The following is a 115,343-nucleotide window of genomic DNA, read 5'->3' as shown; positions in this document are numbered from 1 at the left end:
TAGGTAGCAGAATTGGTGATCAGTTTGGGAAGCCGTGTGGGTGTAGCAAACCCGATATTGTAATTATAGCTTAATGCAAGACCACCAGAGCCTTTGCCTTTTTTGGTTTTAATCACCAATACACCATTTGCTCCACGCGAACCATAAATAGTTGCTGCCGCAGCATCTTTAAGGACAGTTGCCGATTCGATGTCATTAGGGTTAATAACACTAAGATCGCCGGGAATGCCGTCAATAATAACCAAAGGGTTGTTACTGGCAGCGCTAAAGGTACCTAATCCGCGAATACGCAGTTGTACGTTTTCGTTACCGGGTTCGGCAGAGTTTTGTATTACCGAAAGGCCAGGTAACTGACCCTGCAAAAGCGACGTAGGGTCGGTCGCGACACGTTTAGTCATATCTTCGCCTTTAACTGATACGATGGCACTGGTTAACGTGTGTTTGCTTTGCGTACTGTAACCGGTAACAACAACTTCGGTAAGGGCCTTTTTATCTTCAACAAGGGTAACATTGATATCGGTTTTATTGCCAACTGATATTTCCTGTTTTACGAAATCTACGAAGCTGAAAATTAATACAGCATTGCCATCGGGAACACTGATGCTATAAGAACCATCGCTTTTACTGGTGGTACCCGTAGCGGTACCCTTTATCTGTATGTTGACTCCCGGTATCGGCAAGCCCTTTTCATCAACAATTTTACCTTTTACGGGTATAGTCACTGGAGCTTCGGGCTCGGGCCTTATTTTTATAGTTATTGTCTTTTTGTTGATGAGGTACATTAGCGGCAAATCGGCAAAAAGCTTATCCAGCGCTTTATCAATACTGGTGTTTTTGATTGAGAGTGATACTGGAGCCGTATTTTTCAGAAGGTCGGCGCTGTAAATAAAATCGTAACCGCTTTGTTGCTGTAAATTAAAAAGCACATCTTCAAGCGGCACTCGTTTTACGTCAACGCTTACCTTCTGCGCGTAAGTAGTGGCACTCACCTGCATTATGACCAGCATAATCAGGGCACACGATAATTTCATAATCCGGATAATTTTGAGCAGGGCATAGTGATGCCGCCTGAACTTTGATTCAGTAAATATTTTATACATTTGAATGTTAGGTTTTAATTAATAATTGGTTGTCGCTCAATTGATCATTGATTACCTGGCACTACACCGGGGGCGGGCCAACGCCTCCGGTCTTTTACCAGATAATCGTAAGTACTTGTTAATTCATTACGATTATCCTCCTTTCTTCAATTTTAAAGTGTATTAATCCAGTTAATTCAAGTCCCTTCAATAATTCATTGATATCTTTATTCATGGAGTATATGCCGCCAAAGGTTTTGCGCGTAACATTGCCCTGGTATTCAACCTCAACATCGTACCAACGTGAGATCTTTCTCATGATGCTCTGGATATCATCGTCCCTGAAAATAAAGTAGCCGGTTTTCCAGGCAATAACCTGGTTTACATTTACTGTTTTAGTGGTAATCTGTTGATCGGGCCCGGCAATACCCTGCTGGCCCGGTATCAACAATGTGGATGTTTTATTATTAGATAGGCTTACCGAACCTTCAAGCAAAGTTGCTTTGATGTCTTTTTCATCTTCGTACGCTGTAACATTAAAATGAGTACCCAGCACTTTCACGTCAGCACCATTGGCATGCACAATAAAAGGAAGATGTTTATTTTTAGTTACCTCAAAATAGGCTTCCCCGGTTAGGGTTACGCTTCTGTCGGCCCCAGTAAATGCCACGGGATATGATAAAGACGATGATGAATTAAGCCAAACCATCGTACCATCGGGTAGCTGTATAGAATATTTTCCGCCTCTTGGTACCGTTACCACATTTTTCGCCGGTTCGCCTGCGGGTTGTGCCGAACCTTCATTGCTGTAAGCTATGAGTCCGTTGGCCAGCTTTTTAACCGATGTTTTACCCGATTTGGCTAATACACCATTTTTTGCATCGTCCAGCGTTATGTTTGATCCGTTGGCCAGCGTGAGGATAGCAGTATTTCTGCCGGGCTTTATTGGCTTAACAAGTGGCCTGCTGGCCGCAATATTATTTTGCGGCTGTTTGGTCTGGAAAATGAAGATGGCTGAAACCAGCAGGACAACCGCAGCTGCAGCCGCCCAACCCCACATCCTGCGATAGTTTCTGTTTTGAGCTTTAGGATTTAATGTTGCACGGATGCGCGCATATATTGCCGAACGTTTCTGCCTGTTTTTAGTATTAAGAGGTAAGCTGCTTTCAGTTTCATGAAACCTGAAGTCATCCTCAAATTCCATAAGGCGTTTTTCCTCCTCAGGGGTACATTGGCCGGCATTAAACTTTTCGTACAGTTTGATGTATTCTTCGGTTGTCATTATTGGTTAGGCCGTATGAGATTGAGGCCGTTGTATATATAGTGTGCTTCTGAAAACGCTAACACACATACTTTAGAAAAAAAAGTATCAATTTAAATTTATGTAACAGCTGCGGTTACAAATGATAAATAATTTTTATTTTTAACGCACCAATCATGACCAATAAACTTACTGACAACGAATTATGGGAGGCTGTTGTCTCAGATAGTTCCAGGGCTTTTGTAGTCCTGTACAATAGGTATTGGCATAAACTTTATCAAACGGCCAAAAAGTATTTGAAGGATGATACCGCTGCCGAGGAGATTGTTCACGATGTTTTTGTGGCACTGTGGCAAAAAAGACATAGCTCAAAGATTATCGATTTTCAGAAGTATATACTGGTGACCGCAAGGTATCACGTATACAAACAGCTTCGGGCAATAGCTGCTGAAAAGGTTGAATTTTATGAGCAAATACCGGAACAACCTGCACTTGCTTTAGTTAGTGAGGCCGACGTTAAGCTTGGATATGAAGACCTGCAAACTGAGTTAACTAACGTACTTAAACAATTGCCGCGCCGCTGCCAGGAAATTTTTTGGCTTAGCCGGGTAGAGAACCTGAGCAACGACGAAATAGCGGAAAGGCTGAATATTTCCAAGCGTACGGTAGAAAACCAGATTACCATCGCGCTGAAGTTCCTGAGATCGTTGTACCCTCACTTCAGTGGCGCAGCGGTATCCCTTCTTTTTATTTTTATCCTGTAGGCAACTAAACCACATTTTTATTTTGTGAAAGCTGTGTGTAAATGTTATGACATCTACACTATATATTAGTAACCTGATATATACCATGAGAAACTTTACAGCAAAATACTTGTTGCTTTCGGGCTTGTTAATGATATGCCATTTGTTAAAAGCTCAGGATAAGCCTGTTGAATATTTGGCATTATCGGCCAGGCATATTTCTCCTGGTCATAAAACCTATTACATCGACCCTGTTAAGGGCAATGACAACAATGCAGGCCTTACCGCTACAAAACCATGGAAAACGTTTAATGGCGTTAATAAGCTTATTTTATCGGCAGGGGACAATGTAAAAGTATTGGCACCCGGTCAATTTCACGAAACACTGTCAATTGTAGCGCATGGAACAAAAGAGAATCCGGTTACCATCACTTTCGCTACCGGTAAATATGATTTTTTTCCTGACGGCGCTTTCAAAACACAGCTTCAGATCTCCAATACCAATGATGTTCCGTATGGATTAAAAGCAATTGCACTCATGGTTGATAGCAGCCGGTTTGTAAATATAACAGGCAATACCTCGCTGATTAATTTAAGGGGTAAAATGATCGAAACTTTTATTAATCATAGCAGAAATATCAGGTTGAGTGGGTTGAATTTCGATTATCACCGGCCAACGGTCTCAGAATTCAAGATCAAGGCGTTAACGGAAAACCATGCGGATGCAATAGTTAATGCCGAATCAGAATATAGCATTAAGGATAGCACATTAACCTGGATAGGCGAGGGCTGGCGTTATCAGCCCGATTCATACTGGCAGCAATATGATCCCGCAACACGCGTGCTGGAAAGGCTGGATATTCCGCAGCAAAACCTGAAGTATGCCGCTCTCAATGCACATCAGATCCGGATATTTTTTAAACAGAATCCCGGGTTTAAAGAAGGCATGATATATCAAAACCGGGACGTTACGCGTGATTGTGCCGGTTTATTTATACAAAAAAGCACCAATGTTAGTTTAGATCACATCCGTATTTACTTTATGCATGGCATGGGCGTGGTAAGCCAGTTTAGTAAAGATTTGAATTTTAATCATGTTGTAGTAAAGGCCAGAGATGGCCGTACTTGTGCTGCTTGGGCCGATATCTTACATTTTTCGGGCTGCAGCGGCAAAATAGAAATTGCCAATTCATACCTGTCGGGAGCCAATGATGATGCCATTAACGTACACGGCACCTTTTTAAAGATAACGGAAAAGCTTTCGCCAACCCAGGTTAAAGTTAAGTTCATGCACGACCAAACTTATGGCTTTGACGCGTTTTCGACCGGTGACAGCATTGGCCTTGTACATCCGGCAAGTTTGCTTACTTATCAAAGTAATAAATTGACCAATGTCAAAAAATTGAACAATAAAGAGTTTCTGCTAACCCTGAGTAAGCCAGTACAAGCTGCTATGGAAACCGGTGACGTGGTTGAAAATATTACGGCCACCCCCGAAGTTTGGATCCATAATAACACCATTGAAAAGATCCCGACAAGAGGGATCCTGGTTACTACAAGAAGAAAAGTACTTATTGAAAATAATATAGTTAACCGCACTCATAACAGCGCCATCATGATTAACGACGATGCTTCAAGTTGGTACGAATCTGGCGCGGTGAAGGACGTTACCATCAGGAACAATGCCTTTTTTGAGTGTGGTGGGCCTGTGATTGGTTTATTGCCGGAAAATAAAGTAACATCTCCAAAACCTGTTCATACCGGCATTAAAATAACAAGTAATAAAGCCACTATAAAAGGCACCCGTTTTTTTGATGCGTCAAGTGCTGGCGGGATAACAATTATTGGTAATCAGATAACATCATCAGGCAATATTAAAGACATCCATAAACTGATCAGCTTAAAAGATTGTAAGGGCGTTAAAATCAATAATAACCGGGTCACAAATCGATAGAGCCTTATCGCAAAGAAATTCCTATTTGAAAGCAAGTGCAGAATAAATCACGCCTCCAAATCTTGAGGGCATTTCTGCCAACTTATCTATTTGATATCCTAACTGACTAAATTCGTGATTTAGTTTTTGATAGGATATAGGATACGGAACCCATGGATTGGCCTTAGTGGCATCATATTCTACAATCAGGAACCGGGGATTACCTTTAAAGGTATGTTCTAACTGGTTGATCAGTTTGGTCTTGTTTGCTACAAAATGAAAAGAGTTTGCCATCAGAATACCATCTAATAGATTGACAGCTATTGGTTCGTTTACAAAATCAGCTTTAATAAAATCTATTTTGATACCATCACTAAAGGCCGGCAAGTGTTGGTTGCTTTTGTCGATAGCTGTAATGTGACTTTCCTGGGGGAGAAGGCTTGCGAGGGCAATGGTAAAGGTACCGCTACCACAGCCCAGATCGGCCCAATGTTGAGGATGATCGCTTGTTAAGCCTTTTTGAATCAGCGATATGGCTTCAGATTGTTGCATGCAACTAAAATTCGTCGGCAGTTGAGCGGCTATCGATGTATGGCGAACTGAAGAAGCTTGCAATCAATAGCTTATGATCAACAATGAAAGTCCACTCCGAGGTTTGATCTTTTTTGTAGGTTACAACATCTTCGCAGCCAAAGGAGTAATTGACATCCAATACGATGCGGAAACTTCCATGGCCTGCCTGCTGATCAAATTTGATCCGGTCAAAATTTAAACGGAGTACTTCGGGCGACCCCTCGGGTCTGAACTCACGCTCAAGCGCGTATTTAAGCTGTTCGTAGTTTGCTGAAAAAGGCTCAAATAAAACATTCAGGAACTTTAATAAGCTTGCAGGTTCATCCCTTAGCTCTTCAAGCTGCCCGTTATGAAGTTTAAATTGTAAGCTGTTCATCATCGATACAAAATTAAAAACAAAAAATTGATTAAATCAAGTAAGAAATGCGGTAGCTTTTCTTCAGTTTTTGTCAAATCAAAAACTACAAATCAAATATCAAATAAGTGCTGTTAAATAAAACGTAATTAAGATAGATTTGAATTACCCATAGTTTATTTACCTTTTAAAATGTACAGACTTTCCACCATCTGGCTTATCGGCCTTTTATGTTTTCAGTTTGTGTCCCAGGCACAGGTGAGCAAATTAAAAATGGGCTTTCTTAATCCGCCCGATAGCGCAAAACCAGGTGTATATTGGTATTTTATGGATGGAAATATGTCGGCGAAATCAATTACGGCCGATCTCGAATCCATGAGAAAAGCAGGCATTAGCAATCTTATCTTTTTAGAGGTAAACGTTGGCATCCCGCGCGGTTCCGTTGATTTTTTAAGCGAAGAGTGGCAAAATATGTTTGCTCACGCAGTGAAGGAAGCCAAACGCCTGGGTATTGAAATAACCCTTGGCATAGGACCTGGGTGGACTGGTAGCGGTGGCCCCTGGGTGCCCATATCTCAATCAATGCAGCATTTAGTAAGCAGTACCATTGTTGTAAAAGGAGGAACAGCGCAACAGATTAAACTATCCCTTCCGCAACCCAAAGCCCCTTATTTTGGAGAAGGCGCGTTTACTCCTGAATTAAAAAAGCAATGGAATGATTTTTATGAAGATGTTGCCGTAATTGCATATCCTACACCCGAAGCAATCCCATCCAAATTAGCTGATATAGATGAAAAAGCTTTGTATTACCGCGCTCCCTATTCATCAGTAAAAGGCGTAAAACAATATCTTCCATACTTGGCCACATATCCGGAAGCTGCCAAAAATACTATAATCGAAAAAAGCAAGATCATTGATTTAACGGGTAAGCTACATGCAGATGGCACGCTTGATTGGAGTGCTCCAAAAGGGAGCTGGACAATCATGCGCCTCGGTAAACGCAACAACGGCGCTATTACCCGTCCGGCACCTGTGCCCGGCCTCGGCTTTGAAGCAGATAAGTTTGATACAGTAGCATTACATGCGCATTTGGAAAATTACATTGGCAAGCTCCTGCAAAAAACCGGAACGCCGGATGTTGTTTCACCGGGAGGCTTAAAAAGATTGCATATTGACAGTTGGGAGATGGGGGCACAAAACTGGACGGGAAACTTCAGGGCCGAATTTATAAAACGAAGAGGTTATGATCCCTTACCTTATTACCCGGTTTATGGGGGGAATGTAGTTGAAAGCAATGAAGTAAGCGAACGTTTTTTGTGGGATTTGCGGCAAACCGCACAGGAATTGGTTTTAGAAAACCACGCGGGCTATGTGAAACGCTATGCACATAAACTCGGGCTTAAATTATCAATCGAACCTTATGATATGAACCCGACGGCAGATCTTGAATTGGGCAATATCGCGGATGTCCCTATGTGCGAGTTCTGGAGCAAGGGATATGGCTTTAACTCATCGTTCAGCTGTATGGAAGCTACTTCTATAGGGCATGTAAATGGAAAATCATTAATTCCAGCCGAGGCCTTTACTGCTCAGGATGATATGTGGAAACAATACCCTGGCTCGATGAAAAACCAGGGTGACTGGGCATTTGCTGCCGGCATTAACCGTTTTGTTTACCACACTTTCCAAAATCAATTTCTGGCCGATTCTTTAAAACCTGGCGCAACAATGGGGCCTTACGGTGTGCATTGGGACAGAAACCAGACTTGGTGGCCAATGGTAAGCGGATATCATGACTATGTATCGCGCTGCCAATATCTGTTGCAGCAGGGACGGGCGGTGGCCGATGTACTCTATCTTACCCCCGAAGGATCTCCGCACGTATTCAGACCGCCATCATCGGCGATGGATGGAGATGCAGTAATTCCTGACAGAAAAGGTTATAATTTTGATGGCTGTTCACCAGGGCAACTTTATAAGGCCACCGTACGAAACGGACGGATCGTGTTTCCGGGAGGTGCAAGTTATAGCTTACTTGTTTTACCGGCTGTGAAAACTATGACGTCGGCGCTGTTGCAAAAAATTACCGAATTGGTAAATGAAGGTGCGGTGGTTGTTGGTTCGCCTCCTTTAAAATCTCCCGGCCTTTCCAACTATCCTACATGTGATGAGGAGCTTACCGCTATGGCAAAAAGACTGTGGGGTAGTTTACAGGAACCGGATCAACAGACAGAACATCGGTTTGGAAAAGGAATAGTTATATGGGGAGGTGATTTGAATAAAAACGTTGACAACCTCTATCCGGCATATGACCTTACTGTCAGCATCCTCAACAAAATGAATATTCAACAGGATTTCACTGCCAACGGGCACTTACGATATACCCATCGTGTAGTTGGTGATGATGACGTATATTTTATATCCAACAGAACTGATCAGCAGGTTGCTACCACAGCGACATTCCGAAGCGCTAACAGCACTATACAACTTTGGGACCCTATGACAGCTAAGCTTAGGGTACTTTCTGAGTACTCAAGAAATGGTGCGCTTATTTCCGTACCGTTGAAATTTGAACCATATCAAAGTTATTTTTTGGTGTTCACCAGGGCTGTATCTGCTGCAGCAAACCATAAAAATTTTGCAGAATACAAAACGATAAAGAAGTTAAGCGGATCGTGGCAGGTAAGTTTTGACCCTAAGTGGGGAGGGCCTGAGTCTGTTAAGTTTGATGAGCTAAGGGATTGGACCCTACGTCCTGAAGATGGCATCAGATACTATTCGGGCATCGCGCTATATCATAAAACATTTGAGTTGCCCGCGAGCATATTGCAGCAAAAAAACAAAAAGATCAGCCTTGATCTGGGCGAAGTAAATAATATGGCAAGGGTAAAGGTAAATGGAAAAATTGTAGGCATATTATGGACTGCACCCTGGCGCATCGACATTAGCGCCGCTGATTTAAAAAGATATAACCAATTGGAAATAGAAGTGGCAAACCTCTGGCCTAACAGGTTAATTGGCGACGAAAAGTTGCCTGACGACGGGATTCAGAATGATGGTGCATGGCCCGAATGGTTAATAAAGGGTATGCCCAGGAAAAGCAAAAGGTTCACGTTTACTACTCATAAATTCTACACGAAAGATTCTCCATTATTAAAATCGGGACTAATTGGCCCGGTTGCCCTTCAGCAAAGTGATTTCTGATAATTAAATAAAATAGGCTCATAAACATTAATACTCTTCTTTCAAATCTGAGTGTGCTTGAGATCCGTTTTTTCATATTTAATTGTTTTTATTACATTAATTACAGCTGTTATCGATTGCTTTTTATGTATCTCCATCTAAACGCTGTATTATTTTACAAGCGCGAGTTTTTACTCCTTTTTGTGCTATAGTCTTTCCCTGCGCACGGGCAAAACACGACTGAATTGATTCGTTAGTTAACCTTTATTTGATAAATACAGAGATTCCTAATATTTTTTTAATAATTGTTGTTTTGACAATAAAAGTTTTTACATTTAGCTTTCTTTAGATAGTCCAACCTATTTAGTTATAAACCGATTAAGACCAATTCATGGAAATTTTGAACGATTCTCAAATTATTGAGCAATTAAAGGCAGGGGACAAGGAGGCCTTTGAAGCAGTATTTAAAAAATACTACAAGTTGCTTAATGTATCAGCTTTCTACATCTTACAGGACGAAATGGAAGCTGAAGACACTGTTCAGGGTTTTTTTGTTGATCTTTGGGAAAAGCAATTATTTACCAATATTAATTCGTCATTAAAAGCATATTTAACTACGGCAATACGTAACCGCTGCCTGAAAAAAGTTGAAAGCGAAACACGCACGCAAAAGAAATTGGTTGACTATAAATATACGCTTACAGAGGTAGAGGAGGAAGAAACGCCTGTACCCCAGATTTACCCGGAGAAAATGCTGGCAGACCTGTCAATGCAGCGGATGCAGGCTTTTACCCTGGTGCATTATGAAAATAAAAAATATAAGGATGCAGCCCTTGAAATGGGTATCAGCATAAACTCTTTGAAAACTCATTTGAAACTGGCCATAAAAACTTTAAAAGAGGGGTTAAAAAGTGCCAAATAAGTTCACCCATTTATCCATAATGAGGTCTTACAAATAATGACATACAATAAAGCGTATTTTCAGGAACTAATAATTGAGCAAATAGCGGGCACGATAAGCGAGGAAGAAAGCCGTTTGCTTAACGAGGCTATACAAAATGATCCCCAGGTTAAGCAGCTGTGGGATGAAATGCAGCAGAAACTATCTTCAGATAAAGCTCAAGGCTTTTTTGACAATATTGATGAAAATAAAGCCTGGGATAAAATTGAGACGGAAATAAAACAAGTTAGGCCGATCAACACCCGTCGGATACAGATCACAAAATGGCTATCTATGGCTGCTTTGTTATGTATTGCTTTTACTGCCGGGTATTACTGGCGAAAAATGCCCGTTAATGAGACTGTTGCTGCAAAAAGGGATATCAAAGCTCCGGCCATCGAACTCCGGATGGCTAACGGACAACATATCGATCTTTCGGATACAAGCAAAAAGATGATTAATGTACCTTTCGCGCATTTAAAGAAAGGAGCTAACGGGTTAAGTTATCAGCTTGATAATAATAAAACGGCTGAATGGAGTACGCTTGTTATTCCTTCAAAATTAAATTACCGGATAGTACTATCAGATGGTACCGAGGTTTGGTTAAATTCAGTATCAAGCCTGCGCTTTCCTTTTGCATTTTCAGGTAAAACGAGGGAGGTATATTTGACCGGGGAAGCCTTTTTTAAAGTAGCTAAAAACGCCGCCCGACCATTCATTGTACATACAGACCAAACTGATGTAAGGGTTTTAGGTACCGAGTTTAATGTAAACACTTATCAGACCGATAAAACAGTGACTTCATTGGTGGAGGGTTCGGTATCAACAAGCGGCCAGGATAAACGAAAAATGCTTTTACAGCCAGGCTATCAGGCTGTTTACACGCCGGTTACAGGATTTACCTCGCAACCTTTTGATTCTGCGGTTGAACTGGCCTGGATGAACGATATTTATTATTTCCACGATACCAAACTCCATGATATAAGTGATGTACTGCTTCGGTGGTTTGATGTCAAAGTTGTTTTTGATGATCCGGCCAAGGCCGATGAAGCTTTTAGCGGCGCTATTCAAAAGAATAAACCGGTTGATGTTTTTATTCAGAATATCAAGGCATCTGCCGGTGTTACCGCCGTTTTGAGGGAAGGAGTTTTGCACATCAGGTAGTTTAGCAGCCTCAGTTAATTCACCACTTGTTTTCTGTAGCATTTAATGCCTGGTTTTTTAATCAGATTGGGAAGCCCTTGCCTTAATAATTGAATTTCATTCAACTATAACTCATTGAATTATTGATAATTGACGCCTATGTAATAAAAAAAATACATTTTTTCCTGTTCCCGTTCACCCGTTTCGTCAGGATGCGGTCTTAAAGAAAACCAAATCATAAACCCAATAATATGGAGAGAATTTTATTCAGCCGGCGGCTTATACTGCCCTTTATTTTTCTTTTATTGGTAACCCGGTACAGTGCTGTACAGGCACAGGCAACGGGGCCAATAACACTCAAAAAGGCTAACATCGGTTTAGCTGAAGTATTTAAATCAATCAAAAAGCAAACTGGCCTGACTGTTTTTTACAGTAACAATTTGTTGAATGACAAAGAGCTTGTTTCCGTAGATTTTAAGAAAGCCGAGTTAAAAGAAGTATTCGGCGTGCTTTTAAAAGGGAAGGACCTCAACTATGTAGTGCGTGACCAGCTCATAGTAATTGAAAAAAACGAACCTGTACCTGTTGTAGCCCCACAGAAAAAAGAACCGGCAAAAGCTGTCGTACCCAAAAAAGTTCAGGGCGTTGTCACCGATGATAAGGGCCTCACTTTACCGGGCGTAAGTGTTAAAGTTAAAGGAACCATGAATGGCACACAATCTGACGTGGATGGTCGGTACACCCTTAATTTAAAAGAAGGAGGGAGCTCAATCATCGTTTTTTCGTTTGTAGGCTCAAAATCACAGGAGTTTGACCTTTCAAATTATCCCTTATCAGCGGCGGGCGTTTATAAAATTGACGTACAAATGGGGGCCGACAAAAACGCACTTGAAGAAGTTGCCGTTGTTGCTTACGGCACTCAAAAAAAAACAAGTCTGGTAAGCTCAATCACAACAGTAAACCCAAAACAACTAAAAGGTCCGTCAAGTAACCTTACCACCATGCTTGCGGGTGTTGTGCCCGGCATGATCTCCTATCAGCGAAGCGGTGAACCGGGTGCTGATAATGCCCAGTTCTTTATCAGGGGTGTAGGCACTTTTGGTGCAGGTAAAGTTGACCCGTTGATATTGATCGACGGTATAGAATCAGGTACTACCGATCTGGCGAGACTTCAGCCGGATGATATCTCGGGTTTTTCGGTACTAAAGGATGCTACCGCTTCATCGTTATATGGTGCGAGGGGTGCCAATGGCGTAATCCTGGTAACTACCAAGCGTGGGGATGTTGGCGCTGTTAAGTTTAATATTCGCGGTGAAAATTCAACTTCGTCAAATATTAAAAACATTGATCTTGCTGACAACATCACCTACATGACATTGGCCAACGAAGCCGTGTTAACCCGTAACCCGCTTGGCGCTTTACCTTATTCTCAAAACAAAATAGATCATACGGCTAAAGGCGATGATCCGCTGCTTTACCCTAATAACAACTGGATCAAACAGTTGATAAAAAACAAAACCAGCAATCAGCGCTTCAACATGAACGCCAGCGGTGGATCGGAAAAAGCCAAGTACTACCTGGCCATGACCTATAATATAGATAATGGCAACCTCGCTGAAAACAGCCTGAATAATTTTAGCAATAATATTAAACTGCAATCATATTCTATTTTATCAAATACCACTTTAAATCTTACAAAAACCACCGAGGCTGTTGTAAGTTTAAAAGGTCAGTTTGATAGCTATCATGGGCCTGTTGGCGGCGGCGGTTTTACTTTTTTGAATGCCCTTTGGAGCAACCCAGTTGCGTTTCCGGCCATTTACCCAGGCAATTTGCTTCCTTACGTAAATCACCCGCTTTTTGGTAATGCCATTATCCCAAGCGGCGGATTGTACGTAAACCCTTATGCGCAGTCTTTGTCTGGTTTTCAAAGTTCAAATACCAGTACTTTAACCGCGCAATTAAATTTAAGCCAAAAGCTTGATTTTATTACTCAGGGCCTGTCGGCACGTGCCATGGCGTATACCACGCGATATTCATACTTCACAGTTTCGCGTCAATATAGTCCTTATTACTACCAGTCAAATATACTTAACGGGCAATTCAATGGGTTAACGCTGCTTAACGACGGTTCGTCGGGAAGCATAGGCCCAACGCCAACCGAATATCTTACCTACAATCAAAATCCGGCAGCAAATATTTCCAACTCCATTACCTACATCGAAACAGCAGTAAATTACAATCGCACATTCGGCCAAAAACACGCTGTTAGTGGGTTGTTGATAGGTACTATGCGTAATTTTCTTACCGGCAATGCGCCAACTCTTCAACTGTCGCTGCCATCGCGTAACCAGGGTGTATCCGGCAGGTTTACCTATGGTTATGATAACCGCTACCTGGTTGAGTTCAACTTCGGTTATAACGGTTCTGAGCGTTTTGCAAGCAACCACCGTTTTGGTTTCTTCCCTTCTGTGGGCGCGGGTTGGGTTGTTTCAAATGAGAAATTTTTTGAGCCTTTACTATCAACCATCGACAACTTGAAATTCAGGTTTACCTATGGTTTAGTAGGTAATGACCAGATAGGTTCAGCAACAGACCGTTTCTTTTATCTGTCGGATGTTAACTTAAACAACGGTTCAAATGGCCAGTTTGGTACTAATTATAACTATAGCAGGCCTGGGGTAGTAACCTATCGTTATGAAAACCAGAATATCACCTGGGAACAATCAAGGCAAACCAATATTGGTATGGATTTAACGGTGGCTAAAAACTTCACCTTAACCGTAGATGCCTATCAGCAAAAGCGCGATAATATCCTGATGGTGCGTAGCACTATACCTACTTCGATGGGTTTACAGGCCAATATATCCTCAAACGCCGGTAAGTCATCAAGCAGGGGTATTGATATCGCTATGGATTATAAAAAGAGCTTCAACAACTCCTTTTGGGTCCAATCACGCGGTACGCTTACCTATTCTAAAAGTAAATTGTTAAAAAATGAGGAGCCTATTTATGGCGATAATCTTAAATATCTGAGCAAAGTTGGCAACTCTTTAAGCCAGATTTACGGTCTTATTGCCGAGCGCTTATTTATTGATGATAAAGATGTTGCCAACTCGCCAGTACAAAGCTTTGGCGACTACAAAGCCGGTGATATCAAATACCGCGACATGAATGGTGATGGCAAAATATCCAGCTCGGATGTTGTACCTATCGGTTACCCGATTGTGCCGGAGATTATCTATGGTTTCGGCTTTTCTTTTGGCTATAAAAACTTCGATATCAGTGCATTTTTTCAGGGTTCTGCACGCTCATCTTTTGTGATTAATTCTGCAGATATTTCGCCTTTTTACCTGATAAATGGCTTGCAAACCAACGGACTTAATTCTGGTAACCAAAGTGGCCTGTTAAGCACCATAGCTAATGACCACTGGTCGGAAGATAATCGCAACCCGTACGCTTTCTGGCCGCGCTTAAGCACCCAGATACAGGGAAACAATACTCAAACTTCAACATGGTGGCTACGAAATGGATCCTTTGTTCGCCTTAAATCGGCAGAGTTGGGTTACAATTTCAACAAAAGCCAGCTTAAAGGCCTGCACTTAAACAGCGCGCGTATTTACCTGAACGGTTTGAACCTGCTAACCTTAAGCAGCTTTAAACTTTGGGACCCGGAAATGGGAACGTCAGGATTGGGCTATCCAATTCAAAAAGTATTTAACGTGGGCCTAAGGGTAGAATTTTAAAAGCTTTCAAAATCAGTTATATGAAAACTAATTTTATACAAAAAATTAAGCATTCAGTATTAAGCAGCACGCCTAAAGGAAATATCGCCCTTATCATGGTGACCTTAATAATGATTGTGCCGGTATCATCCTGTAAAAAATCATTTTTGGATGTTGTTCCTGATAACGTATCAACAATAGCCAATGCCTTTGTTTCAAAAACCGAAGCAGAAAAGTACCTGTTTACCTGCTACTCATACCTGCCAACAGAAACTGACCCAACCTACAACGTAGGCTTGACCGCCAGCGACGAAGTTTGGGTAGAAGACCCTGCAAATCACATCCGGTCTACAAACGTACTGCAACTACCAAGGGGCTTTCAAAACTCATCAGACCCGATTGCCAACTATATGAATGGCACCAGGGATGCAGCGGCAAATTATAAAGCTATCCGCGATTGTAATGTTTTTATTGAAAACGTAAGCGATCAAACCAAAGTAAGGGATCTTGACATTGATACCCGTGAACGCTGGATTGCCGAAGCACAGTTTTTAAAGGCGTTTTACCATTTCCAGTTGTTCCGTGCTTACGGGCCGATACCCATTATTGATAAAAACCTGCCTATCGATGCGCCCATTGATCAGGTTAGAGTAAAACGTCGCCCCGTTGATGAAGTGGTGACCTATATTGCCGGTTTGTATGATCTTGCAGCAGCAAAATTACCTTTAACCATCCGCAATGAAGGAAGTGAACTGGGCCGTGTTACTAAAGCTGCGGCTTTGAGTATGAAAGCAAAATTGCTGGTAACTGCTGCGAGCCCGTTGTTTAACGGCAACCCCGACTATAATTCCTTTAAAAATAAAGACGGGGAACAGCTGTTTAATTCAACCTACAGTGCCGAAAAATGGCAACGTGCCGCCGACGCCTGCAAAGCGGCCATTGATTTTTGCGAATCTCAAAATATTCACCTGTATACATTTCCTACGCCAACCATTCCGCTAAGTGAAACTACCATGACGCAGATGAGTATCAGGAATGCCATGAGCGAGAAATGGAACGATGAGCTGATCTGGGGTTTGACGGCTGATAACAATATCAACTATAATTCCTTTTTCCAGTCAATGTGTGCAGGTCAGTATGACTTTAACAATGCTGATGCTGCCAAATCGGCAAACCGCCCACTGCTTGGCCCTACCATAAAGATGGCCAAAATGTTCTATACAAAAAACGGCGTGCCTATCAACGAAGATAAAACGCTTGATTTTAGCAACATAGCGGAATTGCGCGTTGGGACACACGCTGAACGCTTTAATATTAAAGAAGGCGAAACAACCGCAAGGCTCAACTTTGACAGGGAGCCACGCTACTATGCCGACCTTGGGTTTGACCGTGGTGTATGGTACATGGCCAACAGCCCAACCAAAACCGACGAAGATACCTGGTGGATGAAAGCCCGTGGAGCCGAAGTTGGACAATCTTCGCCTATACCTATTGCCGGTTTCTACATGAAAAAAGCGCTTAACTGGCACTATGAATGGGCAACGGTTACCTATATTAACTATCCATGGCCCGAAATGCGCCTTTCTGACCTTTACCTGCTTTATGCAGAGGCATTAAACGAAGCACAAGGCCCGGTAGCCGATGTTTATACCTACGTAAACAGGATCAGGGCCAGGGCAGGGCTGCCTACTGTTCAGGATTCGTGGTCAAACTTTAGTATCAACCCAACAAAGTATACGACAAAAGACGGCATGCGCTCAATTATTCAGCGTGAGCGTGGCGTAGAACTTTGCTTTGAAGGGCATCGTTTCTGGGATTTGTTACGCTGGAAAACCGCAGGGGTTGAGCTTAATGGCAACGTAACCGGCTGGTCGATAAATGAAAATTCGCCTGAGTTGTATTATCGTGAACGCACCATATTTTCAAGGCACTTTGTGATCCCGCGCGATTATTTATGGCCGATACAGGAAAATGACCTGCTGGTTAATCAAAACCTGGTACAAAACCCTAACTGGTAAAAGCGAGCAACAATATGTTGAACATTAAAAACATTAACATGGAAACAAGGAAATTACAAGCTGCTTTCTGCACGTTACTATTGATGATAGTAATGGCTGGCTGCAAGCAGGAATCACTCAATAAACCAACTATAACCAATAACAATGCACCGGGAGTTGTTAGCAACGTACAGGTGCAAAACCTTAACGGCGAGGCTACTTTAACGTATACTTTGCCCGGCGATAATGACCTTTTTTATGTGAAAGCCGTTTATGAAACTTCGCCGGGTAAAACACGCGAGGTAATAGCCTCACATTACACCAATACATTAACTGTTGATGGTTTTGGCGATACGCTTGCGCACGTCGTGAAACTATATGCGATTAACTCAAGCGAGAAGGCATCGGCACCGGTAAATGTTACTGTAACTCCATTAACACCACCTTATTTACTTGCCTACAGATCTCTTAAGGTAACCGCAACCTTTGGCGGTTTTAACGTGACTTGCGATAATGAAGCCAAAGACAATCTTGCCATTGTGCCAATGGTTGATACTGCCAACAATGGCCAATATGTACAACCAAAGGGTATGGATAACATCTACAGCAACAGTGTTTTGATAAAGGCAGCGGTAAGGGGGCAACCTGCCGTTGAACGTAAGTACGCGTTTTTTGTGCGCGATAGATTTTTAAATAAGTCAGATACGCTGTTTATGAAACTTACACCGTTTTATGAAGAGCAGTTTTCTAAACTTGACTGGTCGGCTTATGTGTTGCCTGGTGATGCTACCAACCTGTATTCATATACTGATGTAACCAAGATTTTTGACGGCAACTTTACCGGCGGCTGGCCTAACTGTCTCTTTACGGTTGAGAGTGCCGGCAGTCCACAAATGGTGACCATAGATTTAGGCAAGCAACGTGTGTTCAGCCGTTTTATCATGAATCCTTTCATTGAAATTGGTAATGTGTACTATGTTCGTGGAAATTTAAGGGATTTTGAAATCTGGGGCTCAAACTCGCCAAATGTGAACGGCGCGCTTGATGCTTCATGGACAAAATTATTAACCTGTAACGTGGTAAAACCATCAGGATCGCCATCGGGCACAGAAACAGCTGCCGACTATAACTACGCGCATGACGGCTGGGGTTTTGACTTTCCGGCTGGATTGAGTGCTTACAGGTACATCAGGATCAGGAGTTTACGAAACTGGACAGGCTCGTACTTTATGAGCATCAGTGAGTTTACCCTGTTTGGGAAGTAGTAAAACCGATGCATTTATCAATTTATTATCATCATGAAATTATATAAAATAACATCATACTATCTGTTGATGCTGGCAGCCTTCATCATAAGCTCCTGCACTAAAATGGATGATTTCAAAAAGAAATATGAGCCCAACGGGCCAATTATATATCCGGGCAAACTGGATTCGGTACAGGTGTTTTCAGGCAGGAACCGTGTATTACTCACCGGCCTTTTTACATCCGACCCTAAAATTGTAAAATACAGGGTATACTGGAACAGTAAGCAGGATTCGGTAGATACGCCGGTGAAACGTACCAGCGGGGTTGACACCGCGAAATTGTTTATACCTAATTTGCCGGAAGGTATCATGACCTTTGAGATCCGTACCTATGACAATGAAGGGCATGTATCCATTCCAGTTACCCTGGCGGGAAATGTGTATGGCAGTTTGTATCAAAGTTCGCTCATTAACCGCGGCATAGCCAAAGCCGAGCTCCAGGCAGACGGATCGGCTTTAATTAATTGGGCCGATGTTAACGCCGATGACGGCTTGCTTTCTATGGAGATCAAATACACTGATGTCTCAAACAAACAACATGATACATTGATCACTTCGGTGCCGACGGGCTTAAGCACATCGTTGCCTAAATTTAAGGCAGGTGACGTAATTAATTATCGTACGGCGTTTAAACCCAATAAAACAGCTATTGATACTTTTTACGTAGACTTCCAGGATCATAGTGTTAAAGCAGATGTAACCAGTATTTACCTTACCAACACCGGGCCTTTCCAAAGAAATACTTTTGACGGACGCTGGGGAACGCTTGCCGCGCCATGGATAACCAACGCAGCAGCTAAGAATAAGGATAACGGCACTAACGGCGGTTACAGCTCCGATGGCGGGGGCACTATTAACTGGGAAACATGGAATAATACACCTGTGGTTAACGGTATTGTTTATCAGGCCACATCGTCACCATTACCGGCCGGAAATTATATTGTTTCCTTTGACGCGTATTCAGAAGTGCAATCAAATTCATCGGTTTATTGCGTTGCTGCTGCAGGAGGGAACGGAATACCTGTTCTCGCAAACCTTTCAACAGCTTTAGGATATGTGAATTTGTTTAACGGTGCCAACGTAGGCAGTACAAGCCCAAATTCAAGAGAGGTAAAAACTTTTACTTTTACGCTTGCATCGCCACAAGTAGTATCGATAGGATTTTTAGGAAACATTGTAGGTAACGGCAATCCGGGCAGTTATTTCACGGTATTTAATATTAAACTTTTCAAAAATTAAAGACGATAAAAAAGTCCCTGGGTTAATCCAGGGACTTTTTGTTTTTATATTCCAACAGTTTAGTAATAGAGTTTATCTCTTATTCGCAAATAGCTACCTGTACAGGTTCTGGTTCCTGTAGTTCTTCAATAGTTGTGGAGGTAGCTTTCTGGCCAACATTTGATTTAATAAAGCTCATGCTAAATGCAAGCAGAAGCAACGGCACTGTCATCCAGATTACCTGGTGAATACCATAATGCGCAATAACAAAACCACCCAATAAAGTACCCAGCGTTATACCGGCATTAAAAAAGGAGGGAAGCAGGCTGTTTACAAAATCAAGCGCAGGCTCCTCGATACCGTGTGTAAGTTGTATGTTGGCCGCAAGGAATCCCCCGGTATGTATAAAACCCCATACTGAAAGGATAACGACCATGGGAATAAAATATCCGCCAAACTGATAGGCCAATATATGCGTTGCAACTAAAGAAAGTAAAAACAGGCGAACAGTAAGCGTTACGTTTTTACTTAGCGCAATGCCCATTAACCAGTTCCCGGCTATACCTGTGCCACCAAACACCAGCAGCATAATACTGATTTGTGCTCCGCTCATGCGCGATACCTTATCCAGATATTCTGCAAGGTAGCCATAGGTGGCAAACATACCCGCCAGGATGATGGTTGAAGCCAGTAACTTAACCCATAAATGAACATTCCGTAGCAATTGCAATTGACTTTTAGGGCTTGCCTGTTCGTCATTAACAGGCATTGAAGGGGCAAAAAGCGTTAACGCGCCAAATGCAAGCAAGTTAACAACGGCTGATCCAATAAATGATGCTCTCCAGCTAAACAAATCGGCCATATAGGTAGTAAGGGGCACCCCAAGCACGGTAGCTACACTCAACCCGGCCATAACTATCGAAATAGCCTTAGGCGCATCTTTCGGGCCTGCCTGCTTTGCTGCCGCTGTCATAGACACCGCCCAGAATACCGGGTGCAAAAAAGCGGGCAATATGCGGGCTATCATGAGTACGGTAAAGTTTGGCGCTACGGCCGATAACAGATTGGAGATTACGAAGATTCCCAATACAAGGCACATTACAAATTTACGGTTAAGGCGTGCAGTAAGCATATTGGTAAACGGGCCTGCAAGTGCCACTGTTAAGGCAAAGGCACTCAACAACCATCCGGCCGTGTCAATTGATATATGAAATTCTTTTACCAGATCGGGGAGGATGCCGATAACCCCAAACTCGGTAGTTATGATGCCAAACGCACCCAGGGCCATAATGTAAATTGATTTATTCATAGGTATAAATATTTAAATATTTAAAAGTTTCGATATTTTTGATCAAAAGGTCACATGTACTTCAAGAAACTGATGCCTAATTTTTTAATTCGTTCAAGCAGGCAATGTACTCGTCAAGTACTTCCTGGTTCAGTACGTACTTAAGGTTGCGGCCTTCTTTTTGTGGCAAAAGTAAATCGGCATCGACTAATTGTTTTAAGTGATGCGATACAGAAGGCTGTGTAAGATCAAGCAAATCATTTACCTCTGCGCAGTAAAGGCAATCCTTCTTCTTTTTAAACTGCTGTAAAATAGCTATCCTGTTCGCATCGCTTAACGCCCTGGATATTTTCTCTATTTTTTTATTGTCCATTATTTTGTTTTACTGATTACTTAATCAGCTTAATAATACAAAGGTATAATAATATTAACACATAGAAATGTTTCTATATATTTTAAACATAGCAATGACAATGAAAAACAGCACCGCTCGAAAATTAATACTGTGGGAGAGCTATTGCTGGTTATAATATGGCGCAAATCCCCCCGTTTGTTGGCACATTTGCCTGTTTGGCATTCATGGTGTATGCTTTAGCTTTATAATATGAAAGTAGTAAGAGTACAATACACCACACGCCCGGAGTTCGCGGCCACCAATCAACGTAACATCGCTGCCATTGTTGAAGAATTAAAAACCTTAAACCACCCCGGTATTAAATATACAGCATGGTTGCTGCCCGATGGCAAAACGTTCATGCATTTTGATCAGTTGGAGAATGAGGAAGCGCACCAGGTTTTACAGAGCCTGTCATCGTTTCATAAATTTGCGACCGAGCTCGAAGCCAGCGATTTAGAAGTTGAACCTAAGCTTGAACTGCTTACGCTTGTCGCATCAACGGAGAGTTATTTTTAATAATTGTATTTCAATGCTTTCTGATTGGCAGTGCGGTCTCCGTTTTTGCCGCTTTCATCACCAATTTAGTTTCCACCTTACCAATAGCTATGATGGCAAAAAGCCTGTTCATCAAAAAATCGTGATATTCCTTACGGTCTTTTACTGTAACCTTTAAAATAAAGTCAAAATCGCCTGTAAGGTGATAGCACTCTAACACTTCCGGAAGCTTAATGATCTCATTTTCAAAATGGCTTAAACTGTGCTGGCTATGGTCTTTCAATTGTACGTGGGTAAAGGTCATGAAATCAAGCTCCAGTTTTTCATGATCAAGTACTGCCACGTATTTTTTTATATAGCCCCGTTCCTGCAACGAGCGGATGCGGTTATTAATAGGAGTAGTGGTTTTATTGAGTTTTAAACCTATTTCCTGACCGGTAAGGCGGGCATTTTCCTGTAGCAATTGAAGTATGCGGATATCGGTATCGTCGAGTTGATCAAGCATAAGAGTTACAAAAACTAAAAGATAATCGTCAAATATTTATCAAAAGTTTCAAAACCTGTTTTGAATTGTATTTTCGGTTTCAAAAACCAATTTTTATGTTCCGTATGGATTATGAGATTGTGAATATACAATTTTACATCATAATACTATGGAACACGATAAAAATCAACCATCGCCGGTAATCCTTGTTACCGGTGCCCGCGGGCAGATCGGTACTGAACTGGTTGCCGCCTTAAGAAACGTTTACGGCAGAAAACAGGTTATCGCTACCGACCTGCATGATGCCGCTGCAATATCCGAATCAAACCGTCCATACCATCAACTTAATGTATTGGACAAAGATGAGCTGGAGAACCTCATTGTTACCTATGGCGTAACTCAGATCTATCATCTCGCAGCCACTTTATCTGCAAAAGGAGAAGAAGCCCCACTAAAGGCCTGGCACCTGAATATGCAAAGCCTGCTGAATATATTGGAGGTGGCTAAAGATCATAAATTGGATAAAGTGTTTTGGCCAAGCAGCATTGCCGTGTTTGGGCCATCAACAGCGCGCAAAATCAGTCCGCAGGATGCTTTGCTTGATCCGCAAACAGTTTATGGCATTAGTAAAGAGGCTGGCGAACAATGGTGTGCTTATTACCGGGAGCACTACGGACTTGACGTACGCAGTATCCGTTATCCCGGATTAATTAGCTACAGTGCCCCGGCCGGTGGCGGTACTACCGACTATGCGGTGGCGATATTCCACGAAGCTTTGCAGAACGGAAGCTACAATTGCTACCTTAATCCCGACACTGCATTGCCTATGATGTACATGGACGATGCCGTGAGGGCAACCCTTGAACTGATGGGTGCTCCGGCCGAAGCGCTGAAAGAACGTGGTGCCTATAATATCGGCGCTTTAAGTTTCACACCTGCTGAGCTTGCAACCGAATTGCAAAAACATTTACCTGATTTTACCATCAGTTATGATGCCGATAAGCGTCAGTCTATCGCGAACTCATGGCCGGCTGGTGTTGATGACAATGCAGCGACGCGCGATTGGAACTGGTTACCGAAATATGATCTTGCGGCCATGACTACAGACATGCTGCTGCATCTGGATCCGGTTTACAAGAATAATAGCAATACTGCAACTGTGAGCTAAACGAGGGTTGTAATGAGAGACCTGAATATTACCCAATCCATCACCGCCCGTGATGCTGCTTCGCTGGAGATGTATTTCAGCGACATTGCCCGTGAGCCTACAATTAATGCAGAGGAAGAAGTTGTATTAGCCGGAAAGATCAGGCAGGGCGACTTATCGGCTTTGCATAAGCTTGTAAAGGCTAACCTGCGTTTTGTGGTTTCGGTGGCAAAAAAATATCAGCACCAGGGCATGCCCATGGGCGACCTGATTAGTGAGGGTAATTTAGGCTTGCTTGAAGCCGCTAAACGGTTTGACGAAACACGTGGCTTCAAGTTCATTTCGTATGCCGTATGGTGGATCAGGCAGCGCATCATGGAGGCATTACTCGATAAAACCCGGATGATCCGCCTGCCTGCTAACCAGGTGGATATGATTGTTCATGTTAACAGGGCAACCGGCGTTTTAGAACAACGGTTGGAACGGCTACCTGCCCAGGATGAAATAGCCGATTTTTTGGAAACTGCCGAATGGAAAGTAAAAGAAGCGCTGTATGTAGCCCCCTTTACACATTCATATGATAAGGCGGATACAACTGGCGACGACGGGTATAGCTTACTCGATCGCCTAAACAGCGATGAACCCGGAGTTGAAAGTTTTCTGGAAGCTTCTCAATTGAAACAACAACTTGATGAGTTACTTGGCAAGCTAAACACGGCCGAGCGATCAGTTATATTCTATCATTATGGGCTTGATGGGCACAGCGAACTCTCCGCTCCTGAAATCGGAAGTAGGCTTGGCGTTAGTGCCGAGCGGGTGAGGCAGCTAAGAAACCGGGCTATTGATAAGCTAAGGGAAAAAGCCAGCCTGCAAAAACTTGAAGTTTAAATTTTTGCGCTTGGCAAACGTTTGCGTTGAATTTATAGAGCCCGAAATTAGGTGTTGCTATTTTAGGTTGATAACTTAGAAGTTCATAAATATTATGATAGGCATATCTGCCGGCTTTATCATAATAAACGCTTAAAAACGCAAATGAAAAAAACACTACTCTCTTTATTACTGCTAACCTTTATTACTTCACAGGTTTTTAGTCAGGCGAAACACACTTTTAAAATTGCTGATGGCAATTTTATTTACGACGGAAAACCTATCCAGATCCATTCGGGCGAAATGCATTTTGCCCGAATCCCTAAAGCATACTGGAAACAACGTTTACAAATGCTTAGGGCAATGGGCATGAACGCGGTTGCTACCTACGTTTTCTGGAATCATCATGAGGTTAGTCCGGGTGTTTGGGATTTTAAAACAGATAACCGCGATATACGTGAGTTCATAAAAACGGCGCAACAGGAGGGCTTAATGGTAATATTAAGACCAGGCCCTTACGCCTGCGCCGAGTGGGAGTTTGGTGGTTATCCGTGGTGGCTTCAAAACGATAAACAATTGGTTATTCGCAGTAAGAACGACCGCTTTTTGGATTCATGCAAAACCTACATTAACCATTTAATGGGCCAGGTTAAGGATTTGCAAATTACCCATGGCGGGCCAATTATTATGGTACAGGCCGAAAATGAATTTGGATCATATGTAGCCCAGCGTAAAGATGTGCCGCTTGCCGATCACAAAATTTACAGCGCGGCCATAAAGGATCTGCTGCTAAAAGCAGGCGTTGATGTGCCATTGTTTACTTCGGATGGCGATTGGTTATTTCAGGGCGGTGTAATCAGCGGGGCTTTGCCAACTGCCAACGGCGAGGGTGATACCAAAAATCTAAAAAAACTCATCAATCAATTCAACGACGGAAAAGGCCCTTATATGGTGGCCGAATATTATCCAGGCTGGCTTGATCACTGGGGCGAGAAATTTGAAAAAGTATCTGAAACTTCGGTAATTAAAGATCTGGAAAAGTATTTGAAGGATACCGTATCATTTAATATCTACATGGCACATGGCGGTACCAATTTTGGCTTTACAAGCGGGGCTAACTATGATAAAGAGCATCAGATTCAGCCGGATATTACCAGTTACGATTATGACGCTCCAATAAGTGAAGCTGGTTGGGTAACACCTAAATTTACTGCTATCCGTAACCTGATGAAAAAATATGCGGCATACGCTATTCCGGAAGTGCCCGCCCAAATTCCCGTAATCCAGATCCCGGCGATAAAACTAACTAAAACGGCAGATCTGCTTGAGCTTACCAAAAATCAGCAGGCAGTAGAAAGCGATACCCCTCAAACATTTGAGGCGCTTAACCAGGGGCATGGCTACGTATTGTACAGCCGCAAATTTACACAGCCAATTAACGGTACCTTAAACCTGGAAGGCTTGCGTGACTATGCTACAATATATGTAAATGGTGAAAAAGTTGGCGAGCTTAACAGGCAAGGCAACAAATTCAGCTGCCCTATAAACATTCCGTTTAATGCCCGTTTAGATATTTTGGTTGAGAACCTTGGCCGTATTAATTATGGTGGCGAGATCATTCATAACCTTAAAGGTATCATTAGTCCCGTTAAGATTGATGACCATGAAATTACCGGTAACTGGCAAATGTACAGGCTGCCTATGGATAAAGCCCCGACGCTTGCATCAGGTTCTGTAAATACAGTTGGCCGCCCGACAATTTACCAGGGAACCTTTGAGCTAAATAAAGTTGGAGATACTTTTTTAGATATGAAGAACTGGGGTAAAGGGATTGTATTTGTAAATGGCATTAACATCGGCCGCTACTGGAAGATAGGTCCTCAGCAAACGCTTTATTTGCCTGGATGCTGGCTAAAAAAAGGCACGAACAGTATTGTGGTATTTGACCAACTGAATGAAACCCAACAAACAGAGATCACTACTGTAACGGTGCCGGTTTTAGACGGGGTGGTTAGTAAATAATATTCAGTAATTTAACTTGACCAAGGCGGCAGGAATCTATCTGCCGCCTTTTTTATTGTCTCATTTGATGTTAAATATTAACTAATATTACTTGTTAGGAGATTGGATTTAACCCTGTGTTTAAGTGAGCTATTAAGCATCAATAAATACTTCAAAATATTTATGGGGGTTACTATATTCACACTTTATTATAAAAATTCCGGGCTTAATTATGGTAGGCGAATTTTTGCCATAACATATAACAAACAAATTTATAAGCTTTTGATTTTATGATAAGTGCCCCCAGCCGATGAGAGTTTTTAAGGTTATTTATTTAGTATTAATTCTGTTAACAGTTACCTGTATAAAAGTAACTGCACAAACTAATTATGTAGCCGCGGTACATGGCGTATTAGATCTTCGCAATAAACCCATCAATGATAAAATTGAACTAACGGGAAACTGGTTATTTTACTGGAACCAGTTGGTCAACCCCAATGACGACACAGTTGGTATTAAAGACAGGTTGTTGGTGGAATTTCCGTTTAAATGGAACGGATATACCTGGCGGGGAAAAAAACTACCGGCCTTTGGTTACGGAACTTACCTGCTTAAAATTTTGCTTCCCGCTAAACACCCTGAATTGAAGCTTGGCATGCCCGACGTTTACAGTGCTTACAGGCTTTATGTAAACGGTAAATTAGCATCGTCAAACGGCAACGTTACCACTACCGCAAAAGGTTTTGAAGCTCATTGGGAATATCACGCCATTAACCTGCCTAATGCCGATACCATCAATATCACTTTACAGATATCCAACTTTATACACAGTAAAGGAGGGATCGGTAAACCAATATTTATAGGCCCTGCCGATAAGATCGACCTCGCCCGGCACCAAGCTGAAGGTATTGATCTGATGCTGACAGGTTGTTTACTGATGGGCGGTTTATTTTTCCTCGGCTTATACCTGTTAGGCAGCCGAGATAAAGCTATTTTACTTTTTGCCCTGTTTTCGATGGTTTACAGTTATCGCATTATTGGAACGGATAACTACGTATTACATACGCTGTTGCCAGATATTAACTGGTATATAACAGCACGAATGGAGTACATAAGCCTCTTTTTAGGGATAGGTTTGTTTGGACTTTACACATTATATCTATATCCAATTGATGTAAATAACAGGATTGTTAATATCATTAATGGCGTTAGTTTTTCGTTTGCTTTAATAACACTGTTTAGCCCAGCGTTAATTTTTACACAACTGGTTAATCCATTTTTAATGGTCATGCTTTTTTGCCTGATCTATATCCCATATGTGTATTCGAGGGCCTGGCGTAACAACAGGCCGGGATCTGTTTACGCGTTAATGAGCGCGTTCGCCTTAATGTCGGTATTTGGCATCTCGCTGTTTCATTACTGGGCGCTTATACCGCCATTGCAATTAGTTAGCTTTTTAGGATATCTTGCATTTTTCTTCCTGCAATCTTTAGTGCTGGCCCACCGGGTATCGTTTGTATTGAAAAAGGCAAGGGTTGAAGCGGAGCAGGGCTTAAAGGCCAAAAGTGAGTTTTTGAGTACTATGAGCCACGAGATCCGTACACCGCTCAATTCGGTAATAGGGATGAGCCATTTGTTGCTTAAGAACGAACCTCGTAAAGATCAGATTGAGCATCTTGATGTTATGCTTTTTTCCGCAAATAACCTGTTGGCAATAGTGAACGATGTGCTTGATTACAATAAGATTGAGGCCGGGAAAATAACATTTGAGCATATTGAAATGGACCTGGCTGCCATAACCCGGAATGTTGTAGGGGGCTTGCAAACCGCAGCCCATGATAAGGATATTACGCTACGGCTCGATTTTGATAAAAAGTTGCAGCATAAATTGCTCGGTGACCCGACCCGCTTATCGCAGGTAATCACTAACCTGGTTCATAACGCAATCAAATTTACGCCGAGCGGTGAGGTGGTTTTAGGAGTAGAAGTGAAGGAACAAACGGAAACAACCGCCACGTTAATGATCTTTGTGAAGGATACGGGGATCGGCATACCCAGGGGCAAGCAGAAACTCATATTTGAACGCTTTACCCAGGCCGATTCGTCAATATCACGCAGTTTTGGTGGTACAGGTTTAGGTCTTGCTATCAGTAAAAAAATATTAGAGTTACAAAACTCATCCCTGCAACTGATCAGCGAAGAAGGTGTTGGATCGATATTCTATTTTATTCAAACCTTTGACAAGGCAGCAAAGCAACAGGAGCAAATCGATGTAAAAGCTAAACCCGACGAAACAGATAAACTTCTTAACGGAATTTCTATTTTGTTGGTTGATGATAACCCGATGAATGTAATGGTAGCCCAAACTTATTTAAAACGCTGGGGAGCCGTTACGGATGTGGCCACAAACGGATTAGAAGCTTTAGATAAACTTGATGTATCAAAACACAGGCTCATATTGATGGATTTACAGATGCCGGTAATGGATGGATATGAATCGACAAAAAAGATAAGGGCTAATGGCGTAAATATTCCAATCATAGCGCTTACCGCCAACTTACCTAAAGACGTTGAAGAAGAGGCTTTTAAAATCGGGTTTAATGATATCGTAATGAAGCCGTTTTTGCCCGATGAACTGCATAGTAAAGTGCTGCACTATGTTTTTAAACAAGAGCATGTATAAAAACTCCTGCATACATAAATTCTTTTCTACATCTCCATAAAAAATTTCATTTGCTCATAGGGGTAAAATGATCCTGGCGTGTTTCAGGAGAAATTTTACTAAAATGAACAGGTTATCTTTCTTATTACTATTACTTATTTTGCTGATAACGGGTTTAAAAGGTACAGCCCAGGTTAAGCCCAGGGAAACAACCTTTACCCAAACTATAAAAGGTACCATTATTGAGAAAAGCTCGAAATTCACGATGCCGGGTGTTACTGTAAAAGTTGTTTCTGTTCACCCCGAAAGAGCAGGTATTACCGATGCTAATGGAGTTTTTCATATAACACAGGTACCCATTGGCAGGCAGATAGTTGAGATTAGCTACGCTGGCTTCAGTAAAGTGGTTTTATCAGATGTGTTGGTGACAACCGGTAAAGAAATAGAACTGAATATTGAACTGGAAGCAGCAAATACACAACTTAGCGAGGTTGTTGTAAGCGCGACATCAAACAAACGACCTATCAATTCAATGGCAATGGCCAGCGGCAGGTCATTTTCGCCCGAAGAAACCAACCGTTATGCAGGTGCGCTTTTTGATCCTGCACGTATGGCGCAGGGATTTGCCGGTGTGGTAGCCGGTGGCGACAATAATGAAATTATTGTTCGGGGCAATTCACCCAAAAGCCTGCAATGGAGGCTGGAAGGAATTGAAATTATCAGCCCCAATCATTTTAATAACGAGGGTTCGGCAGGCGGTGGGGTAAGTATGCTTAACTCAACCGTAATAGGCACTTCGGATTTTTACACGGGTGCCCTTGCCGCCGAATATAACAATGCCACGGCAGGTGTTTTTGATCTCCGCTTCAGAAAGGGCAATACAGATAAGCGCGAATATACTTTTACTGCGGGTGTATTAGGGCTTGGTGCAACTATGGAAGGGCCATTTACCAAGGGCGGCAATGCTTCTTATTTAGTGAGCTATCGTTATTCAACACTTGGTTTACTTAAGGCCATAGGTGTTGATGTATCCGATTCTGGCGTTCCACAATACCAGGACCTGTCTTTTAACCTTGTTTTCCCAACAAAAAGTATCGGTACATTTTCTGTATTTGGCGTAGGCGGAACCGGCAATGTAAATACCGATGCCAAACGTGATACCGCCAAGTGGGATGAGCGGATGGATTCATACGATCTGCGTTATAACTACAAAGCGGGAAGCGTTGGGTTAAAGAATATTTACATTGCTAATAACAGGCTTAATTTCAGCAATATCGTGTCTTTCTCCGGGAGCCGTAATGCGTCAAGGGTTGATAGTCTTACATCTAAATTTCAGCCAAGCCTGTTACAGAAAAACCATTATGATAATACGGCTGTTCGTTATGCAGGTGTAGTAAATTATCGTACAGGCGAAAACAACAATATCCGCGCCGGCTTAAATGCAGGCTTTCTTACCTATAACTTATATGATCTGGAGTATCAACGTGACACCCATAATCTTAAAGAACTTTTAAATCAAAAAGGTGATGCAGCAACCTATGATGGCTTTATACAAAACAAACACGACTTTGGCGACAAGCTGAGTTTGAATACAGGCATCCATGTTAATTATTTCGACCTGAGCAAAACGTGGAGCTATGAACCAAGAGCCGGCTTAAACTGGCATGTAACATCAGATCAGGAGATTTCTTTGGCGGGTGGCGTTTACAGCAGACTTGAACCATTATCTTTTTATTTTGCTAAAAGCGCCGAATCAAATGACGCTGTAAGCACCAAACTTTCACCAACTAAATCAGCGCAATTGGTGCTTGGTTATGAAAAGCTATTTTCCGGTCACCTGAAATTTAAAACGGAGGCATATTATCAGCATCTGTATGAGGTACCTGTATCCAGCGATCCATCCAATAATTTCTCGGTGCTAAACGTATCTGATAATTCAGCTATCAGCGGTACAGATTATCATTCGTTGGTGAATAAAGGAACTGGTAAAAACTATGGAATTGAGTTTTCTGTTGAGCGGTCATTAAACAAAGGATATTATTTCATGATCACTTCATCAGTGTTCAATTCAAAATACAAGGCCCTGAGTGGACAAGAGTTTAATACCACCTTTAATACTCAGTACGTAACTAACCTGGTGGCAGGCAAGGAATGGGCTACAGGTCCCAATCATAAAAACCTGTTTGGTTTAAACGGTAAGATCATTTACGCTGGCGGGCGAAAGTATACACCTATTTTAGTTGATGAAACCTTTCAGCGCGATGAGCAGGTAATTGATCAGTCCAAAACCAACACATTAACGGCCGATCCCTATATTCGTGTCGATTTCTCGGCCAGTTACAGGATCAACAGTAAAAAAGTATCGCACTTCTTATTGCTTGATATTCAGAACCTGCTTAACAGACGTAATAACGTTGGTTTATTTTATAACCAGAGCAAGCGGATAATTGAAAAAAATAAATGGATAGGTATACTTCCAACCATTAATTACCGCATTGAGATTTAATAAAATGTTAACCCAAATTGATCATATTTTGGATTTAAATAGCGAACAAGTAATCCCGCTGCTGCTCTCGGGCGATGAAGCCACCTTCGAAAAGGTGTATAAGCACTTCATCAGGCCATTGCACGTATATGCTATCTCCATTTTAAGAGATGAAGACACCGCAAAGGGCATGGTACAAAATGTTTTCATGCGGCTTTGGGAACGTAAAGAGCGGTTGAATATCTCCGGCTCAATAAAGGCTTACCTGTACGGTGCCGTGTACAACGAATGCCTTAATAACCTCAGGCATCAAAAAGTAAAAATAAATCACCAGCAACATGTAGTGTATATGACGAAGGATAAAGTGGACGAAGGCACAGGCATGGAGCTGCTTGACCTTAAAGAGAAATTGCAACAGGCCCTTAATGACCTGCCTGAAAAATGCCGTACTGTATTTCAGCTAAGCAGATTTGAGGACTTAAAATATCAGGAAATTGCCGACGAGTTAGGCATCTCCATTAAAACAGTAGAAAACCAGATGGGCAAGGCCCTGAAAACATTACGGCTGAAATTAGTTGATTACCTGCCGTTATTCATTTGGGTTATTAGCAGGGCTTTTAATATTATTTAAGATGATGGACGAATTATTAACCAAATACATGCTGAACGAAACCACGCCGGTTGAGAATGAAACCATCAACCGCTGGCTTAGCGAAAATGACGATAACAGGAAGTACTTCGATCATTTTAAACTGATCTGGAATACAAGCCGCGAACTTAAGATAGAGAGCAAGCTTGATCCCGAAACCTCATGGGTCGAATTTAAACAGTTGGCACAAAGCAGGAGCGAGGCCTCTGTAAAAATTAAAACGCTGAATCCCGTAAACCGCTGGCTTAAAATTGCCGCTGTATGGCTGGTAATATTAGGGAGCGCGGGGATACTATACACTGTATTTAAACCTGCTAAAGCCAATATGCTTACGCTGCAAAGCGGCAACGTAGTACGTAAGGTTACTTTATCAGATGGTTCGCTCATCACTATGAACAAAAATTCGGTACTAAATTACCCAAACAGGTTTACAGGCGATACCAGGGAAATCTCGCTTAAAGGAGAAGCCTTTTTTGATGTAGCCCATGATAAATCAAAACCATTTATGATTCACGTGAATGATGTAGTTGTAAAAGTGGTTGGTACGTCATTCAATATCAAGGCTACAGGCCAAAACACGGAGGTTATAGTTGAAACCGGCGTGGTACAGGTAATTCAACAAGAGATTGTAGTGAAGCTAAAACCTAAGGAGAAAGCTTCGGTGCAAGGCGGCCGCCTGCAAAAGGGAAGCAGCCAGGACGAATTGTATAATTACTACCGTACGCAAAAGTTTGTGGCTAATAAAACACCGCTGTGGCGCCTGGTTGATGTGCTTAATGAAGCCTACCATGCAAATATTGTGATAGATAATAAAAAGCTGGCTAACAGAACCATAACAACCACATTTAAAGCAGATTCACTGGATAACATCCTGAAAACGATAGCAGATACATTTGGTGGAGATGTTAAAGTGATTAAAAAACCTCATCTCATCATAATCAAATAAGTTGATGGAAAAGAAATTAAACATACTATTTTATATTATGCTGGTATTGGCGGGCTGTCTGCTCATTACCAACGCGCTTGCACAGGATAACCTGAACCGTACAGTAGCGCTTAATGTTAAGCAAAAAAAGATAGCCGAGATCCTGACCATTATCGGCGAAAAAGGAAAGTTCTATTTCTCATACAGCAATGATGTTATTAAAACGGATAGCGTAGTTAGCATGACATCTTCAGGTCAAACTATCAAAAGCCTGCTTGATGAACTGTTCCACGGTAAGGTTGATTATAAAGAATCGCCGGGGTATATTATACTCCGTCCTACACCGTACAGGTTGAGCCTTGTACCCGATACTATAGCTGGGCCGGGTAATATTTATTATATAAGTGGATATGTGTATGATGATATTACCGGGAAGAAACTTTACAATGCCAGCGTGTATGAAAGAAATTCCCTTGAATCAACACTTACCGATCAGAACGGACATTTTCAGCTTAAAATAAAAGCCAATGGCGTGATCACACTTAACGTAAGCAAGGAACTTTATCGTGATACCAGTATCAACCTGTTAAGCAATGTAAATGTATCTATAAAGCCGCGCGAGTACTATTATAGTGCGGATGCAGCCAATTCGAAATCAGACAGGAGTTGGCTCGGCAGGATATTTCTTTCATCAGGGCAAAAAATACAGAACCTCAACCTGGGCGGGTACCTGTCAACAGTTCCGGTGCAGGCTTCGCTTGTGCCAAGCTTGGGAAGCCACGGTATCATGAGTGGGCAGATAGTCAATAACTTTTCATTCAATCTTTTAGGGGGATATAACGGAGGCGTTAACGGCGTTGAGCTTGGCGGGCTATTTAATATTAACAAACAGGATGTTAAATATGTACAAGCTGCCGGACTTTTCAACGTTGTGGGAGGTAATAGCAAAGGAGTTCAACTGGCTGCCGTAAGTAATAATGATCAAAAAAATATGACCGGTATTCAGGCAGGGGGTATTTATAATATGGTTAAGGATAGCCTTAAAGGTGTACAGCTTGCCGGGGTCTTTAATCATGTAAACGGCAATACCAAAGGTTTCCAGGCAGCCGGTATTTATAATTACACTCATAAAAACAGTAAAGGGTTTAGTATTGCCGGAATAGCAAACGTTACCGGCAATGAAGCGAGCGGAATGCAGGTAGCAGGAGTTTTCAATAAAGCGCGTGTAATAAAAGGCGCTTCATTTGCGCTGGTGAACATTGCCGACACTCTTGATGGCTATGGTATGGGCTTGATAAATATATCCCGTAATGGATATGCTAAAATTCAGGTGTACAGCAATGAAATTACCACTGCCAACATCGCTTTTAAATCCGGTAATGCCAAGCTGTATTCTGTATTATCCGGAGGTGTTAATTTTACTGATAAGCATACATTTTATAGCGCGGGCTGGGGTTTAGGACACGATTTTATTTTTAGCAACAGCCTGTTTTTATCTGCTGAAGGCTCAACACACTTATTGTTTGCCAAAGGTTGGAAAAATCAAAATCAAATAAACCGGGTGAGCGCTTTATTGAATTTTAAAGCGGGTTCAAAAGTTGGCTTTTTTGCAGGCCCGTCCTTTAACCTTTATACCAACTATGGCGATCATCCCGGGGATAGTGATATTCAGCAGATCATCAAAAATAAGCCAGGCTTGATTGATTGGGGTAACCGTACAAAAGGATGGATTGGCTGGTCGGCAGGTATTACCATATTGTAAGTTTGCGGCAAGATGTTCAATTTTGTGTGATAAAAATCACCGTATGAAAAAACTCCTGTTCCTCATTTTATTATGTGTTTCGTCAGCTTGCTTTGCCCAGGAAGCCAACAACGGCGTGACTTTTTTAAACCCGGTTACAGTCGGCAAGCCCTTCGGATATTCACACGCCGTAGTTATTGATTTAGGTAAAAACAAGATGGTCATCATGTCGGGCCAGGTTGGTTTGGATAAAGATGGCAAACTTGCCGGCAACGGCGATCTGGCCAGTCAGACAGAACAGGTATTTACCAATATCAAAAACATAGTTGAAGCTGCCGGCGGCTCTATGAATGATCTGGTTGAGTTGAATTACTACCTGATGGATGCATCACAAGTTAAACTTGTACGTAGTATCAGAGATAAGTTTGTAAACACCAAACAGCCACCGGCAAGCACTTTGGTTCAGGTGAGCAAGCTTTTCAGAGATGATATCTTAATTGAGATAAAAGCGACCGCGGTTGTCAGGAATAAGTGAAATTAGCTTTAAAGACTTACGAAGTTTTGGAAACTTCGTAAGTCTGAATAATCCACTATTTTTTATTAGTTGCCCTTGTAGTTTTTACCTGGGCAGCGGTAATAGCACTTGCCTTATTACCAAAGCTGTTGCGTACGTACGTTAACACATCTGCAATTTCCTGATCTTTCATAAAATCATGAGCAGCCATGGTATTTGAATAGGTTTCACCGTTTATTTCCACATCCTCATCAAAACCATTAAGCACTATTTTGATAAGCTTACTTTTATCCCCTAAAACATAGGTAGTTTTAACCAATGGCGGGTTCATGTGAGGTACGCCCAAACCATCTGCCTGGTGACAAGCCACGCAATATTGAGTAAAAAGCGCCTGTCCTCTGGTTATGGATGTCTTAAAACCGGCAGATGGTTTCCTGGCTGCCGGTTTTTTATGTTTGGTTTGCGCTTGCGAGGCAAGGCTTGTAAATAAGGTTATGAATAATAGCAGAAGGGCTTTTTTAAAGTCCATTGTTATTTTTTATAGGTGATTTTATAAATGTTTCCAGCCACGTCATCAGTAACGTACAACGAACCATCAGGACCCTGCGCTAAACCACAAGGACGGTGGGCGGCAGCTCCTGAAGCCGTATTTGCCGCAGAACCAGAAAATCCATCGGCAAAAACTTCCCACTGGCCATCAGGTTTACCATCTTTAAATGGCTGAAATACTACAAAGTAACCTGCCTGTGGTTCAGGTGCACGGTTCCATGAACCGTGGAATGCTATGAAAGCCCCATTTTTATATTTTGCCGGGAACTGATCGCCAGTGTAAAACAACAAGCCATTTGGAGCGAGGTGGCCTGGGTACGCTGCAGCCGGGTCAATAGCATCTTTTCCGCCCTCAATTTTGCCATCACCACCATACTCAGGCATTAACATTTTTTTATGCTGTTCCTGGTCATAATACATGTAAGGCCAACCGGCATTATCTCCTTTTTTCAAAGCGTACATACATTCGGCAGGTAAAATAGATGACTGTTTAGCAGTAAAGTACTGGGGATAAAATTCATAAAGCTGATCGCGGCCATGCTGCATTACAAAAAGCTGGTTATTTTGCTGGTTCCAGGTGATACCTACAACGTTACGCAAGCCTGTGGCATAGCGTACGCCGTCACCATAATGCTGGTTCAACTTATTGGCCTTAAATTGCCAGATGCCACCAGCCGAATCTAAAATAGGGCAGCCCTTTTGTCCCGGAGAACCTTTTTTACGGTCTTCAACCTGGCAGGCGTTTGAATATGCGCCAATATTAACGTAGATGTTGCCATCATTATCGAGCGTAATGGCTTTTGCTTCGTGCTCATGGCGGCTGATAAGTCCGGTTACAATTTTTTCAGGCTGATCAGGGTTGATCACCTCGCTTTTATCATTCAGTTTATAACGAAAAACCTCTTCATCTGATGATGTGTACAGGTACCCATTTTTGATTGACATGCCGGTACCACTGTACGCACCAAAGCTGTTTTTAACAGAAGCTTTGCCACCTTCTTCGTGCAGCATTAATATGCCTTTGCTGTTCTTAACGTTGGTGAGCTTCACGTAAATATCGCCTTGCGGGGTAATAGCAATGTGGCGTGTGCCTCCAAGTTTTTCGGCAATAATGCTGGCGCTAAAGCCCTCAGGAGTCTTAAGGCCGGCGTTTTCTGTTGTCGAAGCAGGAGTAGAGGTGCTGTCGCCGGTTTTCTTTGAGTCGCTATTGCTTTTACAGGCTGTAAAAAACATAAAGCTTCCCATAACTGCTATAGGCAGTAAGGAACGTAATAAGTTGCGGTTTTTCATGGTAACTGATTAAAGATTATCAAATTAAGTAAATATACCGATAATACTAAAATCTGTTTTGTAGTATTAAAGTGACAGTGCGAGATTTTATTTCAGCATTACACCTTAATAAAATTTGGCAACAATAGATTGCGATACCAGTTTTTCAAAATAAAATTTCATAGAAATGGCTACTGGCAGAAGATAGTATCAATCAACTAATGTTTTAACACATAAAGCAACGTTTGATTAAACCATCGTTTAAATCTATCGTCCTAACTGTATAAAATTTACAATTATGAAAAAGTTAGTCATATTATCAGCAATAGCAGCCGGAAGCTTATTTATCAGCAAAGCCAACGCTCAGGTATCTATACAATTTGGCATCAATGTTCCGGCGCACCGCGTTTATGTACCAACTCCTCCTCCGCCACCTCCACCAGTAATTGAAGACGAGCCCGTTTACGATGATAACGTAAATGTTAGCGACGATGATGATTACTACTATTTACCAGAGGTTGAAGCTTATTACAATGTAGGCGCAGGATGCTATTATTATAATGACGGTAGCCGTTGGGTAAGCTGCGCTTATTTGCCCGGCGCATACAGGGATTACAACTGGCGTACCGCTGTACGTTACGAAGTGAGGGCTCCTCGTCCGTTTATGCATCACGATTATTACAGGCAAAGGTGGGGCGGTTACATGGGCGACCGTGGTAACTGGGGCCATCGCTTTGACAGAAGACCTGCTAACGGTTATGCTTATCGCCCCGGCTGGGGTGGTGACCGTGGCGGATGGGGTAGAAGGCCTAATCCGTATGATAACCGTGGTAACTGGGACAACAATGGCAGAGATAATCGTGGCTGGGGCAATCGTGATAACCGTGGCAACTGGGGTAATGGCAACAACAATCATGACAACCGTGGCAACTGGGGCAATGGTCAGCAACCTAATAATGGCAATCATGATAATCATGGCAATTGGGGCAATGGACAACAGCAACAACAAAATAATGGCGACCACGGCAACCGTGGCAATTGGGGCGGCCGTCCATCAAACGGCGGTGGCGGATTTGACAGGGGTAATGGCGGCGAACGCTTTACCCAAAACGGAAATTCAGGCAGAGGTATGCGCAGGTTTTAATATTCTAACTCCCTATATATTAACTGAAGAGTCGCCCGTTATGGGCGGCTTTTTTGTTTTATAAGCATTTACGGCATTCAGAGCTTGTTCTGTCTGCATTAAACTAATAAGCAAAATAAACCATTTATTATCTACTAAACCTGTTTAGCATTACCATTAATATTATATATTTGGTTTAAAATACTAAGCTCTTGAAGAAAAAATTATCTATAGTTGACATTGCCAATAGCCTGAATATATCTAAAACCACGGTTTCTTTTATCCTCAACGGCCGTGCGCAGGAAAAACGTATTAGCGATGAATTGGTAAAGCGCGTGCTGCAATATGTAAAAGAAGTTGGCTATAAACCCAATTCGTTGGCCAAAAGCTTGCGTACGGGGAAATCAAATATCATTGGTTTATTGGTGCAGGACATCTCTAATCATTTCTTTGCTACCATAGCCCGCCGCATCGAAGATCTGGCTTATCAAAGCGGTTATAAGATCATTTACAGCAGTACAGATAATGACACACAAAAAACCCAGGAGCTGATAGCCATGTTTCGAGACCGGCATGTTGACGGATACATTATTACTCCTCCCGATAATATCGAAGAAGATATCAGTGACCTGATCAAAGATGGTTTTCCGGTTGTGCTTTTTGACCGCTACCTGCCTAAAGTGGCTACTGATTATGTGGTGGTTGATAACCTCTTCAGCACGTTTAACGCAACACAATACCTGATTGATAAAGGGCATAAAAACATTGCTTTTATAACTTACAGTTCTATCCAAACCCAAATGATAGAAAGGCTTGAAGGTTATGAAAAAGCCATACGCCAAAGTAAGCTAAAACCTCATATTATTGAGGTTGATTTTCATGCGACTGACCAGGAGATACTTAAGCTGATACTTGATTTTTTTGAAAGCCATAAAGATGTTGATGCTATACTATTCGCCAATAATCACTTAGGTAAATGCGGATTAAAGGCTACCAGAAAAGCGGGCAAAAACGTTCCGGGCGATATCGCCTTGATCGCTTTTGATGATTATGAACTTTTTGAGCTGTACACTCCGGCCGTTACCGCTATAGCCCAGCCAATTGATGAAATAGCCGATAACGTGATTAAACTTTTGATGGAAAGGCTGAACGCCACAACTCCCGAAGAAAAAAATCAGCACATAACACTTGCCACTGAACTAATTGAGCGGGATTCATCAAGGTAAATAACTATTTTGCATCACCAATAAACCCGGATTTCGCGTGATGAAAAGAACCTTTACTTTTTTATTGTTAGCAGCGTTTGCGGCCAACGTATTTGCCCAGGGCAGTGTTTTGAAAAATGCAGATCCGGTATCTGTAAAGTTTTCGCCCGAAAGGCTAAAACGGATAGACGCTATGATTGAGCAGAATATCGATTCAGGATATGTAAAGGGAGCAGTTGGCTTTATAGCCCGCGATGGCAAAATAGTTTACAATAAGTCATTCGGACTGGCTGATGAAGATCAAAAGCGGTTAATGACCAGCGATGCTATCTTTCGTATAGCATCGCAAACAAAGGCTATTACCAGTGTAGCCGTCATGATGCTTTTTGAAGAGGGCAAGTTCTTACTGGATGATCCGATCTCTAAATATCTTCCTGCGTTCGCGCATCCCACAGTGGTAGATCAGTTTAATGATAAGGACAGCACGTATACAACCGTCCCGGCAAAAAGGGAGATAACCATTCGCGATCTGCTAACCCATACCTCGGGTATCGAGTACGCGCAGATCGGCTCGCCGAAAATGAAAGCTATTTACGCTAAGGCAGGTATTCCTGCAGGTTTTGTGGCTGATAAGATACTATTGGCCGATGCTATGAATAAACTTGGCCATTTACCTTTATTACATCAGCCCGGCGAACGCTGGACATACGGGATGAACATCGACGTGCTGGGCTACCTGGTAGAAAAAGTATCCGGTAAAAGTCTCGATCAGTTTTTTAAAGAGCGGATTTTTACACCGCTGGGCATGAATGACACTTACTTTTACATCCCCGCCGCTAAGCAAAACAGGTTAGTCGCCGCTTATACCTTTGACAAAAACGGTCATATCACCAATTGGAGCAAAGCTACTTTTCCGGCGTTTGATGTTAACTATCCAAAGGCTAATGGCACTTATTACGCTGGTGGCGCGGGCTTAAGTTCAACTGTAAAAGACTATGCAATTTTTTTGCAGATGTTACTTAATGGAGGTATTTATAACGATCAGCGTCTGCTGGCCCGCCATACGGTTGAACTGATGACCACCAATCAAATAGGTGATCTGAATATCAACCCTGACAAGGACAAATTTGGCTTAGGCTTCGGTTTAACATCTCAAAACAGCTCTGCAAAATTAGGTGTTAGCGAAGGCTCATTTGCCTGGGGTGGTTTTTATGGTACGTTGTATTGGGTTGACCCGAAAGAACACCTTGTTTGCTTACTGTTTGTACAGAACTGGCCTTTCCCTCACAACCAAATCCAGGATAAATTCAGGGCCATGGTATACCAGGCCCTGAATGATTAATTTATTTATCAGTTCGGTTAAGGCTTATTTAAGTTTCAAATATTGCCTGGTATGTATTTTCTTTTCGCAAATATTAAAAAATACGTAAAAATACTTATTGTAAATAGGTGAAAATACGCATTGTGTTTTTGATAAATAGAGAGTATTTTAGTTTATTAAATAGCTGATTTATAGCGATTTAATTAGACGCCATTTTAAACTTGGGTTTTCGACACCATTTTTCAAACTAATCTTAAGCCTTATCTCATGGACAACGCACCTGTACCATCAAACACAACCGAATCCGGATCGGCATCAACTGAAGTTGTTGCTAGCAACGAAATTTCTACACGCGGAAAAATTACCGCCGGTGTTTTACTGATCGCGTTTATAATAGCAGCGGCAACAATTGTGGTTGCTTTTTGGCCGGACAAGCTACCACCAGCCGGTAAACTTGCACGTTATCGATATAAAGCATTTAATATCACTTTATTAGATAGTTGCCAATGTAAATCATCGTCTTACGAAGACTTAATAAAGAAAACTGCCGGTAAAGTGGTTTTCAAAAAAGATTCGACAAATAAAGATTCCGATAAAGTTAAAGTTGCAACATTAAAATTGTTTCTTCAAAAAGCCGATTCTTTGAAAAAGAATGGATGTGAAAAAGTAAAAATTGATTTTAACGACACCATTGATTTTAACACCATCATACTAATACTGGTGGCTTCAGCAGGCTTTTTAGGTAACATGATCCACATTACTACCTCTTTTACTGCTTTTATTGGTTCGGGCCAGTTTAAACGTAGTTGGGTGTTATGGTACTTTGTTAAACCTTTCACGGCGGCCGCGCTGGCTATGATAATGTACTTTGTATTCAGAGCCGGATTTCTCAGCTCTGCCGACCCTGGCAATAACCTGAATATCTACGGTGTTATGTCAATGGCAGCTTTCGTTGGTTTATTTACCGATGCGGCGACCGAGAAACTAAAAGAGGTTTTCAAGACCTTGTTTAGTACCAAAGATGATCGCCCTGATAAGATGAAACCTGATGTGAAAATTTCGGTATCCTCGGTAAAGCCTGAAAAAATCAGTGTTACTACTCCTAATAATTTCATAATAGCTGGCGAAAATTTAGATAAAAGGAAATTAGTTATCAGTATAAACAAGGTAGTAATACCTGCCGGGGATATTGTAATCGCTGATAAATTAATCCATTTTACCTTTACCGTTCCAGCCGATCAAATTCAGCTTACAACCTTTACACTCCTTATTGTTGATGACGCAAATAAAGAAATCTTTAAAAAGGATCTTGGAGTTTAACTATGAAGAAGAATGTAATTGGATAATTAATTATTCAACTGGATTGGGACTATGTATCAAATAAAGCTAATATGAAGAATTGAATTATTTCAGATCGTCTTTTAAAACCGCCCAAACATTGTCAGCAACAATTTTGGCGCCCTGAGTTGTAGGATGGATGCCGTCACCCTGGTTGAGTGCCGGTATCCCTGCTACATCCTTCAGCAGAAAGGGAACCAGTTCCATTTTATTTTTAGTGGCAAGGGTTGGAAATACACTTTTAAATTTATTGGAGTAATCCGCACCCATGTTTGGTGGTACCTGCATGCCTAACAAAACAAGTTTGGCATCGGGGTATTTTGATTTTACTTTATCAACTATAGATTGCAGGTTCTTAGCTGTTTCGCTCACAGGGATCCCGCGGAGACCGTCGTTTGCGCCAAGCTCCAGTACAAAAACATCAATCTTTTGCTTCAACAGCCAGTTAATCCGGCCGTTGCCGCCCGCTGTAGTTTCCCCGCTGAGGCCTGCATTTATAACTTTGTACGGTAGTTTCAATGAATCAACCCGCTTGCTGATCACTCCCGGAAAAGCATCCGCCGGGTCATCAAGGCCATAACCGGCAGTAAGGCTATCGCCAAAAAACAAAACTATTTTCTTGGAAGCAGAATCAGTTTTTACAACTTCGGTAGCTGCTTGGTTTTGATCGTTGTTTGATGATTTAGCACCGTTGCCACAGCCTGCAATAGTGAGGGCAGTAAGCAAAATGCCGGATAATATAACTCTGTTCATATAAAATAAATACAACGCGTTTAAGCATTTGTTCTTAAAATTTCCAATGGTGGTTTGTTTAACACGCCGCGGCTATTCAATAAGCCAATAATAACGGTTAACAAACTCACAATCAAAAATAGTACAAGAGCCGGTAATACGTTAACACTATATGGTATTTCAAAGCTATATTTTGCAAGGAAATATGTACCGGCAAACGCTATCAGGATACCGGTTAATGCAGATAAGCTACCTAAAAACCAGTATTCCAATGCGGTTATGGTAAATATTTGCTTACGGCTGGCCCCAAGGGTACGCAATAACACACTTTCTTGGATGCGCTGGTATTTGCTGATGCGTACCGACGCTATCAATACTACGATACCCGTTATAATACTAAACGCGCTCATGAAACGGATAACGTAACTGATTTTGCTCAGCAGTTCATCAACAACGCTTAAAATTAAACCAAGATCGATGATCGAAACATTGGGATAAGTTTTTACTACCAATTGCTGAAAAGCAGCCGATACTTTGTTTGATGGCACATGCGTCATCAATACATGAAATTGTGGCGCGTCTTCCAGTACTCCTTTAGGGAAAACAACCTGGAAATTAGTCTGCACCTTACCCCAGTTAACCTTGCGGATACTGGCTACATAAGCCGGCATTTGTACGCCTTGCACGTTAAATACTATTTTATCGCCAATTTTCAGGTTGCCCCGTTTGGACAGGTTTTCTTCAACAGATACAGGAATTTCCTTTGAAGGATCTGCCTGACCAATCCATTTGCCATCCAGCAATTTTTCTGATGAGGTTAATGAATCCCTGAATGTTACCCGGTATTCCCACGCAAAAACGCCATGTTGTATCTTGATAGTAGTGTCCTTAGTGAGATCGGCAGCTGTTTTACCGTTAATCTGCTCAATACGCATGGTAACAATAGGTACCTGCTGTAATACAGGCAGCCCTTGTTGTTTGGTTAACTGAACAACTCCTTTTTCCTGGCTGCTCTGGATATCAAACAAAATCATGTTTGACTGATTGCCGCTGCTTGAAAGATTTACCTGCTGCACCAAGAGCGTTTGCACAAAATAAAGCGTGCAAATGAACATGGTGCTTAAGCCGATGGATACTATAAGTATAATGGTTTGGTTATTGGGGCGATATAAATTGGCAAAGCCTTGCCGCCATAAATAACTCCACGACCCTTTAACGATAGCTTTGGTAATCCGCATTAACAACCAGGCAGTTACTGTTAGGATCATAAACGCGATGAGGATCCCCAACGTAAACAGAATACTGCCCATAACGCTATCCAACTGCAAATAACTAAAAGCTATTACAAAGATCAGTATCAGCAAATATACCAGCCAGCGCAACGGATCTCGCCTGCTCCCGCTTTCATCTACCGACATACGGAGCGTGTTAAGCGGCGAAATATTCCTTACGGATATTAATGGCAACAACGCAAACAGGATAGAGATGATTACACCCAATAAAATACCCTGTCCTATAGCCATCCATGATATTTGCACCGAAATGGTAAAAGGTAGAAAGTCCTTAAATACCAGCGGCAATAAATGCTGAATGGCCGTACCTAAAATAGCTCCGGTAACAGAACCGATGATTCCAATACCTACAATTTGTATTAGGTAGATCAAAAACGCTTCGGACGATTTTACACCCAGGCAGCGCATAATGGCTATTGACGCAATCTTTTCTTTTACATAAATATGGATAGCACTGGCTACGCCCACGCAACCCAGTAGCAAAGCCACAAAACCAACTAATGACAAGAAACGGCTCAGGTCGCCAAAGGCACGGCCGGTATTGTCTTTTTTAGTTTCGATGGTTTCAAAGCGCATCCCGGCCTTATCAAGTACAGGGTCGAGGTTTTTGCTGAGCTTGTTTACGTTTACCGATGAATTGAACTTATAATAAAAGCTGTAGTTAACCCTGCTACCAATTTTTATAAGCCCTGTTTGCTCCAGGTATTGCATCGGAATATAAACTACAGGCGCAATCCCTGCCATAACACCACTTTGTCCGGGTGCTTTATTCAGGATGCCGGCAATCTGGAAATTTAGGTTGCCCACTTTAACCGAGTCGCCCACACGGGCATTAAACTGCAACATCAGGGTTTTATCAACCAAAGCCATCCGTCCTTTCTTGAAAGTAAGCCCGGCTGCTTCCGGAGTAGTTTCTAAAGTACCATAGTAGGGGAAACCTCCCTGTAAAGCCCTGATCTGTACAAGCCGGGTACCGTTGGTACGCGGGAAATAGAGCATTGATGCAAAGCTCCGTTCCTGCGAGCGCTCGTCGCCCATGGAATCGAGCATGTGCTTTAACTTATCATCTACAGGTTTATTGCCGGAGATTGCCAAATCAGCCCCAATCAAAGTGGCTGCCTGATCGTTAATATCATTTTGCACGTTGTATTTAAACGAGTAGATAGCCACTAAAGCAGCTATCCCAAATACAATTGCCGATATAAAAAGGAATAACCTTGATCGGTTGCGTCTGCTATCGCGCAAGGCCATCCGAAACAGCCAGGGGATGTTTATCTTTCTCTTAAAATCAATATTACTATCCATTAGCTTATGCGTTAATGGTTTTTTCATCGGAGATTAGCTTGCCGCCCTTAATCCTGATAATGCGTTGGGTTTTAGCAGCTAATTCAAGGTCATGAGTTACCACGACAAGCGTGGTACCTGCTTCCTTGTTCAGGTCGAATATCAGTTTGATCACTTTATCGCTGGTTTCGGCATCAAGGTTTCCGGTAGGCTCATCAGCAAAAAGGATGCGTGGCGCATTTGAAAAAGCGCGGGCCAGTGATACCCGCTGTTGCTCGCCGCCGGAAAGCTGAAGCGGGTAATGATGCCCCCGCTCTGAAAGACCAACTTTATCTAAAAGATCTAAAGCCCTTGTTCTGATATTTTTTTCGCCCCGGAGTTCAAGAGGTACCATTACATTTTCAAGCGCAGTTAGGGTAGGGAGCAGCTGAAAATTCTGAAATATGAAACCCACATGCTGGTTCCGCACCTGCGCGCGTTGATCTTCAGTAAGGTTACTAAGATTGATTCCGTTGAGTTCAACCGTACCTGAGGTTGAGCGGTCGAGCCCGGCACACAAACCAAGCAATGTGGTTTTCCCGCTGCCGGAAGGGCCAACTATAGCATTGGTTGAACCTGCCGCCACTGAAAAGTTTATTTGATCGAGCACAGTAAGCGTACGACCGGCACTTTGGTATGTTTTACTTAGATTGGAGATATTGAGGATATTGTCCACAGGTATTTTTTTATGGTATAGATACGAAAAAGCCGGGGTTGTTACCAAGCCCGGCCATTGAATGTTCAAGTATTATGCCATCTTTACTTTTAGCTGACATTGGATTTAGAGCCGGTTATTACCTGTTGATAATTCGATAACCATACGCTTTAAATTTATACTTTATCGGTCATTATATGCTCATACATCTGGTCGAAGGGTTTATTTTTCAGCTCGATTGCTAATGATGAGTTACGTTGTTCGCAATATTTAAGCATCTCATAGCAATCAATTAAAATTTCATCGTCGATGCCTTTAAAGGTCATTTCAACAACTTTGCCCGAAATTTTATAATATTCATCCAATGCTGCATGCCCTTTCTGGTTTACCTTAATTAGTTTGGCACGCTTATCATCAGGCGACGTGCGTTCATCTATTTTTTCTTCACGGATAAGTCTGTTTATAACCTCCATGCCGGTAGTTGTTTCGGCAAACATGTAGTTAATCAGGTCGCTTTTTCTTACCTCCCCCAAATGGAGTAAACCATTCAGGTAATAAAAGCTTTCGGCAGGAGGGATACCAATATAATTTACTGCCGACCGGAAATAAAGTGAATACGCACTTAAAATACGACCAAGCGTTTTAAGCAAATAGGCGCCGTTCATAATGCGTTCGCCTTTTTTACCGGCTTGTTTAGGCTTAGGACGTTGTTTTTGCAGGTAATATCTGCAAAAGGCTTCAACAGTAGGTTGTTCGCTTATTTCTTCAAAAGCTGTCCATTCTTCAACTAATTGTACAACTGGTTTCATTTTATTCCGGTTTGGATGTAAAATTAAAAATTTATTTCTGAAATGTTTTAATTATTCCTAAATAGAAATATATTTGTTGAGATATATCGAAATAGAAATATATAGAAAATAAGCAGAGCTTGCAAATCCTTCTGATTTATTTCGATAATTTTAAATTGAATAAAAATGTTTTCACTGGCCAATCGTCAACCATAATAATGGCTCGAAACACATCCGCGAAAAAGAATTATAAATTATAAGATCAATATGCAACCCGATCATACTAAAAAAACAAACCGCAAGCCACCAGGTGTATTCAGTTTGCTAAAACCGTACAAAGGGCTTGTAGCGCTATTGCTGCTATTTGCCTTATTGGGCAACAGCATGAACCTTTGGCTGCCTAAAATCATAGCTAATGGTATTGATGCCTACTCCAATCACCATTTTGTGATTAATGAGGTTATGGCTAAATTCCTGACGGCTACATTGGTTGTATTTTTGTTCGCCGGCTTACAGGCCGTCGTTCAAATCTTCGCCTCTGAAAAAGTAGCCCGCGATCTGCGGCAGCAATTGGCGGATAAAATATCCCGTCAAACTCATGCTTTTATTGAACAGGCTAATCCTTCAAAACTACTAACCAATCTTACTTCTGATATTGATTCAATTAAATTGTTTGTATCACAAGCCTTGGTTTCTATTGTATCGTCGCTGTTTATCATTATTGGCTGCAGCGTTATGTTGCTTACCATCAACTGGAAACTTGCACTGGTTGTTATCACTATCATTCCTATTATAGGAGGTACGTTTTTTTATGTTTTGAAAAATGTGCGCGCCCTGTTTATGAAAAGCCGCGGCGTTATTGATCAGCTTAATAAAGTAATTAACGAGAGTATACTTGGGGCAGCGCTGATTAGGGTTATTAATTCGCAACAACTGGAGTACAATAAATTCCTGGCCGCCAACACCGAAGCTAAAGATTATGGCTTAAGGATCCTTGGTTTTTTTGCCGGACTTATCCCAATAGTAACCTTTACAGCCAACATGGCCGCCTTCACCATTTTGGTAATGGGCGGGCATTTCGTGATCAGTGGCAGCATGACCCTGGGCAGTTTCGCAGCTTTTAACAGTTACCTTTCATTATTGATATTCCCTATATTCATTTTAGGATTCATGAGCAACCTGATAGCCCAGGCTACCGCTTCGTTTACCCGTATCAGTGTTGTTTTAAACGCGCCGGATGTTACCGACGGCGGTCCGCTGAAAGATACTTTACGTGGTGATGTTGAATTGAAAGATGTTACAGTGAGCTACGGGCAAAAAGCAGCATTGAAAAATGTATCATTTAAAGTTAAGGCCGGTTCAAAAATTGCCATCATCGGGCCTACATCTGCAGGTAAAACACAGTTATTGTATTTACTTACCGGCCTGATCAATGCCAGTGCGGGCGAAGTGTTATTTGACGGTAAACCGCTGGCCGAATATGATAGTGAAACCTTTCACCGTCAGGTTGGCTTTGTTTTTCAGGATAGCATCATATTCAATATGAGTATTCGTGAAAATATCGCATTCAGCGATACAGTGACCGATGAATCGCTTCAAAAAGCTATTGAAACGGCAGAATTAAGTACATTTATTGATAACCTGCCGGATAAGTTGAGCACCATTGTTTCTGAACGTGGCTCAAGCCTTTCAGGCGGACAAAAGCAACGCATCATGTTGGCCCGGGCACTTGCTGTTAATCCCAAAGTATTATTGCTTGACGATTTTACCGCAAGGGTTGACAACAATACGGAACGGAACATCCTTGCAAATATTCAAAAGAATTATCCTGGTTTAACATTAATATCGGTAACGCAGAAGATTGCTTCAGTTGAGCATTATGATCAGATCATTTTATTAATGCAAGGGGAGATTGTAGCTACCGGTGTACACGACGATCTGATGAAAACCAGTCCGGATTATGTGCAGATCTTTAATTCGCAGCAAAGTACCAGCAATTACGAGCAGGGTATCAACCACTAAATATTAAGTTACTACCCCAAAATTATCAATTACAATGAACTACGATCTTAACCATATAGGTAAAAATCAGCAAAAGACATCGACGTTAGCCGGGTTAAAAAAGCTGTTGCAGCTTATTGCCCATGAAAAGCGCACACTTATTATTGCTTTTTTTGCCATCCTTGTTAACTCGACACTTAACCTGCTGGGGCCGCTTATTATTGGCCATACTATTGATAAATACGTGCAGCATAAGGATTTTAACGGCGTTTTGCATAATGCGGCTATTCTGTTTTGCATGTACCTGGTAGCTTTGTTTACCAGTTATAAGCAAACCACGCTGATGGGAGGGGTGGGACAACGAATGTTGTTTACCCTGCGCAACTCTATCTTTAATAAATTACAGCAATTGCCGGTAGCTTTCTTTAATCAAAACAAAGCCGGCGACCTGATATCGAGGGTTAACAACGATACGGATAAACTTAACCAGTTCTTTTCACAATCGCTGATGCAGTTTATAGGCAATATTTCCATCATGATTGGCGCCGGTATTTTTCTGTTGGCCATTAATATTGAGTTAGGAGCAGCGGCTTTATGTCCCGCGCTGTTTATCCTGTTTTTAACATTGGTATTATCGCCATGGATAAAAAAGAAGAACGCTGCTAACCTGAAAAGCACAGGTTCGCTGAGCGGAGAGATCCAGGAAAGCATCAATAATTTTAAAGTGATCATCGCTTTTAACCGTCGCGATTATTTCAGGAAGCGGTTTAATATTGCCAATGATGAAAACTATAAAACAGCGGTAGGATCGGGTATTGCCAATAACGTTTTTGTACCGGTTTATGGTTTATTTGCAAGTATGGCCCAGCTTACTGTGTTATGCTTTGGTATTTACCTCATTAGTAAAGGCATGTTTTCTGTGGGTTTGCTGGTGAGTTACTTATCGTACGCAACAAACTTTTATAACCCTTTAAGGCAACTGGCAGCTCTTTGGACAAACTTTCAACTGGCTATGGCAGGTTGGGACAGGATTTCTCAGATCTTATCCCTCGAAACAGATCTGCCGGTATTGCAAGCGGGAGTTAATGAACCTGATGCTGCTTTGCTGGAATTCAGACATGTGCATTTTAGCTATGACGAAAGCAGGGAGATATTACACAATATCTGCTTTAAGCTTGAGCGCGGTAAAACCTATGCCCTGGTTGGCCCAACTGGTGGTGGTAAAACAACAACAGCCTCATTAATAGCGCGTTTGTATGATCCAACTAAAGGTTTGGTATTGCTAAATGGAAAAGATATCCGAAGCCTCGCCGCCGAAGAACGGAGCCAAAAAATAGGTTTTATTTTACAGGAACCATTCCTGTTTACCGGTACGGTGAGGGATAATATACTGTACGGCAATGAGCTTTTTAAAGATCATACCAACGAAGAGATGGAACAGGTGATCAGGGATGCAAACCTGGGCAGCTTGCTGGCAATTTTTGAAGAAGGACTGGAAACCAAAGTTTTATCAGGAGGTGATAGCATCAGCTTAGGCCAAAAACAATTAATTGCATTTATGCGCGCCGTATTACGGAATCCGGAGATATTGATCCTGGATGAAGCCACAGCCAACATCGATACAATTACCGAAAAGCTATTGAGCGATATTTTAGATAACTTGCCGGAAACTACCACACGGGTGATTATAGCGCACCGTTTAAATACAATTGAAAATGCCGATGAGATCTTCTTTGTAAACTCGGGAGAGGTGATCAGGGCCGGATCATTTGATGATGCTATGGATCTGCTGCTTCAAGGAAAAAGGGTTAGTTAAACAGTTTAAAAAATTAGTTGTCCGATTAACACTAAATAATTGCTAAATTATTTTTACCATTGCATATAAACTTAACCTAAGTTATGCATAAGTATAGCGGCGAAACGCGCATTTTAGTAGCAACAGATTGTATCATATTCGGATTTGACGGGGCTAACATCAAATTATTACTTGTTCAGCGTGGTCTTGAGCCCGAAATACACAAATGGAGCCTTATAGGTGGCTTTATAAAACCCACCGAATCGCCCGAAGATGCTGCAAACCGGGTACTTGAATTACGTACAGGGCTTAAGAACGTATACATGGAGCAGTTTCAGGTATTTGGTAAGCCGGAACGTGACCCGGTAGAAAGAACGCTTTCGGTCGCCTATTTCGCGCTTATCGATATTCATCAGTATGAAGCCCAGTTAAGCGAAGAATATCATCCCGAATGGTTTTTGCTGGATGAAATGCCCGACCTGATATTTGACCACAACGAAATGGTACGCATGGCTAAAAGACAATTGCGTTACAAAGCGGCACTTCACCCTATATTATTCCAATTACTACCCGAAAAATTCACCATTCCGCAATTACAAGCCCTTTATGAAGGTGTTTATCAAACCAAGTTTGATGACAGGAACTTTAGCCGCAAGTTGCTTTCAACGGGCTTGCTGGTAAAACTTCCGGAGAAGGATAAGCTGTCGTCAAAAAAAGGGGCGTTTTATTACAAACTTGACCAATCGCATTACGAAGAAAACTTTGAAAAGTTCCTGAACCTGGTACCTAACCCGGATAAGTTTTTTTAAACCCGCTTTTGTTTTTTAAATTACCAGCTTAAGTTGAAGGTTTTTGTACTTTTAAAGGGCAGTTTAATGCTGCCGGCCAAATTCAACTAAAAACCTTTGAGCAGGATATCTTTTTTGCGATCATTAAGCCTTGCGCTTATTTTTATATGTTTTGCTATTTATACCCGTGCACAAGGTTCAAACCAGGGCACGGAGTTTTACGCCGCATATATTGACCACGTTGATGGTGCAGCCGGCAATCCCGGTGCACTGGGCAGGGGCAGTCAGATGGAGCTTTACATAACCTCCGATGTAAATACTGCTGTCACAGTAGAGATTGCTGATGGTAGTTTTTCAAGCACTTACCAGGTTAAAGCTAAAGATATCTTAACTGTAAATATTCCGCCAGGAGCTTTTATAGGAAATCAAGGGCAATTTTTAAAAGGAATTCATATTACGTCGTTTAAACCCGTAGCGGTTTATGCGCATATTTTTGCCGAGAATGTATCTGGCGCCACTTTGCTGCTCCCGGTTAATACCCTTGGTAAGGATTATCTCTCCATTAACTATCAGCAAGTATCAAACTCAAACAATGGCACAAAAAACACAGAAGGAGTGCCATCATATTCAACTTTTGCAATTATTGCAACCGAAGATAATACCACTGTAGAGATAACGCCGTCGCAGCCGCTCTTAAACGGCATCCCCGCAAATCGGCCATTTACTATAACTTTAAAAAAAGGCGAAGTATACCAGGGGTTATCTGCTGCTGATTTAACCGGCACCCGCATCCGCTCAATTGTGAGCGCTACCGGGGCCTGTAAAAAGATTGCCGTTTTTTCAGGTAGTTCAAAAATAAGTATTGGATGCCAGGGCGATAAAGGATCGTCGGATAACCTTTTTCAGCAGGTTTATCCTTTGGCTGTTTGGGGTAAAAATTATATAACCGCGCCATTAAAAGGGCGTAATTATGATATCATCAGAATAGTACTCAGTTCACCAGATGCAAATGTCACCGTAAACGGAGCTCCGCCGCAAGGAGGATTAATCAACGGCTTATATTATGAGTTTACCTCAACTACGCCTAATATTATTACCTCCGATAAGCCAATCCAGGTAGTTCAATATGCCGTTACCCAAGGAGAGGCCTTAAATTGCCAGCTCATAGCTAATGATACCGGCGACCCCGAAATGATATATTTAACGCCTATCGAGCAAACGCTTGATCATGTTACATTAAACTCTACAGGCAACTACAGGATCATTGACAATTACATTAATGTAATTATTAAAACTGCCGCGGTGCCAACGTTTTCACTTGACGGAGTTCCTTATACCCAGTTTTCGCCGGTTCCCAATAGCATTTATTCTTACGCGCAAATTAGCGTAAACGCCGGAGTGCATAATATCAAAGCATCAGACGGTTTTAATGCAATAGCTTACGGGTTTGGCAAGCTGGAATCTTATGGATATGCTGCCGGTACAAACCTTAAAAACCTTAACGAATTTATAGCCTTACTAAACCCATCTGATAATACAATACAGACCAACGGATGCGCTGAAACGCATTACAAGTTACAGTTGACATTACCTTTTCAGACTAATAAAATAACCTGGGATTTAAAAAATGGCAGTCCGGCTGTTTTTATAAATAACCCGGTGCCAACGGGTTCAATAATAAAAGATTCAAAAGTGCTGTATACTTATGAATATCCTGGAGATGGAGTAGTTTACAACGATGGTGACTATAGCGTGGTGGCCACTGTATTTAACCCTATTGCCGACGAATGCGGCACAAATGAAGATATAGAATTTGACTTTAATATCTCAGCTTCGCCGGTTGTAAAATTCACTTTTGCTGATCCCTGTTTGGGTAGCAACGTCCAGTTTACGGATCAGTCAACATCCGGTACCCGGCAAATTAAAAGTTGGAAATGGGATTTTGGAGATGGCCTGACCGATGTAGTACAGAACCCCAAACATAAATATGCCCAACCAGGCGACTATATGGTTTCGTTGTTTATTACTAACGAAAACGGGTGCGGCGAAGCATCGGTTCCTATAAAAGTACATATATCAGCACCTCCCGTTGCTTCATTTAGCTATTCATCGCCAAATTGTGTTGGGCAGGATATTACTTTTACAGACAACTCCACAACAACCGAAGGGAATATTGTGAGCTGGCTATGGGATTTTAATGATAATACTCCGGTTGAAACCCTTACAAGCAAAAATCCGTTTAACCACACGTATAGCAAACCTGGCAATTACTTAGTTAAACTAACTGTTACCAATAGTAATGGTTGCATAAGTAATACAGCCCAGTTGCCTGTTAACGTTTATCCTGTGCCAGTAGTTGATTTTTTATTGCCGGAAGCCTGTGAAGAGGACTTTGCTCAGTTTACTGATCAAAGTACAATTGCCGATGCCACAGAAACTGACTTTACTTACGAATGGAACTTTGGCGATCCAAACGCGACTCCAGGCAACCCTAATATTTCGCACGAGAAAAACCCTAAGCATCATTTTTTAGCCGGCAATTACCAGGTTACACTTAAGGTTACTTCCAAATATGGATGTTCTATTACATCGGCCCCCAAATCGTTAACAATTAATGGGAGCAAGCCTAAGGTTGGTATAGTTATTCAGAACCCGGCAGGCTTGTGCAGTGCCCAGGAGGTGTTTTTTGAAAATCAGTCCTCTGTTAATTTTGGTGCAATTACCCGGCTCGAGGTTACTTATGACAGTAGCGATCCTTCAACCACGGTAGTATATGATCACCCTGCATTTGGGTTGCAGCTGAGGCACAAATATACTTCGTTTACAACAGGGTCCCGTGTTGTTACTTTAAAAGCAGTAGCTTATTCGGGCGCATTATGTTCTGACCCTATAGAACTCCCTGTTAATTTGAAAGCATCACCTCTGGTGACTTTTGATCCGGCTCCTGTTCTTTGTATCGAATCGCAGCCATACCAGTTAATACCCAAACCTGATGGGACTGTTGGAGCAGGGACGTTTTCAGGAACGGGTATTAGTGCCGATGGTATATTTAACCCGGCTGTTTCAGGCGCCGGGACTTTTGATATCCGGTATATTTATACAGCTGCAAACGCTTGCGCAGACACGGTTCTTCAGCAGGTTAAGGTTGATCCGTCGCCTCTGGTTTCATTAGGCCCGGATTTTACTATGCTTGAGGGAACAAAGCGTATTTTAAAACCCGTTGTAAATAATGACAACTTAACCTATAAATGGACGCCGGCAACAGGGCTCGATCATGATGATATAGCTACCCCGGTGGCAAGTCCTGCTCAAGATGTTACTTACCAGCTGGTAGTTACCTCGACTCACGGATGTAAGGCAATGGCTAGTGTATCGGTAAAGGTTTTGAAGTTTTTAGTTATTCCCAATACGTTTACTCCCAATGGTGATGGGATGAATGATTTCTGGAATGTTAATTATTTGGAAAGTTATCCAAATAATAAGGTTGACGTATACAACCGATACGGAGAAAAGGTATATTCGTCTATTGGTTATAGCGTACCTTGGGATGGCAGATACAACGGTTCATACTTGCCTCCCGGAACTTATTATTATATTATTGACCCCAAAAATGGCCGCGAGGTTATTGCAGGTAATGTGACCATTATCAGATAAAAATGAAGCGAATTTTATATACTTTAATAATCATTGCTACGGCAGCTCAGTTAGTAAAAGCTCAGCAACGACCGCAGTACACTCAATACGTATTCAATAACTACCTTTTAAATCCTGCATTAAGTGGTATAGAAAACTATACCGATGTAAAATTAGGTTACCGGAGCCAATGGACTGGCCTTGAGGGAGCGCCGGTAACTTCTTACGTCTCGGTGAATGCCCCTATAGGCAACAGGTTTTTACAAGGGGATGCTACCGCGTTTCCTGCCGGTGGCGGTTTAAACCCTTCAAGCAGGTCATACACTCAAAATTATATGGCTGCCGAGCCACATCATGGTATTGGTTTAATGGTAGTATCTGATAAAACGGGGCCCATAACACAAACCAATATTGATGCTACATACGCATATCATCTTGGCCTTACCGAAACATTAAACTTAGCTGTAGGTGTATCGGCTGGTGTTAGCCACAATGTGATTGATGTAAGTAAACTTACTTATGTTGATCCTAACGACCCTACTATCAACAACATCACAGGCTCACAATGGAAACCCGATTTAGGAGTGGGGGTATGGGCATATTCGTCAAACTATTTCTTCGGGGCATCTGTTCAGCAGATCCTGCCACAAAATTTATATGTAACCACATCTACAACAACAGTTCAAAATAAAACCGTACCACATTATTTTGTAACAGGCGGTGTTAAGCTTTTTGTATCTGATGATATTACATTAATGCCTTCGGCTTTGCTTAAATTTATAGCGCCTGTGCCGGTAACTTTTGATGTAAATATGAAAATGTCCTTCCGGGACAAGTTCTGGATTGGTGGTTCATACCGTCGTAACGATTCATACGCTGCATTGGTTGGGTTTAATTTAAACTCATTGATCAATGTTGGCTACTCTTATGATTTTACAACATCTGCCTTAAATACAGTAAGTCATGGTTCGCATGAAATTGTATTAGGCATCCTGCTCAATAATCGTTATAAAGTAACCTGCCCTCAGCATACTTTTTAATTTTTAAAATCGTTTTTAAATTATATGCTTAATTCACTTTAACAGAGCGAATTGTGTTACGCAATAGCATGTTATTATTGGGTTATCTTAAACCGTTGCGGATGCTTCTTCCCTAATTAACAAAAGCAATTTGACAATCATCGCTGTTGAGTTTATATGAAATATTGTTTCTTAAAAAGATAAAAATTAAAACAATAAAATTGTTTTGTAGGTTTATTTAATAACAACTAAAATTAAAACCTATGAACACCAATAATGAGAGCTGGGATAACCAGAATAGTAACCGCAACGATTTTGAGAATCATACCAATTCATTTTCAGTGAATGGCGACCAAGCCCATGCTAACCGGAATCTTGAAAACGATGATGATTTGGATGAGGCGGATGACATAGTAGATTATGACGAAAAACCTGAGGTAGAAAATCCTGAAAAAGAAAAGGTAGGGACTCATAGTCAATCCGAGGTTGATCAGCCAAATAAAAGTGCAGACGCATCGTTTAGTGAACAAACAGACGTAACACCACCGAATAAAAAAGAATTCCCTTCAGTAGGGCCGGCTAAAACCGATTTTGAAAGCCGTCCGCAAGGCCGTACAACTGGCCGTATGGTGGGTCATGAACCCGGAACCGAAGGGATTTAGGAATAGGAGGAAATAATCATGAGTGATTATCGAGACGATCATTCTGCCTCCGGGCAGGATAACATTAAAGAGATAAGGGAAAGTGGTATAACCGGCAGTGATAACAATACCACCCGGATCAATCCCTGCCTCGAAACAAAAGGTCCTCAAAAAATGAACTTTAGAGTTTTACATGAGGATGGCAGCCTGGCAGATCTTCCAGATCAAAATGTTGAAGGCGCCGGTGTCGGAGATGGCACCATAGGTCGTTAAAAAGAAAAGGTGGCTGATATGGCCACCTTTTCTTTTTTTCATGCTGATATTATGCCATTAAGTAGTATAACCCAGAATTTTTAATACCTGTTTACTATTTTGTTCTTCGCCAAATACTTCAAAGTTGAAAGTTTCATCCCTGTTACGGCGAATGATTACATGCTTAGGTGATGGCAGCAAGCAGTGGTGGATACCGCCATAGCCACTTAGTACTTCCTGGTAAGCTCCTGTATTAAAGAAACCTAAATACTGTACCTTACGGGTTTTAGGCATAAACACGCTATTCATGTGCGCTTCCTGATTGTAGTAATCCTGACCATCACAGGTGATACCACCAAGGTTAACACGTTCATATTCCGAGTCCCAGTTATTAACCGGTAACAGGATGTACTTTTGATTTAATGCCCAAACATCAGGAAGGTTGGTGATGAACGAACCATCAAGCATTAACCAACGTTCGCGATCATTCTGTTGTTTGCGGCCTAATACTTTATACAGGATACCTGAAGCTTCAGCCACAGTATATTTACCAAATTCGGTGATGATATCCGGTTCCATGGTATCATGCTCGGCACAGATCTCTTTAATACGGCTCACGATCTCGTTGATCATGTATTCATAATCAAAATCAAAAACCAGCGAATCTTTAAATGGCATACCACCGCCAATATCAAGCGTATCCAAATGCGGATTTACTTTCTTGAATTTGCAATAAAGCGTTACATATTTCTCTAACTCGTTCCAGTAATATGGTGTATCTGAAATACCAGAGTTGATAAAGAAGTGTAACAGCTTAACCTGGAAGTTAGGGTTATCCTCGATTTTATTATGATAAAAATCTATAACATCTTCCATACGTACACCTAAACGTGAAGTATAAAACTGTGAATCTGGCTGCTCTTCGGCCGCTATACGGATACCCAGGTTACAAGGTGTATCCATCTCAATTTCATCGTCGTAAAGGTTAAATTCTTCTTTATTATCTAATACCGGGATGATGTTTTTGAAACCATCATGCAGCATGTCGATAATATATGTTTTGTATTGGAAAGTTTTAAAACCGTTACATATTACGGTAATATCCTTTGTTACGGTGCCTTTTTTCTCTAATGCGTCGATCATTGGCATATCAAAAGCCGATGATGTTTCCAGGTGGATTTCGTTTTTCAGGGCTTCTTCAACAATGTGCCTGAAATGCGAGCTCTTGGTGCAATAGCAGTATTTATAGCTGCCGCGATAATTGTTTTTGATGATAGCCTGTTGAAACAACAACTTGGCCTGCTGGATCTTTTTGGAGATCAAAGGCAGATAAGTAAAGCGTAGGGGGGTACCATACGTTTCAATCATCTCCATCAAATTTAGGTCCTGAAAGTATAGCTCATCGTCGATGATCTCAAAACCATCTTGTGGAAAGCCTACACTTAAATCAAGAAATTCCTGGTAACTCTGCATCCTTTAAAATTTTGGGGCAAAAATGTAATTTTTAAACGGAATATTTGGCTATTTGTTAGGATTAATTTTATTGACAGAATGTAATGTTTTTGCAGTGAAAAATCACCCGCTCATTAGCCATTGTAATACAGTGGGTTACATTCAATAATCCATGGAAATTTTCGATAATAATGAAACTATAATATAGCTCATTAGGAGGGTATATAATCACTAAAAATACCGGCAGGCGTAACTATGCCACCGCAGCCTCTTTATTGTATTTATTTCGGTAATCAATTGGCGATAATCCGGTGATTTTTTTGAAAACCGTACGGAACGCTTTGGCATCGGTATAACCAACATCATACATTACTTCGTTGACGTTTTTCGGGGTGCTTTCCAGTTGCTTTTTTGCGGCTTCAATCTTCACTCGTTGAATATATTCAACCGGCGTATTGTTGGTAGCTTTCTTAAACCGGCGTTCAAAATGCCTGCGGCCTATGGCATATTTCGAAGAAAGGTCTTCAACCGAAATTTTCTCCGTTACATTATTTTCGATGTATTCCTGGGCTTGCTTGATCGGATCATCCTCATGCTTCTTTTGCCCGGTGAACATTGCAAAAGGCGACTGACTTTTCCGGTCTATTTCCAGTGCATAGATCTTGGCGGCCATAATAGCTATGTCCCGACCTGCATATTTTTCTATTAACAATAGTAACAAACTCCAGTAAGATGTAGCGCCTCCACTTGAATATAAGCCTTGCTGTTCGGTAACAATGCGTCCGTCAACCAGTGTTACTTCCGGGAACATGCTTCTAAACTTATCCGCTGTGATCCAGTGGCTGGAACATTCTTTGCCATTTAATAATCCAGTAGAGGCCAGTATAAACGAGCCGATACACAAACTAACTATTTCAGCACCGTTTTTGTATTGATTGATGATCCATGGTACAAACTCCTGATTTATCTTTACTGCATTGTCCAGATCGCCGCTTATAGCCGGGATGATCACCATGTCGGTTTTTCCCAATTCACTCATCAAAAGATCGGGGTGAACCGAGAACATGCCACCATGCACTTTAACCTCTTTGGCAAGACCAATCATGTGCACATCAAAAACCGGCTGCCTGCCCACGGATTGTAAAAAGTCATTGGCTCCTGTAAAAATAGTCCGCGCGTCTACAATACTGGCTAAAACCGCTTCATTGGGTATCAGGATAGCAACATGTTTCATGCTTAATAATTGAATAATTGGTTATATTGGATAAAGATAGTAAACATCAAAGTCGCAATCAACCCCTTAATAAGTCCTTTTTGCGCATTACGCGGCTTTATACTCCGAGATAACTTTGTACCGTAAACAAATCAGTAATCACACAAAAAACAATATCATCATGAAACCAAAAACAATTAAAATTCTGTATTGGACCTTCACTACTCTTTTTTTATTGGCAATGCTTGGCGACGCTTATGGCGGCATTACCATGCAGCAGGCGGGCAAAGATTCATTAGCAAAACTGGGATATCCTATGTACCTGCTGGTAATTATGGGATCGGCAAAAATCGCAGGCGTGCTGGCCATAGCGCAAACTAAATATAAGGTAATTAAAGAATGGGCTTATTCCGGCTTTACCATCAGCTTTATAGGCGCGTTTTTATCATGGTTTGCAATTGGTGCCGGAGGTGCGATGCTTGTTCCGCCCGTAGTGATGTTAATCGTTATGTTCTTTACCTATTACTTATGGAAAAAATACGAGCAGGTAAAAGATCTTAACGTAACCAATACCAGGCTTGCGGGTAATACCGAACTGGCTTGATAATAAACTCTTTGCTTAATCCCGGGTTTATCTGCTAAACCCGGTTTACTTGTTTAATACCATGCGTAAACTCACAGTATCTCTCAATATTACATTAGACGGCTTCGTGGCGGCGGAAGATGAGGGACTTGACTGGCACTCGCCATACTGGACTGATGAAATAGCCGAAACTACTGCTGAGTTGTTAAGTAAGGCGGATACTATCTTATTAGGTAAAAATACCTACCAGGCCATGGCCGCGTATTGGCCTTTTCAGGCTAAAAGCATGAATTTCCCACGTACGGATATAGCTTATGCCGATATGATGAATACCTATCAAAAAGTTGTTATATCTTCAACAATGAACGCTGCGTGGTGGAATAATTCGTTACTGCTGAAAGGTGATTTAAGACAAATTATTGGAAACCTAAAAAAGCAAAACGGCCGCGATATTCTCACTTACGGAAGTATTAGCGTTGTTAAAAAGCTGGCGGCGGTTGATTTGATTGATGAATACCAGCTTTGGGTACACCCGGTAATTTTAGGTAATGGCCGGCCGCTCTTTAATGGGTTGAAAAGCTCATTACCTTTAAAATTGCTGTCGCAAAAGGTTTTTTCGTCAGGTGTTATTTTGATGGTTTATCGATCGCATGATTGATTATAAAGGATGACCCAATCCGCAGAGTTCATAAAAGGCATTTTTACTACTGACACACTGTTGTCAATAACCCTTAGCACATTTGTGTGAATAAATATAATGTGCTATGAATAGGGCCGACAGGTTGCTCAGGGTATTGGTGTTACTGCAAACCAGGGATGTGGTTTCTGTTGAGCTATTGAAAGCACAGTTCCATATCAGCACGCGCACCGCCTATCAGGACCTTGAGGCACTAAAACAACTAAAAATAACAGTAACATTTGAACCAGAAAAAGGCTGTTTTGTTTTAGTTGGAAGCTGTCCATCACCTGGCAACAACAGCGAAATTCTTTCTCAGCCAATGATGATTATTCCACCCGCTATAAAAAATGAGGTTTTGTCTGTTATTCCCCGCGAGTTTAATAATGATCCTCAAAACTCATCGTCGTAGTTTACTTTTCCATTGGTCAGTCGCATATAATCTACCGCTCCGGTGCCCTGGAAGCGATAAACAATCCCGATTATTTTGGCCCGGCCAATACCTTTATCTACTGTGTAAACCTGCTTATTATCAATAAAAATTTGTGCCTTGCCATTGTGGGATACTATTTTGAGCGGCACATATTTCTCAAAATCAACCCCAAAGGCAGACAGATCGTGCTTTTTGCCCGATACTTCGTAACCCGCAAAGTACATATCCAAATCGGATACACAACCTTTAGCACTCAAGGGAATCCAAATAGCTGTGCCTTTGCACAGGATATAGATAGTGCTCGAGCGGCACGCAGCTGCGCCTTCGTTGTAATTATTTTTTACCGATGTTTCAAAAGTGAAATCATCGCTGTAGATCTCCCCAAAATCTTTCACATTGGTATAAACCACATAGGGAGGGGTAGGTTGCATTGGAATATTTCGCTCCTTGATCTTTGCGGGCGGCAGTGAAAGCTTACCATCTGCCATTGCATCCTTTTTTTCATAATAAACAGGCACTGGCTGCTTTTCAACTACAGGCAGCCATCCATTTGATTCAACAAACAATTCATGCTGTTTTACAATTTTACCGCCTACAATGAGCTTGGCGTAATAAAAATCAGGAAAGTAATAGATAGAAGTATGCTGATGATCGTTTTTTGAAACATTAACCCGCAGATGTCTGTCCCATGATTGCTGGATAGCAACTGAATCGTAAGGAGATTTAGTCGCGTCAAAATCAAATACCACCGAATTAGGCAAACCAGAAGTAATCACTTTTTTACTGCTGAAACTATAATCCTTAGCCACTATTGGCGGTGCAGGGCGTTCGGTGCGTGAAGCTATGATCACAACCAACAAAATCCCCATTAAGGTTAAAACACCTAACGCATAAGGCAGGGACCAGAATGCCTTCTTTACCGGCTGTGATTTAGTTTTTTGTTGTTCGCCCGGTTTGCCAACCGGAACAAATTGAGTACTGAAAGCCCTGAAATTTTCGTAACCTAAAAATTGCACCAGGGTATCCATAGTGTAGGTATTTGGCAGGCTGTCATATTTAACCTTGCCCCAGATGCGCTTCAGCGTAACATGACTTATAGACGCGCCTGTCTTCTCGCGGATCTTTTCGCTTAGGTTTATAAAATCCTGGTTTTTCCAGTTTGTGCTGTCACCCCAGCCGGTGAAAGTCTCGTATTGTTTTATCAGTTCGGTAATCAATAACTCTTGTGCGGGCATATCCATTGGTCAAAAATAGCCGGTAAACAGGTTCAAATACTATTTGTACAGGCTTGTACCAACTTGTACAAGCTGTGAATTGCGATCGCCTGACAGGCAAACTAATTTTATCAGCAATTAAAATATTTAAACCTAAATATACTATAACTTAACCAACAATGAAACAAGTATTAAGCAGGAGTGGCGCATACATTTACGCAACGGTAATGTTTATATTCGGCATTCAGCATTTTATGTATGCCGGTTTTGTGGCAACCCTTGTGCCCGGCTGGATCCCTTTCCACCTGTTTTGGGTATATTTTACCGCCGTGGCGCTAATGGCTGCAGCCGTAAGTATCTATGTTAATTTATACGCTCAATGGGGCTGTTTTTTGCTGGGATGTATGATATGGGTATTTATATTAACCATACACATCCCGTTGCTTATCAACAGTCATTTCGACGCTGGTAAAATAACCAATGCCATGAAAGATACCGGGCTTGCATCATGCGCCTTTATACTCGCGGCATTATATGAACGGGAGAGTTAATTAATACCGAAATAACATGTAACATAAATGTGTTTGCTGTAGTCTCTTTACTATGAATCTGCACATTATGAAATTGAATTTAAAGTACGGCTTTTTATTCGCGATGCTTGCCTTGGGTACAGGTAAAGCCTTTGGTCAGCAAAGCAAGGTTGCTAATATTGATACCTTAATTCAAAGGGCAAACAGGTTAGGCTTGTTTAGTGGTAATGTTTTAGTTGCCGATCATGGAAAAGTTATTTATAAAACGGCCATCGGCTATGCTGATGCTGCCAAAACCATCAGACTTACAGATCAGTACCGGTTTCATATAGGATCAATAGCTAAAGAATTTAACGCGGTTGGCATTATGATGCTTGAAGAACAAGGTAAGTTAAGCCTGGACGACAAAGTATCTAAATACCTGCCCCAACTGCCCGCATGGGCAAGTAAGATCAGGATCATTAACCTGTTACAGTACACCAGTGGTTTACCTGATGTGAAATGGAAAACGGCAAAGAACGACGCCGATAATATGGTCGATTTAATGAAGATCGACTCGCTGGATTTTGAGCCCGGTAAAAAGTATGCCTATAATAATAACAATGTTTTTCTGCAGCGACGCATTATTGAGAAGATAACAGGCATCAGCTTTAAACAATTTGTTGAGGATTATGAATTAAAGCCAGCTGGCATGAATACAGCGATTGTTGACCCCACCGAAAACGACAAGCTCATTGCCCGGTCATTTAACAATGATGGCAAAACCGACGACCTTGTTTATCCAATATCCGGCTGGACAGCAGTAACGCTCGACGATTTTTACGCCTGGGCAAACGCGATAATTAAATTTAAACTGATAAGTCCCGTTGCTACCCGCGAGATCATTAACGGCGTAACCCCTGGAAGGCAGTCGGGTCTTGGCGGTGGCAGCATGGATGGCGATAAAATGATTAGCCATGTACATGACGGCACCTCATTAAATTACCAGGCTTTGCTGGTAAGTAAGGTGCCCGAAGGTGTTACCATTATTTTAATGACCAATAACAAGCAGGGAAACCTGTATTCAATTGAAAAATCCATTGAGGCCATTTTAGATGGTAAGCCTTACGCACAGGTGAAAAGATCGTTCCTGGATACATTTAGCGCAAAGCTGGATTTGATGAGCGGCGAGCAGATTATCAGTTTCTATAGTGACCTCAAAACCAAACATGGTAACGAATACAGTTTTGACGATGAGAGTACTTTAAACGAAACCGGTTATTACTTAATGAGTAAAAAAAGGCTGACCGATGCCGTTCGTATTTTTGAATATAATACCCAGCTATTCCCAAAATCGGGCAATGTGTTTGATAGCCTCGGCGAGGCTTATTACAATCAGAGTAATAAATCATTGGCCTTATTGAATTATAAGAAGTCGTTACAACTTGATCCGGCAAATGAAAATGCCAAAAAGTTCATAACCGAATTGGATAAATAGGGGAGCCTGCAATAAAAAGATAAGGGGTTTATTGGCAGGCTGAATTTTTCTAAACACTTACCAACTCCTATATATCCGTCTGTTAATGCCGGTTTGCTCAGGCAAGCCGGCTAACGGGCATTATATCATTGAGTCAACAATTATCTCTTTATCAATGCCAAGCTACCGTCGGTTAAACCTATATAAAACGGGAGAGAGGCGCCCGGATATCGGATCTTTCAAAATCTGCAAACTTTATTGATAGAATGTTGTTTTCAGAACAAAATTAAACCACGTTGTTTAAGTAATATCAGCTCAAAACTTATTCATTTTTGGGCTGGCATATTTAAAAAGATGATTTAACTTTAAGGCGTTCTTCATTGGTTATTTATCGCCATATTTGAAGCAAAACCGAACCAGATAATTTGAAAACATACAACCACTTATGCAGGAATTAGACCCCACCATTCTTCAAAAAGCAAACTCATGGCTTCAAGGAAATTATGATGCTGATGTAAAGCAGGAAATCCAAAAGTTAATTGACGATAAGGCATACACCGAACTGACTGATTCATTTTATCGTGATCTGGAATTTGGTACAGGCGGCCTTCGCGGCACTATGGGGCCAGGTTCAAACCGTATTAATAAATATACCATAGGTGCGGCAACTCAAGGTTTAGCTAATTACCTTAAAAAAACATACCCGGGCGAAAAGATTAAGGTGGCCATAGCTCATGACAGCCGTAACAATGCTGATTTTTTTTCTACTATCACTGCCGAGGTTTTCTCTGCTAATGATATCCATGTTTATTTTTTCAAGGCGCTTCGCCCAACACCCGAGCTTTCATTTGCCGTACGCCATTTAGGTTGTAAAAGTGGTGTAATGCTTACTGCATCTCACAATCCTAAAGAATATAATGGCTATAAAGCTTATGGCGCCGATGGTGGCCAGTTTGTTTCGCCTCATGATAAAGCCGTAATGGATGAAGTTGCAGCTATCAGCAGTATTGATGAGATCAAATTCAATCGTGTTGATGCTAATATCGAAGAAATAGGGGAAGAAATTGATGAACTTTACCTGAGCAAGATCACTGAACTTTCTGTCTCGCCTGATGCTATCGCGCGTCAAAAAGACCTTAAAATAGTTTATTCTCCAATTCACGGTACTGGTATAACTTTAGTACCGCAAGCCTTGGAAAGATTTGGTTTCGAAAACGTGATCCTGGTTGACGAGCAAATTACTCCCGACGGTAATTTCCCTACAGTAGTATATCCAAATCCGGAGGAGAAAGAAGCTTTAACACTTGCTCTTAAAAAAGCGCAGGAAGCCGACGCCGATCTTGTTTTGGCTACAGACCCTGATGCCGACCGTGTTGGTATAGCTGTAAAAGATACTAATGGTGAGTTTATCCTGCTTAACGGTAACCAAACCGGCGCAATGCTCATCAATTATTTATTAAGTGCCTGGGAAGAAAAAGGTAAGCTTACCGGTAAAGAGTACATCGTTAAAACCATTGTTACTACCAATCTTATCGAGCGCATTGCCGAAGCCAAAAACGTTACTTACTATAACACATTAACCGGCTTTAAATATATCGGTGAGTTGATGACCCATTTTGAAGGCAAACAAACCTTTATTGGCGGTGGCGAAGAAAGCTACGGTTATTTAATAGGCGAACTGGTAAGGGATAAAGATGCCGTTGTTTCAAGCGCGTTCATTGCCGAAATGACTGCTTATTACAAAGACAAAGGCAGCAGCTTGTTTGAGGCGCTAATTGATACTTATGTGCAATATGGCTTTTACAAAGAGAAATTGATCTCTTTAACTAAAAAAGGCAAAACCGGTGCTGAAGAGATCAAAGAGATGATGGAGAAATTCCGTACCAATCCTCCGGCTACTTTGGGTGGTTCAAAAGTAACTACGCTTAAAGATTACGAAAAACGCATAGAAACCGACTTGGTAAGCAATACAACCAAGCCGATTGAATTACCGGCTTCTGATGTTTTACAGTTCATTACCGAAGACGGAAGTATTATTTCTGCCCGTCCTTCAGGAACAGAGCCTAAAATTAAGTTCTATTGCAGCGTAAACGGAAAGCTTGATAGCAAAGAAGTGTATGCTGAAACAGATAAACAGCTTGACGCCAAGATAGCTTCTATCATGCAAGACCTTGGTGTTTAAACTGATAAACACACTATAAAAAAACCGGCTATTTGATTTAGCCGGTTTTTTTTTGCTTTATATTGAAAAACTTCTACATCGTTTTTCTTGGACGCCTTGGTCGGTCACCTGACGGCGACTGTTCGTTGCTATTACTACTTCTGTAATTACTTTGACTGTTGTAACTCCTGTTATCATTATTTCTGTTGCCGTAATTATTGCTTCGGTTATTATTGTTACCATAGCCGAAAGATTTACGTGGCGGCGGCGTTTTCTTAACAAAGTCGTCGTTTATTTTTACGCTTAATACCCGGTCGCCAATTTCGGTTCCATCCAAAGCAATTACTGCATTCTCAGCTCCTGTACGGTCTTTCATTTCAAGAAATGCGTATCCCTTGCATATTCTTGTCTTTTTATCACGTACAATTTTTATCGTTTCCACATCACCATGCGGACCTATCATTTTAACAAGTTCCAGCTCTGTCATTTCCAGAGGAAAGCCGCCTACAAATAATTTGACCATTTATAAATTGAGATTAAGATGATAGATAACCACCGTATACAAATTTCGTTTGATTTTTTTTAAATAAAGGATGTTTTTACGCTAAAAGCAAAGTTTATTTTCAATAACTGAGCTTTAGCAGAAAATTATGGCACAAAGGAGGTGTTTTGCTCCTCAAATAAATCACTACTCGTGATGTACTTAGGTGTGATGTAAATTTCAGATCGCTTTTCAAACAGAGTTAAAACTATCAAAAAAACAAAACTAAAACGCATTAGCAATGCTTCAATTCCATATATTTGAGAAGATAAACCAGGGAACAAGTATGCCATTGTTCTCGAAATGATAGCCCCTTAGTTGACGTTTTAATTAACTTATTAAGCATTTGATCTGTTGAGTTTGTGTATTGATTAAATTTCAATTAGTCGGCTGCATTATTTTTAAAAACCTTTACAATAAAAATGAAATACATTTTCTACCTGCTTTTTTCATTCATTAGTCTCTCAGCAAATGCGTTAACTGATACCAACACTTTACTTGAAGAACTAAAAAATGAAATAGCAAAGAAAAATGTATATGACGGGGCTAAAGATGTAAGGATCCAAAAACTAAAGGTATATCAATCCAAGCTTTCACAAACCGACTACGACGCCAGGTTTGATACCTGGGACAAGCTGTATACCGAATACAAATCATACCAGTTTGATTCGGCCTATGTTTATGTCGATAAAATGATATCGCTGAGCAAGGTAACCGGTAATAAAAAGAAAGAGTATTATAGCTATGTCAGGATGGCTTTCATCCTGCTCTCGTCAGGTATGTTTAATGAAACCTTTGATTATTTGCGTAAAGTAGACGTAAAGGTATTAAGTGATGTAGATAAGGTTGACTATTATTTTTTTTTAGGCAGATGCAATTACGACCTGGCAAAATACAGCAACGACAAATATTTCACTCCAGATTACATTTCTGCAGGGAATAAATACATTGATTCGGCGGTTTCGTTTTGTGGTAACGATCATATAATGCATACCTATCTGCTTGCATTGCAGGATTATCAGAAAAAAGACTACAAAGAAGGCCGTATACGGTTCAAAAAATTACTGGAAAGGGACATGCCCATTTCCATGCACCTCCGCGCGATGGCATCTTGTTCGTTAGGTGCCATCTGTCTCGAAGATAATGAGCCGGAAGAGGGTTTAAACCTGATGATCCGCGCCGCGATAGCCGATATAAGATCATCAACCCGTGAAACTGTAGCTTTGTTTACCCTTGCTGAGTTATTGTATAAACAGGATAATATTAAAGATGCCTACAGTTTTATTCAGCTTGCCAAAGCCGACGCCGACTTTTACGGCGCCCGACAGCGTAAAATACAAATAGGGGCCATTTTACCGTTAATAGCCGCTGCCGAACTTAATAATACTGAGCATCAAAAGAATCGCTTTCTGATGTTTTTGTTGATTATTACCGCACTTGCCATACTGGTAGCGTTTTTCCTGGTAATGATCGTTAAACAATTAAAAAAGCTAAAGGTTAAGGAAGCTATTATCGAAGGAAAAAATGTGCAGTTAAACCACATTAACGGCAAATTAATTGAAGATGCCAAAATTAAAGAGGAGTACATTGGACAGTTTTTTAAAGCTATCTCGGGATACATTGTTAAGCTCGAAAATCTCAAGATTTCGATTGATGCCAAACTCTCTATGAAGAAGTATGATGCTATTCATACATTTATAGATAACATAGATATTAAAAAAGAGAGGGAAAACCTGTACTACAGCTTTGACCATATCTTTTTAAAAATCTTCCCCAATTTCATTACGGTATTTAATAGCCTCTTTGCCGAAAAAGACCAGATCTGGCCCGACGAAGATGAAGTATTAAATACGGACCTCCGGATATTCGCGCTTATAAGAATGGGTATTGCAGATAATGAAACAATTGCCAAAATACTGGAGTATTCTGTAAACACAATTTACGTTTACAAAATGAGGATTAAAGCAAAATCTCTCCACCCTGATCAGTTTGAGCAACGCATCATGGATATCAAAGCTTTTGACTATGATTAACTTTTTTGTTACAATTAAGCACAAACGAAACCTGTAAGACCTCAAAATCTTACAGGTTTTTTAGCATAAAAGTATCATAAATGCATAAAAAAGCATTATATTTTTCACTCTGGTTTTTTATATAACTAATTGATTTAAAAGTTTTTAACTTTTAAAAACATCGAAAAAGTTTATAAAAACATTAAAATAAGTCATTTTCACCATTGTTAACCGTCGAAGGTCTTTTTCTGAGTTTATTTATAATTAAATTGCATTAGATTTTAACCAGATAATAATAGTAAACCTTTACATTTTTAAACGATCAGTTATTGTTAACCCTTAACCTGTACTAACCTGCTATCCGCTGGTACGGGCAAAGTTTTCGTAGCATTTATGCGTATGCTCAGGATATTATTTATTATGATACCCCGAACCATATCAGTATAATTTCGTATAAAGTGTTGGTACTCTTTTTTACGGGTTAAAAACTAAACCCAATAACAAACCAATTTCAACTAAATCTCAAGTTTTATGCAAATTAAACATTTACTCAAAGTATGTTTCTTTGCTGTTTTTCTCTTTTTGATGGAGCCTGCTATGGCCCAAAATAAGATAATAACAGGTAAAGTAACTGACAAAAAAGATGGTTCCCCTTTAATAGGGGTATCGGTGGTAACAGCCGTTGGTGCTTCAGGCGGGGCTATTACCACAGCAGACGGCTCTTATCGTATATCGGTACCTGCAACTGCCAAAAGCCTTACATTCACTTACGTAGGATATTCAAATCTTACTGTTCCTATCAATGGGCAATCGCAAATCAGCGTAAGCATGGAATCGGCCAGCAAGGCCCTTAATGAAGTAGTTGTAGTAGGTTACGGTACCCAACGTGTAAAAGACGCAACCGGTTCTGTAGCTTCATTAAGTACCAAAGATTTTAACAAAGGACAAATAGCAACACCAGATCAGTTGCTTCAGGGCCGTATTGCCGGTGTAACAGTTACTCCGGGCAGTGGTGAGCCAGGAAGCGGTGCTTCTATTAATATAAGGGGTACCGGTTCTATAAGGGCTGGTAATGACCCGTTATATGTAATTGATGGTGTACCTGTATCTAATGACAGCTATGCGGCTTCAAGCGCTGCAAGCCCTATTGGTATGTCATCAGCCCGTAACCCTTTATCTTTCCTAAACCCTGCCGATATCGAAAATATTTCGGTATTAAAAGATGCCTCTGCTTCGGCCATTTATGGTTCAAGAGGTGCTAACGGCGTTGTGTTGATCACAACAAGAAAAGGAAGAAAAGGACAAGGGATACAGTTTTCTGAAAACACTTCATATTCAACAGCTGCAAGCCGTTACAAGTTGCTTAATGCTTCACAATTTCTTCAGGCTGTTGCAGCAACCGGTGCTGATGCGGATGCAATTAATAAAGGGGCAAACACCAACTGGCAGGATGAGATATTCAGAGGTGCGGTTTCTCAGAATTTTAACCTTGGTTTTGGTGGTGCTACCGGTGGTTTTGTTTATCGCGTATCCGGAAGCTACGATGATCAAAACGGTGTAATTAAGAAATCTGGCTTAAAACGTGGTACAGTAAGGATCAACGCCACACAGTCTTTATTTAAAGATGTAGTAAAGCTTGATCTTAATTTATTGGGATCAAACGTAAAAAACATTTACGCGCCTATCACCAACAACGCTGGTTTCCAGGGTAGTCTTATCGGCGCTACGATCGGTTTAAATCCAACTTATCCGGTTAAAAACCCCGACGGAACTTACTATTATGACGGCAGCAGCCTTAACCCGGTAGATATGCTTAACAACACCTGGGATAGGGATAACGTGAACCGCGTATTGGCCAATTTAGGGTTGAGCATCAAATTAACCAGGAATTTAACTTATCGTGGCACCTATGGCAATGATTATTCACTGGCTAAACGTTATACTTTCTATGACCCAAGGATTCAGGGTTATACCAGTAGCGGCAGTATCAGAGGTAAAACTACCCCGGCTATATCAGGTACCGGCATGGGGGCGCTACAAACGGTTAAACTTGGCAACGCGATTACAGAGCAAACTTTAACTTTTGATAAAAAATGGACCGATAACAGTTCTCTGACAGTGTTGGCCGGTTACTCGTACCAGGTATTTAATAACAAAAACTTTAATGACATTCGTTTTAAAACGTCTCAGCCAAATGTTCTTGTTAAAAACGTAAACGACTTTCAAAATCCTTTCCCAATATTTGGTGATACCACCCGCTCACAGTTACAATCATATTATGGCAGGTTAAATTATTCATATAAAGATAAATACCTGTTAACAGCTACTGTACGTACCGATGGTTCTTCAAAATTTGGTAAGAATAACCGTTACGCAACATTCCCGGCGTTGGCTCTTAAATGGAAGATCATGAATGAGAGCTTTGCTCCAAAAGGCATCTTCGATGATCTTAGCCTTCGCTTAAACTATGGTAAAACAGGTAACCAGGAGTTCCCTGCATACCAGTCGCTGTCAGTTTATCAATCTGATTTGAATGGAGGTACCAACCAGCTTTATGCACCTAACCCTGATTTGAAATGGGAAACTACCACTAACTACGGTGCTGGTATCGATTTCGCGATCTTTGGCAATAGGGTAACCGGTACTATTGATTACTTCAACAAGAGCACGAAAGACCTCTTATTCTTCCAATATTTCTCGGCCCCAGCTCCAGCTCCCGGCCAGTGGATAAACCTTCCGGGTAAAGTGTTGAACAAAGGTTTGGAGTTAGGTTTAAGTGTAGCTGCTGTACAGGGCCCTAAGTTCACCTGGGATATCAATTACAATATGACCTTTTTGAGCAATAAAGTTCAAGACTTTAAACAAAGGGTTGTACAAACTGGTGCTATCAGCGGTCAGGGCTTATCAGGCGCGTTTTCTCAGGTTATTCAAAATAACTACCCATTGTTTACCTTTAAGGTTACACAATACAATGGCCTTGATAAAGACGGCTTTGCAATCTATCCTAACGGTATAGACGTGCAGACATTGCAAGGCAGCGCTTTACCTAAGTTTACCGCCAGCTTAACCAACAACTTCACTTACGGAAACTGGAATTTAAGTGTTTTCCTGAATGCAGTTACAGGCTTTTACATTTATGACAACACAGCCAACGCATATTTCTATCGTGGAAGTTTGCTAACTGGTCACAATGTTTCAACCGACGTTGCATTTACAAATGAAAACCCGCTTAACTCTGGTCAGGTATCTACACGCTGGCTCGAAAAAGGTGATTTTGTTCGTCTTTCAAACGTAACCTTAGGTTATACATTCCCATTGAAAAATGGTAAATTTATTAAATCGCTGAGGGTAGCTCTTACCGGCCAAAACTTAGCTATCATAACCGGTTATAAAGGATTAGATCCTGAAATAAATGTTAATAAAGATATTAATAGTGTGCCATCAAGAGGTATCGACTATACTGCATACCCTAAAGCCCGTACATATACATTTGGTTTAACAGCAGGATTTTAAAAGTAAATAAATGAAAAAATTAATAGAAAGAACGAGTGTTGCCTGTTTGGCAATGTCGTTACTCACAATAATGAGCTGCGCGAAACTTGATGAAAAAGTTTACGGCTCAAAGGTAATCAGAGAGGGAAGTAATGGTTCTGCATCGGATTTAAAAGGGGTTTATTCTCAATTAAACGGACAAGCCGACCAGGCAAATACTTATGCATTACAGGAGCATCCTACAGACGAGATGATGGGCCCGACAAGGGGAACTGACTGGGGAGATTTTGGAACATGGCGTAAATTGCATACCCACACCTGGGACGCATTTCACAACCAGGTAAGTGATACCTGGGATCAATTAAATACCGGGGTTTACCGTGCTACACAGGTTATTAATTCGTCGCAATCAAGCGCTCAAATCAAAGCTGAAGCAAGTTTCCTGAGGGCATATTTCATGTTTCAGGTTGTCGACTTGTACGGTCAGGCGCCATTCAGGGATCCGGATGCAGCATCAAGTGAAAATCCTAAAGTTTATTCTCGCAGCGCTGCCACAGATTTTATAATTAAAGACCTGCTATTTGCTGAAGCAAATCTTGGGGCTTCTGCATCAGCTGGAACTGCAAGCAAAGCATCTGCCGAAGCGTTGTTAGCTAAAGTATACCTCAATAAAGCTGTATACAAAGCAACAACCGTTGGTGGTCCGTTTACTTTCGCTAAAACCGATATGGACAGCGTAATAGTATTTGCTAACAGGGTTGCGGATGCTGGTTATCAGCTGGAACCTGCAGGTAAATACTTCCAGGAGTTTGCCTGGGATAACAGCGACAAATCCAAAGGTATAATTTTCGGTATCATAAATACCACTACGAATGCTCCGGGTAACACACATAACCGCTGGAGAATGGGCATGCACTACAATCAATCGCCAAGCGGCTGGAATGGTTTTACCACACTTGCTGATTTCTACAATGCATTTGATGCAAAAGACGAAAGGCGCGGTGGCTCATATACAGAACTCACAGATCGTAATGGTTTAAATACCGGTTTCTTGGTTGGTCAGCAATACGGTCCGGGTCACGTTGCCTTGAAACAACGCGGTGGTTCTCCATTGGTTTTTACACCCGATGTAAACCTTAATTATTCTACAGAAGCACAGGGTATCCGCGTTATTAAGTACTTTCCTCATCCGGCACCAGACGGCTCTGTTAATGATGATTACGCTACAAACACGTACATCTTTTTACGTTTTGCCGATGTTAGGTTAATGAAAGCTGAGGCTATATTAAGAGGTGGTACTGATCCGAATGGCGAATCTGCTCTTGTTATAGTAAACGGCATAAGAACCCCTCGCGGAGCCACAGCCCTTGCAACTTTAGATTTAAAAGCAATGCTTGCTGAGCGTGGTTTTGAGCTGTATTACGAAGGATGGAGGCGAAATGACCTTATCAGGTTTGAGAAATTTAACGATCCAGTTGATCAGCGCCCTAACAAAAGTGATAAAACCAGAACAGTTTACCCAATACCGGCACGCGCTGTTGACTCTAACCCCAACCTTAAACAAAACGCAGGTTATTAATATTTGAGATTTATTTGATTGAAAGGAACGTAGCGGAAAATTCCGCTACGTTTGTTTTTTCGCAAAGTATATGCATCCAAAAACGCCCCTGTTTCTAATTTTCATAGCTTTTACTACCCTTTGCGCCTGTAACAGCGGTAATAAACAAACGCTGTTCACCCTGCAAAATAATGATGCCCTTGGGATAAATTTTGCCAACACCCTAAACGATCAGGATCGGACAAATGTGTTTACCTTTCGTAATTACTATAACGGCGGTGGCGTTGCCATAGGCGATGTTAACAACGACGGATTAAACGATGTTTATCTTACCTCAAACATGGGCGGCAACCAGCTTTATATCAACAAAGGGAATTGGAAATTTGAGAATGTAACGGATAAAGCAGGGGTTAAAGGCACAAAATACTGGAGCACCGGAGCTACCATGGTTGATATCAACGGTGATGGTTGGCTTGACATTTATGTTTGCCATAGCGGTAATGCACATGGCAACGAAAAGGGCAATGAGCTATTTATTAATCAGCATGATGGTACGTTTAAGGAAGAAGCCCAAAAGTATGGCCTGGTAGATAATGGATTATCAACCCAGGCCATATTTTTCGACTATGACAATGACGGCGATCTGGATTGCTTTGTACTTAATAACTCATTCAGGCCCATCGAATCATTTGATTTTAGTAAAAATTTACGGGCTGTAGTTGACGAATTGGGAGGTGCACGCCTGTACCGTAACGATGGCGGCCATTTTACAAATGTCACTAAAGAAGCTGGAATATATTCGAGCGACATAGGTTTCGGTTTAGGTGTTTCTGTAGCCGATATAAACCAGGACGGCTACCCCGATATTTATGTTTCCAACGATTTTTTTGAACGCGATTATCTCTATATCAATCAAAAAAACGGAACCTTTAAGGAAGATATTCAAAACGAAACCGGGCACTTAAGCCTGGCCTCAATGGGTTCGGATATCGCTGATGTCAATAACGACGGACAGTACGATATTTTCACCACCGAAATGTTGCCCGAGGGTGATCTGCGGTTAAAAAAAATGACGGCGTTTGAATCCTATGATGTAATTAAGGCCAAACAGCGCGACGGTTATTATAATCAGTATATGCAAAACTGTCTGCAAGTACGTAATGCAGATGGTACGTTTTCAGAAACGGCATTTTATTCAGGTGTAGCGGCTACAGATTGGAGTTGGGGCGCACTAATGTTTGATATGGATAATGATGGATGGAAAGATATTTTTGTATCAAACGGCATCTACAAGGATCTTACCGATCAGGATTACATCGAATTTTTAGGTAATCGCGATAATATGGCCAAGATCGCCGAGGGCAGAAAGAAATTTGATTATAAAGATTTCACTGATAAAATGGCTTCATCGCCTTTATCCAGCTATGCCTATCTGAATAATCATAACCTTACATTTACCAACAAATCGGCCGATTTTGGTTTGAATAAGCCAGGTTTTAGCAATGGCTCATCCTATGCCGATCTGGATAATGATGGTGATAACGACCTTATTGTCAATAATGAAAACGCACCCGTTTCTATCTATAAAAACAATGCCGAAAAAAACGGCAATCATCATATTCAACTAAAATTAAAAGGAGCGGGGTTAAATACGTTTGGAATTGGGACTACAGTAAAGGTATTTATGAAAGGCAGCTCGCTGATTTATTATAACCAGCCTACACGGGGCTTCCAAAGCTGCACATCACCTAATTTGCTTACTATCGGTATCGGGAAATACAAAACGATTGATTCAGTGCAAGTGATATGGCCAGGTAACAATTACCAGCTGCTGAAGAATGTAGCTGCTGATAGGGTTTACACTATTAAACAGACCGATGCCAGCCTGAAATACAATTGGGCAAAGCCATTTGTTAAAACGATGTTTGCCGATGTTACCAAATCAATATTTGATAGCATTCCGAAGCATAAGGAGGATGATTTTATCGATTTTGACAATGAGCGCCTGATGCTACAAATGTTATCGACAGAAAATCCTTACATGGCAACCGGCGACGTTAACGGCGACGGACTTACAGATTTTTACTTCGGCAGTTCAAAAAACAATTTCGCAGCCATCTATATTCAGCAAAAAGACGGGCGGTTCAAACAAACCATTCCAGACGATTTTAAAAAGCAGGAATACCTGGAAAATGCAGGGGCTGTTTTTGGCGACTTTGATGGCGATGGCGACCAGGACCTGATAGTAGGGGTAGGAGGTAATGCTGATGAAGCCGAAACCCCGGTTTACAATCCGCGTTTTTTTGTGAACGATGGCAAAGGAAACTTCCGTCGCGATCCTGACAGAACATTACATGCTGCCGTTAATGCTTCCGTAATTGTTTCGGCAGATTATGACGGCGACGGCAAACCCGATCTGTTTATAGGAGGAAGAAGTGTACCTGGGCTTTATGGATGTTCGCCTCAATCATTTGTTTTTCATAATGATGGTAATGGCCATTTTACAGATGTATCGAAAGCAGTTTTAGGGAATGATACAAAGTTGGGTATGGTAACGGCCGCTAAATGGGCCGATATTGATAATAATGGCTCGCCGGACCTGATAGTTGCCGGGAACTGGATGGGAATCAGGATCTTTAAAAACAATAAAGGGAAATTTACTGAAGATAGGCAGTTGGCTAACTACAAAGGTTGGTGGAGCAGCCTTGAAGTAGCCGATGTAGATGGCGATGGCACCCTTGATATTATTGGCGGCAATATTGGCCTTAATTCAAAATTCAGGGCATCAGCTGAACAGCCAATGGAAATTCATATAAAGGATTTTGACAACAACGGCACCAAGGAATGTGTAACTTCCATGTATAAAAGCGATGGTATAAACTATGTTTTTCATATGAAGCCAGATTTGGTTGGCCAGATGCCTATCCTTAAAAAACGCTTCTTACGTTATGTAGACTACGCAGGCAAACCTTTTACCGAAGTATTTACAGCCGAAATGCTTGACGGCGCCGAAGTGCATCAAATGAACTTTCTTGCCTCTGCAGTGTTTTTAAATAAAGGTGGAAAATTTACCTGTAAACCATTGCCTGCAGACGCCCAGCTATCGATGATAAATACTATTTTATGTGCCGATTTGGATAATACAGGAGTTAAGAAGATCATATTAGGTGGTAACTTCTATGGCTTTAAACCGGAAGTTGGCCGGCTTGATGCTAACCGCGGCCTGGTTTACCAGTACACAAAAAATGAATTTACCTATTTTCCAGCTGCCCAAACAGGCCTCAATTTAAACGGGCAGGTACGTTCATCGGTGGCCATTAAAAACGCAGCAGGCAAAAATTATTATATGTTCGGCATTAATGACGAACCGCTTAAGGCTTATGAACTACGCTAATACCCCAATAATGCTGTTTACCAGATCTGTTTTTAGCTATTTCTTTATTCTGATGAGCGTTGGTGTAGTCAGTCTGTTTTCCTGCAAGCCCAAAAAAGCAGGCGACGGCGTATTTAAACTACTTCCGGCTAATGAAACCGGTGTTACCTTCGTAAATAAGAATATTGTATCCGATTCGGTTAATATTTTAGACTATCTCTATTTCTACAATGGGGCAGGCGTAGCTTCCGCAGATTTTAATAACGATGGTCTGCCCGATCTTTATTTTGTATCAAATCAGGGGCCGAACAAACTGTATATCAACAAAGGGGGGATGAAGTTTGAAGATATTACGGACAAGGCAGGCGTGGCCGGTACGGGCAATTGGAAAACTGGTGTAACAGTAGTTGATATTAACGGCGATGGATTTAAAGATATCTATATCAGCGTAGTATCCGGCTATAAAACTTTTAAGGGTAAAAACCAGCTCTATATCAATAACGGAAATCTAACTTTCACTGAAAGCGCCGCCAAATACGGGCTTGACTTTGCAGGGCTATCTACCCAGGCTTCATTTTTTGATTATGACAAGGATGGTGATCTGGATATGTTCCTGCTTACTTCGTCTGTTCATAGTAATGATACCTACGGTGATTCCACCCAGCGATTCAAATACAGCCATGATGCCGGCGATCACCTTTTCAGGAACGATAATGGACACTTTACGGATGTAACCGCGGGCTCGGGTATTTATTCAGCGCCTATTGGCTACGGGTTGGGGGTAAGCGTAGGCGACTTAAACAATGATGGTTGGGATGATATTTACGTTAGCAACGATTTTTTTGAACAGGACTATTATTACATCAATCAGCATAACGGTACTTTCAAGGAGCAACTAAAAAACGCTTTCGGGCATACCAGCCTGTTTTCGATGGGTAATACTATCAGCGATATTAATAAAGATGGCCACCTCGATGTGCTCAGTACAGACATGCTTCCCGAAGAAATGAAAGTGCTCCGTTCAACTATAAATGACGAACCATTGGATATTTATAACCAGGAAGTTAACGCGGGGTATTACTATCAATACTCAAAAAACTGCCTGCAATTGAATGTTGGCAATGGAAACAAGTTTGTTGATTTAAGTTTATACAGCGGAGTTTCGGCAACCGACTGGACATGGTCGCCCCTGGTGCAGGATTTTGATATGGATGGCAGGAAAGATATGTTTTTCTCCAACGGAATCAAGCGCCGCCTGAATGATATGGATTACCTGAAATACCTTGGCGACCCTATGGTGATGCAGGCCTATAAAGAGAACCGTGTTTTTGATAAGGAAAAGATCAATAAAATGCCCGAAGGGGGCGTACACAACTACCTTTATCGTGGTGATGATAAGTTGAAATTTACAGATGTATCATCAACAAATGACATGCAACAACCCTCCATATCGGCTGGTTCGGTGGCGGTTGATTTGGATAATGATGGGGATCTGGATATTGTTACCAACAATATGGACGAGCCTGCATACATCTATAACAATACAACTATAGAAAGCAGTAAGGAAAGTAAACCAACTTATCTTAAATACACGGTAAAATATAATCTGCTAAACCGCGATGGCATTGGGACTAAATTGTTCCTTAAATCAAAAGATCATATTGATCACCAGGAAATACAAACCAGTAACGCCTATGAAAGCAATTTAAACAATGAGCTGCTTTTCACCTTTGCACCCGGCGATAAACCCGAATCATTACTGGTAGTATGGCCGGATAATAGCTATGAGGTGATTAAAGATTTCAATCCCGGACAAAAAACTATTCTAAGATATAACCCTCAAACAGTTGATAATCGCAAGCCTGTAACAGAAGTAATAGAGGCGTTCATTAATGATAGAAAACAGTTCGATTATAAACCGGTAAAATCAAAACTTTTGGCTACAGTTAAAACTTTCGATACGCCTGATTTTAATTACTATTCGCTTTTACCGCATACCTATTTGGAGCACACACCGGCAGTTGCAGTGACCGATATAAACAATGATGGCATAGATGACATTTACGTGGGAGGAATTGCTGATGAAGAAAAATATATCCTCGCAGGCGATAAAACGGGCGGATTTACAATAGTAAAAGTGCCACTGTTTGATCAATATAAAAACACTGCCGACGAACAGGCAACCTGGGCCGATGTCAATAACGACGGCAAGCCTGACTTGATCGTGATCAGCGCCAATCACCCATTTCTGGAAGCGGATAAGTTTATCCAACCACGCTTATACATAAACAAAGGGAACTTTCAATTTGAATATCAACCATTGCCTAAAATTAATTACCAGGCATCAAAAATTACCTTGTTTGATTTTAACGGCGATGGATTGAACGATATTTTGTTTACCAGCGCTGTTTCATTCAAAGACTATACCGGCGTTGTACCATCTTCAATACTGATAAATAAAGGCAACGGAAAGTTTGAAATTAGCCATGATAAAACCTATGATGAAATCACCAACCTGCAATACGTTACCAGTATAACTACAACCGATATTGATCATAATGGCAAACCTGATCTGCTGATCACCGCCGAATGGCAGCCTGTTTATATTTTCCTGAATAATGGCAAAGGTTTAAAACGCTTTTCTTCGCCGGTTTTAGATAAAGAGAAGGGTTGGTGGCAATCGGCAACGATATCCGATATGGACGGTGATGGAAAAGCTGATCTCATTGCCGGAAACTGGGGATTGAATAATAAATATAATGTAACTGAAGATCAGCCTCTTTTTGCCTATAACACCGATTTGGATAAAGACGGCAAAAATGATTTGATCCTGTCATACTTTTATAAAGGCCTTTATTATCCATTCCGTCCTAAAAATGACCTGGAGCAGGAGCTGCCATATCTCAAAAAGGAATGGCTTAGCTATCAAAAAATGGCCGACAAAACCACTGCTGAAATATTTAAAGATAAACTTGATGACAATAAACGCTTAAGCGTAAACCAGTTTAACAGTGTTTTCGTGAGCGACGTGCTTCATGCATCTTCGGTTACAGCACTACCATACCTATACCAGCAGGCTCCGGTTAAATCGATGTTAAAAGATAGCCACGGTGATATACTGCTGAACGGAAACTTTTGGGGTGTAGTACCTTATGAAGGCAAATACGACGCGCTTGGATTAGTAAATCTGCACTACAATAGGCAAATTAAACAATTTGATCCGCCAACATATTTAGTAAACAGTGCAATCAATTCGGAGGAAATTACCTACCTGGCACCGGTTAAAACAGCAACTAACACAGAAGCGTATATAGCTGTTACCTACGATGGCAGATTAATGCTAATAACCAAATAACGCAGAGTCAAAATATCGGATAGTAAATTTTGGTTACCCATTTTGATGTATCCTTTTCTACCGATCTGTCCGTTACAAGTGATTGATAAGACATCGCCGGAGATACCAGGCGATGATCTTTCATATAGATTTTCAGTTGCGACAACGCATTGTTAATAGTATTTTGCCCACCTTTTACATCCAGCACCAGCAGATTAGCTCCTTTGGGCATTTCATTTATTGTGGTTTTCGGCTGAGTGTGTACCGTTTTATTTATGGGGAGTGCAACAGTTACTTGGTATTGATACTCATTTATTTTGGTAACATTAAGCATCGGGAAAGCAACTTGCTTTACGCCGCCTTTGTCAGCTTCTTGTTTTAAATTATTTACTATCTGATATATCTCATGTACCTCAGGGATGCTATTACGAATCTCTGCGTGAGTTAATAACACGGTATCCTTAATAAGATTAATGTATATTTTATAACCATAAGTATTACGTTCGTCTTGTAAAAAGCGCTTTAACGATAATAAAACCTCCGCCATTTGCGCTCTGATTGCTGCTTTTTCAAAATAGTTAGTCAGCTTGCTATAAAAGCCCTTTGAACTATCTTCCGAAGCATTCCACTTAACGGTTACCGTCCCTTCTTCGCCCGCAAAAACACTGATACTGTTTTTTAAGTTGATATCACCTTTTTTTAAATTAAAATATACCGTACTGTTGGTCATCTTTCCGAGATCTATCTCAAGAGATTTGAACCGATACAAATTGTCATTAATAGTGGTTCCCGGCCACCAGCGTTTCCAATTACTTTTATCGTTTAAAAACCTTGCCGCGATAACATCGGATGAGTCTATCGAAATCTCTTCATCTATGTTAATTTTTGACGGAATCAGAACATATACAGCTGCTATGGCGATGATAATAAGCCCAGTCAGAATAAGAAATATTTTTTTCATTCGGTTTATAAAAGCACAAAAACTCAGGAAGCTAAATGTAATAATAATGATGATATATCCCGGGGGTATTTTAACCGAATAGTAGCACATTTTTTTAATAAAAACCGGCTAAAACATGTGGTATAGCGCTAAAAAAAGCCTATATTGGCTGTTGATCAAATGAAAAAAAGCGACAGATCACACCCTATGGATCTGGCTATTTTTAACCTATTTTATAATTTATGAGATCCTTTTTATTTTGCCTTACCGGAGTATTATTTTTATTTGTATCCTGTAAAAAGCCCGACTATGAAAAAGTAATTCACGATCCCGAACTTTACCGTGTAACGGTTAAAAAGCTTAACGATATTGTGCTGGAAAATAACTTTCCGCCCGTTACTGCATCCCGCAATTATGTATATGCAAACATAGCCGCTTATGAGGTTATAGCATCCGGCGATCCGGAACATTTTAAATCATTGTCCGGACAGATCAAACATTTGCCCGTAGTGCCTAAAGCGTCAAAAGATACAGCTGTTGACTATCAGTTTGCTTCGCTGCTTGCTTTTTGTACAGTGGGTAACGCGGTAACTTTTCCGGAAGGCAGTATGGATCAATACGTAGATGAACTTAAGAAGAAAGCCAAAGATGCCGGCATGCCATCTTATCTGTTTGAAGGCTCCGTAAATTATGCCAATAAAGTAGCCAAATTTATATTGAAATGGAGCAAAGGCGATCATTATGCGCAAACTCGCTCAGCAAGTAAGTACACCGTAAAACAACAAGATGGGCGCTGGATCCCTACGCCGCCTATGTACGCACAGGCGCTTGAGGCACACTGGGGCGAGATCAGGCCGATGGTGCTGGATTCAACTGCACAATTCATACCGCCAAATCCTCCGGTTTTTAACGTTAAAGACCATAATAGTCCTTTTTATAAGCAAGCACTTGAGGTGAAACAAATAGTAGATAGCCTGACCAAAGAAGATAAACATCAGGCCGATTTTTGGGATGATAATGCATTTAAACTCAACGTAGTTGGCCACGCTTCATTTGCAACCAAAAAGTTTTCGCCGGGAGGCCATTGGATGAATATTACAGCTATCGGTACAAGAGCTAAAAAGTTTGATTTTGGCACTACTGTAAGCGTTTATACCGAAGCTTCAATTGCCTTGTTTGACGGCTTTATCAATTGCTGGTACCTTAAATATCGCTCTAACTATGTGAGGCCCGAAACCATAATCACCAAATACATCGATGCCGATTGGCGTCCGTATATCCAGACTCCTCCGTTCCCGGAATATAGCAGCGGGCATGCGGTTATTTCCTCAGCTGCAGCTGAGGTGCTTACCAATAGGATAGGAGATAATTTTGCCTATACCGATTCCTCTGAGATGGAGTTTGGCATCGACCCGCTATCCTTTAAATCGTTCCGTGAAGCCGCGAAATCGGCAGCTATGTCAAGGGTAATGGGGGGTATTCATTTTAAAAATGCCTGTATTGTAGGCAATAAACAAGGTGCCGAAATAGGAGAACTGGTTGTACAAAAGCTGCAATTAAAGATTAAGTAGCGTTTTATATTTTCATTTTAAAATATTGATTTTGAACAGGATATTAAAGTTTAGTTTACTTGCTGCTTTGCTGATACCCGGGGTGTCAAAAGCTCAAAGCATTGATCCCTGGAAAATTAAGGCTGATAAAATTGATCCCGCTAATTATTACGGCATTACCGTAGCTAATGGCATGATCGGTATCGTATCGGCACCGGAACCATTTAAAGTTAAAAATGTAGTGTTGGCAGGTGCCTATGATCTGTACGGTCGCGGCCGTGTAAGCAATTTCCTGAACAGCTTTAACCTGCTCAACATGTACCTTGAAATTGATGGCAAACGTATTGACGCAAAAAACATCAGCAATTTCAGACAGGAGCTGGACATGCAGCACGCGGCATTCACCACCACTTTTGATTATGCGGATAAAGCAACTATAAAATATACTTACTACTCGCTTCGGCAATTGCCATTTACCGTCTTGATGGATGTTGCTGTAACAGCAAAACAGGCAATCAATATCACGTCGGCAAGTGTCATGGAAGCGCCGGATGCACTTAAGGAGGTTCAAAATTATTATAATGAAATTGACAGGCCGCACGTTACCATCAGCCTGCTTACCTCAACTGCTAAAAGTCCTACGGGTAAAATGCAACTCTGCGCGTCAACATCATTTTTATTCAATGAGCCTCATGGTCAGGAGCCTCGCATTATTCACGAAATGTGGGATAACAACATGCACCTCATGAAGTTTAGCAAAGCGGTAGCCGCCGGACAGACTTATAGTTATGCGGTGACAGGTTCATCCATAACATCTGCCCATCATGCCGATCCGCTTAATGAAGCAGAGCGCCTGACCATATTTGCTAAGCTGGAAGGCCGCGACAGGCTGATCAAATTTCATAACAAAGCCTGGGATGACCTGTGGACAAGCGATATACAAATTGAGGGCGATGACCAATCACAGCAGGATATTCATAGCATGTTGTATCATTTATACTCGTTTTCAAGAGCAGGCACGGCCTATTCGCCGTCCCCAATGGGACTTTCAGGTTTAGGATATAACGGCCACGTTTTTTGGGATTGCGATGTTTGGATGTATCCCGCCATGCTGGTGTTGCACCCGGAAATTGCAAAATCAATGGTTGAATACCGGTTTGAACGCCTGGATGCCGCCCGTAAGAACGCTTTTTCACATGGCTATAAAGGTGCAATGTTCCCCTGGGAAAGCGCCGACAGTGGGGTAGAGGAAACACCGGTTTGGGCATTAAGTGGCCCGTTTGAACACCATATTACCGCTTGCGTTGCGCTTGCCGCATGGAATTATTATTGCGTAACACAGGATAAGCAATGGTTGAAGGAAAAAGGCTGGCCAATCCTTTCTGCTACTGCTGATTTTTGGGCAAGCCGTGTAGAGCGCAATGGCTCCGGGCATTATGATATTAAAAACGTGGTGGCTGCCGATGAATGGGCGGAAAACATTGATAATAATGCTTTCACCAATGCCGCGGCAAAAGCCAATTTGCTCAATGCCACAGCTGCTGCAAAAATCTTAGGCGAAAAAGCCGACGCCGATTGGGTAAACGTTGCGCAAAACATTCCCATCCTGAAGCTGGATAATGGTGTTACCCGCGAGCATGCATCTTACAATGGCGAGGGTATTAAACAAGCCGATGTTAACCTGCTGGCCTATCCGCTTAAAACCATTACCGACCCGGCTCAGATAAAAAAAGATCTGGAATACTACGAAACCCGTGTACCAAATGAGGGAACGCCAGCTATGACACAGGCGGTTTTTGCTTTATTGTACTCACGCTTAGGTAATGGCGATAAGGCATTTCATTTTTTTAAGGACGCTTATGAGCCAAACCTTAATCCTCCATTCCGCGTCATTGCAGAAACTAAGGGTGGTACCAATCCATATTTTGCAACGGGAGCAGGAGGGATTATTCAGAGCTTGTTGATGGGTTTTGGTGGCCTGGATATCACGCCAACTGGTATTGTGCAAATAAAAAGCAAGCTGCCAGCCAATTGGAAATCGCTGAAGATTACCGGCGTTGGAATGAATAAGGCAACTTACACGATTAAATAAATTTAACCCTTTAAAACAGAAGCTATTTGAAGACTTACGAAGTTTTTAAAACTTCGTAAGTTTCAACTCTAAGTCCAAATCCTGGTCAATTCTGAACTTCAGCAGGTGTTTTCTCCAATTGCTGAGTATCGATATGATAGCGGTTCACCAAATGCAGTAATACGCCATTTGTCCAGCCAAAACCATCCTGTAATGGGTATTCGCCGCCGCCCGCGGTTAATTGGGTATCAACCACATTGTATTTTTCAAGCAGCTTACCGGTTTGTTTAAACACCCTGATGTTAAGCTTAAGCCAGCGCGTAGCAATATCCCTGGCCAGCGTGTTGTAGTTATATTTTTCAAGTCCATCTATAGCCATATATTGCAAAGGAGCCCAGCCGTTCGGCGCATCCCATTGCTGTCCGGAAAAGTTGGGGGTAGTAACCAATCCTCCGGGTTTCAGAAAGTTGTTTTTAAGTCCGTCGGCTATTAAACGGGCTTGTTCATCGCTGGCAATTTTAAACTCCAGTGGAAATTCGCCGGCAAGTGTTTCTACATCTGATTGCTTTTTAAGCTTCCAGTTGTAGTCATCAAACCAGCCTGTTTTCTGGTTCCAGCAGTATTTCAGGATGGCATTTCTGCGCCTGTTTGCCCTGTACCTGTACATTTTGGCCAACTTGGCATTCTGGATCTGGTTTAAACTCCGGGCAATGGTCATTTCCAGGTTATACAATAAGCAATTTAAATCAACAGGTATAATATCGGTAGTTTGTATAGTTGGCAGTTTGCCCGACGCATCAAACCAGCGTGTGCTGAAATCCCAACCCGAAGCAGCTGCAGCCCTAATGTTACGATAGAACTGCGCAGGCGGCTGCTTACTTTCCTTAGCTGCTTCAACGTCTTTTATATACGACTCTTCACGGGGCTCATCGCTTTCATCCCAATATCGGTTCAGTAAATTGCCATCAGGCATTTTTACAACCCGGTGTGTCGCCCCATCGGCACCTATTGCCTGCCAGTTATACATCCAGTACTCATATTCCCTGATCAATTGAGGCCTGAAATGCACCAGTACTTTATCCCCCTCAATTTTTGCCAGCAGGTTTACCATCATCGCAAAAAACGGAGGTTGCGAACGGGTTAGGTAATAGCTGCGGTTACCGTTGGGAATAAAACCATATTTATCAATCAGATAGGCAAAGTTTTCGACCATATTGTGGATCACCTTCACCTGGTGACTTTCCTGTAAGCCCAGCATGGTAAAGTAGGAGTCCCAATAATAAATTTCCCTGAACCTGCCACCGGGTACAATGTACGGATTGGGCAATGCCAGAGTTGAGGAAAAAGGCTTTGCCTCATCAGGACGGCGCTGTAAAACCTGCCACAAGGTATCGATATGCTTACGGATACCGGCCGAGATATCGGTTTGGAAATTATTATGTGATACCGGTACATTAAAATTAGCCAGTACAAATGCCTGCAGGTTAAACCCAGGCTTATCTTTCTGCTCGTTATAGGCCTTCATGATCAGGGCCGGATCCTGCTTGGGTACGGCATCAACAAATGTTTTATTGTCAGGGAAGATAGTTGAAGTTTGAACAGCCTCAAATAATCCCGGAAACTGCTGGCGGGGCGTAGCGGTTTGGGAATTTACGCGTAATACTATGAGCGAAAATGCGAGTAAAAGAAGTTTTCTCATCAGCTTAAAATTATACCCTGTTGCAGGATGGGTAAAAGGTTTATTCAGTTTATAAATTTACTATTTTTGAGAAGATTATAATTGATATCTGCTTTGTTTTCAGTGTTTTTTATGCGATATTTTGCAGGAAAACCACCGATCAATAAGTTATACCAATAATAAAACTAAATACATAAGCCATTCACTATGATAAACTTTTTGCGTAAAGGGAGTATTATATTTTCGCTGCTGTTCACACAGTTTTGCTACGGACAACCGGCCATTAACAAATTACCGTATTGGGCGTTAGGCGGATTTACCCGACCTGCAAATATCAACCCAATCATATCGCCGGATACAACTTCCCGCTTTCTTGATCCCATGAGCAAAAAACAGGTTCAGTGGGAAGCCAATGACACTTTCAATCCAGCGGCAACCATAAAAAACAACAAGGTAGTTGTGATGTACCGTGCTGAAGACTTATACGGGATTGGCATCGGCTTTCGTACTTCGCGTGTAGGATATGCCGAAAGCACCGACGGAATCCATTTTAACAGGAAGAAAACCCCGGTACTTTATCCGGATGAAGACGTTGCCAAAAAGTACGAGTGGCCAGGCGGCTGTGAAGACCCTCGGGTGGCAGTTACCCCCGAAGGCACGTATGTTGTTTTTTATACCGAATGGAACCGCGATTTACCGAGATTAGGTGTAGCTACATCAAAAGATTTGATTCACTGGAAAAAGCATGGGCCGATATTTGAAACTGCTTATAATGGCAAGTTCTTCAATATTGCCAGTAAGTCAGCCTCGATATTAACGCAGGTGATTAACGGAAAACAGGTGGTTATAAAAACTAAAGGAAAATATTGGCTGTATTGGGGCGAGCATCATGTGTATGCAGCCACATCTGTAAATTTGGTGGATTGGTCGCCGGTGGTTGATGAAAAAGGTGAATTGAAAGAGCTGATGTCGCCGCGTAATGGCTATTTCGATAGCGACCTTGCTGAATGCGGTCCGCCTGCTTTGATGACCAAAAATGGGGTGATCCTGTTTTATAACGGCAAAAACAAGCCAGCCGAAGGTCGTGATTTCCGCTTTAACGCCAATTCGTACTGCGCGGGACAGGCTTTGTTTGATGCCAAAGATCCATCTAAACTCAAAACCCGGCTTGACGACCCTTTCCTGCGACCAAGGGAGCCTTTTGAAAAAAGTGGTCAATATGTAAATGGTACAGTGTTTATTGAGGGTATGGCTTACTTTAAAAAGAAGTGGTTTCTGTATTATGGATGCGCCGATTCGCGGGTTGCTGTCGCAGTGTTTGATCCTTCAAAGTCAGCGCCTCCAGATCAGGTTGAGTAATTCATCGACTGTTAAAAATAAAAATATGATTTAAAACGCTTGGTTGTATTATCTAAAGTATTATCTTCAGGATTAAAATATTTAATATGCTTTATATCCTTATTTCAGCTGCAGTTGTCCTATTTATCGCCCACGTAGTTTTATTATTTACCTCTTTTTCAAAAGGTACATTGATTTCGCCACGTTATTTTTACTCACATTTAACCTTATGGCTTACAGGCTTAGCAGTTTTTGCTCTGGCCGCGTTATATAGTGGAACCAACCAATCAGCCTTTCTTGATTATTTCGATACCTGGACTAAAAAGTCATACATCCTCATATTTATTTTCGGCCTATCATTGGTAGCACATTGTATTGTTACCTTTTTGGTTCTGCCGCTTTTGCGCAAATCAAGAGTATAATATTCCGGGAAAATTTCTATTTAATTTAATACGAGTTCTTCTTTCAGAGCCAGCTCATATTTTTCTTTGTCAAAACAGGATGAAACGCACAGTGCAGCAAGCACCGATACTCTGCATTTCATTCTGTTTTTTTGAGTGGCTTCGTGCAAAATCTATCTCCTAGCCGGCAAGTTTCTGTAAATTTTACAGGGGCTTTTTTATTCCAGCAGATCAAGCAGATCGTCTTTTGAGAGCGAGCCGGTAAAAGTTTTATCTGATTTAACCAATTTATCGGCAATATCTTTTTTCGATTGCTGCATCACCATGATCTTCTCTTCAATAGTACCGGGGCAAATCAAGCGCACCGCTACGATCTTTTTATCCTGACCTATACGATGACAACGGTCTATAGCCTGGTTTTCAACAGCTGGGTTCCACCACGGATCAACAAGATAAACGTAATCGGCCTCGGTTAAATTGAGGCCGGTACCGCCTGCCTTAAGACTAATAAGAAAAACCCGGATGCCCGGATCGCTCTGAAATTCATTTACAACCTGCTCACGTTTACGTGTTTGCCCGGTAAGGTAGGAGAAACGGATATCCCGACCACTTAATTCCTTACCAATAAGATCAAGCATAGATACAAACTGCGAAAATATGAGGATCTTATGCTGATGTTTTTTGCTCTCAATCTCTTCTATCAATACGTCCAGTTTAGCTGAGGCATCACCCGGCATTTTTTCGCCTTTTAATAGCATCGGCGAATCGCAAATCTGACGTAGCTTGTTCAGCCCCTTCAATACATTCATGGAGCTCTTTCTCAGTTCCTCATTGGTTGTGGCCGAGATATACTCTCTGAATTCTTTCTCGTAAGAGTCATAAATATGGCGCTGCTCTTCCTTCATTTCACAATACAGCACCATTTCTGTTTTTTCGGGCAGCTCAGTCGCTACCTGCTGTTTCGTACGCCTGAGTATAAATGGCTTAACTTTTTCCTGGAGTTCAGTCGCACGTTTACTCCCTTTAAATTTATCAATTGGTATTGCGTAAATATCCTTGAAATACTGTTTGCTTCCCAATAAACCGGGGCAGGCAAATGAAAGCTGCCCATATAAATCGAACGTGTTATTTTCGACAGGGGTACCTGTTATGGTGATCTTATTTCGGGATTTCAGTAATCGTACCGCCTTGTAACGTTGCGATTCGGGATTTTTTATATTCTGCGATTCGTCAAGGAAAACGTAGTTGAAATTAAAATCTTTTAAGAAGTTGATGTCCGATAATAAGGTGCCATATGAGGTAAGCACAATTTCGTACTGGTGCAGGTGCTTGGTGTGCTTAAGCCGCTCGGCGCCGTAAATGGTATGGATACGGATGGATGGCGCGAATTTTTGCACTTCCTGCTGCCAGTTAAACAGGAGCGAAGTTGGCACTACAATCAGGTTAGTATTATTTTCAACCTTGTGTCGTTGTAAAAGTATAAAAGCAATAACCTGGATACTTTTACCCAAACCCATATCGTCTGCAAGGCAACCGCCAAAATTAAGGCTATCTAAAAAGCTCAGCCAGTTTAAACCCTGACGCTGATAAGTACGAAGCGTTCCGTTTAACCCCGGAGGTACTTGCACTTCATCGATAATTTCGGTACCGGTTAGCTTTCTGTTATAACTGGCGAGCTCATTTCGTACCTCGTCATCCAGCATTTCCTCATCATAATATTGCTGTATGGCGGTGTAATTACTTTTTGAAGTATGTAAGGTGTCATCATCAGAGATCTCACCCGAATTAAAATAGTCGGTAAATCTCTCTATCCATTCGGCTGGTAAAATCCCTCGAGTACCGTCATCAAGCCGTACATATTTGCTTTTATTTTTTACAGCCTGGTGCACTTGTTTTAGCGAAGCCCTTTTTTTGCCGAATTTTAAATCGATAACAGTATTGAACCAGTTAATGCCGCTTACTACATTGATGGTGATCTTTACTTTATGAGCGTTTAGCTTATTGCCCTCCAGTTCGTTAAAGCCAAGAATTTCGATGTTGTACTCGTGCCATTCATCAAATACGTTTAAAAACCATTCTTCATCTAAAAAATGCCTTTTATGCAGGTAAAAATAATCAAGATCGTTTTCTAACTGTTCATTAAAATATTGATGTTGCTTTACCAGGAGGGCCGTAAAAGCTATTTCCTCATCATCCCGCCGTTTAACTAAAAACTGGTTGCCTTTTTCATCGGTGCCGTAGATCTGTTTTTGCGTACGAATAGGGATCTCGGCCTCGCCATAACGCATTACGGGAATGATCATAACATGAGCGCCAAAATCCGACAAGTAAATTATCTTTTCGGCCGACTGGTCAAACCCTTCGTTTTTTATCTGCTCCTGTGTTGCCGGTTTAATGTAGGTATAATCTATACGAAGCTTATTTTCCAGTTTATTAAGCAGGTGTGATTTTAACTCGCCAAATTTGCTTTTATGCACCTGCAGGCTGCCTTGTTTCTTTTTTAACAGATCGATAACGTTTAATACCTGAAGGCTTTCTATAAGATAAAGCACATCACCTATGCCAATAAAATAAGTATACCTGATATCAAGGTCTTTAACATCATACAATAAGCCATCTACATTAAAAACGCCGCTTATTTGATAAAACTCGTCCCAGGTATTTACCTTCAGCTCAAGATCACTTTTCAATATCATGACCTTTACCAGGCTTATTGAGCCGGCCGTCACCTTATCCGATACACTGTTGTCATGGGCGAAGAAGTTATAAGCCGATGGATTTTGAACGATAGCCTTTAACGCCGCTATATCTGCAGCCGTTTTTTGCGTATTAATATGATTTTGGAACTTGTGTATCCCGGTAAAAAACTTGACTTGTCTTGTATCATTCGTTTCCCAGATGAGGTCTAAAGGGGCTATGGGCAGCAAAGGGTTCTTAATTTTGCCATCTTTAGTACTTTGTGCAGCGTACAGTTCAACAAAAAGATATTTGTAGTATTTATGCTGTTTCAGGACAATGCAGGTTGTTTTATCAGCATCATCTCCGGGCAACGCAATTGGCTCAGCGTTATCACTCACAATAATATTTTGCAGACTTGCAAGGCTCTCTTTAGTAACCGCTGTTAAAGTAGCCGACCGGGAAACGATCTCAAAACTTTTAGATTGGGCCCGCAGTTCAAAAAACTTGTCGAGATCGGGCTCATCTTCAAGCCCGTAATCAGTAGCCACCTTTTTTAACTTCTCAAATCTTAACCTGTCATCAAAAAACACCCGTAACTCGTCACGTTGGGTTATGGCCGATAATACCTGGGCCTGATGTTCGCAAAGCTTATTGCCAGAGGCATGACATCCGCATGAAAGCGCCAGCTGCCCTTCATGGCTGGTAACAATTACCTCCGGAAAAGCAACCGTACCAGATTGATTGGTAAAGGCTCCCTGATTAATTTCAAGGTGTTTGGCCAGTATCTGTCTGTAACTTTGGGTATCGAAATAAATACTGACAGCCGCATGAGCGGCGATAACGCTTTCGCTAAGATCGGCTATGGTTGCGCCTTTGATGATGACATTATGGTTGCTTTCGCCTTCCTGGTAGCTGATTATCCTGATCACTATGCTTTGATGTGTTACCCGGTAAATATCATAACAATTATAGAAAAGAAGGTTATCGCCGGTATAATTTCATCCGCTATGTAACAATTATATTCTTCACTAAATATTTACCTTTAGTAAATGTACCTGCTTTAATTTCGCCGTTTAGTTGTATACTATGAAATACCCGAAATTCCTACTACTTATATTCGTTTCTTCCCTTTTCTTTTGCGCGTGTCATACCGTTTCCGGCAACAAGCAGGTTTCCGAAAATGAACAGGTTAACATGCACAGCGCCTATGATGACAGCACGCTCAATCGCCACATATTACCGGTTTTAATGCCATATAACCGTATTATTGACCCGGCAGGAACCGTAATATCATTTGGCGACGCTGAAGACGAAAACCATAGTATGGACGTAAGGCTGATACCAAACACTAAGTTTATAGCAGTTGAGGACAGGTATGGGCTTACCATAATTGATACTGTAGCCAAAAAAGTTACTACTCGCTGGACTTACAAACAAGATCCCCGTTATCGCGGGCTGACCAGCACCTATTCCGGTTTAAAAGTTGTAAATATTGACGGTCAAACTCAAATATATTGGAGCGCGGCTGCGGGTAAAGGCAAAGATTCAAAATCATACGTTTTTCAGGCTACATGGAATGACGGCAAGATCAGCATACAAAACACTTTGAGCTTTAAGGCCGAAGGTGAATCGCCACTGGCCTTACCTAACGACCTGGCTATTAATAAAGAAAATGGGGTAAATTACTTGTATGTAGTTTTAAACGGCAATAATCAATTGGTAAAAATCAGTTTGGACGATAATAAAACAGTTTGGACAAAATCAACTGGTGTTGCACCTTACGGACTTACCATCACAAAAAACAAAATATTCCTGACAAACTGGGCCGGTCCCGAAGCTGTTGATACCTTAAAACGGGAAACAGCAGGCGTGCCTTATGGAAAAGCTTATATCGATCCTAAAACCGGTGCAACCGTTCAGGGCACTGTAATGGTTATGGATCTGGCTAAAGGGGACGTGATCAAGGAAATTACCGTTGGCCTGCATCCAAATGCAATCATCAATAGCACCGACGAAGCTTTTGTTTATGTGGCCAATGGCAACAGCGATATGGTATCGGTAATTTCAACAAGCTCATTGCAAAACATAGCAGCTATCGATGTAAAATTAAACCCGGGTAAAAAAAGTTATATAGGCGATACGCCAAATGCTTTAGCAATAAATGCCGATGGTACCACTCTGTATGTTGCAAATGGTTTGGATAACGCGGTGGCGATGGTAAAATTGGGCGGCAAAACATCGCTTAAAGGAACCGGGAACGATGAGGTGAAAGGCTTTATTCCAACAGAAGCATACCCGGGCGGCTTAGCCGTTGACGGCAACAATTTATTTGTAACCAACCTGGAAGGAGAGGGCTCCAGGGTAGGCACCGACGAAATCGGTAAAAGTAATTTAAAAGGCGATCTGCCTGGCGGAGATGATGTTGTGGCTTATAACTCGCACCATTTAAAGGCTACTGTATCTATGATAAGCATACCCGACGAAGCTACACTAAAACAGTATACCCAAAAAGTACAGAACCTAAACCTCAGCTTCCGCCAGCAGATAGCGCAGTTACTGCCACGTAAAAACGTTGCGCCTAAGCCAATACCTGAACGTATCGGCGAACCATCTGTTTTTAATCACGTGCTTTATATCATCAAAGAAAACCGTACTTACGACCAGGTTTTAGGCGATATGCCTGAAGGCGACGGCAATAAGTCGCTTTGTATTTATGGCGATAGTGTTACACCCAATCAGCACAATTTGGCGCGCAACTTTTTATTGCTCGATAACTACTATGTTTCCGGTAAATGCTCGGCCGAAGGACACCAATGGACAGATGCCGCTATGGTTACAGACTATGTTGAGAAAAGCGTAAGGTCATGGTTCAGAAGTTATCCGCATGTACAGGAAGATGCCCTGGTTTATGATGGTAATGGTTTTATCTGGAATAATGCCGCCGATCATGGTAAATCGGTACGGATCTATGGAGAAGCCTGTGCGGTGCATTTTGACAATAAACTTAGCTGGAGCGACATTTACAATAATTACAACGCAGGCAAGTCTTTTGCATTTAACAATACCAGTACTATTTCGCGGGTAAGACCAATGTTATCGCAAAACTTCCCAGGATCTGACGAACATAAGATCAATGAGCAATTAAGGGCTTCCGCTTTTATCAAAGAACTGCACGAGTATGAGCAAAAGCCCGGCGACCAACTGCCACAATTAATGGTGATGGCCCTGTCGGCCGATCATACCGTAGGTACAAGGCCAGGCTTCCCGACACCTGATGCCATGGTAGCCGATAATGATCTTGCACTTGGCCGCATTGTTGAAGCGATTTCAAAAAGCCGTTTCTGGAAAAACACGGTAATATTTGTAACCGAAGACGACTCACAGGCGGGCTGGGATCACGTATCAGCGTATCGTACAACCGGGTTCGTGATTAGTCCTTACAGCAGGTTACAGCATAAAGTGAGTAAAAATTACAATCAAACCTGTATAGTACGTTCTATTGAGCAAATATTGGGTTTACCACCTATGAATATTATTGATGCTACCGCGCTACCCATGTTTGAATGTTTTACCGATAAGCCATCTCTGTATACTTATACGAGTTTAAAAAACCGGGTGCCACTTAATAAAATTAGCCTGCCGTTTTCTTCACTCAAAGGTCCGGCTTTACATTTTGCACAATTATCATCAAGACCAGAATATGATCACATAGATGGAGGTAATGATGACGTAATGAACAGGATACTATGGTTTGCAGCAAAAGGCAAAAAAGCATATCCGGCTAAACTTGCTGGAAAAGATGAAGACGATGATTAAATAATACTAAGTTATAGATCAACTGAAATATTAAACTTTTCATACTTAGAAACTCGCTACCCTATCAGGTAGCGAGTTTTTTGCTTTTATCCCGCCCATGAACACTTGATCTATAGCGATTTATACGTAAAACTACGGTAACCAACTGTGAAAAATCCGTGAAATTACGCTGACGGGAATGCTTTCCATTGCTTTATCTTTATGGTAAACCTCATCAACGCCTGCAAGCGATTAATTAAACAATTTCACAACCTAATCCAAAAATTATGAAAATTTCCGCGCTTGATGAAAATGGCGCCCCAGTTGACTGGTGGTTTATTTACAAGGTTCCGCAACTTGACGGAGGTGTGGGTAATGACAAGGCTACAGGCTACGAGTATGTTTATTACGATTCCACCATTGATGGAAACCCAGACGCACGGCAAAGGACGATAACCAAATCGCCAAATGTTTTGAACAGCGATAAAGGCGCGCTTAACCTTACGATGGACTCGGTTTTCAAAAATTTCAAATCGCCGGCCCCAACAACCGGGTGGATCCTTTACAACGATGAAATGCCCGAAAGCCTTAACAAGCATGATGATGGTACCAGGGGCCATACTAAAGGCGCATTAGTATTTGATACCGAATCAAAAACCGCATTTTGGCTGCTTCATTCATGGCCTAAGTTCGCCGATCCGGGGGCAATTAAAGATCCAACGCCAAAATACGGACAAACCTATTTATGTATTTCGCTGGATTTGGATACCGCCAATATGATCGCTAAACAAATGGTAAACCACCAGGAACCGCAGATCTATTTTCATAATACCGCAAATCTTCCTGAAACCTCCGACCTTTATGCGCTGACACAGCCGTTGGCCAACCATCCGGTAGCTTTGGGAGATTCAGTTGATTTAAAGACGATTGGAGGGATGCCTTTTAAAGTTATAGCGAAGAACCGGGAGTGGAATAAAGATTTCTGGAACGAATTGGTAGGCCCTACGCTACAAGATGATCTCGACATTGAAACATGGATCCGTGGCCCAATTCCACCTATTGCCGATAGTGATGGCATTCATAAAACTTTTGATATTAAGTATATTAATTTAGGCTTTATGGGCGCACATTGGGCTTGGCCCGAAACACACGACCATGCTAAATGGGGAGTTACCTTACACGATCCATGGATTTGTGTAGGCGACATCAATCGTATGATATCACAGAGAAAACGCGGCGGTGGTACTATCGCATTTAAGAACCAGACTTTATGGTCGGGCTTGTCAAAAACAAGTTTGCTTTTGGCGCCGCCAGGGCATAACCGGACCGAGGCTCATGTGTTGATTCAAAAAACGCATCACCCTCATGCGGAAGCACCATTGAGGGAGCAACCTGAAGAATAGTTTACTATTTAACAATCTTCGATATACACCGCTAAACAAAAGATCCCGCTTCGGCGGGATTTTTTGTTTAAATATATCACATCTGATTATCAGTAACATATCAGCTGATTTACTTATTTTTAACTGGATATTGTAAACCAGTACAACCAATGACTTTAAACCTGAAATACTTTAGCGTCAGAGCAAGTAGGTACGCATTCACGCTAATGGCTCTTTTTGCGATTAATGGCTTTGCGCATGCTCAAAACTCACCTAACGAAGCAAGGCCACGCATTGTTATTACAGCTGATCCGGAATTGGATGATAATAATTCGCTTATCAGGTTCCTGCTATACAGCAGTGATGTTGAAATTGAAGGATTGATTTACGCGAGCAGTGCTTTTCACTGGAAGGGCGATGGCAAAGGAACTAAATGGTTCGTGCCGGGCCGTGAGTATGCCCGCTTTGGATTAAACTTGTGCCCATGCGAATCCTGGCGATGGGGCGAAGATGAACATTTTATTCATGATGCGGTGTACACTTATGCAAACGTGTACCCCAATCTTAAGATACATAATCCCAATTACCCGGCGCCTGATCTGCTCAAAGCCAGAATCAGGATTGGAAATATTGAATTTGATGGCGACATTTCAAAAGACTCGCCGGGTTCAGACCTCATCAAAACCCTGATACTTGATGATAAACCGGGGCAATTATTTATTACAGCGTGGGGTGGCCAAAGCACTATAGCGCGTGCTTTAAAAGCTATTCAGGAACAGTATGAGTTCACCACCAATTGGGGCCAAATAAGATCAAAAATTTACAGGAAAGTGGTTTTACTCCCTTCCGGCGATCAGGATGATACTTATGCAAAATACATTAAACCTAACTGGCCGGGTATTGAATATCGTGAATTTAAAGGCGGTCCAAACTATGGCTATGGTGCTCAGTTAAATGCGGCGTCACAAGACTCTGTTTATATGACAGCATCCTGGACAAAGGAAAACATATCGGGCAGAGGCCCCTTGGGAGCACTGTACAGGGTATGGGGCGATGGAAAACAAATGGTAAAAGGTGATATCATGGACTATTTTGGTATCAGCGGCCATACCACTGATGAGTTGAAGAAAATGGGTTATGTTGTATGGATGCCCGTACAGGAGAAAGGTTCATGGTTAGGGGAGGGTGATGACCCGACCTTTATGAACATGCTCGGCAATGGACTGCGTGCATATGAAAATGGCACCTATGGAGGTTGGGGTGGCGCCGGATTCATTGACCCCAAAGCTAAAAACATCTTCTTCCAAAATAGTGATACATCATCAAAAGCAATGGCAACTTCGCTTGCTGCGCCGAAAGATCGAAGTAATACGTATCCTGACTTTTTCCCGGCTGCTCAGCGGGATTTTGCCGCCCGGCTTAAATGGTCGACAACGCCAATATATAAAAGGGCAAACCACGAACCGGTTGCCAAAATTGAGGGGCCATTAAATGTCATGGCAACGGCTGGCGAAACAATAAGATTGAACGGAGCTGTTTCTGATCCTGACGGAGATGTGCTTTCTGTTAGCTGGTGGCAATTTCAACAAGGAACTTTCCCCGGAAAAGTTTCAATATTAAATCCTGAAGCCAAACAAACACAAATTGAGATACCTAAAAACGCCATTTCCGGACAAACCATTCACATTATTTTTCAGGTAACTGATAACGGTTCACCCTCTCTTACAAGATATCAGCGCGTAATTATAACGGTACGGTAAGTATAAATTAAGCGTAGACGCGTTATTAATCTATTTCGACAAAAAAATAAATTTTGTCAAATTTCATTATCTTTGCAATCGAAGCAACAGAAAATGACCAGTCAGGACGATATTATTCGCGCGGAAATCCTACAAGCCGGCTTGCGTCTGTATAAAGGAGCTGGCCCGGCAAAAATAACTATGGAAAATGTAGCGAAAGCTACCGGACGTAGCAGGACCTCGCTTTATTACTACTTTAAAGATAAAGACGAGATTTTCCAAGCAGTACTTGAATGCATTGCACATGATGTTGCCACTGAAATTCGTACTGCAGTTGTTAAAGCGGGAACATTAAACGAAAAGATAACTGTTTTTTGCACTACAAAAATCAAGACTTCGCAAGAATGGAAGCGCGTATTTAATGCTATTGAAGGATTTATAGGTGCAGATGAAAAGTTTAAACACACGCAATCATTAGATACCCTGCACCGAAAACTTATTCATTTGGAAAAAGGCATTTTGATGGACGCATTCGCTGAAGTAGAACATCTTTTTCCACGCAAGTTAAGCTATTCAGATAAGGATATGCTGGCATTTATTATCTATAGCGGCGTACGTGGCATTAGGCGCGAGGTTTATGATCAGAATGACCCTCATGATGCTAAAATGGCTGTGCAGCTTTTATGTGATATGGTTGCCAAATGGCTTGGTGTTTAATTCAAGATCTATTTTTTGACAGTATTCTAAAAATTGTCAATTCAAATGAAAAAACTTAGTCAACTCAATTTATTCAGGGCCTTATCAAGCCGAAACTTTACACTTTATTTTATTGGCAGAGCAGTATCTCAGTTTGGCACCTGGATGCAGCGCACCGCTGTAATATGGGTAGTATATTCCATGATACACTCCGCCTTTCTGCTTGGCTTAACTGTTTTCGCCGAGCAATTCCCTTCATTCATTTGCTCTATACCCGGTGGAGTAGCGGCTGATCGTTATAACCGGTATACCATAATTAAGATCACCCAGATAACTTCCATGTTGCAGTCGGTGCTGTTGGCGATACTCGTGTTATCGGGTCATATGGTAGTGTGGGCAATCCTTTTATTAAGTGTGATCCTTGGGATTATTAATGCTTTTGATGTGCCGGCAAGGCAGGCGCTGATAAATGATGTAGTTGCCAGTCCCACAGATTTACCTAACGCGCTCTCCCTTTCAACGGCAACAGCAAGCCTTGCACAATTGTTGGGCCCGGCGCTATCAGGTATTGTGTTAAGCGCATTTGGCGCCGGTGTATGTTTTTTACTGAACGCGGCAAGCTTTGGCGCGGTCATTTTATCTATCCTGCTGATGAAATTACCTGCATATGTGCCTAAAAAAACAAATAAAAGGGTATTGGCTGATTTCTCTGAAGGCTTCACTTATATCAAAAACACTCCCGGTATTGCAACTATGGTTATGATGCTTGCTGCTGTAAGCTTACTGGTGCTGCCATTTAATACTGTACTTCCCGTATTTGCTAAAGTGGTTTTCAAGGGCGATGCATCAACCTTCGGTTACATCAATAGTTTTGTGGGGATAGGGGCGGTTGCCGGTACCATTTTCCTCGCATCGCGTAAACCCGGCGCTCATTTAAAACAGATCCTTTTTGTCAGTACGGTACTGATGGGTATAGGGCTTATCTGCTTTTCTCAATTCAAGAACTTCTTTGCTGCTATGTTTTTTGCTGCCATTGCAGGATACGGCTCTATAGCGCAATTTACCATCAGTAACATTGTAGTACAGTCAGACGCGGCAGCCAATATGAGAGGACGCACCATGGGCGTTTTGTTAATGGCTATTTTTGGTATGCTGCCATTGGGTAGTTTGTTAACCGGAGCTATTTCCGAGCGCATTGGCGCTCCTGCCACTGTACTTGCACAGGGCATTACCGCTCTGGCTATTGCCTTGGTGTTTATAGGGTTCCTAACGAAAAAAGAGACTATTCTTAAAGCAGAATAATTATATTAACAATATATTAGTCGGCCAGAGGCAAACTAAAAGTAAAAGTGCTGCCTTGGTCAGGCGTACTTTCGGCCCAGATTTTTCCGTTATGTCCCTCAATAATCTCACGACAGAGGTATAGTCCGATGCCAAAGCCAGCAATATGGCGCGTTTCAATTCCTTTAACGCGGTAATAGCGCTCGAAGATCCTTGGTAGGTCTTCTTCACTGATGCCAATGCCTGCATCTGCTACACTTAATTGTACACTGCCACCATTTCTTTTGCAACTAATGGTTATTGTGGTGCCCGACGATGAATATTTGGCAGCATTGCTGATGAGGTTACTGATTACCTGGCCAATCTTTTCCCGGTCGGCTTCTACCATTGTATCCTCTGTACAAGAAAAAGACAACTGATGGCTGGTGATTGCGGCCCTGGCTTCATCTTCTGCGTCAGATACCAATGAAGCAAGGTTAAATTGCTCATAATCCATATGGATTTTTCCCGACTCGAGCCTGGATACGTTTAAAAAACCATTGATCATGCTGGTCATTTTTCCTAATTGTATAACAGTACGGTCCAGCATACTGGCTGCAAGTGTGTCCTCTGCCTTTAATGCTTTCTTTTGCAAAACCTGAACGTAACTCAAGGCCGATGTTAGCGGGGTTTTCAATTCATGGCTCACCATACTGATGAAATCATTCTTTCGCTGCTCGTTTTCCTTGATCTCCGTAATATCAATGGTCGAGCTAATATAACCGGCAAAAGAACCATCGGGCCTGAAGCGGGGAGTGGCCTTATTAAGCAACCAACAATATTCTCCCTTTTTATCAATCATCCGAAACTCAAACTGAGATGCAGTTAATCCACGAAGTGCGGCTGCAGCAGTTTTCTTTACCCTCGTCTGATCATCAGGATGGATCAATGCTACCCATCCATCTTGTAGAAGTTCTGCAGAAGTTTTGCCGGTCAAGTCAATCCACGCTTCATTAAAATAAACGGCCTTTCCGTCGGTGTCGCCAACAGCAATCATTACATCTGTACTTTCGGCCATTGTACGAAAACGGGCTTCACTTTCTGAAATGGCGGTTTCAGCATTTCTGATATCGGTAATATCGCGGGTAGTACCGGCTATGGCTTCTACTTCGCCATTTTGGTTTAGCACCGGTGTAAATATGTAATCGTAAATACGTCGCCCCAAAGTAGCATGAGGAAAAGACACCTCACCCCGGATAGGTTTTTTATCTGCTATAATCTGATCTATCTCGCGTTCATGCATTTCGGCATGCCATGGCTCATAACCGTTTTCAAGCAATTTTTTGCCAATGGCATTTTCCCAGGTTTTGCCCCACATGGATAGGAGCGCCTCATTAGCATAAGTGAACCGGTAGTCGAGATCAAATACATAAATTAAATCTGGCGTACTCGAAGTTATAGTTTCGTATAGCCGTTTTTGCTGATCGGATTGTTCTTTGGCTTCCCTTAATTTATCTTCGGCCCGCTTACGCTCAGTGATATTACTTGCTGTTCCAAACCATTCAATGATGTGTCCACCATCATCCATAATAGGCACAGCACGCGAAAGCGTCCATCCAATAGTACCGTCTGCCTGGAATACACGATGTTCTAACTGAAATATTTCCTTGTGCTGAATGGCTTTTTGAATTGCCGCTTTTACCGTATCCTGGTCAAAAGGGTGAATGTATTTGGCCAACCAGTCGGTTATCGGTTCAAGTGTGTCTGATAAAACGCCGCGGCCATCCAATTGTCGCATTTCACACCAATCAGGGCTCATGCTGTAAATACTATCAGAAGTAGCGGTGACCAATGCTTTAAAACGTTCTTCACTTGGGGCGACTGCCTGTTTTTGAGACATAGAATTATGGGATATACTGGTCATCGAATAGTCGTGTAAAATAAGAGAAAAACAGACATAAAAACGGCAACAAGCAATGAATTGTTTGAAGACCAGATTATTTTCTGTTGATGCACCTCTACGATTTAAATCGCAAAATCAAAGCTGGCAATAAACGGCTTGATCAATACAACCCTATAGCTTTCAAAAAATCATCCCGGTAATTGCCCGCTATTGGAATTTCGTTTTGTTGGATGAATACCCGGTTTCCCTCAATGTGACTAATCATTGATTTATTGACGACGAATGAACGATGTACCCTGATAAATAACTCCGCAGGCAGTAAGTCTGTTAAAGCCGAAAAAGTCATTTTGGTTGAGATCACTTTATCTATAGTGACTATTTTAGTGTAGTTTCCTTGAGCTTCGGCGTATAAACAATCATGGTAAAAAATTTTATATGCCTTTCCTTCCGATCTGATAAAAAAATAGTCTTTCAATATCGCCTGAAAACTTCCAACAGCCGGCTTTAGTGTTTGCTGAATTCTTTCATCCGCCTTATCTACTGCAATAATAAAACGCTCCAATGAAAAAGGCTTGAGCAGATAGTCGCAGGCGGCCAGGTCAAAAGCAGTAACGGCATGTTCCTGGTAAGCGGTAGTAAATATCACCACCGGTGGATTTTTCAGCGTATTTAAAAAGCTGATGCCATTGAGCAATGGCATATGGATATCAAGAAAGAGCAGGTCTATTTTTTGCGCAGATAAAACTTCTTTAGCATCTAATGCATTGCCACATTCGGCAGTAACACGCAAAAACGGCAGTTGTTCGCAGTAATTTCGGATAATATTCCGGGCCACCGGTTCGTCGTCTACGATCAGGCAATCGATCATTTTTCTTTACATTTTAAGTTTAGCTCAATATAATAAAACCCGTTTTCGGCATACTGTATCAAGTTGTAATCTTTGCCGTAAAGCAGATCCAGTCTTTTAACCGTATTGGGTAAACCCAGACCGGAATCTTCCATTTCATTACTGCAGCGGGATTTATCCGGCTCATAACTGTTGCTCACTTCGAGGCAAATAAAGTTACCCTTAATTTTTAGTGATATATCAATGCTGATCTTCGGGCTTATCGAGTTTTTTGCATGTTTAAAAGCATTCTCTACAAAAACAATTAAAACCTGGGGCGCAATTTGGATGTTCTGGTTGTTGACAGCCTCCATATCCACCGCCAGGTTAAGCCGGTCGCTTGCACGAATTTGTTCAAATTCGATATAGGCGCGTATATAATCCAGTTCTTCCTTTAACGGGACAAACGCCTTTTTACCTCCGTATACCGAATAACGTAATAATCCAGACAATTTAAGGAGTAAAGGCGGAATCCGGCTGGGTTCGGCAATAGCAATCCCATATAAGTTATTCATAACATTAAACAGGAAATGCGGGCTAAGTTGCGACTGTAACAAATTAAACTCGCTTTCTTTTTGTTCGGCCTTAAGTTGTGCATCTTTTAATTCTTTTTGCATTGAGGAGCTGATTAGTTTGAGGAGCATACCTAATACAACCCCGGCTAAATAAAATGGCATATCCCCACGCAGCAATTCGAGAAAGCCGGCGTAGGGATGATGGAAAGCATATTTGACTAATAGATATTCAACAACCGACAATGCAATAAAAGCCAACATACTTGCAATAAGAAATTGCCAAAAATGACTGCGGAGGTAAAAAAGCTTGCAAAGCCACCGCCCTGTATATATACAAAACAGGAAAAACACACAGTTGACCAGTGCCGGGCCAGTTTCAAACCGAAAGCCAGAAACGTGTAAAAAGTATAAACCCGATAACAGAACCGCCAACACACTTGCAATAAATAAAGTGTGTAAGACCAGTTTGTTACCACTAATGAGGTGCCGAATGGGTTTCATAAAACTAATTTCCACAAATAAAAGGCTGAATAAAAATTGCGCTGACCATTTACAACAATTAGGGGTTGAAAAATAGAAATCCGGTGTCGACAGCCGACATCACCTTTAAATCTATTTCTATCACCTTGCTTTCACTATCTATCCCCTGTATTTGAAATCCCTTTTTCTGTATCTCAGTTTTGAGGTATGAAACATCGATTTATGCTGCTCCAACTTTTTGTATTAACCATCTGTCAAAGCTTCGCTCAAACCGGTAATGGCAAGATAACCGGTTTGATACTGGATACCCAAAACAAAGCGTTACCCGGAGCAACCGTCACTTTGCAAAACGAAAAAGATACTACCACAGCAATTATCAGGATTGCTGAAACTACAGGCTCTTTCACATTTAAGAACCTTGCACAAAGCAGCTACAGGATCAATTGCAACTATATCGGTTTTCAAACTTACAGTATAAACCATTTGATTATTGATGGAAAACAGCAGACCATCCGGCTACCGGCTATTATATTGAAGATATCAGGTGATCATTCTTTAAAAGAAGTAGCTATTATTGCGAAGAAGCCACTTATAGAACAAAAGACAGATCGCACCGTGGTAAATGTAGATGCCATGATAAGTGCTGCTGGTGGTAACACAATGGACGCCTTGTCGAAAAGTCCAGGAGTTATAGTTGATGCGAATGATAATATCAGTTTGAATGGCAAAAATAATGTCTTGGTGCTGGTTGATGACAGACCAACTTATTTATCAGGCGCAGAGCTTTCGGCTTACCTGCGTTCACTGCCTGTCGGCACTGTAGATAAACTGGAATTGATCAGTACCCCACCTGCCAGGTACGATGCATCCGGCGGGGCTGTGATTAATATCATTTTGAAAAAGAACAAGATTGCAGGATTCAACGGCAATATCAATGTTGGTTTTAACCAGGGAGTTTATAGCCGGAGTAACGATGCTCTGAATGTCAATTTCAGGACAACAAAATTTAATTTATTCAGTAGTCTCAGCTATAGCTTCGACCAGAATTTCAGCCAGGAAACCTTCTCCAGATATTTTTATAATGCTGGCGGCTTGCTTAATTCCGCTACCTTACAAGATAGTTATTATAAATATCGATCGGTTGGCTGGAATGGCAGGTTGGGAATGGATGTTTTTGCCAGCCCAAATACCACGCTTGGGTTTGTGCTAACCGGAAATACCCGACCCAAGACGGATCTGTTAAACTATACCAGCAGACGGTTTAATGATAACATGCTGCTTGATTCGATAGGACGGGGATACACAAACGGTAAATATAAGGGGCAAAACGGGGGAATAAATCTCAATATAACGCATAAATTTGATCAAACCGGGAGACAATTGACCGCCAACCTGGATTACCTACATTTTTTAAATGACGCCGACCAGTTATCTCCGTTTGCGTTTTACCAGGCTGACGGTAGTCTTTCAAGCAGCCAGCGATATAGATTTCTGCAACCCTCCAATATTAATATCTTTTCAGGAAAAGCAGATTACACATATCCATCTGAAAAAAAAACTGAATTTGATGCCGGAATTAAATATAGCCGCGTAGCCACAGATAATCAATTGCAATGGTTTAATCAGGAGCAGTCTGGTTTCACTCCCGATTACGGTAAAACTAACCATTTCAGGTATTCTGAAAATATCAATGCAGCTTATGTCAGCTTTAAGAAGGAATGGAAGCATTGGGGCGTGCAGACGGGGCTTCGGATTGAAAATACCAATGCATCGGGACACCAGTTTAAAAACCCGGCAATACCCGACTCCTCTTTTTCAAAAAACTACACCCATGTTTTTCCTACCATCTATCTCTCATACAAATTGGATAACGCAGGTAATAATACCCTCGTGCTTAGCTACAGCGAACGGATCAGGCGACCGGGATATCAGCAACTCAACCCTTTTCTTTTTTACCACGATCAGTTCACTTATACCTCGGGCAATCCGAATGTCAGTCCCTATTATAACCGGTATTTTGACTTAAAGTACAGCTATAAGCAATATATTGGTATAACTGCCGGATATGGCATCGGAAATAATGAAAGCCAATCGTTAACCACAGTTTCCGATAATGTTTTTATTACCCGTCCATACAATTTCATTAATAATCGCACATATAGCCTTATTCCCTATTTCTCTTTTGAACCTGCACACTGGTGGAATTTCCGCATCAATGCAGTTTTACTTTACATCCTGAATAAGGGTAACGCAGAAGGAGTGGTTATCCGGCAAAATACCAATGTGCACGAGATAGAAATATCCAATGAATTGCAATCGGGCCATAGCTGGAGCGCCGAGATAGATGGTTTTTTCCCGGGTAAACAGACATTTGGACAAAGCAGGGGAGACAAAGCAGGATATAATATCAGTGGAGGTATCCGCAAATCGGTGCTAAACGGCCAGGGCAGCATAAGTATAAATGCAAACGACATTTTCCACACCCTTAATTTCAGTACACAGACCATCGGGATCAACCAGGTGAACGCATTTTCTAACCGGTCGACGGATTCGAGACGGATTGGGATTTCATTCGCCTATCGTTTTGGCAAAGCAGTCAATGCACGCAAACGTAACGATAGCAGTAGTGCTGAAGACGAAAAAGGAAGGACAAATTAAGAGAGATTATTCAGGTTCGAAAATTATTAATAGAAAAAGCCCCGAAAATAATGATTTCAGGGCTTAATTTTTTGCTGGGAACAGGGAACAAAAGCTATCTTGCTTTAAACCCTAAATCAGGCACCTATCGTAGATAAACTGACTTTTGAATAAACTTTATATCAATTATTTGATGCCTGATAATTAGAAACTAACTCAGAGATACGAAGTGCCCTCGAAAAAACTCTGACATCAGATAACTGCACTGAACCCTTCGATAGCCAGATTGGAGCCATGGAGTTCACATCAACAAAATTAAAGAACCGGGTCCACCCAAATTCCCTTTGAGCTCCGCCATCGCAAACTTTTCCGTCAACAACTGGAATAATGAGGCTTGCCTGCCCGTCTACAACAAAAGCTACGTCATGTGTCGCATTGTTGGCGAGTAGCCCCTGATCTGTGTCCCATGAAATCGTATTTCTCCCATCGTTTAGGCTGATGGATATCGTGTTATTTGCATTTGTAACAATACTGACGCCTTTTCCTGTAGCATCAACGTTTGAAAATATTGTATTTTGCGTTCCCTGACTTGTTAGTTTAACTTTAAACTCTATGGTAAAACCTCCATCATTTAAAACAGGGAATAACTTTTGTTGAGCTGGGAATTTACTATTTGCAGGTATGCCTGTGCCTGTAGCTTCTTCACCCTGGTGCCATACCAGGCCATTTGTAACTTGGGTTTTCAGAAGCTGCTGAGACCAAACTCCGTTTAGTATTGCGGGATTTATCTCGTGAACCCTGGCTATACTCTTTTGTGTTTCTGTGATGAAATACCTATTTTGTTGCTCAACAATATCAGGATAACTCATATTATCGCCACGATTTTTGCTGTATAACAGAACCTCAGGTTCAGACCACCATATAGTTCCGTTTAATTCTACGCCACCAGAAATCCAGCCCGGATTTCGGCCCCCGTAAACACTCATATTATCGTTATGGTACCAAAGTAAATATTTACCATTTTTAAGCTTGAATATCCTTGCACATGCGCGTGGTTGCTTCATAATACGATCTGATGAAGTACCAAACCCATAACGCAATGGAAGAGGCATTGTCCAGGTTTTGCCCCAATCGGTACTTGTTGCAAAAGCAGGAAAACCATTAAGCGTTCTGTTAACACAATAGAAAGTACCATTACTTAGCTGAACTATGTTATGCTCTTCCTGTATGTTCCAAGCAGGGTTTTTAATGCCAACATTACCGTCGGGCAAAAGGTTCCATTCCAACGAGGATGCATTTTTTTCTGTTTCTATATTGGGGCAATTTATCACCCATCCCTCACCTTGTCCACTCATATAAGCGCCAATTTTAGTGTACGAAAAATACATACCGTTTGTAGTTTTTATAGGTTTACAAATGCCCCAAAACATTTGCACAGCACCTTTAAAATTATTTGTCAGATCAGCATTGGTGTTTCTGATAGGAATGCGATACCTTTCAGACCAAGTTGCTCCCATATCGTCCGAGTATCTATAACAATACCATCCTAAAAGGTCGTTTTTTATGGCTACCCCCTTAAGTGTCATGATATTGTCTCCATTGTAATTATAAAAGGCATAAATACGACCGTAGCTGGTAATATATGGTGTAACCCATGAAGCCACGGGCCCAGTAGCTGGTTCTATATCAACAGCAGGCGACCAGGTTTTACCTAAATCAACACTTCTGGTTGCCATAACGTGTTGCCCAGGAGAACCCTCCTGGCCTGTACCGGTAGTAAAAACACAAACCCATGAGCTATCTTGAGCCTGAACAATATAAGGCTGGTCAATGTAATAGGATTTATAGATCGTCGAGCCTGTTGTTATATCTCTTAGTTTCTGTTCCTGATCGGAATTTGTATTCTGTGAATTGCCAGTAGTATCGGTTGTTGAGGGGGGATTGATTGTGCCAATATTGTTGTTTTTGTTGCAGGAGCCAAAAAGGAGGTTAACAATGATTGCGAAACATAATAAAATGTATCGTCGTGATATTTTATACCTAACTTTAATTAAAAAGTGATTAGTCGTTTCTTTTATTAAAAACATTGTGAATTAGTATAAATGATATGAGCTTTAGGTGAATTATTGTTAATCTGCGTTTTATGATTTTGAAAAATCCTATGCGCCGGCTCTAACTACAACGATAACAAAGTTTAAAAAACTTAATACCTGAAGTAATTTGCTACGCAGGGCAACTCAATCAGGGCGGAGCCAGATCTGTCCAGAACTCAGGGAACTGTAAAAGTATGTTAGTCATATATTTTTTAGGGCGCTCTTGGAAACGGTTAAAGTGTAATGGCTTTTTAATAGATAGCCTTCTATGTTGTATTTGATCATAACATTGATGGGAAAGGTTATTTAATCAGCATCAACAAACATAGCCGCTGTTTCTTAAGCAATTGAACTTATTGATATGAACGAAGTTCGCGCTTGGTTATGAAGTTTTTATGAATCCCTCTGTTGCAATAATCCTGATACTGAGATCGTATTCTTATCGATTTCAACTCCTCTTCAAAGTGGGCCCCCTTTCAGTACCTGCATTTCATGAACTGAAAAATGCGCCAACACAACTGTTCAGATATATTGCTCTGTGTGGATAAATAAATGGCCGGGATCTCACCGACCAGCCCTAACGACAGGAGGAAGTCGTTTTTCGGCCTTCTGAAGGGAAGCCAAGCAAGCCCTTTTTATCTTTCATCGACCAGTTTTTGCCGTTTATTAGTGAGATTTTTTGCGCCCGCGAAAGCTTTATCACATTTGTAATCAGGCTATTGATTCAATAAAGCGTTGGATTTTTTATGGATAAGCCCGCCCGGGCTTGTGTCTGAATACCTATACGGCTTAATTGCACACCCGAAACCAATTAGCGATACCTACCAATTATCGCTTTAACACTACCGTGATGAAAAATATGATCAGGACCTATGCGCCACCTTAACTGGCTTTGCATTTCGCCGTGGCCGGGGCATGTATTTCCGAGCCTAATTAACCACTGAAACCAATTAATAATATCTTCTTATGTACAAAAAAATTCTACTCTGGCTGGGCGCTTCTGCGCTCTGTTGTATATTTTCCGTTGCCGCCCGGGCGCAAGAAAGAACAATATCGGGCACCGTAACGGATGCCACCGACGGATCGGCACTTCCTGGTGTAAGCGTTGTGGTAACAGGCGCGTCTGCGGGTACCACCACCAACACTAAAGGTATTTATACGCTTAAAGTGCCAGCATCTGCGAAAAGTATTTCCTTTTCATACATAGGTTATGCTACACTCGAAGTACCCCTGACTAACGAAACTGTGCTGAATGCGTCACTTTCTGTTGCGAGCAAGTCGCTGCAGGAGGTCGTTGTGGTAAGTGTTGGTTACGGTACGCTTGATAAGCGTGAAGTATCAAGTGCTATCACACACGTTTCTTCCAAAGATCTTTTACCGGTGGCTTCTAACAGTCCCTTAATGTCACTGCAAGGCAAGGTCGCAGGCCTCAGTATCACTAACACATCGGGGGCAGATCCTAATTCATCTCCTAACGTACAATTACGGGGTGTTTCTTCCCGAAACGCCGGTTTAGGGCCGCTCTACGTTATCAATGGTATACCAGGGGGAAATATCGATAATATCAACCAAAATGATATTGAAAGTATCGACGTGCTTAAAGGTGGCGCCGCCTCGGCTATTTACGGAACGCGAGGCAGTAACGGTGTTATAATCATCACCACAAAAAAAGGCTCATCGCAGGCGCGCACCTTTTACGAAGGCTATGCCAGTTTTGATTACCTTACCAACCGGTTGCAAAACCTTACTCCTGATGAGTTTATTGCCGATAGGGTAAAAAATAACCAGGGACAGGATTACGGCGCAAAAACCAACTGGATGGACGCAGTTACCAATTCGCCGGCTTTTGCTCAAAAACATACTGTTCAATTGTCGGGCGGCTCTGGTAAAACGAATTACTTTGCATCCGCCGATTACCGCAATGCCGATGGCATCGACTTGCGGGCGCATAAAAAGGAATATGGTGCACGCATCAATGTAAACCACATTTCCGACAATGGCCTTTTTGTAGCCACCTTGAATATCGCCCCAAGGTACATGAATACCAAAAACTCAGATCAGGGCAATTTTAACAATGCACTCACCTTAAACCCAACTTATCCTATTTACGATACTGCGGGAAGGTATAACTATATCAATACCGGCTTTTTCTCCAACAACCCGGTTGAGAATGCCAACGTGATCAAATCGGAAGCGCAAATCAAGGAGATGGACATCAATGGATCCCTAAAGTTGAACATCCTCAAAAATCTGAGCACTACGGTAACGGTATCCGAGATCAGCAGATCGGTCAGGAGCCTCAATTTTACCCCATCAACATTATCGTCAATTGTGCACGCGGGCAAAATAACGCAAACAAATTTCGCCTCGCAGCGACAGGAAGAAAATGACCAGAAAAATGTGGAGTGGACGGGGAATTACTCCCTTGATCTGGGTAAAAACCACTTTAAGGCGCTGGGTGGTTATTCATACACCTTGTATAATTATAACACTTTTTACGCCCAGAATTATGATTTTCCTTTCGATTCATATCTCTGGAATAATCTGGGATCCGGCTTATACAACGGAGGGGCTGCCGGGCAAGGTCAATCGGCTGTAAGCTCAACCCAGAATGGATCAACGCTCATTTCTTTTTTCGGCCGCCTGAACTACGATTTTAATAACCGGTATATCCTTACCGCCAGCTTACGCCGTGAAGGTTCGTCAAAGTTTGGGATAAAAAACAAGTGGGGAAATTTCCCTGCTGTTTCAGGCGCGTGGCGTGTTTCGGAAGAAAATTTCATGAAGGGTGCGCTGCCATGGATAAATGACCTAAAGCTGCGTGCGGACTACGGCGTTACAGGAAACCAGGACTTTGACAGCTATCTTTCCCTGCTATTGTACGGCGGTGCAGGCTATTTTCCATATAACGGCCAGGTTTACCAGGTTTACGGACCAACATCAAACGTAAACCCCGATCTGAGGTGGGAAAAATCTATAAACTTTAACGCGGGTTTGGATTTTTCAATTTTCGACAACCGAATTTCGGGTTCTCTCGATTATTACATTCGTAAAAACAAGGATTTATTGGGCTATTACAATGTGCCTTTGCCGCCAAACTCACAAACCCAAACCTTCGCCAACGTAGGTACCATGAAAAATTATGGATTGGAGCTGGCGCTTAATGGCGCTGTTGTCAGGCATAGCGATTTCAGCTATAATGTAACTCTCGCGCTGGCTTATAACCGGAATAAGTTCATTTCTTTCTCTAACGATGTTTATAAGGGAGCTCCTTTTGTTGAACTGGCTGGCTTACCGGCCCCAGGGTCGCCGGGCAATATTCAGCGGATTCAGGAAGGACGCAGCATTGGTGAGTTTTATACGCTGCGCTCGGCAGGGGTAAATAAAGACGGAGCGTTACAGGTATATAAGAAAGATGGCACCATCGTTCAGGCAAATCAAGCGTCTGCCGATGATAAACAGTTTGTAGGCAACGGTTTGCCAAAGTTTATCGGCTCTATGGGAAATACCTTCAGGTACAAACGGTTTGATCTGGGCATCTTTTTACGCGGCACCTTCGGCTATAAAATATTCAACACAACAGCATTTTACATTGGCACCCCATCAAGTCAGAGTGATGCCAACGTGTTAAAATCAGCGTATGACAGCAAGAGCAAATATTCTTTATTAACAAATCCGGCAACAACGGCGATAGCCTCCGACTATTTCCTGGAGAACGGTTCGTTCGTAAAAATAGATAACGTGGCCTTAGGGTATACCCAGCCCTTTAAAACCAAATACCTTAAATCAATACGTATCTACGCCACAGGCCGAAACCTGCACACTTTTACCAGCTTTACCGGCGGCGATCCCGACCTTGTACAGGTTAACGGGCTTACGCCTGGCGTAAACACTTCACTGAACTATTATCCGGCCACGCTTCAACTGATCCTTGGTCTGCAGGCAACCTTTTAAAATCTACAAAATATGAAAAAATATAAATTATATATCAGCGGCATTTTACTATCGGGCTTACTGACCGGCAGTTGTACCAAACTGGATGAACACGTATATGATAAAGTAGATGCGGCAGGTTTCCTAACCCGTCGAGACGATGTGATCCGGGATTTTCTGCGCCCTTTTGAGCATGCTTACTGGAGTATACAAGGTAATGATGTTTACGCCGCAGGCGAAGATTGTACTGACGAAATAGGGACCTACAACAGGCAGGGAGATTGGCAGGATGGTGGTTACTATCAACGGATGCACTATCACACCTGGACCATTACCGATAATTTCACAAGCGGCGCGTGGAATAACTTTTATCAGGGTATTGTTCTGGCAACCAACTCATTGACAGATATGGAGGGCATTAAAGATCCGTCAAAGTTAAACGTAACTGATGCCGAATTAACCGACTTTAAAGCCGAACTGCACACCTTGCGGGCCTGGTTTTATTTGCGGGCGTTTGATTTTTATCGGAATATAGAGATTGTTACCGATGTAAAAAATTCAACCAAGGGTAATCCGCAGTCTACCCCTCAGGAAACATTTGCTTACATCGAATCGGAGTTGAAAAATGCGATAAACGGATTACCAACCCGCTCACAACTTGGCGCCGCCGGTATAGGGCGATGGACAAAAGCCGGTTCGGCGGCATTACTGGCGCGCTTATATCTCAATGCCAAGGTTTATATAGGCCAGGAAAAGTATACGGAATGCGCGGCGGTTTGCCAGGATATTATCAACGGGAAATATGGTGCGTATCAGCTGGATACGAGATGGGATGCCCCTTTTGATTATACCAATACCACGCTTAATTCGGAGGTTATTTATGGCTTCCCCGGTTCACTTGCTCGTACACATTGGCAGTATGACGCTGGTATGTATTTCTGGGGGATGACTTATGATGCGGCTCCGCTTTATTGTGGATTTACCGATTTCGGTCAGTCAAACCCGCGTTATGCTTTGCAGCCGGGACGCGATGTAGACAGCCTTGAGTATACTTTCCAATTGGGTAAGCCCTTTGTAAAGTTTCAAAAATACCAGGACGACCTGCGGTTAAAGAAATATAAGAATTTGGGCAACAGTCAGCGTGAAGGTATGTTTTTGTACGGATACCTGCCGTATACCCATTCTGTAAACGGTGTTACCCGTACAGACACAGTAAAAGGGAACAAAGGTCCTTATCCGCTTTTCATCCGTGATCAGGTAGGGATGTTCCTGGGTGCAAAACCGGGCACTAAAATAGCCGACAAGGAGTCTGACATGAACCATGCTGATCACAACTCCGGGGTGTTCCTGGTTAAATATCCCATATACCCAACGCCGGATCCAAACCGGATTACATCAGCCTATGCGGAAATTCGCCTTTCGGAGATCTATTATACACTTGCTGAATGTCGTTACAGGGCAGGGGATAAAGCCGGTGCTGCCGGCCTACTGAACCAGGTCAGGAAACGTAACTTCCCCGACGGTTCATCAAGTCTTTACGAGCCAGGCGGCAGCCAGCTTTCCGACCAGGAGCTGCTTGACGAGTGGTGCAGGGAATTTATTGGCGAAAATCGCAGGCGCACGGACCTGATACGCTGGGGGGTATTCAGTACCGGAACCTGGTGGGATAAAAAACCTGATGGAGATAAGCATACGGAGATCTTTCCTATAGGGCGGGATATCATGAATGTTAATCCCCAACTAAAGCAAAACCCCGGTTATTAGTAAATTTCACAAAACAGTGGCCCGGTTGATTTTTTAAAAAGAGGCTGTTTGACGATTGTGAATGCTTCAAGAGCTGGCTTTATAATTTAACCTGTTTACCTAACCTTATAAGTTCCTGATTGTATTAAATTGAGCCGGAATGTTACATTCCGGCTTTGTCTGTACAAGGCATTGTAAATGAAACTCGTACTAAAAAACGTAAACCTGAAATGAAAATCTTTTATACGCTGTTATTATCTTTTTGGGCTGTGGCTGCATACGGATCAGATGGCAATGCCCGACTAATGGAGCTGCTGAAAAACACGCTGGCTAACAAAGATTATTTTGACCGCCAAAAGGAAAAAAGGGTACTCTCGCTCCAGCAGCAGGTAAAAGAATGTCAGCCGCAAGATTTGGAAAGAAAATATGGGCTATATAGCCGGCTATTTGAAGAATACAGGAGTTACCAGTACGATTCGGCCTATGTTTATACGCAAAAGCTAATCAAGCTAAGCCTGATCATGAAAGACGTACCGAAACAATATGACAGCAAGATCAAATTAGGAATCATACTGATCTCATCAGGAATGTTTAAAGAAACGTTGGATTGCCTTAATGAAGTTGACCCCAAAGCGCTAAACCGAAATTCGAAATTGTGTTATTACAGGCTTAAATGTTCTTATTATGTATATCTGGCCAATTACAATAATGATAAATATTACAGCAAGGGTTATCGTGAAATTGCGCAAAAATACCTGGA

The 115,343-nt window shown here is 41.7% G+C and carries 77 protein-coding genes (2 of these 77 running past the window's edge); 53 read left to right on the top strand and 24 right to left on the bottom strand.

The window, feature by feature from the left end:
• Together DEO27_RS10805 and DEO27_RS10800 are read right to left on the bottom strand one after the other, a co-directional pair.
• A protein-coding gene (locus DEO27_RS10805; RefSeq protein WP_190295375.1) for a TonB-dependent receptor crosses the window boundary here: on the bottom strand, window positions 1–1,031 show its start. Its footprint begins 2,269 nt before the window's first position; 1,031 of the gene's 3,300 nt are visible here — the first part of the coding sequence; its start codon is at window positions 1,029–1,031; the stop codon falls past the left edge of the window.
• Between the two features lie 187 nt (window positions 1,032–1,218).
• On the bottom strand, window positions 1,219–2,361 hold the full coding sequence (locus DEO27_RS10800) for a FecR family protein (protein WP_112566553.1): 1,143 nt from the start codon (window positions 2,359–2,361) through the stop codon (window positions 1,219–1,221).
• 155 nt (window positions 2,362–2,516) lie between these two features.
• On the opposite strand from DEO27_RS10800, the gene DEO27_RS10795 reads away from it, so the two are divergent.
• Window positions 2,517–3,104 (top strand): RNA polymerase sigma-70 factor, encoded by a 588-nt coding sequence (locus DEO27_RS10795; protein ID WP_112566556.1) that lies wholly within the window; start codon window positions 2,517–2,519, stop codon window positions 3,102–3,104.
• Window positions 3,105–3,189: 85 nt separating this feature from the next.
• Window positions 3,190–5,037: a right-handed parallel beta-helix repeat-containing protein gene (locus DEO27_RS10790; protein WP_190295374.1), complete on the top strand. Its 1,848-nt coding sequence runs from the start codon at window positions 3,190–3,192 to the stop codon at window positions 5,035–5,037.
• A gap of 21 nt (window positions 5,038–5,058) precedes the next feature.
• Here DEO27_RS10790 and DEO27_RS10785 read toward each other — a convergent pair whose 3' ends face one another.
• Both DEO27_RS10785 and DEO27_RS10780 read right to left on the bottom strand, forming a co-directional pair.
• A complete protein-coding gene (locus DEO27_RS10785) occupies window positions 5,059–5,568 on the bottom strand; it encodes a class I SAM-dependent methyltransferase (RefSeq protein WP_112566567.1) in 510 nt (169 codons plus the stop codon).
• Between the two features lie 4 nt (window positions 5,569–5,572).
• Window positions 5,573–5,968 (bottom strand): hypothetical protein, encoded by a 396-nt coding sequence (locus DEO27_RS10780; protein ID WP_146749952.1) that lies wholly within the window; start codon window positions 5,966–5,968, stop codon window positions 5,573–5,575.
• Window positions 5,969–6,136: 168 nt separating this feature from the next.
• Between DEO27_RS10780 and DEO27_RS10775 the strand changes: the two genes are divergently transcribed.
• The 7 genes from DEO27_RS10775 to DEO27_RS10745 all read left to right on the top strand — a co-directional run bounded on the left by DEO27_RS10775 (window position 6,137) and on the right by DEO27_RS10745 (window position 19,478).
• The gene (locus DEO27_RS10775) at window positions 6,137–9,148 is read left to right on the top strand and encodes a glycosyl hydrolase (protein ID WP_112566574.1); all 3,012 of its coding nucleotides are present in this window, start codon (window positions 6,137–6,139) and stop codon (window positions 9,146–9,148) included.
• 370 nt (window positions 9,149–9,518) lie between these two features.
• The gene (locus tag DEO27_RS10770) at window positions 9,519–10,049 is read left to right on the top strand and encodes an RNA polymerase sigma factor (protein WP_112566577.1); all 531 of its coding nucleotides are present in this window, start codon (window positions 9,519–9,521) and stop codon (window positions 10,047–10,049) included.
• 36 nt (window positions 10,050–10,085) lie between these two features.
• Complete coding sequence (locus DEO27_RS10765; RefSeq protein ID WP_112566580.1) at window positions 10,086–11,231, top strand: FecR family protein; 1,146 nt, start codon at window positions 10,086–10,088, stop codon at window positions 11,229–11,231.
• A gap of 230 nt (window positions 11,232–11,461) precedes the next feature.
• Window positions 11,462–14,956 (top strand): TonB-dependent receptor, encoded by a 3,495-nt coding sequence (locus tag DEO27_RS10760; RefSeq protein ID WP_112566583.1) that lies wholly within the window; start codon window positions 11,462–11,464, stop codon window positions 14,954–14,956.
• A 20-nt stretch (window positions 14,957–14,976) separates the two neighbouring features.
• Complete coding sequence (locus DEO27_RS10755; protein ID WP_112566586.1) at window positions 14,977–16,953, top strand: RagB/SusD family nutrient uptake outer membrane protein; 1,977 nt, start codon at window positions 14,977–14,979, stop codon at window positions 16,951–16,953.
• 38 nt (window positions 16,954–16,991) lie between these two features.
• Window positions 16,992–18,197, top strand: coding sequence for a DUF5000 domain-containing lipoprotein (locus DEO27_RS10750; RefSeq protein WP_112566589.1), 1,206 nt, complete (start codon window positions 16,992–16,994; stop codon window positions 18,195–18,197).
• Window positions 18,198–18,230: 33 nt separating this feature from the next.
• Window positions 18,231–19,478 (top strand): DUF4998 domain-containing protein, encoded by a 1,248-nt coding sequence (locus DEO27_RS10745; protein ID WP_112566592.1) that lies wholly within the window; start codon window positions 18,231–18,233, stop codon window positions 19,476–19,478.
• Window positions 19,479–19,557: 79 nt separating this feature from the next.
• On the opposite strand, the gene DEO27_RS10740 is transcribed toward DEO27_RS10745, so the two are convergent.
• Both DEO27_RS10740 and DEO27_RS10735 read right to left on the bottom strand, forming a co-directional pair.
• Window positions 19,558–20,766, bottom strand: a complete 1,209-nt coding sequence (locus tag DEO27_RS10740) for an MFS transporter (RefSeq protein ID WP_112566595.1) — start codon at window positions 20,764–20,766, stop codon at window positions 19,558–19,560.
• 76 nt (window positions 20,767–20,842) lie between these two features.
• Entirely contained in the window at window positions 20,843–21,118 is a 276-nt protein-coding gene (locus DEO27_RS10735) for an ArsR/SmtB family transcription factor (protein ID WP_112566598.1), read from the bottom strand.
• A gap of 231 nt (window positions 21,119–21,349) precedes the next feature.
• Between DEO27_RS10735 and DEO27_RS10730 the strand changes: the two genes are divergently transcribed.
• Window positions 21,350–21,658, top strand: coding sequence for a hypothetical protein (locus DEO27_RS10730; RefSeq protein ID WP_112566601.1), 309 nt, complete (start codon window positions 21,350–21,352; stop codon window positions 21,656–21,658).
• 10 nt (window positions 21,659–21,668) lie between these two features.
• On the opposite strand, the gene DEO27_RS10725 is transcribed toward DEO27_RS10730, so the two are convergent.
• Entirely contained in the window at window positions 21,669–22,142 is a 474-nt protein-coding gene (locus DEO27_RS10725) for an Lrp/AsnC family transcriptional regulator (protein WP_112566604.1), read from the bottom strand.
• Between the two features lie 148 nt (window positions 22,143–22,290).
• Between DEO27_RS10725 and DEO27_RS10720 the strand changes: the two genes are divergently transcribed.
• The 9 genes from DEO27_RS10720 to DEO27_RS10680 all read left to right on the top strand — a co-directional run bounded on the left by DEO27_RS10720 (window position 22,291) and on the right by DEO27_RS10680 (window position 35,133).
• A complete protein-coding gene (locus DEO27_RS10720) occupies window positions 22,291–23,289 on the top strand; it encodes an NAD-dependent epimerase/dehydratase family protein (RefSeq protein ID WP_112566607.1) in 999 nt (332 codons plus the stop codon).
• A gap of 12 nt (window positions 23,290–23,301) precedes the next feature.
• Window positions 23,302–24,156 (top strand): RNA polymerase sigma factor RpoD/SigA, encoded by an 855-nt coding sequence (locus DEO27_RS10715; RefSeq protein WP_112566610.1) that lies wholly within the window; start codon window positions 23,302–23,304, stop codon window positions 24,154–24,156.
• 144 nt (window positions 24,157–24,300) lie between these two features.
• Window positions 24,301–26,157: a glycoside hydrolase family 35 protein gene (locus DEO27_RS10710; RefSeq protein ID WP_112566613.1), complete on the top strand. Its 1,857-nt coding sequence runs from the start codon at window positions 24,301–24,303 to the stop codon at window positions 26,155–26,157.
• Window positions 26,158–26,446: 289 nt separating this feature from the next.
• Window positions 26,447–28,819, top strand: coding sequence for a response regulator (locus DEO27_RS10705; RefSeq protein WP_112566616.1), 2,373 nt, complete (start codon window positions 26,447–26,449; stop codon window positions 28,817–28,819).
• Between the two features lie 103 nt (window positions 28,820–28,922).
• Complete coding sequence (locus DEO27_RS10700) at window positions 28,923–31,304, top strand: TonB-dependent receptor (protein WP_112566619.1); 2,382 nt, start codon at window positions 28,923–28,925, stop codon at window positions 31,302–31,304.
• Between the two features lie 4 nt (window positions 31,305–31,308).
• Window positions 31,309–31,914 (top strand): RNA polymerase sigma-70 factor, encoded by a 606-nt coding sequence (locus DEO27_RS10695; RefSeq protein WP_112566622.1) that lies wholly within the window; start codon window positions 31,309–31,311, stop codon window positions 31,912–31,914.
• 1 nt (window position 31,915) lies between these two features.
• Entirely contained in the window at window positions 31,916–32,878 is a 963-nt protein-coding gene (locus DEO27_RS10690) for a FecR family protein (protein ID WP_112566624.1), read from the top strand.
• A gap of 4 nt (window positions 32,879–32,882) precedes the next feature.
• Window positions 32,883–34,619, top strand: a complete 1,737-nt coding sequence (locus DEO27_RS10685) for a carboxypeptidase-like regulatory domain-containing protein (protein WP_112566627.1) — start codon at window positions 32,883–32,885, stop codon at window positions 34,617–34,619.
• A gap of 43 nt (window positions 34,620–34,662) precedes the next feature.
• On the top strand, window positions 34,663–35,133 hold the full coding sequence (locus DEO27_RS10680) for a RidA family protein (RefSeq protein ID WP_112566630.1): 471 nt from the start codon (window positions 34,663–34,665) through the stop codon (window positions 35,131–35,133).
• 55 nt (window positions 35,134–35,188) lie between these two features.
• On the opposite strand, the gene DEO27_RS10675 is transcribed toward DEO27_RS10680, so the two are convergent.
• Window positions 35,189–35,641 carry a c-type cytochrome gene (locus DEO27_RS10675; RefSeq protein WP_112566633.1) on the bottom strand — a complete coding sequence of 151 codons (453 nt, stop codon included), beginning with the start codon at window positions 35,639–35,641 and terminating at the stop codon, window positions 35,189–35,191.
• A gap of 2 nt (window positions 35,642–35,643) precedes the next feature.
• Complete coding sequence (locus DEO27_RS10670) at window positions 35,644–36,951, bottom strand: PQQ-dependent sugar dehydrogenase (protein WP_223818210.1); 1,308 nt, start codon at window positions 36,949–36,951, stop codon at window positions 35,644–35,646.
• Between the two features lie 277 nt (window positions 36,952–37,228).
• Between DEO27_RS10670 and DEO27_RS10665 the strand changes: the two genes are divergently transcribed.
• The 4 genes from DEO27_RS10665 (at window position 37,229) to DEO27_RS10650 (ending at window position 41,899) form a co-directional block, all read left to right on the top strand.
• Window positions 37,229–38,074: a hypothetical protein gene (locus tag DEO27_RS10665; RefSeq protein ID WP_112566636.1), complete on the top strand. Its 846-nt coding sequence runs from the start codon at window positions 37,229–37,231 to the stop codon at window positions 38,072–38,074.
• A gap of 191 nt (window positions 38,075–38,265) precedes the next feature.
• Window positions 38,266–39,279 carry a LacI family DNA-binding transcriptional regulator gene (locus tag DEO27_RS10660; protein WP_112566639.1) on the top strand — a complete coding sequence of 338 codons (1,014 nt, stop codon included), beginning with the start codon at window positions 38,266–38,268 and terminating at the stop codon, window positions 39,277–39,279.
• Between the two features lie 40 nt (window positions 39,280–39,319).
• A complete protein-coding gene (locus DEO27_RS10655; RefSeq protein ID WP_112566642.1) occupies window positions 39,320–40,600 on the top strand; it encodes a serine hydrolase domain-containing protein in 1,281 nt (426 codons plus the stop codon).
• Between the two features lie 246 nt (window positions 40,601–40,846).
• A complete protein-coding gene (locus DEO27_RS10650) occupies window positions 40,847–41,899 on the top strand; it encodes a hypothetical protein (protein WP_112566645.1) in 1,053 nt (350 codons plus the stop codon).
• Window positions 41,900–41,983: 84 nt separating this feature from the next.
• Here the strand turns inward: DEO27_RS10650 and DEO27_RS10645 are convergent, their stop codons facing one another.
• The 4 genes from DEO27_RS10645 to DEO27_RS10630 form a co-directional block, all read right to left on the bottom strand.
• Window positions 41,984–42,670, bottom strand: a complete 687-nt coding sequence (locus tag DEO27_RS10645) for an arylesterase (protein WP_112566648.1) — start codon at window positions 42,668–42,670, stop codon at window positions 41,984–41,986.
• A 20-nt stretch (window positions 42,671–42,690) separates the two neighbouring features.
• Entirely contained in the window at window positions 42,691–45,246 is a 2,556-nt protein-coding gene (locus tag DEO27_RS10640; protein WP_223818209.1) for an ABC transporter permease, read from the bottom strand.
• A gap of 4 nt (window positions 45,247–45,250) precedes the next feature.
• Entirely contained in the window at window positions 45,251–45,940 is a 690-nt protein-coding gene (locus DEO27_RS10635; protein WP_112566976.1) for an ABC transporter ATP-binding protein, read from the bottom strand.
• A gap of 155 nt (window positions 45,941–46,095) precedes the next feature.
• Complete coding sequence (locus tag DEO27_RS10630; RefSeq protein WP_112566651.1) at window positions 46,096–46,728, bottom strand: MarR family winged helix-turn-helix transcriptional regulator; 633 nt, start codon at window positions 46,726–46,728, stop codon at window positions 46,096–46,098.
• A gap of 246 nt (window positions 46,729–46,974) precedes the next feature.
• On the opposite strand from DEO27_RS10630, the gene DEO27_RS10625 reads away from it, so the two are divergent.
• The 7 genes from DEO27_RS10625 to DEO27_RS10595 all read left to right on the top strand — a co-directional run bounded on the left by DEO27_RS10625 (window position 46,975) and on the right by DEO27_RS10595 (window position 56,857).
• Complete coding sequence (locus DEO27_RS10625) at window positions 46,975–48,729, top strand: ABC transporter ATP-binding protein (RefSeq protein ID WP_112566654.1); 1,755 nt, start codon at window positions 46,975–46,977, stop codon at window positions 48,727–48,729.
• 34 nt (window positions 48,730–48,763) lie between these two features.
• The gene (locus DEO27_RS10620; protein ID WP_112566657.1) at window positions 48,764–50,524 is read left to right on the top strand and encodes an ABC transporter ATP-binding protein; all 1,761 of its coding nucleotides are present in this window, start codon (window positions 48,764–48,766) and stop codon (window positions 50,522–50,524) included.
• 83 nt (window positions 50,525–50,607) lie between these two features.
• The gene (locus tag DEO27_RS10615) at window positions 50,608–51,312 is read left to right on the top strand and encodes an NUDIX hydrolase (RefSeq protein ID WP_112566660.1); all 705 of its coding nucleotides are present in this window, start codon (window positions 50,608–50,610) and stop codon (window positions 51,310–51,312) included.
• A gap of 96 nt (window positions 51,313–51,408) precedes the next feature.
• A complete protein-coding gene (locus tag DEO27_RS10610; protein WP_146749953.1) occupies window positions 51,409–54,945 on the top strand; it encodes a PKD domain-containing protein in 3,537 nt (1,178 codons plus the stop codon).
• Window positions 54,946–54,947: 2 nt separating this feature from the next.
• Entirely contained in the window at window positions 54,948–55,964 is a 1,017-nt protein-coding gene (locus tag DEO27_RS10605; protein ID WP_112566666.1) for a type IX secretion system membrane protein PorP/SprF, read from the top strand.
• 242 nt (window positions 55,965–56,206) lie between these two features.
• Window positions 56,207–56,605, top strand: a complete 399-nt coding sequence (locus DEO27_RS10600) for a hypothetical protein (protein WP_112566669.1) — start codon at window positions 56,207–56,209, stop codon at window positions 56,603–56,605.
• 18 nt (window positions 56,606–56,623) lie between these two features.
• The gene (locus tag DEO27_RS10595) at window positions 56,624–56,857 is read left to right on the top strand and encodes a hypothetical protein (RefSeq protein ID WP_112566672.1); all 234 of its coding nucleotides are present in this window, start codon (window positions 56,624–56,626) and stop codon (window positions 56,855–56,857) included.
• Between the two features lie 57 nt (window positions 56,858–56,914).
• Here the strand turns inward: DEO27_RS10595 and DEO27_RS10590 are convergent, their stop codons facing one another.
• Both DEO27_RS10590 and DEO27_RS10585 read right to left on the bottom strand, forming a co-directional pair.
• Window positions 56,915–58,309, bottom strand: coding sequence for an arginine decarboxylase (locus DEO27_RS10590; RefSeq protein WP_091206294.1), 1,395 nt, complete (start codon window positions 58,307–58,309; stop codon window positions 56,915–56,917).
• Window positions 58,310–58,541: 232 nt separating this feature from the next.
• Window positions 58,542–59,522 carry a GlxA family transcriptional regulator gene (locus DEO27_RS10585; protein WP_112566675.1) on the bottom strand — a complete coding sequence of 327 codons (981 nt, stop codon included), beginning with the start codon at window positions 59,520–59,522 and terminating at the stop codon, window positions 58,542–58,544.
• A gap of 160 nt (window positions 59,523–59,682) precedes the next feature.
• Here DEO27_RS10585 and DEO27_RS10580 point away from each other — a divergent pair, with 160 nt between their 5' ends.
• From DEO27_RS10580 to DEO27_RS10570, 3 genes are all read left to right on the top strand, one after another.
• On the top strand, window positions 59,683–60,105 hold the full coding sequence (locus DEO27_RS10580; RefSeq protein WP_112566982.1) for a DoxX family protein: 423 nt from the start codon (window positions 59,683–59,685) through the stop codon (window positions 60,103–60,105).
• Between the two features lie 61 nt (window positions 60,106–60,166).
• Window positions 60,167–60,742 carry a dihydrofolate reductase family protein gene (locus DEO27_RS10575; protein WP_112566678.1) on the top strand — a complete coding sequence of 192 codons (576 nt, stop codon included), beginning with the start codon at window positions 60,167–60,169 and terminating at the stop codon, window positions 60,740–60,742.
• 106 nt (window positions 60,743–60,848) lie between these two features.
• Window positions 60,849–61,172, top strand: a complete 324-nt coding sequence (locus DEO27_RS10570; RefSeq protein ID WP_112566681.1) for an HTH domain-containing protein — start codon at window positions 60,849–60,851, stop codon at window positions 61,170–61,172.
• Here DEO27_RS10570 and DEO27_RS10565 read toward each other — a convergent pair.
• Window positions 61,154–62,428 carry a hypothetical protein gene (locus DEO27_RS10565; RefSeq protein ID WP_146749954.1) on the bottom strand — a complete coding sequence of 425 codons (1,275 nt, stop codon included), beginning with the start codon at window positions 62,426–62,428 and terminating at the stop codon, window positions 61,154–61,156. The genes DEO27_RS10570 and DEO27_RS10565 overlap by 19 nt on opposite strands.
• 158 nt (window positions 62,429–62,586) lie before the next feature.
• Between DEO27_RS10565 and DEO27_RS10560 the strand changes: the two genes are divergently transcribed.
• The 3 genes from DEO27_RS10560 to DEO27_RS10550 all read left to right on the top strand — a co-directional run bounded on the left by DEO27_RS10560 (window position 62,587) and on the right by DEO27_RS10550 (window position 66,575).
• Window positions 62,587–62,958, top strand: a complete 372-nt coding sequence (locus DEO27_RS10560; RefSeq protein ID WP_112566687.1) for a hypothetical protein — start codon at window positions 62,587–62,589, stop codon at window positions 62,956–62,958.
• Between the two features lie 67 nt (window positions 62,959–63,025).
• On the top strand, window positions 63,026–64,414 hold the full coding sequence (locus DEO27_RS10555) for a serine hydrolase (RefSeq protein ID WP_190295373.1): 1,389 nt from the start codon (window positions 63,026–63,028) through the stop codon (window positions 64,412–64,414).
• 424 nt (window positions 64,415–64,838) lie between these two features.
• Entirely contained in the window at window positions 64,839–66,575 is a 1,737-nt protein-coding gene (locus DEO27_RS10550) for a phospho-sugar mutase (RefSeq protein ID WP_112566693.1), read from the top strand.
• Window positions 66,576–66,648: 73 nt separating this feature from the next.
• Here the strand turns inward: DEO27_RS10550 and DEO27_RS10545 are convergent, their stop codons facing one another.
• Window positions 66,649–67,077 (bottom strand): RNA recognition motif domain-containing protein, encoded by a 429-nt coding sequence (locus DEO27_RS10545; RefSeq protein WP_112566696.1) that lies wholly within the window; start codon window positions 67,075–67,077, stop codon window positions 66,649–66,651.
• 440 nt (window positions 67,078–67,517) lie between these two features.
• On the opposite strand from DEO27_RS10545, the gene DEO27_RS10540 reads away from it, so the two are divergent.
• From DEO27_RS10540 to DEO27_RS10520, 5 genes are all read left to right on the top strand, one after another.
• Window positions 67,518–69,128, top strand: coding sequence for a DUF6377 domain-containing protein (locus tag DEO27_RS10540; RefSeq protein WP_112566699.1), 1,611 nt, complete (start codon window positions 67,518–67,520; stop codon window positions 69,126–69,128).
• Between the two features lie 510 nt (window positions 69,129–69,638).
• Window positions 69,639–72,620 carry a SusC/RagA family TonB-linked outer membrane protein gene (locus DEO27_RS10535; RefSeq protein WP_112566702.1) on the top strand — a complete coding sequence of 994 codons (2,982 nt, stop codon included), beginning with the start codon at window positions 69,639–69,641 and terminating at the stop codon, window positions 72,618–72,620.
• Between the two features lie 10 nt (window positions 72,621–72,630).
• Window positions 72,631–74,178, top strand: a complete 1,548-nt coding sequence (locus DEO27_RS10530; protein ID WP_112566705.1) for a RagB/SusD family nutrient uptake outer membrane protein — start codon at window positions 72,631–72,633, stop codon at window positions 74,176–74,178.
• Between the two features lie 70 nt (window positions 74,179–74,248).
• Entirely contained in the window at window positions 74,249–77,551 is a 3,303-nt protein-coding gene (locus DEO27_RS10525) for a VCBS repeat-containing protein (RefSeq protein WP_112566708.1), read from the top strand.
• On the top strand, window positions 77,538–80,885 hold the full coding sequence (locus tag DEO27_RS10520; protein ID WP_190295372.1) for an FG-GAP repeat domain-containing protein: 3,348 nt from the start codon (window positions 77,538–77,540) through the stop codon (window positions 80,883–80,885). Before DEO27_RS10525 ends, DEO27_RS10520 begins: the two co-directional genes overlap by 14 nt.
• Window positions 80,886–80,892: 7 nt before the next feature.
• On the opposite strand, the gene DEO27_RS10515 is transcribed toward DEO27_RS10520, so the two are convergent.
• The gene (locus tag DEO27_RS10515; protein WP_146749955.1) at window positions 80,893–81,825 is read right to left on the bottom strand and encodes a hypothetical protein; all 933 of its coding nucleotides are present in this window, start codon (window positions 81,823–81,825) and stop codon (window positions 80,893–80,895) included.
• 221 nt (window positions 81,826–82,046) lie between these two features.
• Here DEO27_RS10515 and DEO27_RS10510 point away from each other — a divergent pair, with 221 nt between their 5' ends.
• The gene (locus DEO27_RS10510; RefSeq protein ID WP_112566716.1) at window positions 82,047–83,375 is read left to right on the top strand and encodes a vanadium-dependent haloperoxidase; all 1,329 of its coding nucleotides are present in this window, start codon (window positions 82,047–82,049) and stop codon (window positions 83,373–83,375) included.
• Between the two features lie 31 nt (window positions 83,376–83,406).
• Window positions 83,407–85,446 carry a glycoside hydrolase family 65 protein gene (locus tag DEO27_RS10505; protein WP_223818208.1) on the top strand — a complete coding sequence of 680 codons (2,040 nt, stop codon included), beginning with the start codon at window positions 83,407–83,409 and terminating at the stop codon, window positions 85,444–85,446.
• An 85-nt stretch (window positions 85,447–85,531) separates the two neighbouring features.
• Here the strand turns inward: DEO27_RS10505 and treA are convergent, their stop codons facing one another.
• Window positions 85,532–87,124 carry an alpha,alpha-trehalase TreA gene (treA, locus tag DEO27_RS10500; RefSeq protein ID WP_112566722.1) on the bottom strand — a complete coding sequence of 531 codons (1,593 nt, stop codon included), beginning with the start codon at window positions 87,122–87,124 and terminating at the stop codon, window positions 85,532–85,534.
• 186 nt (window positions 87,125–87,310) lie between these two features.
• Between treA and DEO27_RS10495 the strand changes: the two genes are divergently transcribed.
• Window positions 87,311–88,462: a glycoside hydrolase family 130 protein gene (locus tag DEO27_RS10495; RefSeq protein WP_112566725.1), complete on the top strand. Its 1,152-nt coding sequence runs from the start codon at window positions 87,311–87,313 to the stop codon at window positions 88,460–88,462.
• A 598-nt stretch (window positions 88,463–89,060) separates the two neighbouring features.
• Here the strand turns inward: DEO27_RS10495 and DEO27_RS10490 are convergent.
• Entirely contained in the window at window positions 89,061–92,450 is a 3,390-nt protein-coding gene (locus DEO27_RS10490; protein WP_223818207.1) for a DEAD/DEAH box helicase, read from the bottom strand.
• Between the two features lie 157 nt (window positions 92,451–92,607).
• Between DEO27_RS10490 and DEO27_RS10485 the strand changes: the two genes are divergently transcribed.
• From DEO27_RS10485 to DEO27_RS10465, 5 genes are all read left to right on the top strand, one after another.
• Window positions 92,608–95,337, top strand: coding sequence for a bifunctional YncE family protein/alkaline phosphatase family protein (locus DEO27_RS10485; protein WP_112566732.1), 2,730 nt, complete (start codon window positions 92,608–92,610; stop codon window positions 95,335–95,337).
• Window positions 95,338–95,603: 266 nt separating this feature from the next.
• Window positions 95,604–96,719 (top strand): deoxyribonuclease II family protein, encoded by a 1,116-nt coding sequence (locus tag DEO27_RS10480; protein WP_112566737.1) that lies wholly within the window; start codon window positions 95,604–95,606, stop codon window positions 96,717–96,719.
• Between the two features lie 149 nt (window positions 96,720–96,868).
• Entirely contained in the window at window positions 96,869–98,458 is a 1,590-nt protein-coding gene (locus DEO27_RS10475; RefSeq protein WP_223818206.1) for a DUF1593 domain-containing protein, read from the top strand.
• A gap of 93 nt (window positions 98,459–98,551) precedes the next feature.
• A complete protein-coding gene (locus DEO27_RS10470) occupies window positions 98,552–99,154 on the top strand; it encodes a TetR/AcrR family transcriptional regulator (RefSeq protein ID WP_112566742.1) in 603 nt (200 codons plus the stop codon).
• A 45-nt stretch (window positions 99,155–99,199) separates the two neighbouring features.
• Window positions 99,200–100,435: an MFS transporter gene (locus tag DEO27_RS10465; RefSeq protein WP_112566745.1), complete on the top strand. Its 1,236-nt coding sequence runs from the start codon at window positions 99,200–99,202 to the stop codon at window positions 100,433–100,435.
• A gap of 16 nt (window positions 100,436–100,451) precedes the next feature.
• Here DEO27_RS10465 and DEO27_RS10460 read toward each other — a convergent pair whose 3' ends face one another.
• From DEO27_RS10460 to DEO27_RS31390, 3 genes are all read right to left on the bottom strand, one after another.
• Window positions 100,452–102,293 (bottom strand): PAS domain S-box protein, encoded by a 1,842-nt coding sequence (locus DEO27_RS10460; RefSeq protein ID WP_223818205.1) that lies wholly within the window; start codon window positions 102,291–102,293, stop codon window positions 100,452–100,454.
• 163 nt (window positions 102,294–102,456) lie between these two features.
• Window positions 102,457–103,164: a LytR/AlgR family response regulator transcription factor gene (locus tag DEO27_RS10455; protein WP_112566751.1), complete on the bottom strand. Its 708-nt coding sequence runs from the start codon at window positions 103,162–103,164 to the stop codon at window positions 102,457–102,459.
• Entirely contained in the window at window positions 103,161–103,799 is a 639-nt protein-coding gene (locus tag DEO27_RS31390; RefSeq protein WP_190295371.1) for a sensor histidine kinase, read from the bottom strand. The genes DEO27_RS10455 and DEO27_RS31390 overlap by 4 nt, the downstream gene beginning before the upstream one ends.
• Window positions 103,800–104,399: 600 nt before the next feature.
• On the opposite strand from DEO27_RS31390, the gene DEO27_RS10445 reads away from it, so the two are divergent.
• Complete coding sequence (locus DEO27_RS10445; RefSeq protein ID WP_190295370.1) at window positions 104,400–106,835, top strand: TonB-dependent receptor; 2,436 nt, start codon at window positions 104,400–104,402, stop codon at window positions 106,833–106,835.
• A 161-nt stretch (window positions 106,836–106,996) separates the two neighbouring features.
• On the opposite strand, the gene DEO27_RS10440 is transcribed toward DEO27_RS10445, so the two are convergent.
• The gene (locus DEO27_RS10440; protein ID WP_112566760.1) at window positions 106,997–108,901 is read right to left on the bottom strand and encodes a LamG-like jellyroll fold domain-containing protein; all 1,905 of its coding nucleotides are present in this window, start codon (window positions 108,899–108,901) and stop codon (window positions 106,997–106,999) included.
• 972 nt (window positions 108,902–109,873) lie between these two features.
• Here DEO27_RS10440 and DEO27_RS10435 point away from each other — a divergent pair.
• From DEO27_RS10435 to DEO27_RS10425, 3 genes are all read left to right on the top strand, one after another.
• Window positions 109,874–112,861, top strand: a complete 2,988-nt coding sequence (locus tag DEO27_RS10435; RefSeq protein WP_112566763.1) for a SusC/RagA family TonB-linked outer membrane protein — start codon at window positions 109,874–109,876, stop codon at window positions 112,859–112,861.
• Between the two features lie 12 nt (window positions 112,862–112,873).
• Entirely contained in the window at window positions 112,874–114,604 is a 1,731-nt protein-coding gene (locus DEO27_RS10430) for a RagB/SusD family nutrient uptake outer membrane protein (RefSeq protein ID WP_112566766.1), read from the top strand.
• Between the two features lie 209 nt (window positions 114,605–114,813).
• On the top strand, window positions 114,814–115,343 hold the 5' end (the start) of the coding sequence (locus DEO27_RS10425) for a DUF6377 domain-containing protein (protein ID WP_146749956.1). Its footprint extends 1,099 nt past the window's final position; the window shows 530 of its 1,629 coding nt (coding positions 1–530); its start codon is at window positions 114,814–114,816; the stop codon falls past the right edge of the window.

Origin of the sequence: Mucilaginibacter rubeus, assembly GCF_003286415.2 — a bacterium.
Lineage (GTDB): Bacteria > Bacteroidota > Bacteroidia > Sphingobacteriales > Sphingobacteriaceae > Mucilaginibacter > Mucilaginibacter rubeus_A.
This window is presented reverse-complemented; position numbering and strand designations above follow the sequence as displayed.

What these genes read in the sequence shown, in the direction of transcription:
- DEO27_RS10800 (WP_112566553.1), bottom strand. Translation starts at nt 2,361, where the DNA reads ATGACAACCGAAGAATACATCAAACTGTACGAAAAGTTTAATGCCGGC.
- DEO27_RS10795 (WP_112566556.1), top strand. Translation starts at nt 2,517, where the DNA reads ATGACCAATAAACTTACTGACAACGAATTATGGGAGGCTGTTGTCTCA.
- DEO27_RS10790 (WP_190295374.1), top strand. Translation starts at nt 3,190, where the DNA reads ATGAGAAACTTTACAGCAAAATACTTGTTGCTTTCGGGCTTGTTAATG.
- DEO27_RS10785 (WP_112566567.1), bottom strand. Translation starts at nt 5,568, where the DNA reads ATGCAACAATCTGAAGCCATATCGCTGATTCAAAAAGGCTTAACAAGC.
- DEO27_RS10780 (WP_146749952.1), bottom strand. Translation starts at nt 5,968, where the DNA reads ATGATGAACAGCTTACAATTTAAACTTCATAACGGGCAGCTTGAAGAG.
- DEO27_RS10775 (WP_112566574.1), top strand. Translation starts at nt 6,137, where the DNA reads ATGTACAGACTTTCCACCATCTGGCTTATCGGCCTTTTATGTTTTCAG.
- DEO27_RS10770 (WP_112566577.1), top strand. Translation starts at nt 9,519, where the DNA reads ATGGAAATTTTGAACGATTCTCAAATTATTGAGCAATTAAAGGCAGGG.
- DEO27_RS10765 (WP_112566580.1), top strand. Translation starts at nt 10,086, where the DNA reads ATGACATACAATAAAGCGTATTTTCAGGAACTAATAATTGAGCAAATA.
- DEO27_RS10760 (WP_112566583.1), top strand. Translation starts at nt 11,462, where the DNA reads ATGGAGAGAATTTTATTCAGCCGGCGGCTTATACTGCCCTTTATTTTT.
- DEO27_RS10755 (WP_112566586.1), top strand. Translation starts at nt 14,977, where the DNA reads ATGAAAACTAATTTTATACAAAAAATTAAGCATTCAGTATTAAGCAGC.
- DEO27_RS10750 (WP_112566589.1), top strand. Translation starts at nt 16,992, where the DNA reads ATGGAAACAAGGAAATTACAAGCTGCTTTCTGCACGTTACTATTGATG.
- DEO27_RS10745 (WP_112566592.1), top strand. Translation starts at nt 18,231, where the DNA reads ATGAAATTATATAAAATAACATCATACTATCTGTTGATGCTGGCAGCC.
- DEO27_RS10740 (WP_112566595.1), bottom strand. Translation starts at nt 20,766, where the DNA reads ATGAATAAATCAATTTACATTATGGCCCTGGGTGCGTTTGGCATCATA.
- DEO27_RS10735 (WP_112566598.1), bottom strand. Translation starts at nt 21,118, where the DNA reads ATGGACAATAAAAAAATAGAGAAAATATCCAGGGCGTTAAGCGATGCG.
- DEO27_RS10730 (WP_112566601.1), top strand. Translation starts at nt 21,350, where the DNA reads ATGAAAGTAGTAAGAGTACAATACACCACACGCCCGGAGTTCGCGGCC.
- DEO27_RS10725 (WP_112566604.1), bottom strand. Translation starts at nt 22,142, where the DNA reads ATGCTTGATCAACTCGACGATACCGATATCCGCATACTTCAATTGCTA.
- DEO27_RS10720 (WP_112566607.1), top strand. Translation starts at nt 22,291, where the DNA reads ATGGAACACGATAAAAATCAACCATCGCCGGTAATCCTTGTTACCGGT.
- DEO27_RS10715 (WP_112566610.1), top strand. Translation starts at nt 23,302, where the DNA reads ATGAGAGACCTGAATATTACCCAATCCATCACCGCCCGTGATGCTGCT.
- DEO27_RS10710 (WP_112566613.1), top strand. Translation starts at nt 24,301, where the DNA reads ATGAAAAAAACACTACTCTCTTTATTACTGCTAACCTTTATTACTTCA.
- DEO27_RS10705 (WP_112566616.1), top strand. Translation starts at nt 26,447, where the DNA reads ATGAGAGTTTTTAAGGTTATTTATTTAGTATTAATTCTGTTAACAGTT.
- DEO27_RS10700 (WP_112566619.1), top strand. Translation starts at nt 28,923, where the DNA reads ATGAACAGGTTATCTTTCTTATTACTATTACTTATTTTGCTGATAACG.
- DEO27_RS10695 (WP_112566622.1), top strand. Translation starts at nt 31,309, where the DNA reads ATGTTAACCCAAATTGATCATATTTTGGATTTAAATAGCGAACAAGTA.
- DEO27_RS10690 (WP_112566624.1), top strand. Translation starts at nt 31,916, where the DNA reads ATGATGGACGAATTATTAACCAAATACATGCTGAACGAAACCACGCCG.
- DEO27_RS10685 (WP_112566627.1), top strand. Translation starts at nt 32,883, where the DNA reads ATGGAAAAGAAATTAAACATACTATTTTATATTATGCTGGTATTGGCG.
- DEO27_RS10680 (WP_112566630.1), top strand. Translation starts at nt 34,663, where the DNA reads ATGAAAAAACTCCTGTTCCTCATTTTATTATGTGTTTCGTCAGCTTGC.
- DEO27_RS10675 (WP_112566633.1), bottom strand. Translation starts at nt 35,641, where the DNA reads ATGGACTTTAAAAAAGCCCTTCTGCTATTATTCATAACCTTATTTACA.
- DEO27_RS10670 (WP_223818210.1), bottom strand. Translation starts at nt 36,951, where the DNA reads ATGAAAAACCGCAACTTATTACGTTCCTTACTGCCTATAGCAGTTATG.
- DEO27_RS10665 (WP_112566636.1), top strand. Translation starts at nt 37,229, where the DNA reads ATGAAAAAGTTAGTCATATTATCAGCAATAGCAGCCGGAAGCTTATTT.
- DEO27_RS10655 (WP_112566642.1), top strand. Translation starts at nt 39,320, where the DNA reads ATGAAAAGAACCTTTACTTTTTTATTGTTAGCAGCGTTTGCGGCCAAC.
- DEO27_RS10650 (WP_112566645.1), top strand. Translation starts at nt 40,847, where the DNA reads ATGGACAACGCACCTGTACCATCAAACACAACCGAATCCGGATCGGCA.
- DEO27_RS10645 (WP_112566648.1), bottom strand. Translation starts at nt 42,670, where the DNA reads ATGAACAGAGTTATATTATCCGGCATTTTGCTTACTGCCCTCACTATT.
- DEO27_RS10640 (WP_223818209.1), bottom strand. Translation starts at nt 45,246, where the DNA reads ATGGATAGTAATATTGATTTTAAGAGAAAGATAAACATCCCCTGGCTG.
- DEO27_RS10630 (WP_112566651.1), bottom strand. Translation starts at nt 46,728, where the DNA reads ATGAAACCAGTTGTACAATTAGTTGAAGAATGGACAGCTTTTGAAGAA.
- DEO27_RS10625 (WP_112566654.1), top strand. Translation starts at nt 46,975, where the DNA reads ATGCAACCCGATCATACTAAAAAAACAAACCGCAAGCCACCAGGTGTA.
- DEO27_RS10620 (WP_112566657.1), top strand. Translation starts at nt 48,764, where the DNA reads ATGAACTACGATCTTAACCATATAGGTAAAAATCAGCAAAAGACATCG.
- DEO27_RS10615 (WP_112566660.1), top strand. Translation starts at nt 50,608, where the DNA reads ATGCATAAGTATAGCGGCGAAACGCGCATTTTAGTAGCAACAGATTGT.
- DEO27_RS10605 (WP_112566666.1), top strand. Translation starts at nt 54,948, where the DNA reads ATGAAGCGAATTTTATATACTTTAATAATCATTGCTACGGCAGCTCAG.
- DEO27_RS10600 (WP_112566669.1), top strand. Translation starts at nt 56,207, where the DNA reads ATGAACACCAATAATGAGAGCTGGGATAACCAGAATAGTAACCGCAAC.
- DEO27_RS10595 (WP_112566672.1), top strand. Translation starts at nt 56,624, where the DNA reads ATGAGTGATTATCGAGACGATCATTCTGCCTCCGGGCAGGATAACATT.
- DEO27_RS10590 (WP_091206294.1), bottom strand. Translation starts at nt 58,309, where the DNA reads ATGCAGAGTTACCAGGAATTTCTTGATTTAAGTGTAGGCTTTCCACAA.
- DEO27_RS10585 (WP_112566675.1), bottom strand. Translation starts at nt 59,522, where the DNA reads ATGAAACATGTTGCTATCCTGATACCCAATGAAGCGGTTTTAGCCAGT.
- DEO27_RS10580 (WP_112566982.1), top strand. Translation starts at nt 59,683, where the DNA reads ATGAAACCAAAAACAATTAAAATTCTGTATTGGACCTTCACTACTCTT.
- DEO27_RS10575 (WP_112566678.1), top strand. Translation starts at nt 60,167, where the DNA reads ATGCGTAAACTCACAGTATCTCTCAATATTACATTAGACGGCTTCGTG.
- DEO27_RS10570 (WP_112566681.1), top strand. Translation starts at nt 60,849, where the DNA reads ATGAATAGGGCCGACAGGTTGCTCAGGGTATTGGTGTTACTGCAAACC.
- DEO27_RS10565 (WP_146749954.1), bottom strand. Translation starts at nt 62,428, where the DNA reads ATGCCCGCACAAGAGTTATTGATTACCGAACTGATAAAACAATACGAG.
- DEO27_RS10560 (WP_112566687.1), top strand. Translation starts at nt 62,587, where the DNA reads ATGAAACAAGTATTAAGCAGGAGTGGCGCATACATTTACGCAACGGTA.
- DEO27_RS10555 (WP_190295373.1), top strand. Translation starts at nt 63,026, where the DNA reads ATGAAATTGAATTTAAAGTACGGCTTTTTATTCGCGATGCTTGCCTTG.
- DEO27_RS10550 (WP_112566693.1), top strand. Translation starts at nt 64,839, where the DNA reads ATGCAGGAATTAGACCCCACCATTCTTCAAAAAGCAAACTCATGGCTT.
- DEO27_RS10545 (WP_112566696.1), bottom strand. Translation starts at nt 67,077, where the DNA reads ATGGTCAAATTATTTGTAGGCGGCTTTCCTCTGGAAATGACAGAGCTG.
- DEO27_RS10540 (WP_112566699.1), top strand. Translation starts at nt 67,518, where the DNA reads ATGAAATACATTTTCTACCTGCTTTTTTCATTCATTAGTCTCTCAGCA.
- DEO27_RS10535 (WP_112566702.1), top strand. Translation starts at nt 69,639, where the DNA reads ATGCAAATTAAACATTTACTCAAAGTATGTTTCTTTGCTGTTTTTCTC.
- DEO27_RS10530 (WP_112566705.1), top strand. Translation starts at nt 72,631, where the DNA reads ATGAAAAAATTAATAGAAAGAACGAGTGTTGCCTGTTTGGCAATGTCG.
- DEO27_RS10525 (WP_112566708.1), top strand. Translation starts at nt 74,249, where the DNA reads ATGCATCCAAAAACGCCCCTGTTTCTAATTTTCATAGCTTTTACTACC.
- DEO27_RS10520 (WP_190295372.1), top strand. Translation starts at nt 77,538, where the DNA reads ATGAACTACGCTAATACCCCAATAATGCTGTTTACCAGATCTGTTTTT.
- DEO27_RS10515 (WP_146749955.1), bottom strand. Translation starts at nt 81,825, where the DNA reads ATGAAAAAAATATTTCTTATTCTGACTGGGCTTATTATCATCGCCATA.
- DEO27_RS10510 (WP_112566716.1), top strand. Translation starts at nt 82,047, where the DNA reads ATGAGATCCTTTTTATTTTGCCTTACCGGAGTATTATTTTTATTTGTA.
- treA (WP_112566722.1), bottom strand. Translation starts at nt 87,124, where the DNA reads ATGAGAAAACTTCTTTTACTCGCATTTTCGCTCATAGTATTACGCGTA.
- DEO27_RS10495 (WP_112566725.1), top strand. Translation starts at nt 87,311, where the DNA reads ATGATAAACTTTTTGCGTAAAGGGAGTATTATATTTTCGCTGCTGTTC.
- DEO27_RS10485 (WP_112566732.1), top strand. Translation starts at nt 92,608, where the DNA reads ATGAAATACCCGAAATTCCTACTACTTATATTCGTTTCTTCCCTTTTC.
- DEO27_RS10480 (WP_112566737.1), top strand. Translation starts at nt 95,604, where the DNA reads ATGAAAATTTCCGCGCTTGATGAAAATGGCGCCCCAGTTGACTGGTGG.
- DEO27_RS10475 (WP_223818206.1), top strand. Translation starts at nt 96,869, where the DNA reads ATGACTTTAAACCTGAAATACTTTAGCGTCAGAGCAAGTAGGTACGCA.
- DEO27_RS10470 (WP_112566742.1), top strand. Translation starts at nt 98,552, where the DNA reads ATGACCAGTCAGGACGATATTATTCGCGCGGAAATCCTACAAGCCGGC.
- DEO27_RS10465 (WP_112566745.1), top strand. Translation starts at nt 99,200, where the DNA reads ATGAAAAAACTTAGTCAACTCAATTTATTCAGGGCCTTATCAAGCCGA.
- DEO27_RS10460 (WP_223818205.1), bottom strand. Translation starts at nt 102,293, where the DNA reads ATGTCTCAAAAACAGGCAGTCGCCCCAAGTGAAGAACGTTTTAAAGCA.
- DEO27_RS10455 (WP_112566751.1), bottom strand. Translation starts at nt 103,164, where the DNA reads ATGATCGATTGCCTGATCGTAGACGACGAACCGGTGGCCCGGAATATT.
- DEO27_RS31390 (WP_190295371.1), bottom strand. Translation starts at nt 103,799, where the DNA reads ATGCAAAAAGAATTAAAAGATGCACAACTTAAGGCCGAACAAAAAGAA.
- DEO27_RS10445 (WP_190295370.1), top strand. Translation starts at nt 104,400, where the DNA reads ATGCTGCTCCAACTTTTTGTATTAACCATCTGTCAAAGCTTCGCTCAA.
- DEO27_RS10440 (WP_112566760.1), bottom strand. Translation starts at nt 108,901, where the DNA reads ATGTTTTTAATAAAAGAAACGACTAATCACTTTTTAATTAAAGTTAGG.
- DEO27_RS10435 (WP_112566763.1), top strand. Translation starts at nt 109,874, where the DNA reads ATGTACAAAAAAATTCTACTCTGGCTGGGCGCTTCTGCGCTCTGTTGT.
- DEO27_RS10430 (WP_112566766.1), top strand. Translation starts at nt 112,874, where the DNA reads ATGAAAAAATATAAATTATATATCAGCGGCATTTTACTATCGGGCTTA.